Source organism: Marinovum sp. J2-8 (assembly GCF_055808435.1).
On sequence record NZ_JBVVRZ010000002.1, the window covers coordinates 55,221 to 170,563 of the forward strand.

At 58.9% G+C, this 115,343-nt stretch carries 96 protein-coding genes, 3 tRNA genes and 10 pseudogenes (1 of these 109 only partly in view); 41 read left to right on the plus strand and 68 right to left on the minus strand.

Features of this window, described 5'->3' with window-relative positions; all coding sequences use genetic code 11:
* Positions 1-70 precede the first annotated feature (70 nt).
* From argS to AC0L4F_RS06195, 6 genes are all read left to right on the plus strand, one after another.
* Entirely contained in the window at positions 71-1,816 is a 1,746-nt protein-coding gene (gene argS, locus AC0L4F_RS06170) for an arginine--tRNA ligase (protein WP_244686504.1), read from the plus strand.
* Positions 1,817-1,893: 77 nt separating this feature from the next.
* On the plus strand, positions 1,894-3,285 hold the full coding sequence (locus AC0L4F_RS06175) for an SPOR domain-containing protein (protein ID WP_244686507.1): 1,392 nt from the start codon (positions 1,894-1,896) through the stop codon (positions 3,283-3,285).
* Positions 3,282-4,280 (plus strand): glycoside hydrolase family 3 N-terminal domain-containing protein, encoded by a 999-nt coding sequence (locus AC0L4F_RS06180; RefSeq protein WP_244686509.1) that lies wholly within the window; start codon positions 3,282-3,284, stop codon positions 4,278-4,280. Before AC0L4F_RS06175 ends, AC0L4F_RS06180 begins: the two co-directional genes overlap by 4 nt.
* A 5-nt stretch (positions 4,281-4,285) precedes the next feature.
* The gene (locus AC0L4F_RS06185) at positions 4,286-5,095 is read left to right on the plus strand and encodes a segregation and condensation protein A (RefSeq protein WP_244686511.1); all 810 of its coding nucleotides are present in this window, start codon (positions 4,286-4,288) and stop codon (positions 5,093-5,095) included.
* Positions 5,096-5,758 (plus strand): SMC-Scp complex subunit ScpB, encoded by a 663-nt coding sequence (gene scpB / locus AC0L4F_RS06190; RefSeq protein ID WP_244686513.1) that lies wholly within the window; start codon positions 5,096-5,098, stop codon positions 5,756-5,758.
* Positions 5,759-5,845: 87 nt separating this feature from the next.
* Positions 5,846-6,157: a hypothetical protein gene (locus AC0L4F_RS06195; protein ID WP_244686515.1), complete on the plus strand. Its 312-nt coding sequence runs from the start codon at positions 5,846-5,848 to the stop codon at positions 6,155-6,157.
* A gap of 12 nt (positions 6,158-6,169) precedes the next feature.
* Here AC0L4F_RS06195 and AC0L4F_RS06200 read toward each other — a convergent pair whose 3' ends face one another.
* The 8 genes and pseudogenes from AC0L4F_RS06200 to AC0L4F_RS06235 form a co-directional block, all read right to left on the minus strand.
* Positions 6,170-7,240 (minus strand): 2'-deoxycytidine 5'-triphosphate deaminase, encoded by a 1,071-nt coding sequence (locus tag AC0L4F_RS06200; RefSeq protein ID WP_244686517.1) that lies wholly within the window; start codon positions 7,238-7,240, stop codon positions 6,170-6,172.
* 69 nt (positions 7,241-7,309) lie between these two features.
* Positions 7,310-7,386 (minus strand) — tRNA-Pro (locus tag AC0L4F_RS06205).
* A gap of 274 nt (positions 7,387-7,660) precedes the next feature.
* Entirely contained in the window at positions 7,661-8,962 is a 1,302-nt protein-coding gene (locus tag AC0L4F_RS06210; protein ID WP_244686519.1) for a MerR family transcriptional regulator, read from the minus strand.
* Between the two features lie 14 nt (positions 8,963-8,976).
* Positions 8,977-9,278: pseudogene (gene ihfA, locus AC0L4F_RS06215) on the minus strand (integration host factor subunit alpha).
* Positions 9,279-9,380: 102 nt separating this feature from the next.
* Positions 9,381-10,352 carry a beta-ketoacyl-ACP synthase III gene (locus tag AC0L4F_RS06220; RefSeq protein ID WP_244686521.1) on the minus strand — a complete coding sequence of 324 codons (972 nt, stop codon included), beginning with the start codon at positions 10,350-10,352 and terminating at the stop codon, positions 9,381-9,383.
* Positions 10,349-11,551, minus strand: a complete 1,203-nt coding sequence (plsX, locus tag AC0L4F_RS06225) for a phosphate acyltransferase PlsX (protein ID WP_244686523.1) — start codon at positions 11,549-11,551, stop codon at positions 10,349-10,351. The genes AC0L4F_RS06220 and plsX overlap by 4 nt, the downstream gene beginning before the upstream one ends.
* Before the next feature lie 23 nt (positions 11,552-11,574).
* Positions 11,575-11,781: a 50S ribosomal protein L32 gene (gene rpmF, locus AC0L4F_RS06230; RefSeq protein WP_244686525.1), complete on the minus strand. Its 207-nt coding sequence runs from the start codon at positions 11,779-11,781 to the stop codon at positions 11,575-11,577.
* Between the two features lie 167 nt (positions 11,782-11,948).
* A complete protein-coding gene (locus AC0L4F_RS06235) occupies positions 11,949-12,518 on the minus strand; it encodes a YceD family protein (protein ID WP_244686527.1) in 570 nt (189 codons plus the stop codon).
* A gap of 99 nt (positions 12,519-12,617) precedes the next feature.
* Between AC0L4F_RS06235 and bamE the strand changes: the two genes are divergently transcribed.
* The 3 genes from bamE to AC0L4F_RS06250 all read left to right on the plus strand — a co-directional run bounded on the left by bamE (position 12,618) and on the right by AC0L4F_RS06250 (position 15,924).
* A complete protein-coding gene (gene bamE, locus AC0L4F_RS06240; protein WP_244686529.1) occupies positions 12,618-13,064 on the plus strand; it encodes an outer membrane protein assembly factor BamE domain-containing protein in 447 nt (148 codons plus the stop codon).
* Positions 13,065-13,258: 194 nt separating this feature from the next.
* Entirely contained in the window at positions 13,259-13,990 is a 732-nt protein-coding gene (locus tag AC0L4F_RS06245; RefSeq protein ID WP_244686531.1) for a GNAT family N-acetyltransferase, read from the plus strand.
* 128 nt (positions 13,991-14,118) lie between these two features.
* Positions 14,119-15,924 (plus strand): ABC-F family ATP-binding cassette domain-containing protein, encoded by a 1,806-nt coding sequence (locus AC0L4F_RS06250; RefSeq protein WP_244686533.1) that lies wholly within the window; start codon positions 14,119-14,121, stop codon positions 15,922-15,924.
* A gap of 6 nt (positions 15,925-15,930) precedes the next feature.
* On the opposite strand, the gene AC0L4F_RS06255 is transcribed toward AC0L4F_RS06250, so the two are convergent.
* Complete coding sequence (locus AC0L4F_RS06255) at positions 15,931-17,019, minus strand: AbrB family transcriptional regulator (RefSeq protein WP_244686535.1); 1,089 nt, start codon at positions 17,017-17,019, stop codon at positions 15,931-15,933.
* A gap of 77 nt (positions 17,020-17,096) precedes the next feature.
* Here AC0L4F_RS06255 and AC0L4F_RS06260 point away from each other — a divergent pair, with 77 nt between their 5' ends.
* Positions 17,097-17,459: a hypothetical protein gene (locus tag AC0L4F_RS06260; protein ID WP_473446106.1), complete on the plus strand. Its 363-nt coding sequence runs from the start codon at positions 17,097-17,099 to the stop codon at positions 17,457-17,459.
* Positions 17,456-18,112 (plus strand): arginase family protein, encoded by a 657-nt coding sequence (locus AC0L4F_RS06265; protein ID WP_473446108.1) that lies wholly within the window; start codon positions 17,456-17,458, stop codon positions 18,110-18,112. The genes AC0L4F_RS06260 and AC0L4F_RS06265 overlap by 4 nt, the downstream gene beginning before the upstream one ends.
* A gap of 95 nt (positions 18,113-18,207) precedes the next feature.
* Here the strand turns inward: AC0L4F_RS06265 and AC0L4F_RS06270 are convergent.
* From AC0L4F_RS06270 to AC0L4F_RS06355, 18 genes and pseudogenes are all read right to left on the minus strand, one after another.
* Positions 18,208-18,281 (minus strand) — tRNA-Gly (locus tag AC0L4F_RS06270).
* 105 nt (positions 18,282-18,386) lie between these two features.
* Positions 18,387-18,917: a fasciclin domain-containing protein gene (locus AC0L4F_RS06275; RefSeq protein ID WP_244687667.1), complete on the minus strand. Its 531-nt coding sequence runs from the start codon at positions 18,915-18,917 to the stop codon at positions 18,387-18,389.
* A 45-nt stretch (positions 18,918-18,962) separates the two neighbouring features.
* Positions 18,963-19,520, minus strand: a pseudogene (locus AC0L4F_RS06280) (fasciclin domain-containing protein); the annotation flags it as partial.
* Between the two features lie 137 nt (positions 19,521-19,657).
* Positions 19,658-21,707, minus strand: a pseudogene (locus tag AC0L4F_RS06285) (ASKHA domain-containing protein).
* 99 nt (positions 21,708-21,806) lie between these two features.
* Positions 21,807-22,958: a CaiB/BaiF CoA transferase family protein gene (locus AC0L4F_RS06290; protein WP_244686537.1), complete on the minus strand. Its 1,152-nt coding sequence runs from the start codon at positions 22,956-22,958 to the stop codon at positions 21,807-21,809.
* Positions 22,959-23,130: 172 nt separating this feature from the next.
* Positions 23,131-23,715: a chemotaxis protein CheD gene (locus tag AC0L4F_RS06295; RefSeq protein ID WP_244686539.1), complete on the minus strand. Its 585-nt coding sequence runs from the start codon at positions 23,713-23,715 to the stop codon at positions 23,131-23,133.
* A gap of 56 nt (positions 23,716-23,771) precedes the next feature.
* Positions 23,772-25,682 carry a methyl-accepting chemotaxis protein gene (locus tag AC0L4F_RS06300; RefSeq protein WP_244686541.1) on the minus strand — a complete coding sequence of 637 codons (1,911 nt, stop codon included), beginning with the start codon at positions 25,680-25,682 and terminating at the stop codon, positions 23,772-23,774.
* 359 nt (positions 25,683-26,041) lie between these two features.
* Positions 26,042-27,256, minus strand: coding sequence for a hypothetical protein (locus tag AC0L4F_RS06305; RefSeq protein WP_244686544.1), 1,215 nt, complete (start codon positions 27,254-27,256; stop codon positions 26,042-26,044).
* Positions 27,257-27,276: 20 nt separating this feature from the next.
* Positions 27,277-27,621 (minus strand): hypothetical protein, encoded by a 345-nt coding sequence (locus AC0L4F_RS06310; protein WP_244686546.1) that lies wholly within the window; start codon positions 27,619-27,621, stop codon positions 27,277-27,279.
* A 21-nt stretch (positions 27,622-27,642) separates the two neighbouring features.
* Positions 27,643-28,029 carry a response regulator gene (locus AC0L4F_RS06315; RefSeq protein WP_244686548.1) on the minus strand — a complete coding sequence of 129 codons (387 nt, stop codon included), beginning with the start codon at positions 28,027-28,029 and terminating at the stop codon, positions 27,643-27,645.
* A complete protein-coding gene (locus AC0L4F_RS06320; RefSeq protein ID WP_244686550.1) occupies positions 28,013-28,924 on the minus strand; it encodes a CheR family methyltransferase in 912 nt (303 codons plus the stop codon). The genes AC0L4F_RS06315 and AC0L4F_RS06320 overlap by 17 nt, the downstream gene beginning before the upstream one ends.
* Positions 28,921-29,388, minus strand: a complete 468-nt coding sequence (locus AC0L4F_RS06325; protein WP_244686553.1) for a chemotaxis protein CheW — start codon at positions 29,386-29,388, stop codon at positions 28,921-28,923. The genes AC0L4F_RS06320 and AC0L4F_RS06325 overlap by 4 nt, the downstream gene beginning before the upstream one ends.
* Positions 29,381-31,672 (minus strand): chemotaxis protein CheA, encoded by a 2,292-nt coding sequence (locus tag AC0L4F_RS06330; protein ID WP_244686555.1) that lies wholly within the window; start codon positions 31,670-31,672, stop codon positions 29,381-29,383. The genes AC0L4F_RS06325 and AC0L4F_RS06330 overlap by 8 nt, the downstream gene beginning before the upstream one ends.
* Positions 31,673-31,684: 12 nt before the next feature.
* Entirely contained in the window at positions 31,685-32,050 is a 366-nt protein-coding gene (locus AC0L4F_RS06335; RefSeq protein WP_244686557.1) for a response regulator, read from the minus strand.
* Positions 32,047-32,364, minus strand: a complete 318-nt coding sequence (locus AC0L4F_RS06340; RefSeq protein ID WP_244686559.1) for an STAS domain-containing protein — start codon at positions 32,362-32,364, stop codon at positions 32,047-32,049. The genes AC0L4F_RS06335 and AC0L4F_RS06340 overlap by 4 nt, the downstream gene beginning before the upstream one ends.
* A 209-nt stretch (positions 32,365-32,573) precedes the next feature.
* Entirely contained in the window at positions 32,574-33,329 is a 756-nt protein-coding gene (locus tag AC0L4F_RS06345) for an SDR family NAD(P)-dependent oxidoreductase (RefSeq protein ID WP_244686561.1), read from the minus strand.
* Between the two features lie 42 nt (positions 33,330-33,371).
* On the minus strand, positions 33,372-34,403 hold the full coding sequence (locus tag AC0L4F_RS06350) for a transketolase family protein (RefSeq protein ID WP_244686563.1): 1,032 nt from the start codon (positions 34,401-34,403) through the stop codon (positions 33,372-33,374).
* A complete protein-coding gene (locus AC0L4F_RS06355; RefSeq protein WP_244686566.1) occupies positions 34,400-35,254 on the minus strand; it encodes a transketolase in 855 nt (284 codons plus the stop codon). Before AC0L4F_RS06355 ends, AC0L4F_RS06350 begins: the two co-directional genes overlap by 4 nt.
* A gap of 155 nt (positions 35,255-35,409) precedes the next feature.
* On the opposite strand from AC0L4F_RS06355, the gene AC0L4F_RS06360 reads away from it, so the two are divergent.
* Both AC0L4F_RS06360 and AC0L4F_RS06365 read left to right on the plus strand, forming a co-directional pair.
* Entirely contained in the window at positions 35,410-35,880 is a 471-nt protein-coding gene (locus AC0L4F_RS06360) for an aminotransferase class I/II-fold pyridoxal phosphate-dependent enzyme (RefSeq protein WP_280520509.1), read from the plus strand.
* Entirely contained in the window at positions 35,798-36,580 is a 783-nt protein-coding gene (locus AC0L4F_RS06365) for a pyridoxal phosphate-dependent aminotransferase (protein ID WP_280520510.1), read from the plus strand. The genes AC0L4F_RS06360 and AC0L4F_RS06365 overlap by 83 nt, the downstream gene beginning before the upstream one ends.
* A 44-nt stretch (positions 36,581-36,624) precedes the next feature.
* On the opposite strand, the gene ltnD is transcribed toward AC0L4F_RS06365, so the two are convergent.
* From ltnD to AC0L4F_RS06380, 3 genes are read right to left on the minus strand one after another with little or no spacing between them, the layout of a single operon-like run.
* On the minus strand, positions 36,625-37,521 hold the full coding sequence (gene ltnD / locus AC0L4F_RS06370) for an L-threonate dehydrogenase (RefSeq protein WP_244686568.1): 897 nt from the start codon (positions 37,519-37,521) through the stop codon (positions 36,625-36,627).
* A 1-nt stretch (position 37,522) separates the two neighbouring features.
* Entirely contained in the window at positions 37,523-39,298 is a 1,776-nt protein-coding gene (dhaL, locus tag AC0L4F_RS06375; RefSeq protein WP_244686570.1) for a dihydroxyacetone kinase subunit DhaL, read from the minus strand.
* 1 nt (position 39,299) lies between these two features.
* Positions 39,300-40,100 carry a sugar phosphate isomerase/epimerase family protein gene (locus AC0L4F_RS06380; protein ID WP_244686572.1) on the minus strand — a complete coding sequence of 267 codons (801 nt, stop codon included), beginning with the start codon at positions 40,098-40,100 and terminating at the stop codon, positions 39,300-39,302.
* A 399-nt stretch (positions 40,101-40,499) separates the two neighbouring features.
* Here AC0L4F_RS06380 and AC0L4F_RS06385 point away from each other — a divergent pair, with 399 nt between their 5' ends.
* Both AC0L4F_RS06385 and AC0L4F_RS06390 read left to right on the plus strand, forming a co-directional pair.
* Complete coding sequence (locus AC0L4F_RS06385; RefSeq protein ID WP_244686574.1) at positions 40,500-41,309, plus strand: PAS domain-containing protein; 810 nt, start codon at positions 40,500-40,502, stop codon at positions 41,307-41,309.
* A gap of 41 nt (positions 41,310-41,350) precedes the next feature.
* Entirely contained in the window at positions 41,351-42,439 is a 1,089-nt protein-coding gene (locus AC0L4F_RS06390; protein WP_244686577.1) for an ATP-binding protein, read from the plus strand.
* A 28-nt stretch (positions 42,440-42,467) separates the two neighbouring features.
* Here AC0L4F_RS06390 and AC0L4F_RS06395 read toward each other — a convergent pair whose 3' ends face one another.
* Entirely contained in the window at positions 42,468-43,457 is a 990-nt protein-coding gene (locus AC0L4F_RS06395; protein WP_348524067.1) for an ATP-binding protein, read from the minus strand.
* Positions 43,454-43,783, minus strand: coding sequence for a hypothetical protein (locus AC0L4F_RS06400; protein ID WP_348524068.1), 330 nt, complete (start codon positions 43,781-43,783; stop codon positions 43,454-43,456). Before AC0L4F_RS06400 ends, AC0L4F_RS06395 begins: the two co-directional genes overlap by 4 nt.
* Positions 43,784-43,829: 46 nt before the next feature.
* Between AC0L4F_RS06400 and AC0L4F_RS06405 the strand changes: the two genes are divergently transcribed.
* Both AC0L4F_RS06405 and AC0L4F_RS06410 read left to right on the plus strand, forming a co-directional pair.
* Positions 43,830-44,822, plus strand: coding sequence for an MBL fold metallo-hydrolase (locus tag AC0L4F_RS06405; protein WP_244686579.1), 993 nt, complete (start codon positions 43,830-43,832; stop codon positions 44,820-44,822).
* A gap of 80 nt (positions 44,823-44,902) precedes the next feature.
* Positions 44,903-44,977: transfer RNA gene (locus AC0L4F_RS06410), tRNA-Asn, on the plus strand.
* A gap of 124 nt (positions 44,978-45,101) precedes the next feature.
* Here AC0L4F_RS06410 and AC0L4F_RS06415 read toward each other — a convergent pair.
* The 6 genes from AC0L4F_RS06415 to AC0L4F_RS06440 all read right to left on the minus strand — a co-directional run bounded on the left by AC0L4F_RS06415 (position 45,102) and on the right by AC0L4F_RS06440 (position 50,388).
* Positions 45,102-45,758 (minus strand): hypothetical protein, encoded by a 657-nt coding sequence (locus AC0L4F_RS06415; protein WP_244686581.1) that lies wholly within the window; start codon positions 45,756-45,758, stop codon positions 45,102-45,104.
* Positions 45,759-45,863: 105 nt separating this feature from the next.
* A complete protein-coding gene (locus tag AC0L4F_RS06420) occupies positions 45,864-46,625 on the minus strand; it encodes an SDR family oxidoreductase (protein ID WP_244686583.1) in 762 nt (253 codons plus the stop codon).
* A gap of 262 nt (positions 46,626-46,887) precedes the next feature.
* The gene (locus tag AC0L4F_RS06425; RefSeq protein WP_244686585.1) at positions 46,888-47,205 is read right to left on the minus strand and encodes a glycine zipper family protein; all 318 of its coding nucleotides are present in this window, start codon (positions 47,203-47,205) and stop codon (positions 46,888-46,890) included.
* Between the two features lie 236 nt (positions 47,206-47,441).
* Positions 47,442-48,638, minus strand: coding sequence for a helix-turn-helix domain-containing protein (locus AC0L4F_RS06430; protein ID WP_244686587.1), 1,197 nt, complete (start codon positions 48,636-48,638; stop codon positions 47,442-47,444).
* 264 nt (positions 48,639-48,902) lie between these two features.
* Positions 48,903-49,391, minus strand: a complete 489-nt coding sequence (locus AC0L4F_RS06435) for a P-loop nucleotide/nucleoside kinase family protein (RefSeq protein WP_244686589.1) — start codon at positions 49,389-49,391, stop codon at positions 48,903-48,905.
* Between the two features lie 13 nt (positions 49,392-49,404).
* Entirely contained in the window at positions 49,405-50,388 is a 984-nt protein-coding gene (locus AC0L4F_RS06440; RefSeq protein WP_244686591.1) for an AraC family transcriptional regulator, read from the minus strand.
* A 149-nt stretch (positions 50,389-50,537) separates the two neighbouring features.
* Between AC0L4F_RS06440 and AC0L4F_RS06445 the strand changes: the two genes are divergently transcribed.
* Positions 50,538-51,365 carry an NAD(P)H-binding protein gene (locus AC0L4F_RS06445; protein ID WP_244686594.1) on the plus strand — a complete coding sequence of 276 codons (828 nt, stop codon included), beginning with the start codon at positions 50,538-50,540 and terminating at the stop codon, positions 51,363-51,365.
* Positions 51,366-51,397: 32 nt separating this feature from the next.
* Positions 51,398-51,802: a DUF4345 domain-containing protein gene (locus tag AC0L4F_RS06450; RefSeq protein ID WP_244686596.1), complete on the plus strand. Its 405-nt coding sequence runs from the start codon at positions 51,398-51,400 to the stop codon at positions 51,800-51,802.
* A gap of 66 nt (positions 51,803-51,868) precedes the next feature.
* On the opposite strand, the gene AC0L4F_RS06455 is transcribed toward AC0L4F_RS06450, so the two are convergent.
* A complete protein-coding gene (locus AC0L4F_RS06455) occupies positions 51,869-52,795 on the minus strand; it encodes a LysR family transcriptional regulator (protein ID WP_244686598.1) in 927 nt (308 codons plus the stop codon).
* Positions 52,796-52,975: 180 nt separating this feature from the next.
* Here AC0L4F_RS06455 and AC0L4F_RS06460 point away from each other — a divergent pair, with 180 nt between their 5' ends.
* The 6 genes and pseudogenes from AC0L4F_RS06460 (at position 52,976) to AC0L4F_RS06485 (ending at position 59,896) form a co-directional block, all read left to right on the plus strand.
* Positions 52,976-54,481, plus strand: a complete 1,506-nt coding sequence (locus AC0L4F_RS06460; protein WP_244686601.1) for an ABC transporter substrate-binding protein — start codon at positions 52,976-52,978, stop codon at positions 54,479-54,481.
* Positions 54,482-54,659: 178 nt separating this feature from the next.
* Entirely contained in the window at positions 54,660-55,565 is a 906-nt protein-coding gene (locus tag AC0L4F_RS06465; protein ID WP_244686603.1) for an ABC transporter permease, read from the plus strand.
* The gene (locus tag AC0L4F_RS06470; RefSeq protein ID WP_244686605.1) at positions 55,460-56,386 is read left to right on the plus strand and encodes an ABC transporter permease; all 927 of its coding nucleotides are present in this window, start codon (positions 55,460-55,462) and stop codon (positions 56,384-56,386) included. Before AC0L4F_RS06465 ends, AC0L4F_RS06470 begins: the two co-directional genes overlap by 106 nt.
* A complete protein-coding gene (locus tag AC0L4F_RS06475) occupies positions 56,379-58,010 on the plus strand; it encodes an ABC transporter ATP-binding protein (protein ID WP_244686608.1) in 1,632 nt (543 codons plus the stop codon). Before AC0L4F_RS06470 ends, AC0L4F_RS06475 begins: the two co-directional genes overlap by 8 nt.
* 70 nt (positions 58,011-58,080) lie before the next feature.
* Positions 58,081-59,121, plus strand: a complete 1,041-nt coding sequence (locus AC0L4F_RS06480) for a DUF475 domain-containing protein (protein WP_244686610.1) — start codon at positions 58,081-58,083, stop codon at positions 59,119-59,121.
* 48 nt (positions 59,122-59,169) lie between these two features.
* Positions 59,170-59,896, plus strand: a pseudogene (locus AC0L4F_RS06485) (ribonuclease activity regulator RraA).
* Between the two features lie 73 nt (positions 59,897-59,969).
* Here the strand turns inward: AC0L4F_RS06485 and AC0L4F_RS06490 are convergent.
* The 6 genes from AC0L4F_RS06490 to AC0L4F_RS06515 all read right to left on the minus strand — a co-directional run bounded on the left by AC0L4F_RS06490 (position 59,970) and on the right by AC0L4F_RS06515 (position 66,848).
* A complete protein-coding gene (locus AC0L4F_RS06490) occupies positions 59,970-60,953 on the minus strand; it encodes an ABC transporter ATP-binding protein (RefSeq protein WP_244686612.1) in 984 nt (327 codons plus the stop codon).
* Positions 60,950-61,912 (minus strand): ABC transporter ATP-binding protein, encoded by a 963-nt coding sequence (locus AC0L4F_RS06495; RefSeq protein WP_244686614.1) that lies wholly within the window; start codon positions 61,910-61,912, stop codon positions 60,950-60,952. The genes AC0L4F_RS06490 and AC0L4F_RS06495 overlap by 4 nt, the downstream gene beginning before the upstream one ends.
* On the minus strand, positions 61,909-62,841 hold the full coding sequence (locus AC0L4F_RS06500; protein WP_244686616.1) for an ABC transporter permease: 933 nt from the start codon (positions 62,839-62,841) through the stop codon (positions 61,909-61,911). The genes AC0L4F_RS06495 and AC0L4F_RS06500 overlap by 4 nt, the downstream gene beginning before the upstream one ends.
* The gene (locus AC0L4F_RS06505; RefSeq protein WP_244686623.1) at positions 62,838-63,770 is read right to left on the minus strand and encodes an ABC transporter permease subunit; all 933 of its coding nucleotides are present in this window, start codon (positions 63,768-63,770) and stop codon (positions 62,838-62,840) included. Before AC0L4F_RS06505 ends, AC0L4F_RS06500 begins: the two co-directional genes overlap by 4 nt.
* Positions 63,771-63,838: 68 nt before the next feature.
* Positions 63,839-65,458: a peptide ABC transporter substrate-binding protein gene (locus tag AC0L4F_RS06510; protein ID WP_244686625.1), complete on the minus strand. Its 1,620-nt coding sequence runs from the start codon at positions 65,456-65,458 to the stop codon at positions 63,839-63,841.
* A 340-nt stretch (positions 65,459-65,798) separates the two neighbouring features.
* Complete coding sequence (locus AC0L4F_RS06515) at positions 65,799-66,848, minus strand: AraC family transcriptional regulator (protein WP_244686627.1); 1,050 nt, start codon at positions 66,846-66,848, stop codon at positions 65,799-65,801.
* Positions 66,849-66,987: 139 nt separating this feature from the next.
* On the opposite strand from AC0L4F_RS06515, the gene AC0L4F_RS06520 reads away from it, so the two are divergent.
* Genes AC0L4F_RS06520 through nhaA form a run of 3 tightly spaced genes read left to right on the plus strand, consistent with a single transcriptional unit; the run spans position 66,988 to position 72,955 of the window.
* Positions 66,988-68,049 carry an efflux RND transporter periplasmic adaptor subunit gene (locus AC0L4F_RS06520; RefSeq protein ID WP_244686629.1) on the plus strand — a complete coding sequence of 354 codons (1,062 nt, stop codon included), beginning with the start codon at positions 66,988-66,990 and terminating at the stop codon, positions 68,047-68,049.
* A 10-nt stretch (positions 68,050-68,059) separates the two neighbouring features.
* Complete coding sequence (locus tag AC0L4F_RS06525; protein WP_244686632.1) at positions 68,060-71,113, plus strand: efflux RND transporter permease subunit; 3,054 nt, start codon at positions 68,060-68,062, stop codon at positions 71,111-71,113.
* 36 nt (positions 71,114-71,149) lie between these two features.
* The gene (nhaA, locus tag AC0L4F_RS06530) at positions 71,150-72,955 is read left to right on the plus strand and encodes a Na+/H+ antiporter NhaA (RefSeq protein WP_244686635.1); all 1,806 of its coding nucleotides are present in this window, start codon (positions 71,150-71,152) and stop codon (positions 72,953-72,955) included.
* Between the two features lie 192 nt (positions 72,956-73,147).
* Here the strand turns inward: nhaA and AC0L4F_RS06535 are convergent, their stop codons facing one another.
* The 5 genes and pseudogenes from AC0L4F_RS06535 to AC0L4F_RS06555 all read right to left on the minus strand — a co-directional run bounded on the left by AC0L4F_RS06535 (position 73,148) and on the right by AC0L4F_RS06555 (position 79,966).
* Complete coding sequence (locus AC0L4F_RS06535; protein WP_244686639.1) at positions 73,148-74,083, minus strand: dimethyl sulfoxide reductase anchor subunit family protein; 936 nt, start codon at positions 74,081-74,083, stop codon at positions 73,148-73,150.
* Positions 74,084-74,093: 10 nt separating this feature from the next.
* Positions 74,094-74,834 carry a 4Fe-4S dicluster domain-containing protein gene (locus AC0L4F_RS06540; protein WP_244686641.1) on the minus strand — a complete coding sequence of 247 codons (741 nt, stop codon included), beginning with the start codon at positions 74,832-74,834 and terminating at the stop codon, positions 74,094-74,096.
* Positions 74,831-77,691 (minus strand): annotated as a pseudogene (locus AC0L4F_RS06545) (molybdopterin oxidoreductase family protein). Before AC0L4F_RS06545 ends, AC0L4F_RS06540 begins: the two are co-directional and overlap by 4 nt.
* A 184-nt stretch (positions 77,692-77,875) precedes the next feature.
* The gene (locus AC0L4F_RS06550) at positions 77,876-78,880 is read right to left on the minus strand and encodes a glucokinase (RefSeq protein WP_244686643.1); all 1,005 of its coding nucleotides are present in this window, start codon (positions 78,878-78,880) and stop codon (positions 77,876-77,878) included.
* 39 nt (positions 78,881-78,919) lie between these two features.
* Entirely contained in the window at positions 78,920-79,966 is a 1,047-nt protein-coding gene (locus AC0L4F_RS06555; protein WP_244687668.1) for a LacI family DNA-binding transcriptional regulator, read from the minus strand.
* Between the two features lie 266 nt (positions 79,967-80,232).
* Here AC0L4F_RS06555 and AC0L4F_RS06560 point away from each other — a divergent pair, with 266 nt between their 5' ends.
* The 7 genes and pseudogenes from AC0L4F_RS06560 (at position 80,233) to tsf (ending at position 88,574) form a co-directional block, all read left to right on the plus strand.
* Positions 80,233-81,588 carry an ABC transporter substrate-binding protein gene (locus AC0L4F_RS06560; RefSeq protein WP_244686646.1) on the plus strand — a complete coding sequence of 452 codons (1,356 nt, stop codon included), beginning with the start codon at positions 80,233-80,235 and terminating at the stop codon, positions 81,586-81,588.
* A gap of 99 nt (positions 81,589-81,687) precedes the next feature.
* Positions 81,688-82,684: pseudogene (locus AC0L4F_RS06565) on the plus strand (carbohydrate ABC transporter permease).
* A 14-nt stretch (positions 82,685-82,698) separates the two neighbouring features.
* Positions 82,699-83,838, plus strand: a complete 1,140-nt coding sequence (locus tag AC0L4F_RS06570) for a carbohydrate ABC transporter permease (RefSeq protein WP_244686648.1) — start codon at positions 82,699-82,701, stop codon at positions 83,836-83,838.
* 36 nt (positions 83,839-83,874) lie between these two features.
* A complete protein-coding gene (bglA, locus tag AC0L4F_RS06575; protein ID WP_244686650.1) occupies positions 83,875-85,506 on the plus strand; it encodes a beta-galactosidase BglA in 1,632 nt (543 codons plus the stop codon).
* Positions 85,507-85,527: 21 nt separating this feature from the next.
* On the plus strand, positions 85,528-86,616 hold the full coding sequence (locus AC0L4F_RS06580) for an ABC transporter ATP-binding protein (protein WP_244686652.1): 1,089 nt from the start codon (positions 85,528-85,530) through the stop codon (positions 86,614-86,616).
* A gap of 180 nt (positions 86,617-86,796) precedes the next feature.
* On the plus strand, positions 86,797-87,588 hold the full coding sequence (gene rpsB, locus AC0L4F_RS06585; protein WP_244686654.1) for a 30S ribosomal protein S2: 792 nt from the start codon (positions 86,797-86,799) through the stop codon (positions 87,586-87,588).
* A 110-nt stretch (positions 87,589-87,698) separates the two neighbouring features.
* Complete coding sequence (gene tsf, locus AC0L4F_RS06590; RefSeq protein ID WP_244686656.1) at positions 87,699-88,574, plus strand: translation elongation factor Ts; 876 nt, start codon at positions 87,699-87,701, stop codon at positions 88,572-88,574.
* A gap of 387 nt (positions 88,575-88,961) precedes the next feature.
* Here the strand turns inward: tsf and AC0L4F_RS06595 are convergent, their stop codons facing one another.
* Both AC0L4F_RS06595 and ilvD read right to left on the minus strand, forming a co-directional pair.
* Entirely contained in the window at positions 88,962-89,723 is a 762-nt protein-coding gene (locus tag AC0L4F_RS06595; RefSeq protein WP_244686658.1) for a helix-turn-helix transcriptional regulator, read from the minus strand.
* A 162-nt stretch (positions 89,724-89,885) separates the two neighbouring features.
* On the minus strand, positions 89,886-91,721 hold the full coding sequence (ilvD, locus tag AC0L4F_RS06600; protein WP_244686660.1) for a dihydroxy-acid dehydratase: 1,836 nt from the start codon (positions 91,719-91,721) through the stop codon (positions 89,886-89,888).
* A gap of 166 nt (positions 91,722-91,887) precedes the next feature.
* On the opposite strand from ilvD, the gene AC0L4F_RS06605 reads away from it, so the two are divergent.
* The 4 genes from AC0L4F_RS06605 to AC0L4F_RS06620 all read left to right on the plus strand — a co-directional run bounded on the left by AC0L4F_RS06605 (position 91,888) and on the right by AC0L4F_RS06620 (position 97,841).
* Positions 91,888-92,367, plus strand: coding sequence for an acyl-CoA thioesterase (locus tag AC0L4F_RS06605; protein WP_244686663.1), 480 nt, complete (start codon positions 91,888-91,890; stop codon positions 92,365-92,367).
* A 367-nt stretch (positions 92,368-92,734) separates the two neighbouring features.
* Complete coding sequence (locus AC0L4F_RS06610; RefSeq protein WP_244686665.1) at positions 92,735-93,604, plus strand: COG3904 family protein; 870 nt, start codon at positions 92,735-92,737, stop codon at positions 93,602-93,604.
* Positions 93,605-93,796: 192 nt separating this feature from the next.
* Positions 93,797-95,158: an ISNCY family transposase gene (locus AC0L4F_RS06615; RefSeq protein ID WP_244686667.1), complete on the plus strand. Its 1,362-nt coding sequence runs from the start codon at positions 93,797-93,799 to the stop codon at positions 95,156-95,158.
* Between the two features lie 406 nt (positions 95,159-95,564).
* Entirely contained in the window at positions 95,565-97,841 is a 2,277-nt protein-coding gene (locus AC0L4F_RS06620) for a calcium-binding protein (RefSeq protein WP_244686669.1), read from the plus strand.
* A 79-nt stretch (positions 97,842-97,920) separates the two neighbouring features.
* Here the strand turns inward: AC0L4F_RS06620 and AC0L4F_RS06625 are convergent, their stop codons facing one another.
* From AC0L4F_RS06625 to AC0L4F_RS06685, 13 genes and pseudogenes are all read right to left on the minus strand, one after another.
* A complete protein-coding gene (locus AC0L4F_RS06625) occupies positions 97,921-98,379 on the minus strand; it encodes an RbsD/FucU family protein (RefSeq protein WP_348524069.1) in 459 nt (152 codons plus the stop codon).
* Between the two features lie 52 nt (positions 98,380-98,431).
* Entirely contained in the window at positions 98,432-99,658 is a 1,227-nt protein-coding gene (locus AC0L4F_RS06630; RefSeq protein WP_244686672.1) for an acyl-CoA dehydrogenase, read from the minus strand.
* Positions 99,659-99,823: 165 nt separating this feature from the next.
* Entirely contained in the window at positions 99,824-100,513 is a 690-nt protein-coding gene (gene phoB, locus AC0L4F_RS06635; RefSeq protein WP_244686674.1) for a phosphate regulon transcriptional regulator PhoB, read from the minus strand.
* Between the two features lie 3 nt (positions 100,514-100,516).
* A complete protein-coding gene (gene phoU, locus AC0L4F_RS06640; RefSeq protein ID WP_244686677.1) occupies positions 100,517-101,236 on the minus strand; it encodes a phosphate signaling complex protein PhoU in 720 nt (239 codons plus the stop codon).
* Between the two features lie 10 nt (positions 101,237-101,246).
* Complete coding sequence (gene pstB / locus AC0L4F_RS06645) at positions 101,247-102,047, minus strand: phosphate ABC transporter ATP-binding protein PstB (RefSeq protein ID WP_244686679.1); 801 nt, start codon at positions 102,045-102,047, stop codon at positions 101,247-101,249.
* A 24-nt stretch (positions 102,048-102,071) separates the two neighbouring features.
* A pseudogene (gene pstA, locus AC0L4F_RS06650) lies at positions 102,072-103,411 on the minus strand (phosphate ABC transporter permease PstA).
* Positions 103,408-104,880, minus strand: a complete 1,473-nt coding sequence (gene pstC / locus AC0L4F_RS06655; RefSeq protein ID WP_244686681.1) for a phosphate ABC transporter permease subunit PstC — start codon at positions 104,878-104,880, stop codon at positions 103,408-103,410. Before pstC ends, pstA begins: the two are co-directional and overlap by 4 nt.
* Positions 104,881-104,970: 90 nt before the next feature.
* Positions 104,971-106,010: pseudogene (locus AC0L4F_RS06660) on the minus strand (substrate-binding domain-containing protein).
* Positions 106,011-106,404: 394 nt separating this feature from the next.
* Positions 106,405-107,452: pseudogene (locus AC0L4F_RS06665) on the minus strand (sensor histidine kinase).
* A gap of 3 nt (positions 107,453-107,455) precedes the next feature.
* Positions 107,456-108,643: a trans-sulfuration enzyme family protein gene (locus AC0L4F_RS06670; protein ID WP_244686683.1), complete on the minus strand. Its 1,188-nt coding sequence runs from the start codon at positions 108,641-108,643 to the stop codon at positions 107,456-107,458.
* Positions 108,644-108,698: 55 nt separating this feature from the next.
* Positions 108,699-109,220, minus strand: coding sequence for a gamma carbonic anhydrase family protein (locus AC0L4F_RS06675; RefSeq protein WP_244686685.1), 522 nt, complete (start codon positions 109,218-109,220; stop codon positions 108,699-108,701).
* Positions 109,217-109,864 carry a guanylate kinase gene (gene gmk / locus AC0L4F_RS06680; RefSeq protein WP_244686688.1) on the minus strand — a complete coding sequence of 216 codons (648 nt, stop codon included), beginning with the start codon at positions 109,862-109,864 and terminating at the stop codon, positions 109,217-109,219. Before gmk ends, AC0L4F_RS06675 begins: the two co-directional genes overlap by 4 nt.
* Before the next feature lie 3 nt (positions 109,865-109,867).
* The gene (locus AC0L4F_RS06685) at positions 109,868-110,758 is read right to left on the minus strand and encodes a YicC/YloC family endoribonuclease (RefSeq protein WP_244686690.1); all 891 of its coding nucleotides are present in this window, start codon (positions 110,756-110,758) and stop codon (positions 109,868-109,870) included.
* A gap of 341 nt (positions 110,759-111,099) precedes the next feature.
* Here AC0L4F_RS06685 and AC0L4F_RS06690 point away from each other — a divergent pair, with 341 nt between their 5' ends.
* A complete protein-coding gene (locus AC0L4F_RS06690; protein WP_244686692.1) occupies positions 111,100-111,867 on the plus strand; it encodes a PAS domain-containing protein in 768 nt (255 codons plus the stop codon).
* Positions 111,868-111,988: 121 nt separating this feature from the next.
* Here AC0L4F_RS06690 and AC0L4F_RS06695 read toward each other — a convergent pair.
* Positions 111,989-113,354, minus strand: a pseudogene (locus tag AC0L4F_RS06695) (class II 3-deoxy-7-phosphoheptulonate synthase).
* Positions 113,355-113,559: 205 nt separating this feature from the next.
* Here AC0L4F_RS06695 and AC0L4F_RS06700 point away from each other — a divergent pair.
* Positions 113,560-114,558, plus strand: coding sequence for a GlxA family transcriptional regulator (locus tag AC0L4F_RS06700; protein ID WP_244686694.1), 999 nt, complete (start codon positions 113,560-113,562; stop codon positions 114,556-114,558).
* 33 nt (positions 114,559-114,591) lie between these two features.
* On the opposite strand, the gene AC0L4F_RS06705 is transcribed toward AC0L4F_RS06700, so the two are convergent.
* Together AC0L4F_RS06705 and AC0L4F_RS06710 are read right to left on the minus strand one after the other, a co-directional pair.
* Positions 114,592-115,011, minus strand: a complete 420-nt coding sequence (locus AC0L4F_RS06705; RefSeq protein WP_244686696.1) for a hypothetical protein — start codon at positions 115,009-115,011, stop codon at positions 114,592-114,594.
* A gap of 81 nt (positions 115,012-115,092) precedes the next feature.
* Positions 115,093-115,343, minus strand: partial view of a PQQ-dependent sugar dehydrogenase gene (locus AC0L4F_RS06710; protein ID WP_244686698.1) — the end only. The gene runs 841 nt beyond the window's last position; only the last 251 of its 1,092 coding nucleotides appear in the window; the start codon falls outside the window, past its right edge; its stop codon occupies positions 115,093-115,095.

Genomic DNA, 115,343 nt, shown 5'->3' on the forward strand with positions numbered 1-115,343 from the left:
GGCGTGGCCAGCTTGGATTGACTGAGGCGCGCGGCGTGATACACCGCCATTCAGCACAAAGGACCAAAAAATGAACCTGTTTTCCGACCTGCGCGGCTGCGTCATTGCCGCGCTTGAACAGATGCAATCCGAAGGCGCGCTGGCGCAGGATCTGGACTTCACCAATGTGACGGTGGAACCGCCGCGTGATCCGCTGCACGGCGATATGGCCACCAATGCCGCGATGGTACTGGCCAAACACGCCCGTCAGAAGCCGCGTGATATTGCCGAGGCCCTGGCCGAAAAGCTGCGCGCAGATGACCGGATTACAGCGGCGGATGTTGCGGGACCGGGTTTCTTGAACATGCGTTTGGCGCCTGCAATCTGGCAGGGCGTGGTTGCTGCGACCTTGGCCCAGGGCACGGCGTTTGGCCAGTCAAAAATGGGGCAGGGTCGGCGGATCAACGTGGAATACGTCAGCGCCAATCCCACGGGCCCGTTGCATGTCGGCCACACACGCGGCGCGGTTTTCGGTGATGCGCTGGCCAGTTTGCTGGCCTATTCCGGCCATGATGTGACCCGTGAATATTACATCAACGATGGCGGTGCGCAGGTCGATGTGCTCGCCCGGTCAGTTTATTTGCGCTACCTGGAGGCCCATGGTCAGGAGGTCGCATTCGAGGACGGCACCTATCCCGGTGACTATCTGATCCCGGTCGGCGAGGCGCTGAAGGAAAAGGTCGGCGACGACTACCTCGACAAGGGCGAGCAATACTGGCTCACCGATGTGCGTGAATTCGCCACCGAAAAGATGATGGATCTGATCCGCCATGACCTCGCGCTGTTGGGCGTCGAGATGGATGTGTTTTATTCAGAGAAGTCGCTCTACGGCACCGGCCGGATCGAAGCCGCCATTCAGGAGCTGGACGACAAGGGCCTGATCTATGAGGGGGTGTTGGAGCCGCCAAAAGGCAAGAAGCCCGAAGATTGGGAACCGCGCGAACAGACCCTTTTCAAATCCACCGAACATGGCGATGATGTCGACCGTCCGGTCAAGAAATCCGATGGGGCATGGACCTATTTCGCGCCCGACATCGCATATCATTATGATAAGGTTTCCAGAGGCTTCGACGGCCTGATTGATGTGTTTGGTGCGGATCACGGCGGCTATGTCAAACGGATGAAGGCGGCTGTGTCTGCGCTGTCCGATGGCAAGACGCCATTGGATATCAAGCTGACGCAGCTGGTCAAATTGTACAAAAACGGCCAGCCGTTCAAAATGTCCAAGCGGGCCGGAACCTTTGTCACGCTGGCCGATGTGGTCGAACAGGTTGGCCCCGATGTGACCCGGTTTGTGATGCTGACGCGCAAGAATGATGCGCCCTTGGATTTCGATTTTGACAAGGTGCTGGAACAATCGCGCGAGAACCCGGTTTTCTATGTGCAATATGCCAACGCCCGGGTGCATTCGGTGCTGCGCAAGGCGCGGGATGCGGGGTTGGATGTGTCCGACGCGGCATTGCAGGGCGCGGATCTGGGCCGCAACGGGCATGAAGCCGAATTGGCCGTGGCCAAAAAACTGGCCGAATGGCCCCGGTTGATCGAAATTGCCGCCCGCACGCATGAGCCGCATCGCGTGGCATTCTATCTCTATGAACTCGCTGGTGAATTCCACACATTGTGGAACCGGGGCAACGAAGTGCCGGAGCTGCGGTTTTTGCAGGATGGCGATGATGCCGCAAGTTTGGCAAAAATTGCACTGGCGCGGTCTGTGTCGGTTGTTATTTCCGCCGGTCTTGGTATCTTGGGTGTGACCCCAGTGGAAGAGATGCGCTAAGACACTCTCTCTGCCGGGCATAGAGCAGACAAATGGCACACCCGGTGGCACGTATCACCGGGGGCAGAGAGGCGAAAATGGCAGATGTTCAATGGTCCGGCACTCCTGTGGGGTACGGCAGAGACGACACATATCATTCATCCAATCCGCAATCTGCGGGACCACAGGGGCAAACCCACCAGGCGCATTCTGGCCCGGAGCCGTTTGACCCGGGTCAATATGGCCAGGGTCAATATGGTCGGGGCCAATACGATCAGCACGCCCTGAATCAGGGACATTATGGCCAGGACCAATCAGAGACTGGTGAGCCGGGCGCGCCTCAGGCCGATCTGGCCCAGTCCGGCAAGGGCATGGGTGGCTATGTCAATGTGGCGGGCGCGGTTGTGTCGCTGGCGCTTCTGGTTGGGGTCGGTGTTTGGGGCTATCAGCTTCTGGTGCGTGATGTGACCGGTGTGCCGGTTGTGCGTGCCTCGGATGGACCATGGCGCGTTGCACCCGAAGATCCCGGCGGCAGCCGTGCCGATCATCAGGGGCTGGCCGTGAATGAAGTTGCCGGTCTTGGCACGGCCTCTGGTCCGGTGGAACAGGTCGCGCTGGCGCCCAATTCCGTCGGGCTTCAGGACGAAGATGTGGCCAGCTTGAAACTCAATACGCTGTCGACCCGCGAGGGCGGCGCCGCAATGCCGACCATGGCCAGCAGCCGCGCGACCTTTGGTGCCTCGGACCAGGGTGTGACCCAGCGCAATTTTGTGCCGGGGTCGGTAACTCCAAGTGCCGTGACAACGGGTGGCGTGACGCAAACCTCGGTGACACCGCGCGGGGTCACCCCGCGGAATGTGCCCGTGGCGGTCAATCCCCTGCCTGCGCCGACCAATACGGCGGGCGGCATCATGACCAACCGGGTGGACACCAGCGGCCAGCGGCAACCGATTTCCAATGCCACCATTCAGGCATTGGCGGATCAAATCGCAGCCGATGTAAAGCCCTTTGGCACCACGACGACGCCAACGACCCCCGCGCCGATGGTTGTGGCCTCGGTCAAGCCGATCGAAACCGCCGTTTCCACAATCGACGGCCCCGGTGTGCGCCGGTCCTTGCGTCCGCGCACGCGCCCGTCGCAATTGGTGAAAACCTCGCTGGCCTCGCCGGTGGCGGCGGCCCCGACTGCGCAAGCCGCAACAGCCACAACCGCCGAAATCAATGCCGCGACCCTTCCCGCAGGTACACGTTTGGTGCAATTGGGCGCCTATGACAGCGCCGCGATTGCGCAATCGGAATGGGGCCGGATTTCCGGCCGCTTCAATAGCTTTTTCGATGGCAAAAGCCGCGTGATCCAACGGGCGGAAAGCGGCGGGCGCACCTTCTACCGGCTGCGTGCGCATGGGTTTGACGATCTGGCGGATGCCCGTCGCTTCTGTGCCGCACTGGTGGCGGAACGGACCGATTGTATTCCGGTCATCACCAAATGACAGCCCGCGCCGCGATATTCGCCCCGCGCGGGACGAAACTGACCGGTGCGGAAAAAGCGTTTTTTCGTGAGGCCGATCCTTGGGGGTTTATCCTTTTTGCCCGCAATATCGGCTCCGCAGATCAAATCCGGGCTCTTTGTGCGGATTTGCGCGATACCTTGGGCCGCGATGCGCCGATCCTGATTGATCAGGAGGGCGGTCGCGTCCAACGCATTTTGCCGCCGCTTGCAACCCGCTGGAAACCGCCGCTGGACGATGTGATCCGGCTGGGGGACAAGGCCGATCGCGGCATGTATCTGCGCGCACGGATCATTGCCGCAGAATTGCGCAGTTTCGGCATTGATGTGAATTGCATCCCGACGCTTGATGTGGCGGATGAATTCACCCACCGTTTTCTGCGCAACCGCTGTTATGGCGAAACCCCGGATCAGGTCACAACAGTTGGGCGTGCGGTGGCCACGGGCCTGCTTGAGGGCGGGGTGTTGCCGGTGGTGAAACACATGCCGGGCCATGGTCGGGGCAGGGTGGACAGCCATCTGGAACTGCCGTTCACTCAGGCGCGGGTCGACGAATTGCGCAGCGTGGATTTCGTGCCATTTTCGGCTTTGGCCGATCTGCCGCTGGGCATGACAGCCCATATGATATTCGAGGCCGTGGACCCCTATTTCCCCGCGACGCAATCCGGAGCGATGATCAATCTGATCCGCGAGGAACTGGGCTTTGCCGGGCTTCTGATGACCGACGATATTTCGATGCAGGCGCTCAGCGGCACGCCCGGTGAACGCGCCAGCGCGGCGATGGCGGCGGGCTGTGATGTGGTGTTGCATTGCAACGGCGATCTGACGGAAATGGCCCAGGTGGCAGAGGCCGCCGGCACATTGGGCGAGGGGGCCGCACTGCGCGCCTCGGCGGCGCTTGCCCTGCGCGATGGGACCAGCGAGGTTGACACCAAAGAGCTGCAAGCGCAGTTTGAGATGCTGTTGGCCGGACCGTAAGGCACATGAACGACACGATCCCCTTTGATAACGATCCTCTGCCACAGGCGGAGCCGCAAAGCGTGGCTGACCGTCTTGCGGCGGAGGCATTGATCGTTGATGTTGATGGTTTCGAGGGGCCGCTGGATCTGTTGTTGACGCTGTCGCGTACGCAGAAAGTCGATTTGCGCAAGATCTCGGTGCTCGATCTGGCGCGGCAATACCTTGGCTTTGTTGAAAAAGCCAAAGAACTTCGAATCGAATTGGCGGCGGATTATTTGGTGATGGCGGCCTGGCTCGCCTTTCTGAAATCCCGCCTGCTGCTGCCGCCCGATCCAACCGAAGACGGCCCCTCTGGCGAGGATCTGGCCGCGCATCTGGCGTTTCAGCTGGAGCGGCTTCAGGCGATGCGCAATGCGGCAGCCCAGTTGATGGCGCGCAACCGGTTGGGGCGCGATATCTTTGTCCGTGGTTTGCCGGAAACCGTGGAACGGGTGAAATCGGTCACCTATACCGCGACATTGTTGGACCTGATGCAGGGGTATGCCCGCATCCGCACCCGCGATGAATTCCGCCCCTTTGTGATGGACCGCGAATCCGTGTTCACCATGGAGCAGGCGCTGGAACGCATGCGCGGTTTGATCGGATTTGCCGGGGCATGGACCGACATTTCGGTCTATCTGCCTGAGGGCTGGGACAACGATCCGGTGCGCCGACGCTCTGCCACGGCGGCGACCTTTGCGGCCTCGTTGCAATTGGTCAAAGAGGGCAAGGCCGAGCTGCGCCAACCGGGGACATTTGAGGCGATCGAGCTGCGCCGGATCACGGAAGACTAGATGAACGACAACGCAGAACATATTGGCAAAGAGGAGAAAAGCCTCTTTGCGGCCCCGCCCATGGGCGAACAGGAACGTATGGTCGAAGCGGTGCTTTTTGCCAGCGCCGAACCGGTTACGGTGCGCGATCTTGAGGCCCGGATGCCACATGGCTGTGACGCGGCAGAGGCGCTGGTGCATCTGCGCAAACGCTATGAAGGGCGCGGCGTGCGGGTGATGCGCGTTGGCGATGCCTGGGCGATGCGCACGGCGGCCGATCTGTCGTTTCTGATGCAGAAAGAGACCGTCGAAACCCGGAAATTGTCGCGCGCCGCCATCGAAACACTGGCAATCATCGCCTATCATCAACCGGTGACCCGCGCCGAGATCGAGGAAATTCGCGGTGTCGCGGTGTCACGCGGCACGGTGGACCAATTGCTTGAGATGGAGTGGATCCGCTTTGGCCGCCGCCGGATGACGCCGGGGCGACCGGTGACATTTGTGGTGACAGAGACATTCCTGGATCATTTCGGGTTGGAAAACGCCCGCGATTTGCCGGGGCTCAAAGAGCTGCGTCAGGCCGGATTGCTGGAGAATCGACCGCTGCCTGGCACGCCGCAATTTGGCGATGGCGAAGACGAACCAGAAGCGGATGCAGGCCAAAGCGAGTTGTTCGAGGATTAACCTTCACGCGCCCAGACTGCATCGCTTTCCAAAAAATTCATGATTGGCCCTTATAATGCGCGTCAAAAAGCACAGGAGAGCAGGGCGATGAATTCCAACCAACTGATCAACATGGTGATGCGTCTGTTTTTGCGCAAAGCAGTGAGCAAAGGCATCGACGCCGGGATTGACCGGTTTTCCAAAGGCCGTGAGGGGCGAAAAGAGCCAGCAGAGAAGCCGGATCAACATCACGCGATGGATGCGCAAGACACCGAACATGCGGCGCCTTCGCCCCAGTCGTCTGACGCGCCCCAGTCCAAGGAAGAGGTGCGCAAGGCCCGGCAAGAAAAACAGCAGATTCGCCAGGCGCGGCAGGCCAAACAGGCCATTCGTGCCGCCCGACGCGCATCGCGGATGTAGTGGTAATTCGCCCTAGCGGAAGTGTTTGGACAGCTTCAAACCCTGTCCCTGGTAGTTGGATTTCAGCCCGTCACCATAAAGCACATCTGGTCGGGTGCTCATCCGTTCATAGACCAAGCGTCCCACGATCTGGCCGTGTTCCAGCACAAAAGGCGCTTCGTGACACCGGACCTCCAGCACGCCGCGCGCACCAGCCCCACCAGCGGCGTCATGGCCGAAACCGGGATCGAAGAAGCCGGCGTAATGGACGCGAAATTCGCCAACCATGGCGATATAGGGGGCCATTTCTGCGGCGTAATCCGGCGGGATATGCACGGCTTCGCGACTGACAAGGATGTAGAACGCACCGGGGTCCAGAATCAATTGTCCGGCGTCGCTGTGCAATTCTTCCCAGAATTCGCTGGGCTCGTATTGCCCGATTTTGTCGAGGTCGATCACCCCGGTATGGGGCTTGGCGCGATAGCCTACCAAGGTTCCCGACGCGGGCTTTAGATCGACCGAAAACCCAAGTCCGGCATCAATTACCGCAGCACTGTCGACCAAGGGTGTGGCGTCATGCAACGCGCGCAGTGCCACGTCATCAAGCACCGCCTGACCACGGCGAAAACGGATCTGGTTCAGCCGCATGCCCGGCCGCACCAATACGGAAAAGGAGCGCGGGCAAATCTCTGCGAACAGCGGCCCGTCGTACCCGTCGGGGATACGGTCGAATTCCGTGCCTTGATCGGTGATTGTACGGGTCAACAGATCGAGCCGCCCGGTCGAGCTTTTGGCATTGGCCACGGCCTGGACCCCGGCGGGCAGTGCCAGTGATTCCATCAAAGGCACCACATATACCGCGCCTTTTTCCAGCACGGCGCCCTGGCTCAGATCAATGCGATGCATTTCGAATTCGCTCAGCCGGTCCGCCACGCTGCGGCCCTTGCCGGTGAGAAAAGAAGCGCGCACACGATAGGCCACGGAGCCAAGCCGCAGGTCAAGACTGGCGGGTTGAATCTGGGCATCAATGATTTCTGGCGTGCCTTGCAGGGCACCGCTGGAAATCAGATCGCGAATTTGCTGGCTGGCAAGAACACCGGTCATACTGGCCCTCCGGGGCAGGGTTTCAGGTGACGCGCCACACAGAGGTGGTCATCTTGGGGGAGGAGTAAATGGTCGGGCTAGCAGGACTCGAACCTGCGACCTTCCGTCCCCCAGACGGACGCGCTACCAGGCTGCGCCATAGCCCGACTGGAGTGTCTTCTTACCGGTTTTGGGCGGGGGGGCAAGAGCAAACTTTGACGAATTTCGCGACACAGTCGATTGCGGAAAATAAACTTTGGAAATTGCCCGTGGTTCCGCCCGTTTCCGGGCGGTTTCAGGTCAGATCTTGGCGAATTACTGTTTTGAATCAGCGCGCGGCCTGGCTCATCCGGCGGTGATGGGCACGCACCCGAATGATCAGGGTTTCCACCTGTTCCGCCGAGAGGCCCAGTTCGCGGGTCTTTGCATCGGTCAACAGGGTCAGAAGGCCGGGATCGGCGTGAATGTCGTGATCCGAGGGGTCGGGCGGCGTGACGATATTTGCCGGCTTTGGACCATCCGCCGCGGTATCGGACGGAATGGTGTCGGCAGATGCGACTTCGGGTTCGGGGGTGACCTCTGGCTCGATGTCATCACCGTCACGTTCAGCGACGTCAGAGATGGGCTCTGGTTTCGCTGGCGGCGTAAGGGGGGCAGCACGGGCAGCACTGGGCCAGAATCGGCTTGCTCGGTGGCCTCGGAGGTGGGTTCGAAATCGGTCTCTAAATCGGCCTCAAGGTCGGCTTCGGCCAAAACCTCAGGTTCGTCAGGCGGAGCTTCAGAAGTGTGAGCTTCACCAGCGGGCAGAGCCTCTGCGGCGCTCTCTGATTCTGGAGCAGTGTCCTCTTCGGCCAGCCGTTCGGACAGCGGTTTCTGAACGAAATCCGGCAAATCATCAGCGGCCGCGTTTACAGTTGCAGGTTCAGATTCAGATTCTGGGGCAACCGGTTGATCAGGCTCCGAAAATTCGCTTTCCAAGGGGGCGGAAGCCGCCGAAGACGCGTCTGTTTGTGCGGTCTCTGGCTCCGGCTCAACCGCTTTCGGTTCATGATCAATTGGATCACTTTCAACCGGCTCCTCGGTCGAAGACGCGTCTTCCTCTGCCACAAGCTGCGCCTCTGGCTCTGCAACCAAATCCTCCAGCGGCAGATCATCGGTTTGCTCTGCCGTGGCGGGTGGGCCTGAGGGAGCAAAAAAATTGTCCTGGTCTTCGTCATCGGTGTCGTCGAACAAATCGGCGATCGTCGCGTCCTGGCGACCAGAGGGGGCAGTTTGTTTTGTCGTCTCGACAGCCTGCTCCGGGGTCTCATCGACTGGCTGCGCCGTTTCGACAGCGGGCGCGTCGTCAGAGCCGCGTTCGGCAAATTCCAGCACCTGACCAGTGGTCGGCTCTGGCGGGGGCATTGGCGATGCAAGCGTGGCGTCGACGGTGACCGGCGGCTCGATAATCTTTGAGAGATCCTCGTCCAGCGGCGGCGACATCGCGGCGACATGTTTGATGCCCTGTTCGCGCAGGATTTTCTGCACGCCCTTGATGGTCATGCCATCGTCGTGCAACAGTTTCTTGATACCACCAATCAGGGTCATGTCGGCAGGGCGGTAATACCGCCGACCGCCGGCACGTTTTACCGGTTTGACCTGACTGAATTTGCTCTCCCAAAACCGCAACACATGTGCGGGGGTGTTCAGCCAATCGGCAACTTCCGAAATGGTGCGAAATGCATCGGCGGATTTACTGGGCATCGCGCCGTGCCTACCTAGGACCGGTTGCCAGCCGCAACGCGATCTTTCATCAGATGCGAGGGACGAAAGGTCAAAACCCGGCGGGGTTCGATTGGAACTTCCTGACCGGTCTTGGGGTTGCGGCCCACACGCGCCGCTTTTTCGCGCACAGAGAAGGTGCCGAAAGAGGAAATCTTGACCTGTTCGCCGGCAACCAGGGAATCCGACATGACGGTCAGAACCCGTTCCACAAGCTCCGCAATTCATTCCGCGAAAGACCGACTTCGCGAAACACCGCTTCGCTAAGGTCCATACGTGTCAGAGTCTTCTCGCCCATCCGTTCCATCTCCTGATTTTGAGACAGCTTAGGCAGGTCAGCAATTCCGAGTCAACTAAAAGGACATTAGCAATGGGCGTAAAGCGATTGAAAATCCGGCATTTACCAGCGCAGAACCACCGCGCCCCATGCCAAACCGCCGCCAATCGCCTCGGTCACGATCAGATCACCGGGTTTGATCTGGCCCCGTTGCACACCCACCGACAGCGCGAGGGGAATCGATGCAGCCGAGGTATTGCCGTGGTCCTGGACGGTCACAACCACCTTGTCCATCGACAGGCCCATCTTCTTGGCCGTGCCTTGGATGATGCGGATATTGGCCTGATGGGGCACGATCCAATCGACATCTTCGGCGGTAACACCGGCGCGGTCCATCGCGGTTGTTGCGGTTTGGGCCAGCTTTTCGATGGCGTGGCGGAACACCTCTTTGCCCTGCATGCGCAGATGGCCGGTGCTGTTGGTCGACACGCCGCCGTCCACATAAAGAATGTCTTTGTGGCGGCCGTCGGAATTCAGATCCGTTGACAGGATTCCACGGTCGTCCGCGGTGCCCTGGCCCTCTTGCGCCTCTAGTATCAGCGCGCCGGCCCCGTCGCCGAACAACACACAGGTGCCCCGGTCGGTCCAATCCATGATCCGGCTGAAGGTTTCCGCGCCAATCACCAGCACGCGCCGTGCCTGACCCGACAGAACCAACGCATTGGCATTGGTCAGCGCATAGGCAAACCCGGCGCAAACCGCCTGAAGATCAAAGGCAAAGCCGCTGGTCATGCCAAGATTGGCCTGCACCATGGTGGCCGCCGATGGAAAGGTCAGATCGGCAGTAGAGGTCGCCAGAACAATAGCATCAATGTCATTGCCGGTCAGCCCGGCATTGGCCAGCGCCGCTTGCGCGGCCTTGGTTGCCAGATCGGATGTTGTTTCACCTTCGGCGGCGAAATGGCGACGTTCAATGCCAGAGCGCGACCGAATCCATTCATCAGAGGTGTCCAGCGTCGCTTCAAATTCAGCGTTTTCGACAATCTTTTCCGGCAGGTAGTGACCCACGCCAATAACCACAGCGCGTCGTGTCATGTATCGCCTCCGGGGATCTTACGATTGCCCAATTTTGAATTTGTGTTGATGTCGGTTTCGGCCTTGTCCGACGCTTTGTCAGACGGACCGTCGTTGGTCTTGGTGGCGTTTTTGTCCGCGACCAGGGCCGCCGCCGCTATGCGCGCGGCCACACGTTCGGAAAACCCGGTGCGGGCCAGTTGGAACGCCAGCTTGACCGCCGCGCTGACCGCCATCGCATCCGCAGAGCCATGCGATTTCACCACGGTGCCGTTCAGGCCCAGGAACACGCCGCCATTCACCCGCCGCGGATCAATCCGCTTTTGCAGACGTTTGAGCGAGGGCAGGGCAAGCAGCGCCGCCAAGCGCGACAATGGCGTGTATTTGAACGCCTCGCGCAGAAGTTCGCCAATCAGACTGGCGGTGCCTTCGCCGGTTTTCAGCGCGATATTGCCGGTAAAGCCGTCGGTGACAATCACATCTGCCCGACTGCCCGGAATATCGCCGCCTTCGACAAAACCGACAAATTCAAACCGGGCGTCATGGGCATGGGCGCGGATCAGATCATGCGCCTCTTTCAGCTCTTGCCGACCTTTGTGTTCTTCGGTGCCAACGTTCAAAAGGCCGACCCGTGGCGGATCGACCTCCAGCCCGTTGCGGGCATAAGACGCGCCCATCAGGGCGTATTGCAGCAAATCATGCGCGTCGGCACGAACATCGGCGCCCACATCCAGCATCACGTTGAACCCCTGCGGGTTCCGTGACGGCCAGAGCACGCCAATCGCCGGACGGTTGACGCCCGGGATCTTGCGCAGACGCACCATGGCCAACGCCATCAAGGCGCCGGTATTGCCACAGGATACTGCAACGGTGGCATCGCCTGCGCGCACGGCCTCTAGTGCCGACCACATTGACGTGCCTTGACCCCGGCGCATGACCTGGCTTGGCTTGTCGTGCATCGACACAACGCCCTGGGCATCACGAATCTCGCATCGACCGCGCAGATATTTGCGTCGCTCAACCAAAGGCCGCAACTGTTCCTCTGGCCCATGCAGGATGAAGGACAGTTCCGGGTTCTTCTTTGCAGAGCGCTCGATACCCGCGACGACAGGGCCGGGACCACTGTCCCCGCCCATCGCATCGATCGACAACACAATTGTGTTGTCAGAGCCCGTTTGGGCCCCGGTCGCTGCCGCTGTCTGATTGTGGGGCGCGGTCATGACGGGACCTTGCTTGCGAAAGCTCAGGCTGCGTCTTCGTCCAGCTCGATCTCGTCGGCGATCGCCACAACTTCGCGTTCTGCGTAGTGGCCGCAGGACGGGCAGACGTGGTGCGGGCGCTTCAGCTCTCCGCAGTTGTCGCATTCATTTGGATTTGCAGCGACCAGGGCATCGTGCGCACGACGGTTGTTGCGGCGCGATTTGGACACTTTATTCTGCTGAACAGCCATGGCTCAATCTCTAGTCTTGTCTATGGGGCGCAAAGGCGCGCCCGCGGTTTCGGGTGGTTCCGGGCAGATACGCGCACATGAGTGGTATATACAACCCCAAATCTCTCAGAGGGCGCGAAAATACGAATTTCATGCCCCGTTGCAAGCGATTCCTTTGAAAGGACAGGTTAGCTGTCTTCCTCTTGGGCGCCCAATTGTTTCTTCAGGGCGGCAAGACCGGCAAAGGGTTTGGTGTCTTCGTCGCGCATCGCCTGTTTGCCGGGTTCGGTGATATTGGTTTCCCCCAGGGGCGGGGCATCGGGCGCGCGGGGGTAATCCGGGATCGCCAGCGCCAGCGCCTCGATCATGGCATCCCAAAGGCTGATGGTGGTGCCAAGCTCCTCTGAGGTGACATCTTCGGGCATTTCGGTTTCCGCACCCAATTCTTCGACATCGTGCCAATTGGCAATGAAACGCCGCTCTACTTCGGTATCCAGCCGCGTTGTGACCGGGTCCAGCGTCTGAACGCAGGGTTGGATCACCGTCGCCCCCAATTTGGCATGAAGCACAAAATCGCGTTTGCCCGCGCCTTTGACCTCGCCGGAAAAGCGCAGTTTGCGCAGACTGCTGACCCCAAGCTCTGTGGCCAGGAGACGGCGCTCCGGCTCTGTGGGGGTGATTTCGAACCGATGAGCACGGTTCTGTGGCAAAGATGCGACGAGCAACATATGCGGCGAATTTTCGTTGTGATGAGCCATAACCGGAAACGCATCCTTTCTTGAACCACGGGCCAACCTTCTGTAAGCGGGATAAAAGTCAGCCGAGAGCAAAGCAAGAGGGCAAGAATGACAGGCAAAATGAAAAGCAGGCGTATCTTCCTTGCTTTGACCTGTGCCGCAGCGCTTTCGGCATGTGTGGCACAATTCCGCAACCACGGCTATTTGCCGACCGATGACGAGCTCGCCAATGTGATTGTGGGCGTCGACAGCCGTGACAGCGTGGCCGAATCCATCGGCCTGCCGGGCACCAGCGGCGTTTTGAATGCCGGCAATTATTATTATATCGGCAGCCGGGTGCGGCACTATGGTGCGCGTGCGCCGCAAATCATCGAACGCCAGATCGTTGCGGTGGAATTTGATTCCGCCGGCGTGGTGAGCAATATTTCGCGGTACGGGCTGGAAGATGGCCGTGTCGTGACCCTGACGCGCCGGGTGACCAAATCCGGCGATGGCGATATCGGCTTTGTGCGCCAGCTGTTTGGCAATATCGGTGGGCTGAACCTGGGTCAGATCGGCGGCGGCTGACACAACCCTACGGTCAAATTGCGGTCCTGGATACCTTCGTGTGCGCGGCCGCGCCCCGAAATGGGGTGTGTTTTCCCTGTGCAACACGTGACGTTACGTTCTGTACCCGTTTGAGCCGGGGTCATCGCATCGTCACACTTGTCTGACAGCAGTCGCGCCAACATAGTCAAGTGATCCGGCTGAGGGCGATTCCGATGAAGGTACTGAACAGACCGCGTTATCAATCGCGCATTGCCGCGAGCCCGGCTGATGTAGAATCGGCCCAGGCGCTGCGCCATTTGGCGTTTCGCGGTGTGCCGGGGCTGGACGCGGATGATTATGACGCGATCTGTAGCCATATTCTGGTCGAGGATCAGCGCGATGGCCGGTTGGTCTGCTGTTTTCGCATTTTGCCGCTGACCGGCGGCTGTGACATCGCGAAATCCTATTCCGCGCAATATTACGAATTATCCGCACTGGCAGAATATCAGGGCCGCATGGTCGAGATGGGCCGTTTCTGTGTCCACCCAGAGGTGCGCGATGCGGATGTGCTGCGTGTGGCCTGGGGCGCGATGACCGGCTATGTCGATGACAATGCAGTGGAATTGCTGTTTGGCTGCGCATCGTTTCAGGGCACCGAGGCGCGGGACTATTATGATGCCTTTGCCATGTTGAAGGAACGCCACCTGGGCCCGAAACGCTGGCTGCCCAAGGTCAAGGCGCCGAATGTGTTTCGGTTTGCCGCCCGTCTGCGGCGCAAGCCCGACATGAAGCTGGCGATGCGGCGGATGCCGCCGCTGCTGCGCACCTATCTGATGATGGGGGGCTGGGTCAGTGATCATGCGGTGGTCGACCGGCAGATGAACACCCTGCATGTCTTCACCGGGGTCGAAATCGGGCTGATTCCACCGGCGCGCAAGAAATTGCTGCGGGCGGTGGCGCAATAGTTCAGGGTGCAGAGAGGGGGCCAGCCCCCTCAAACCCCCGGGATATTTCGGGTCAGATGAAACAAGGAGCGGGCCGTTGGATGCGCGCGCCACTTGACCTTCCTTCTGTGCCTGTCTAGCTGCGCAGCATGGCACAGATACCTCTTTTACAACTCTCCGATATTTCCCTGACCTTTGGCGGCGATCCGGTGTTCGACACGCTGGACCTTGTGGTGCAGGAACGCGACCGTGTGGCGCTTGTCGGGCGCAATGGGTCGGGCAAATCGACCCTGATGAAGGTCATGGCCGGGCTGGTTGAGCCGGACCGTGGCACGCGGGTTGTGCCGCCGGGCGTTTCGGTCGGCTATATGGAACAGGAGCCGGATTTGTCGGGGTTTGCCACGCTGGGCGATTTCGCCACCAGCGCGCTGGACCCTGGTGAGTTGTACAAGGTGGAACGCGCGGGCGAGGGTTTGAAATTTGATCCTGCGCGCCCGGTCGAGACCGCCAGCGGCGGGGAACGGCGGCGCGCGGCACTGGCCAAATTGATGGCGGAAGCGCCGGATTTGATGCTGCTGGACGAGCCGACAAACCATCTTGATATCGAGGCGATCCGTTGGCTTGAGGGCGAGTTGAAGACCACGCGCCGCGCCTTTGTCTTGATTTCGCACGATCGGGCCTTTTTGAATGAACTTACGCGTGCAACCCTTTGGATTGACCGCGGAATGTCGCGGCGTCAGGAAAAGGGTTTCAGCGATTTCGAGGCCTGGCGCGACAAGATCTGGGAAGAAGAGGATCAAGCGCGTCACAAGTTGAACCGCAAGATCAAATCCGAGGCCCGCTGGGCCGTCGAAGGCATCAGCGCGCGGCGCAAGCGCAACATGGGTCGGGTGCGGGCGTTGGGGGAATTGCGGGCCGAACGATCCGGCCAGATCAAACGCCAGGGCACAGCCGCCATGGCGTTGGAGGCGGGGCCGAAATCCGGCCGCAAGGTGGTGGAAGCGACCGATATTTCAAAGGTTTATGGTGACAAAGTCATCTGCCAGGACTTTTCCTTGCGTATTCAGCGCGGCGATCGGGTGGCCTTTGTCGGGCCCAATGGCGTGGGCAAAACCACCCTGTTGAAGATGCTGATGGGCGAGGAACAGCCGGATCAGGGCACGATTTCCCTGGGCACCAATCTGTTGCCTGCGGTGTTCGATCAGGCACGGGCGCGATTGGATCTCGAGGCGACGCTCTGGGACAATCTGACCGGTGATCCTGAAATGCGGGTGTCGGGCAAGGCGGATCAGATCATGGTGCGCGGCCAGCCGAAACATGTGGTTGGCTACCTGAAGGAATTTCTGTTTGACGAACGTCAGGCCCGTGCGCCGATCCGATCCTTGTCGGGCGGGGAACGGGCGCGGTTGCTGTTGGCCAAGCTTATGGCGCGGGAAAGCAATCTGCTGGTGTTGGATGAACCGACCAACGATCTGGATGTGGAAACGCTTGATCTGTTGCAGGATTTGTTGGCGGACTATGACGGCACGGTGCTGTTGGTCAGCCACGACCGGGACTTCCTGGATCGGGTGGCGGCGACCACAATCGCGATGGAGGGCGATGGGCGCGTTGTGGCCTATGCCGGCGGGTGGAGCGATTACCAAAGCCAGCGACAGCCCGTAGAAACACCGGAAAAAGACGTTGCGACATCGGCGTCGAAACCGAAGGCGAAACAGGAAAAAGCCACGCAATCCGGTCTGAGCTTTACCGAGAAACATCGGTTGGAGGCTTTGCCCGGAGTGATTGAGCGGTTGGAGGCTGAGATCGGCAAGTTGGAACAGCTTTTGGCCGATCCCGCGCTGTTCACCCGTGAGCCGGTGAAATTCAAGAAAGCGACCGAAGCCTTGGTCGAGCGTCAGACAAAACTGGCCGCTGCAGAAGAAGATTGGTTGACGCTGGAGGAAAAAGCCGGGTAAAGGCCGCTAGGACGTTTCGTTTTTGCGGCCAAATCCCAACAATCGCGACAGGAATGTCAGCTCCAGCACGGTGAGCAGAATACGCAGGACATGGTGCAGGGAGACCAGCGCCGGGCTGGCGGCCAGGCTGAGGGCGATGATCGACATTTCGGTGACGCCGCCGGGGGCCAGGCTGATCAGCAGAACCAGAAAAGACAGGCCGGTTATCTGTTGCAGGACAAGCGCAATCGCCGCCCCCAGCATCAGCATATAGCCGACAGAAACCACGGCCAGCCAGACAGAGCGTTGCAGCAACCGGGCGGTAATCCCCTTGAACCGCAGGCCGAGGCTGGCACCGACCACAACCTGGGCCGTCGCAATCAGCCAAAACGGCACATGCAGGTCGACAAATCCGGTCAAGGTCAGCCCGCCCGTCAGAAACAAGGGCCCGATCAATTGCCCCGCCGGCAGTTTGATCACACGCGCGATTGTCAGGCCGATGCCGCCTGCGGCAATCACCAACAACAGTTCGGTCCAGTTGAAACCATCGGTCGCGGCGATCGGAGTGTCGGGCAGGGCGCAGGCCGCGCTGCCCACAGGATGGCCCAGCCACAGCGAAAGCCCGGCAGGCACCATGGTGACCACCACAATAATGCGCAGAAACTGCTGGATCGTCAGAACGCGGACATCCGCACCAGAGGCTTCGCCCAAAAGAATGCTTTCCATCAACCCGCCGGGGGTGCCGCTGTAAAATGCGGTGGCGCGGTCAAATCCGCCCAAGTGCCGGAAAATCAGAATATTTCCACCATGTGCCAGTCCAATGAACGCCAGCAGCGCGGTCAAGGTATAGGGCAGGTGGGTCATCTGGGTGAGCAGGGTCGGCGTGGCCTGGGTGCCGATCATCACGCCAATCATCGAAATGAACCCGGATCGGACCCAAAGCGGAAATTGGTATGATTTCAACAGGCTATGCTGGGTGGTGCCCACAACAATGGCAGAGCCGACCAGCGCGCCCAGCATCCAGGGCATCGGGATATGCGCCACCCATGCCAATGCGCCGAAAGCGCCGGAAACCAGCAGAAGTCCAATGGTGATGAAAAGGGTGCGCAATGTCATTGGTATGACTATTAGATTGCGTCAGGCAGATTGAAAAGAGTAGGTTTCTTCCGATTTTGGCACCAGTAAGTTCCCCCATGACAACACCGGTTTTTATCGGCTCGCGGATTTATCGCGGCTCTTCTTATGGTCGGCACCATCCGCTGGCGATCGAGCGGGTGCCGGTGGCGATTGATTTGTCGCGCGCATTGGGCTGGTTGCCAAAGACGCAATACCGCGTGTCGCCGCGTGCCAAACCGGCGGCGCTGGCGGCGTTTCACACGCCGGCCTATCTGGCGGCGCTGCAACAGGCCGAGGCGGAACAGCATGTCAGCGATTTTGTGCGCGAACGATTTGGGCTTGGCACCCTGTCCAACCCGGTTTTTGCCGAGATGTTTCGCCTGCGACAGCGGCGGGTGGGTCGTTGCTGGCGGCGGCCTTGTTGCGGGGGGGCGGGGTGATATTCAGCCCCGGTGGCGGCACCCATCACGGGCTTGCGGATCGGGCGGCGGGGTTCTGTTATCTGAATGACCCGGTGCTGGCGCTCCTGGCCTTTCGGGCCCAGGGGCTGCGACGCATTCTTTATATTGATATCGACGCACATCATTGCGACGGGGTCGAAATTGCACTGACCGGCGCGCCGGACGTGCGCATGATTTCGATCCACGAGGCGCGTCGCTGGCCGTTTACCGGCGGTTTTGCGGATCGGGCTGGCGGTGCGGCGCTGAACCTTCCGGTGGATCGCGGGTTCAACGACAGCGAATTCGCGGTGCTGCGGGATCGGGTGATTTTGCCCGCAATCGAACGGCTTAAGCCAGAGGTGATCGTGTTGCAATGCGGGGCCGACGCGGTCGAGGAAGACCCGCTGGCGCGATTGTCGCTGTCCAATAATGCCCATTTTGACATGGTGCGCGCGCTCAAAGATGCGACGCCGCGTCTGCTGGTGTTGGGTGGCGGTGGCTATAACCCCTGGACGGTTGGGCGGCTCTGGGCCGGGGTTTGGGGGGTGTTGAATGGATATGACACGCCCCGGACATTGGCGCCGGAAAGCCAATCTATTTTGGCAGCGCTCCATTGGACCCGGCGGCGCGGCGCGGTGGCGCCTCATATCTGATTGAAACGCTTCGGGACGTCCCCCGCACGGGGCCGGTTCGCGCCGACATCGCCGCATTGGCCGAGGCCGCATCGTCAATTGCAAGATCGTGGGAATGGAGCGGGTAACGAGAATTGAACTCGTAACTTAAGCTTGGGAAGCTCGCGTGATACCTTTTCACCATACCCGCGCTCTGGGGTGGTCAGATAGCCGAAGCGCCGGTGCTCTGCAAGAGGTTGCACAGCAAAAACGCCCCCGAAAGCGGGGGCGTTTGCCTGTTGGTTCGGGAACCTGATCAGCGCGGCAGCAACACGCCATCCAGCACATGGATCACGCCGTTGGATTGCATGACATTGGCCTGTGTCACTTCTTGGGCGTTGCCGCTTTCGTCAAAGATGAAGACGCGATTGCCCGATGTGACCTTGGCCGACAGGGCATCGCCCGACACAGCCGCAAAGTGGTAGAAACCGTCGCTGCTGTTGCGCGCTGCGGCAATGATGTCTTCGGCGGTCCAACGGCCCGCCACCACATGCGAGGTCAGAACCTTGGTCAGCTGGTCCTTGTTTTCCGGTTTCAGCAATGTGTCGACGGTGCCGGCGGGCAGGGCGGCAAAGGCGTCATTGGTCGGGGCAAACACCGTGAACGGGCCTTCGCCCATCAGCGTATCCACCAGGCCGGCGGCCTTCACCGCCGCGACCAGCGTGGTGTGGTCGGCAGAATTGACCGCGTTTTCAACGATGTTCTTGTTGGGAAACATCTTGGCGCCGCCCACCATTGGCACATCGGATTCGGCCATTTCGGCGCCTGCCATTGCGGTTTCGGCCATTGCGGTTTCAGCCATGGCGTCTTTTTCCATTGCGGCTTCTTTGGTTGCGGGCAACAGGACCGTATCAATCACATGGATCACACCGTTGGATTGTTTCACATCGGCAATGGTCACAGTGGCCTCGCGGCCCTGTTCATCGGTCAGCATGATTTTGTCGCCCATATAGGTGGCCTGCAAGGTGCAGCCGCCCAATGTCGGCACCGGATGGGTGCCGCCGTCGTCGTCGATCATGCCCTTGATGGCCATCGACATCGCATCGGCGCCGACAACATGGCAGGTCAGGATCCGGGTCAATTCATCTTTCATGCCGGGGTCCAACAGGGCCTCAACCGTGCCGGCGGGCAGGGCGGCAAAAGCATCATTGGTCGGGGCAAACACCGTGAACGGACCTTCGCCCATCAATGTATCCACCAGGCTGGCGGCCTTCACCGCCGCGACCAGCGTTGTGTGATCGGCAGAATTCACCGCGTTTTCGATGATGTTCTTGTCCGCGAACATCGGCGCGCCGCCCACCATTGGATTGTCGGTTTCGGCATGGCTGGCGGCGAAGGCCGGAAATGCGGTGGTCACGGTTAATGCAGTGGCAATAAGAAAACGGTTCATGTGGTCTCTCCCTTTCATCCGCAGTCCGATGATCGGCGCGGTATGAAAGGAAGTACGGCCTGCCCCGCAAATAGGTTTCAGCTGTTCACAGACATGTGATAATCGCCCGGGACGGCAGGGGCGATCAGCACGGCAAATCAGCTGCGCCGTCTGCGCCGTCTGCGCCCGCCTTCACCTTCGTCGCCGCCGGTATTGAAGCTGACATCCGGCAAGGTGACGATTTTCAACAATTCCGGAAAGGGATCAGTGGCATGCGGGATGGCATTGGCATTGACGAAATGCTCCTGGAACTTCGGCTCGATCGCGGTTTCGACCTTGGTGATCTGGCGCACCACCCGTTCGATTTCCGCCCGCGCCGCAACATTGCACAGCGCGATACGTGCGCCGGTGCCAGGCCGCATTGCCCGCGCTGGTCACCTTGTCCAGCGGCACATCCGGGATCATCCCCAGCACCATGGCGTGCAGGGGCGAGATATGCGCGCCAAAGGCCCCGGCCAGCACCACCCGGTCAACCGTGTCCACACCACGGGTATCCATCAACAGCCGGGCCCCGGCATAAAGTGCGGATTTCGCCAATTGGATGGCGCGGATATCGCCCTGGGTCACGGTGATGCGCGGCCCGCCCTCGGCGCTGGCGTCATGGATCAGATAGGCATGGGTGCGCCCTTCTGGCACCGAGCGTGGCGTGCCAGTTTGCGCGGCAGAGCCAATCAAACCCGACGGATCGAGCAGGCTGGCCAGACGCATTTCGGCCACGGCCTCGATGATACCGGACCCACAGATGCCGGTGATGCCGGTGGCCGCCGTCGCGGTGGCAAACCCATCTTCATTCGACCACAAATCGCAACCGATGACCCGGAACCGCGGCTCCTTGGTCTCCGGGTCAATGCGGATCGCCTCAATCGCGCCGGGGGCGGCACGTTGCCCGGAAGAGATCTGTGCCCCCTCAAACGCCGGGCCGGTGGGCGAGGAACAGGCAAGCACGCGGGATGTATCGCCCAACAGGATCTCGGCATTGGTGCCAACATCGACCATCAGCGCCAGATCTTCTGATTTGCCCGGCTCTTCCGACAGGGCGACCCCGGCGGCATCCGCGCCGACGTGACCGGCGATGCAGGGCAGGATGTAACATTGCGCGCGGGCGTTCAGCACAGACAGCCCAAGATCACGCGCGGGCAGGGTGACGGAATCCGACGTGGCCAGCGCAAAAGGCGCCTGACCCAGTTCCACCGGATCAATTCCCAGCAGTAGGTGATGCATCACAGGATTGCAGACAAAAACCGTCTCGACAATCAGCGCCGGATCAATCCCGGCCTCAGCCGCAATTTCCCCCGCAAGGGTATTCAGTGCATCGCGCACCGCTGCGGTCATCTCGACCTCGCCGCCGGGGTTCATCATCGCATAGGACACCCGGCTCATCAGATCTTCGCCAAAGCGAATTTGCGGGTTCATGATACCCGACGATGTCTTGACCTCGCCGGTTTCCAGATCGGTCAGATGGGCGGCAATCGTGGTCGAACCAAGGTCGACGGCCAGCCCGAACAACCCGGCCTCATGCAGCCCCGGCCAGATGTCGACAATTGAGGATTTCGTCGCCTGATGATCGCGGTGCAACGCCACCGTGACCTTCCAACTGCCCTTGCGCAGAACCTTTTGCAGCTTGGCCAGCAGGGTCACATCGGCGCGAATACCGTCGATTTCCCATTGCGATTTCAATGCCTTTTCCAGCCGTTCGAAATCGCCAGTTGGTTCGTGCATGTCCGGTTCTGCCACCTCGACATAGAACAGCCGCGTGGCCGGATCCATCACGATGTCCCGTGCCGCGGCGGCCTTGCGCACCACTTGTTTGTGGACCTGGCTTTCAGGTGGCACGTCGATGACAACGTCGCTTTGCACCGTCGCCTGACAGCCAAGCCGCCTGCCCGGTTTCAATCCGCGTATCTGGTCGTAGCGTTCTTCGACAGCGTTCCATTCAGACAGCGCATCGGGCGCGACGGTGACGCCATGTTTGGAGAATTCACCAACCCCGGGCGTGATCTGGCATTTCGAACAAATCCCCCGCCCGCCACAAACCGAATCCAGATCGACCCCCAATTGCCGGGCGGCGGTCAGGATCGGCGTGCCAACAGCAAACCGGCCGCGTTTTCCAGACGGGGTGAAGACAACAAGGGGGGATTGCTCGGCCATGGGAATCTCTTTCGCGTTTTTGGCGATCATAGGCTGCCGCGCGGCAAGCGAAAGCCAAACCCGCGCCGGACCCCGCCGCAGTCCCATCTGTAAGACCGCTTACCCCTCGCTGTCCAGCCAGCGCAGGATCTCACCCCGGTTGCCATCCAGATCGGGCGCGGGCGCACGGGTGGTGCGATCTTCCATGCCGGATATTTTGATTGGATTGCCCGCCGCAGTATAGGCATGTCGGCCATTGCGATCGAGGACATCCACCACCATGTTGCGCGCGACGATCTGTGGATCTTTCATCGCTTGTGCCACGTTTTGGATCGGACCGGTCGGAATGCCTGCCGCGGTCAGCCGGGAAATCCAATGGGCACAGGTCTTGTCCAGTGTCACGGCCTCGATCAGGCGTTTCAACAGGCGGGCATTTTCACAGCGCGCCGGATTGGTGGCAAAGCGCGGATCGCCCGCCAACGGCAAATCAAGACAGACACAAAGCCGTTCGAACAAGGCATCATTGCCTGCCGCAATGACAAAAAGCCCGTCAGAGGCGTGAAAGGTTTCAAACGGCGCGATGGATGGGTGGCGTGCGCCGCTGGGTTCGGGCGGGGTGCCGGTTGTGGCCGTTATCGCAATGGCATGTTCCAGAATCGCCATCTGACTGTCCAGCATCGCCACATCAATCTTGCGTCCAAAGCCGGTGTTTTCCCGGTCGTAAATCGCCGCCAACACCCCTTGGGTCAGGTACATGCCCGCGACAATGTCGCCAATCGAGGCCCCGACGCGCACCGGTTCCCGACCTTTTTCGCCGGTAATCGACATCACACCGCCCCGGGCCTGGACCACCATGTCATAGGCCGGGCGTTTGGCGTCCGGCCCGGTCTGGCCAAACCCCGAGACGGAGCCATAGATCAACCTCGGAAAGGTCTTGTGCAGCGCGTCCCAACCATATCCCAGGCGATCCATCACGCCGGGGCGGAAATTTTCGACCAGAACATCGGCGCGGGCCAGCAGCCGGTCGAAAATGACCCGGTCCTTTTCCGCCTTGAGGTCAAGCGCGATGCTTTTCTTGGAATGGTTGATCGCAGAAAAATAAGCGCTGCGCCCCGCTTTGAACGGGGGGAAGGCACGGGTGTCATCGCCACCGTCGGGGCGTTCGACCTTGATCACCTTGGCGCCAAGGTCCGCCATGGTCATGGTGGAAAACGGGCCCGCCAAGACATGGGTCAGGTCCAGCACGGTGATGTTTTCAAGTGGCTGCGGCATGTGTGATTCCCGGCTGCGATACATCGTAGTAGCGCGGAAATATGACGTTCATTTCAGCTGTGGTTGCAAGGGGCGCATTTGGGTTTCGCAATGGGCGCGCGGGGGCGCGATCAACATATGCTGTTTTTCCGGTTTCTGCCCGGTTTCTGTTCGGCGGTCCCATCGCCGGTGGTCAGAACAATTCGATGTCACCATGATCGGGTTTGGCGGCCTTGCGTGATGTTTGAAACATTGCGGGCAGGGGCGCGGCATCCCCCATTTCCTCAAGAAAAAGACGTTGTGCCCGTCCGGTGGTTGGCCAGAAACGCAGTTTTCGGCCCAGCTGTCCGCCCAGACATCGGCTGACAACCGGGAAATTTTCCTGTTGCATGAACCATTCGGCAAAGCGGGCATTGGCAAGGCCGATTTCCTTGCCGCTGGAATACATTTTTGCGCCACCAAAAAGTTTCACCTGCAATCGATCCCGCCGCGCGCCGCGATTGATCAAGCCGTTGACCAGCAATTCCATCGCATTGACGCCAAAACGCAGATTGCCGGAACTTTTATGGGTATTCCCCGGCAACAGGAAATGGTTCATCCCGCCAACCAATGCCACCGGATCCCACATGGCGGTCGCGACACAGGATCCAAGGATGGCGGTCATCAACTCATTTGGGTTGTCAGAGAATTTTGTTTCGCCCTGCAACACATTGATGCGGACCACCGGATTGACGGGAAAGCTGGAGTCTGGATCGGTTTTGACCATCACGGAATTCATTCAATCATCTCACTGCTTGCAACATACATCCAAGTTTCTAGGTTGGTCCGGGTTCGTCAAAACTCGTCCCAGCCTTCATCGGCATTGACGGCTTGTTTCACCGGAATGTCCCCGGCGCGGGACCGGGCCGAAAAGGTTAGCATGGGTTCGTGAACTGTTTGGTCCGCTGTCTTGGCGGCGGCTGGCCAGGGGCGCGCGGTTTCGACCCGGGTCATTTCCCGTGTCCAATCTTCGGGATCATTTGGCCGTTTGGCCGCGACTGACGTCTGCCAGTCATCGACGTCCCGCAACCGGAAAGCGCCCAACACCTCGGTCATGCGTTCGGCTTCGTCACTCAAAGATCTGCTGGCGGCAGAGGATTCTTCGATAACGGCGGCGTTTTGCTGTGTGACCCGGTCAAGATTGCCGATGCTTTCCTTGATTTCCGCCAGATTGTTGGCCTGTTCGCGGGATCCGGTTGCGATGCGTGACACCAATTGTGACACATGGTTCACCCCTTCGATGATATCATTCAGGGCCACACCCGCTTTCCCAGCCAAGGCGCTGCCTTGGGTCACCTGCTCACTTGATCGCATGATCAATTCTTTGATTTCATTTGCAGAATCCGACGCGCGTTGGGCAAGTGCGCGCACCTCTGACGCGACAACCGCAAATCCCCGCCCCGCATCGCCGGCCCGTGCGGCTTCAACCCCGGCATTCAAGGCCAGCAAATTGGTCTGAAACGCAATGTCGTCGATCACGCCGATGATATCGGTGATTTGCTGGGAGCTTTCCTCGATGCTTTTCATTGCCGAGACCGTCAGGCCGACAACCTCGCCGCCGGTTTCGGCCTGTCGTTTGTTTTCTGTAATGCGCCGGTCTGCATCGGCCGCATGCTCTGCCGTTTGCTGGACGCTGGCGTTCAATTCTTCGATGGCGGCTGCCGATTCTTCCAATGTTGCCGCCTGCGATTCCGAGCGCTGCGATTGATCTGCGGCCACCTCTGAAATTTCACGGGAAGAATTTCGCACAGTTTCGGCAGTCACAGTCGCCGTTGCCAGGACATCATGCAAATTGTTCAGCAAGCTGTTGAAATTGCGACAGATTGCCAGGTGATCCTCATCAAGGTCAGAAAACTCTGCTTCGTCAATCGGGCAGTCAACTTCGCCCTTGGCCAGTCGGGACAAATGTTCCGCCAGACGGTGAAACATTTTCTGCCGTTGATCCGCCTCTTTTTGACGGGCCTTGCGGTCCATATTCTCCCGGGACAGCGTGTCACGCAGCACCGACAATTCATCCGAGATCTTCCCGATCTCGTCCAGCCGGTCGTTCCCAGGAATTTCAACCTGGTAATGCCCGCGACCAACGGCGCCCATGGCCCCACCAAGCGCAGCAAGCGGGCGTTGCACCATGCGATTGAAAATCAGGACAACAATGATAAGGCCGAAGAATGCGACCAAGGTGCTGAGCACGAGGGCAAAATTCGTTTTTTCGCGGTACCCTGACAACGCGACGTCGTAATCCCGTGCGATGGCGACCACACCCAAAAGGGTCGTGTCGTCGGAGGCAAAAATCGGCACGGCAGAGGCGAAACTGAATCCGCGGGCGCGGGTCTGTGCCGCGCCGCTTTCGCGCGCGGCTGCGGTGGCCTGGGTCAACAGGGACCGAAACTCCGGGTTGGCGATGGTACTGGACGTATAGCTGGACAGGGCTTCGCCGTCGGCATGTTCCACCGTGATCATTGCCAACCCCGGATCTTTGTCGACAACAGGTTGATAGATCTGCGAAATCCGGCTTTCATCCCTGGCCTGCAACGGCGCACTCAGTTGCGCTGCAAGCAATTCCAGCAACAAGGCTTCGGATTTGGCTTCGTGTTGAAGCCCGAGCTCACGTTCATTCCGGGCCACCTGAATGAAGATGACAGTGAAGACCACGACAAATCCCATTGCCATGACCGCCGCCATTTTGGTGCGGATTTTGAACGCCATGGGAAATTTGCGCCATCCTGGCGCAGACCGGAAATTTGACTTGTCTCGTCTTGTCATCGTGATGGTCCGTTGGTGGCCTCAATGGATGGAACCAAATGTCTCAGGATCGTTTCCAATCGAGATCACCGAAACGAAACGGGCGTGGGCCGGTGAAAGCCAGCCAAGTAATTCGCCGGGTCTTGGCCAAGCGGGATTTTGACCAATTGCGGGACGAATATTCTGTCATGGGGCAGGATCGTTGCGATCACCGTCCGGGCAATGCGCAAAAGGCAATTCTGAAACATGGGTGTCTTCCTGTTATGGCCATAATGATGTCAACATTCGGCCATAATGTTTAAGATCACCTGAAATTCAGAGCGTCAGAGAGCGGCTGAAGTGGTTCGGATTTGATCTGCCTTGGCAGAGAGCATTGCCAGGTTGATTTCAGTGGTCTGGTGAAAGGTTTCCAGACGTTCAATAATGCCTTCCAGGCCGCCGTCGGCGTTTTGAATGCGGCCACTTTCAACCCGGCACAGCAGCTTCACGACATTCAAGCCATTGATTCTATGACGTAATTGTCGGCATATGTCGGGAATCCAGCGCGAGGCCAGTTTCGCTTCTGACGTGTAATCCAGGGTCGATTTGCGCAGTCTCTCAATCATGTCCGCCTGTATGGCACAGGCATTTGACTCCGTTTGATCGGAATATTCCGCCAGCAATGCGGTGATTTGTGATTGGAACCTGCCGTGCTGAACAGCTTTGCGCATGCGGCCCAGCGTACCTTTTTGCGGATCACGCAGACGTTCGACCAGCTGATGCATTTCCGAAGCCATGATATCGTAATTCTGGGAAATCGTGCCAAGCGCGCCGCTGGCACCTTCGATCCGACCGGCCATGATCCGCATATTCACCGGTTCGCTGCGCACTTTGTTGAAATCGCGGCTGACTTGCTCCGAAAGCCTTTCGGCGGTGTTCAGAAGATCAATCAGCTCCGACAGGTGGTCCACGTCGCTGCTGGGCGTTTGTCCCGCATGTGAACGTTTCTTGCTTTCGTCGGCCAAGGCCTGATGCATGAATAAATCGTAATCCGCGAAACCGGCCTTGGCCAAACAGGCGACAAAATGGTCCGCGCTTTGCTGGGATGAAAGACCCTGACTTTCCCGATCACACATGTCGCGGTACAGATCCTGGATCATGGCAAGATGGACGGTTTCCGGGCGCAAGCGCCACGACATGAACCCGTCGTCGGTTGCCATGGCTACAGTAAAAGCCCAATAAAATCGGCTATTTGCCGCTTTGTATTTTACATAGGCACAGGCCGGATATCCGTCACGCAACCTTTGCCAATACAGATGGTAAACTCCGCGTGGTGTATCCGAATGGCCAAGGGACCGGTGCTGTGTCCCCAATAGTTGCGGAGCCGAAAGGCCGGAAATGGCGCACAATTGTGGTGATACATAGCGCAGGATTCCGCGGCCATCCGTTGCCGTGGTGAGGATCAGACCGGGCGGCACCATGATCTCGGCATCATCCGACGTGACGCCGGGGGCCGGATGCATGTCGGGCAATTCTGATAGGGGGGCCAATTGGTTCATTCCATGCGCTTTCCTGAGGTTCAAAACAAATCGACGTGGCCGGATGCTGGGTCTGGATCGGGATTCGGTTGCGGCAGGCCAAAAATGCGTTGGTAATGGCCGAGTTTCGCAACCTTTGCCAAAACCTCTGCGTTCAGGCTGACACCGGGGTCCGTCATGCGCGCAATGCTGAACAAGAGCGCCTTCATGTCATCCAAATGCTGGATAAGTCCATCAAATGTCTGTAGATTTTCAATGTCGCCCTGTGAGGTTTCAACAATGGTGCTGGCAAAAACCGTGTGTTCCAGATTTCGGGCAAAATCGGCGAGCTCTCCGACATCCCGTGCCAGGATCTCCAGCACTTCTTTCATCGACCTGTCAGTCATATCTGCGCTCCAATCACCACGTCAAAGCGGGCCGACAACGCGTTCGATACAGGCGCGGAGCTGCGTGGGTTGAAAGGGCTTTTTGATATAATTGTTCATGCCCAACCTCGCGCCATGGTCCAGGATTTCCTGTTCTGCGCGCCCGGTGATCAAAATGAACCCCGTCCGGGCAATGGGTTTGTGGTGGCGGATCGCCTCCAGCAGCTGCAACCCGTTCATCCGAGGCATGTTGAAATCCGAAATCACCAGATGGACCGGGCGAGAGGCGAGGCTCCGCCAGGCAATTTCGCCATCCGCTTCGGTGCGGACATTGCGCACGCCGATTTCTTCCAGTGATTGGGTGATCAACCCGCGACTGGTGGACATGTCATCCACCACAAGAACATGCAGCTTATCCTTCAAGCTCATGGCTTTTCTCCTTTTTTAGCGTCTGCTCCGGCCGGGATGGACCCGACCCTTTGCGGCGGAAAATGCCATTGCCGACTACGTGAAAATCGCCGGTGATCTCCTCTGGAATATGTTCCGAATGGCCGATGAAGATCGCACCACCCGGTGAAATACGGTCGCAAAGCCGCCGCCAAAGCCGCGTCTGAACCTGTTCGTCAAAATAGATCGCAACATTGCGACAAAAAATAACATCGAAATTGCCGGAAATCGGCCAGTCCGCTTTGAGGTTGAGATGGCGGAAGGACACCAATGCACGTGGTCTGTCGCTGACGGACACCATGTTTCCGGTGTTGATGCGCGTGAAATAGGCCGTTGCCTGAGACGCGGGCAGGGGCCGCAATGCGGCAGCGGGATAAATCCCGTCACGCGCCCGCGCCAGCGTGTGGCGGTCAATGTCCGTGGCCAGAATGCGCAGATCGCCGAGGGGATTTCGACCGCCTAGATCCAGACACTGGAAAGCCAGACCATATGCCTCTTCCCCTGAGGAACATCCGGCGGACCATATACGCACACGTCCACCAACACGGGCCCGTGTGATCAGGTCCGGCAAAATTTGCGCCCTGAGATAGTCGAAATGATGGGCTTCGCGGTGAAACTGCGTAGTATTTGTGGTCAGCGCAGAGACAAATTTTTCGCGGGCGGCAAGGTTTTCCGGATTGCTGAGCAATTTACAGAAGGCATCGATACTGGGAATCTTTGTGCCGCGCAGGCATCTTGCCAGTCTCGATGACACCATGGCGCTCTTGCCGACCGGAAGGTGAATGCCGCTCAGGTCGTAAAGCAGGCGCGCGACCTGGCGATAGTTTTCATCAGAAATTTGGTCGTGCGGACCCTGATGATGGATCTTGAGGCTCATGCTACAGGGTCTTGGGCTTGTGGAAAGACCTGATGCACGTCCAGCAACCGCACCAGAGTTTCGTCAATCGTATAGACACCGCGGATATAGGCCTGGGTCCGGGTCGAAGACACATCCGGCGTAGGCAAAAGATCCCTCTCTTTCACCATGAGAATGTCAGACACCGCATCGACAAGAAAACCGACGGTGCGGTCGTCGACACGGGCGATGATAATGACATGACGGGGGCCGGGATCGGTTCGCCCCAGGCCCAATCGCAGCGACAGATCCAGCACAGGAAGGACCGTGCCCCGCAGGTTCATCATCCCGATCACATAATCCGGCGCATGCGGGAGGATGGTGGTTCGGGTCCAACCGCGAATTTCCAGCACATGTGCGATGTCAAAACAAAACGCCTGATCGCCAATGGCAAAGGACACAATTTCCTGGCGGGTGGCGGTGGGCAAAGCGTGGGTTTCAGGCATGGTGGATCACCTTTGTCTGGTCCGGTTCCATGGCGGTGGTCGATAGGCCGCCGCAGGCGGACGCGATCATTTGGTCGGTGTCGACAATCAGGGCGATCTGGCCGTCGCCAAGGATCGTTGCCGCCGCAATCCCCGGAATCTGTTGATAATTCTGTTCCAGCCCTTTGATCACGACCTCGCGTTGATCAATCAACTCATCCACAGCAAGCGCCGTCCGGCGCCCGGAGTTACCCTCGACCAGCAAAAGCGACAGCGTGTTCAGGTCGACCGGCGCCCGGCGATACCCAAGCGCCAGACCAAGGTCGACAATCGGCACCAATTCCGTCCCCATTGTCAGAACCCGATCATCATCGCAGAAACGTTCAATGCGTCCCTGGCCGGGTTGCAGCATTTCACGCAGGGCAAGCGTCGGAACAACCAGCGATTCCCCGGCAACCGTCACAACCATGCCTTCAAGCACCGCAAGCGTCAGCGGCAGCGAAATCGAGATCGCCGTTCCCTGACCCGGCTCTGAATGCAGGGTGACCCGGCCGCCCAGCGATTGAATTTCCGAGCGGACGACATCCATGCCCACCCCACGTCCAGACAGGTTCGACACTTTGGTCGCGGTGGAAAAGCCGGGCCGAAACAGGATGTTGTCGATATCGCTGTCGCTCAGGTCGTCCTCTGGCCGGACCAGCCCCTTGGCCTCGGCGATTTCGCGCACTTTGGGGCGATTGATGCCGGCGCCGTCGTCGCGCAGGGTGATGACAACCCGCCCAGAGCGATGGGCGGCCTCAAGCGTAATGGTGCCACGGTCGTCCTTGCCCAGCGCGCGCCGGATGTCGGTGGTTTCAAGTCCGTGGTCAACCGCATTGCGCACCATATGGGTCAGCGGTTCGACCAACCTTTCGGTCACGGTTTTGTCGACCTCGGTGGCATCCCCCACGGTCACAAGTCGGGCGGATTTCCCTGCTTCGCGGGCCGTTTCGCGGACGGTGCGCGACATGCGCTGGAACAGGCTGCGCACCGGTTGCGCCCGGATGGCCATCACGCTTTCCTGGATGACGCCGGACAATTGTTTGAGTTGGCCCATCGCCTCTTCCACGGTTTTGGACGCGGAATGCGGCAATTCCTTCATGGATTGCCGCAGCATGGATTCGCTGATCACCAATTCGCCGACAAGGTTGATCAACCGGTCGACCCGTTGCAGGTCGACCCGAATGGTGCTGGCGCGGGCGCTGTCTTTGCTGTGGGGGGGATTGCCGGGCGTGGTGTCGGGCAGTGGGGATGGATCGTTCGGGGGCGGGCCGTCGGATGACATCCTGTCGGTGAACAGCGCGCCATTCGTTGGCAAAGGCGGCTCTGAGCGGCTCGACGACGACGATAGTGGCGCGGGCGGGGCAAATTCCAGCAAGGGGGTCGGCGCGGTTTGTTGCGGGGCGTTGGGCGTTGCGTGTTCCGTTATGACCAACGTGCACAGGCCTTCGACGAATTCGAACACCTCATGTATCGCGGCAAGATCCACGCCGTCATCCGGGGTGATGTCGAGATGCCAGACCAGCATCGGAACCCGCCAATCGCCCACGCCCAGCGGTTCAAGACCGGCAATGTCGGCGCGCACCGTCAAATCGCCGAGATCCTCCAAAGCCCGGAACAACAGGGCCGGGTCGTGACCATTGGCATAGAGTTCGGACGTCGGTGCAAAGGACATGCTGATCCCCGGCAAACCAGCAGCAACACCCGCCGCTGGTGCCGCCAGATCGGGTAGATCAGGCAGCGCCGCATTGTCCAATGGGTCAGGCAGGACGGGATCCGCAGGATCGCCAATATCCGGCAGGTCGCCAAGGTCCAGCGGCCCCCCGAAATCCATCGCCAGTGGTACAAAATCCGGCTCTGGCGTGTTCACATCCATTGGCGATCCGCCGACAGATTGGCTCAGCAATTCCAGATCACTCAGGATCGAATCCGCAGTATCAACCGGTATCTCGGTGCCATTGCGCGCCGCATCGACCAGATCGCTCAGATGATCGCCGGCCGTGAACATCAGCGCCAGAGTGTCGGCCGTGACCTGTAACCGTTCCGCACGCAGATCATCCATAACGTTTTCAAATGCATGGGAAAACGCAACCAGGGCATCCAACCCAAAGGCGCCGGCACCGCCTTTTATCGAATGCACAGCCCGAAACATCGCATTTATCGTCTCGGCATCGCCGCTTGCGTCGTCCAGATCGTTCAGGCCCGACGACAGGCTTTCCAGCAGGTCGTCACATTCCTGAAAGAAAAGATCGCGCAACTCGCTCATCCGCAAATCCCCTCAGATAACCAGCCGGTTGATGACGGAAATCAGCTTGTCCTCGTCAAAGGGTTTGACGATCCAGCCGGTGGCACCGGCGGCGCGTGCGCGTTGTTTCAATTGAATGCCGCTTTCCGTGGTCAGCACCAGAATGGGAACCGAGGCACCGGTTGTGCGGGCGCGGGCACCCGAGATGAAGCCAAACCCATCCAGCCGGGGCATATTGATGTCGGTGATCACCAGATCGGGCGCGCAATGATCAAGTTTTTCCAGACCATCCATCCCGTCTTCGGCCAATTCGACCTCAAACCCGGCGCCGGTCAATACGGATTGCAGCATATGGCGGATGGTGCGGGAATCATCGACGGCGAGGATCTTGTGGCTCATGCCAATGCCCCTTTGTCGAGGGGATCACCGGAAAACACCCCGGCGGCAATGCCCAGGGTGGCGAACCCCTGGCACAGACGATCAGACGGATCCGCCAGCACAAAATCCTCTGTGCTGCGGTGCCATTCGATCCGGGCGCGCAGCAAGAGTTCCGCCGCCATGCCGCCAAGAAACTGGACATCCTCAGCCTCAAGCACAAGATCGCGACCGCGCGCCGCGATGATGTCATCCTGTAATTTTTCACAAGCGGCAAAGTCCAGCCGCGCCGCCAATCTCACGGTGACAGGGCCGCTGGCCCCGGTGCTTGCAGTCATGTCGCCACGCCCCGATTTGCAATATTTTTTCCAATTGCCCTGATGCTAGGCGCGGGCGCTTAAGAAATCGTTTCGGATTTGCCATGTCGGGTGTCTGTGGCGGTAAAAGATGTGTTTTGATTTTAAATCAGCGTCTTACGCAGGGAACTTCCATCGAAATGTAAAGCATCCCTGCGTAAGGTATGGTCTGTTTTGGCCAATGGCCAACATCAATGGATCAGCGATCCACCATTCACATCGACCTCGGACCCGGTGCAATAGCCCGACAGATCCGACGCCAGGAACAGCGCGCAGCCCGCCACATCCACGGCGGTTCCCGCGCGTCCCATTGGAATGCCGGCCAGAACCTGTTCCTTCATGGCCGGGGTCAGCTTGCCGGCGGTGATGTCGGTGGCGATAAAGCCGGGGCAAATGGCGTTAGAGCGCACATTGTCCGGGGCCAGTTCGCGTGCCATCGCCTTGGTCAAACCCAACACCCCGGCCTTGGCCGCCGAATAATGCGGCCCGCCAAAGATACCGCCGCCGCGTTGCGCCGACACCGACGACAGGTTGATGATACTTCCCGATTTCTGCGCCCGCATTGTCGGGATCACCGCCTGCGACATATAGAGCGTGCCGCGCAGGCTGACGTCGGTCACCGCGTCGTAATGATCGGCTTCGATCTCCATCAGTTTCAGCGGTTGGGTGATGCCGGCATTGTTGACCAGAATGTCGATCCGGCCAAACATATCGGTCAGGATCTGTACCGCCTGATCACAGGCTTTCTTTTGGGTGACATCACAGGGCAGGCCGACATGGCCATCGCCCGGCAGGTCCAGCGCCGCCGCCGCCGCGTGGTCGGCATCCAGATCAAGGATCGCGACCCGGGCCCCATGTTCGGCGAATAATGTCGCCGTGGCCTTGCCCAATCCACGCGGGCTGGCCGCGCCGGTGATGATTGCGAATTTGCCGTCCAGAAGTCCCATGTCGCGTTCCTTTTTTTGTCTTTTCTTCGTTTTTTCGGTGGCTTACAGCCAGCTTTTGATTTGATCGGCCACCTTGGTGGTCGACAGCCCATACATGTCGTGCAGGGTCGGCAGGGCCCCGGCCTCCAGAAATTGGTCCGGTAGCGAGATCATGCGAAATTGCGGCGTGACCCCGGCCAGCAGCAGGGTTTTCGCCACGGCTTCGCCAAGCCCGCCGTTTTCGGTGTGGTTTTCCGCCGTCACCACCAGCCGGCCGGATTTCCGGGCCTCGTCCAGGATGGTGTCCACATCCAGTGGCTTGAGCGTCGGCACGTGCAGCACCGCGACATCGACGTTGTCGCGGGCCAGGATTTCGGCCGTATCCAACGCCCGCATCGTCATGATCCCGGACGAGATGACCAGCACATCACGCCCCTCGCGGATCATCTGGGCGCGGCCCAGCTTAAATTTGTAGTCCGGTTTGTGCCGGGTCAGCACATTTGGCACCTTGCCGCGCAATAGGCGGGCATAGACCGGGCCGTCGTGGGCGATGATCTCGGGCACCATGCCGGCCACATCCGCCGCATCACAGGGGTCGATCACCACCATGTTGGGCAGGCCGCGAAAGATCGCCAGATCCTCGGTGGCCTGATGCGACGGCCCGTATCCGGTGGTCAGACCGGGCAGGGCGCAGACCACTTTCACCGGCAGGTTTTCCTCGGCTATGGCCATGGCGATAAAGTCATAGGCCCGGCGTGACGCGAACACCGCATAGGTGGTGGCAAAGGGAATAAATCCTTCGCGCGCCATGCCAGAGGCCGCAGACATGAGCAATTGTTCGGCCATGCCCATCTGATAAAACCGGTCCGGCATGGCGTTCGCAAAAACATGCATGTCGGTGTATTTCGACAGATCCGCTGACATCCCGACAATGCGGTCGTCTTGTTGTGCCGCCGCGACCAAAGCGTCGCCAAATGGCGCGGAAACTGTATCATATCCTTCTGCCGCGAGTGACGCGATCATTGCCGACGTGGCGACCTTTTGCTCTGCGACCTTGCGCGGTTCATATTTGCGGCGCATGGAATCCCGGGTCATTGTGGTTTCCCTTCTTCCAGTGTGTTCAACGCTTTGGCCCATTCTTCCGGCGCGACGCGGACAAAATGCGCCATTTCGCGGGCCTCAAGGAAATCGACGCCTTTGCACATCTTGGTGTTGCAGATGATGACGCGCGGTTTCGGTTCGGGATGCAGGCGCGCCGCGTCAAACGCCGCGACCAGCGCGTCCAGATCATTGCCGTCGACCTCTTGCGCGAACCAGCCAAAGGCGGTCCATTTCGGCGCCTCTGCACCGACGGCCAGCGCATCGCGGGTCGGGCCATCGGCCTGTTGATTGTTGAAATCCACGATGCAGATCAGATTGTCCAAGCGCCATTGCGTGGCGGACATCACGGCCTCCCATGTGGATCCTTCACCCAATTCACCGTCAGACATCAGGTTATAGACAAACGCCGGATTGCCCTTGCGTTTCAGGCCCAGCGCCGCGCCAACCGCGATCCCCAGACCCTGACCCAGCGAACCGCCCGTGATCTCCATGCCCGGCGTATAAGATGCCATGCCCGACATCGGCATGCGGCTGTCATCCATGCCATAGGTTTCCAATTCGTCCTCTGGCAAAACCCCGGCCTCGATCAGCGCAGAATACAGCGCAATCGCGTAATGGCCGATCGAGAGATAGAACCTGTCGCGGCCTTCCCATTCCGGGGCGTCGGGGCGATGATCCAGCGCGTGGAAATAGGCGGTCGCCAACACATCCGCCACGCCCAGCGCCTGACCGATATACCCCTGGCCTTGCACCTCGCCCATCAACAGCGCCTTGCGCCGGATGTTCCAGGCGCGCATCGCCAACGACATATTGGCCCGTTTGCCTGTTTGGCTTTGGTCGCGCATTGCACCCTCCCTTTGCGTGATATGGCGGTCTAGCACGCCGGGCCGGGGGCAGATTGTTCCAAAAATGCAAAACACCGTTAGAAAAACTAAACTACTTTGCGGCGCAAAAAACGGGTAGCAAGGGCGCAAACCCCTGAATACCTCGGAGAATTCACATGTCTCAGATGATCTTTGCCGACAGCCTGTCCCGTCTTGGAACGGAAAGTGCCTTCATGGTGTTGGCGCGGGCCCAAAAACTTGCAGCTGAGGGCAAGGACATCATCAACCTTGGCATTGGCCAGCCGGATTTTCAGACACCGGGCCATATTGTCGAGGCCGGGATCAAGGCGTTGCAGGACGGCCATCACGGATATACCCCCGCCAATGGCATTCCCGCCCTGCGCGAAGCGGTGGCCGCGGATCTGGAAAAACGTCACGGTGCGCCGGTCAATCCCGACAACGTGGTGGTGGTGCCGGGCGGCAAGCCGACCATGTTCTTCGCGGTGATGATGTTTGGCCAGGCGGGGACAGAGATCATGTATCCCAACCCCGGCTTTCCGATTTATGAAATCGGTGATCAAATATTCCGGCGCGACGCCGGTGCCGATCCGTCTGCGCGAAGAAAACGGTTTTGCCTTTTCCGCTGACGAGGTGCTGGGCCAGATCACCGACAAGACCCGGTTGATCATCATCAATTCTCCCGCCAACCCCACCGGCGGCGTCACCCCGCGCGAGGAAATCGACAAGCTGGTCGCCGGGTTGATGGAACACCCGCATGTGGCGCTGATGTCGGACGAGATCTATTCTCAGATGCTCTATGGCGGGCGCGAACATGTGTCGTTGCTGCAATACCCGGAAATCCGCGATCGGCTGATCCTGCTGGATGGCTGGTCCAAGACCTATGCGATGACCGGCTGGCGGTTGGGCTTTGCGGTCTGGCCGGATGCGGCGGTCGACCACGTGACGCGGCTCTGTATCAATGATCATTCCTGTGTGAATGCCAGCGCGCAATACGCCGGTTTGGCGGCGCTGACCGGACCACAGGATGCGGTGCACGACATGGTTGCCCAGTTCGATGCCCGTCGCGAAGTCATTGTGCGTGAATTGAACAGCCTGCCGGGCGTGCGCTGCTCTGATCCGGGCGGGGCGTTCTATGCCTTTCCGAATATCGAGGGCACGGGCATGAATGCAACCGAAGCCCAGAACCTGTTTCTGGATCAGGCCGGGGTGGCGACGGTGGCCGGCACGTCCTTCGGGGCGATGGGCGAAGGCTATGTGCGGTTTTCCTACGCCAATTCCACCGAGAATATCCAAGAGGCCATCGCCCGCATCCGCAAGATCCTGTGATCAGATCCCGGTGATGCGGGCGAACGTGGCGCAAGGGGATGTGATCAGCTTTCCTTGCGCACGGGTTTGCCGGTCATCACCTCATAGGCTTTGACCACAGCGGAATCGTCCAGCTTGCCATGGCCCAGCCCGGATGCACCCAACAGCATCTGATGGGCTGCGGCGCTAAGGGGCAGGGGCGCGGTGCATTCCTTGCCGGTTTGCAGCACAAGGCCGAGATCCTTGATAAAGATGTCGACCATCGACCGGGGGGTGTAATCGCCGTCCAGCATGTGCGGCACCCGGTCTTTGAACATCCAGCTCATACCGGCCGAGCCCGATACGATGTCATAGAGCTTTTGCGCATCACATCCCGCCGCCGCGCCCAGCGCCATCAACTCGGCCGCCGCGACCAGATGCACGCCCGCCGCCAGTTGGTGCACAACCTTATAGGTCGCGCCAAGGCCGGGTTCATCGCCCAGACGGTGCACCGTGCCGGCCATCGCCGCCAGCATCCGGTCGGCGGCTTCAAACGCGCTGGGGGACCCCGACGCCATCACCGACAACGTGCCGGCATCCGCGCCGACCTTGCCGCCCGACACCGGGGCATCCAGCATGTCATATCCCAGATCGCCCAGCTTTGCGGCGATGGCACGGGCTTCGGACGGGGCGACGGTGGAACACAGCATGACGGTCGCGCCGCTGGCAAGCTCCGCTGTGGCACCATTTTCGCCAAACAACACGTCTTCGGCCTGGGCTGCATTGACCACCATTAACACCAGAAGCTCGACCCCGCGCGCGGCCTCGGCAACACTGTCACAGGCAGTGCCACCAAATTCGGCAAAGGCATCGCGCGACGGCGCATAGATGTCATACCCTTTCAGCGCAATGCCCGCCGCCAGCGCGCTGCGGGCCATGCCCATTCCCATTGATCCAAGTCCGATAATGGCGGTGTCACTCATGTCATTCTCCCTGATTATTCGCTTTGTCCGCCTGGATCGCGTCGCGGATTGTATCGCGCAGTGCCACCAACATGACATGTGCCGATGCCGCGCCGGGATCGAGATGTCCGACCGACCTGTCCCCGAGTTTCTTGGACCGGCCTCTGCGGCTCTCTAATGTTTTGGTATGGTCGCGACCGGTCTTGGCGCCGTCAACCGCCGCATCCAGACAGGCGCAAAGATCCGCACCCGCCGCCAGTGCCGCCTTGGCGTCGTCAACCGCCGGGCCCCAGGCGTCGATCATTGTCTTGTCGCCGCGTGCCGCACCGCCACGTGCCAGAATGCCCTGCAACAGCCCCTCGATCCAGGCGACCATCGCCGCCGCGTCAAGGTTCAGTCGGTCGGTGACATTGGCACCGGCCTGTTGAAATGCGCTGGCATAAAGCGGCCCGGTCGAGGCCCCGACCGCATCCAGAAAGGTCTTGGCCATGGCGTTCGACAGTTCTGTGATCGTGGTATCACCACTGTCTGCCAGCGTGCGGCGCACGGCGGTCCAGCCGATGTCCATCGTTACGCCATGATCGCCATCGCCAATCACGCCATCCAATTCCGAAAGCCAGTCGCGGTTGGCAGAAATCGCATCCGCCATCGCCAACATGGCCTGAACAAAGACCGCCGGGGTCACCGGTCCATCGGGGTTCAGATCCGCGCGGTTGATGTGCACGGTTTGCGTCGCCGCCTGGGCGGACCTGCGGGTCAACCCGCCCCTTGGGGCCATCTCGCCCCCAAGGGTCAGCGCCAGCGTATGGCAGGGCGCATCCATCAACGCCTGCAACTCATCATCCAGTTTCATCAGCGAGACCGACGCCCCGGCCATTTCCAGCGAGGTGGCATATTCCCCGACCCAGGTCTTGTGCACCTCGATCCCCAGATCGGCCAGCCGGTCCGCGACCCGGTTATTGACGATAAACAGCTCCAGCTGTCCGGTCGCGCCAAGGCCGTTCACCAGCACCGCCACCCGGTCCCCCCGCGCCAGCCCCAGATCCACAAGGATCGGATCCAGCAGCGCATCGGTCACGTCATCCGCCTGTCCCAGCTTTTCGCGCCGCATGCCCGGCTCGCCATGGATGCCCATGCCGATCTCCATCTCATCCGCGCCAATGTCGAAATTCAACTTGCCGGTCTGGGGCAGGGAGCAAGCGGTCAGCGCCACGCCTATGGTCCGGGTATTGGCCAGCGCATGGCGCGCTGCGGCCTCGCATCCAGCCAGATCGCGACCCTCTTCGGCGGCGGCCCCGGCCACTTTGAACACAAAGAAATTGCCGGCCACACCGCGCCGTTCGGCGGCCCGATCCTTTGGCGCGCTGGCGACATCATCATTCACTGCAATCGACCGGGCCGGGGTGCCGGCGGCCTCGCATTGTTCGGCGGCCATGTCGAAATTCATCACGTCGCCGGTGTAATTGCCATAAAGGAACATCACGCCGGCCCCGCCATCCACCGCACGCACCGCATCCATGATATGTTCCGGGCTGGGCGAGGCAAAGACATTGCCCACCGCCGCCGCATCCAGCAATCCGCGCCCGACATAGCCGGAAAACAGCGGTTCATGCCCCGATCCGCCGCCGGTGATCAACCCGACCTTGCCATCGCGCGGACCGTTCACCGCCACCACGGCACGGCCAGTTGCGCCTTCGACCTTCAACAGGTCGGGATGGGCGGCAACCATGCCGGCAATGGCCTGTGGGATGATGTCTTCGGGATCGTTGATCAGCTTTTTGGTGCGCATCTCGGTCATGTCATCTTCCCTTTATGAATTCGCGGGCGGCCACGACGGTCTGGTCAAGCCAGAGTGTTTCCTCGTCCCGACGATCCTGTGGCAGCCAATGTTCCAGAATAACGCTCATGTCAGCCGGGCACTGCGCCAGCTGATCCAGAATCCACGGGATTGGCGCGCGTCCCTGACCAAGCGGCACACCGTGAATATAGAACCCGACGCCATAGGTGTCGGGGGTGATCACATAATCCTTGAGGTGCAGGTTGATCGTATATGGCGCGAGCAGCTTTATCGTGTCTTCCGGCCATTCACCGGCACAGATCGAATTGGCTACATCCAGACATACACCCAGCGCCGGATGGTCGACCGTATCAATCAGCTCGACCATGCGGGGTGAGGGATAGTTGAAATGGTTTTCAATTGCGATCTTCATCCCCGCTGCCGCCGCATTGTCCAAAAGCGGGCGCAGTTGATCGGCAAGTTCGGGCACCGGCATATGGCTGTCAGCCTCGTCCAGCGCGACCCGCATGATTTTCGCATGCAAACGCTGACCAATGGTCAGGTAACGCTCGACTTCTTCGGCATTGAAACACTGGGTGCCCAATTCAAGAGCGATGCCTTTTGATTGCGCCTGGTCGAACAGGCGATGATGATCCGCCTCGGTCAATTGATCCAAAGGCATGTTGTCGGCATATTGCACAACCTTCAGCCCATAGTCCGCCGCGGCGTTCAATACATCAAAGGCGGTAAACGGGCTGTCGGGATGTTGATCCTTGATGCCAATTGCCCACCGAAAGGCATAGCTGCCCAATCCAAGTTCCATGTGACCTCCTCCAGTCGAACCAGCCGGGTCCATGGCCCGTGTGTTCTGTTTTTTGGCACCTTAGCCATTGCCGCCAGGCCGATAAACCGCGTTCCGCAGACGTGTTGTGAAGAAATTCTTTGCACCTGTGTTCGAATTCTACCTTGGGTCAAAGCGTGCTCTGGGGCGGGAAACCAACCAACCGGGATCTGACCCATCACCGATGGCAAAGATTGCTTTGGGTCGTATTTGATTGCGAATCCGCAACCCGTCGCGCCCATTTTTTGCCTATGGTACGCCGGGCGTGTCGACATTGCGTCGCCAGCGCGCACCGCCGCATTTTGCAACCGCTTGCGAACGCACGCTATTAATTTCTGTAAATTCAGAGTGAATATTCGTAAACTATACCATTGGTAATGTTTGCAGTTCGGTTCGTCAGTTATGCCAGGGTCTCAATTCAATTCAAAACTGCTCTTTGCAGTGCTGCCCTGTATCGGGGTCGCATCTTTGATCGAGTTCGGGCATCAAATCGAATTCCACTTGCCGATACCTTATTTATTGCTGATCGTCAGTGTGGTTTATGCTGGAAACCTGGGTGGACGTCTGGCCGGGCTTTGCGCGGGCGGCCTTGGGGCAATCCTGTTGCTGCATGCCTTTTTCATCGGTCAAGGACCGGCTCCGATGATGCCGTCCCTCCTGCATACATTTGCGGCGATGACAGTCTTTATCGGGACTGGTTACGTTGTCGGGCGCACAACCGATCAGCGTGATTTTCATATCGCGCGCCGTCTGGAGACGCAGCGCAATGATCAGGAACAGCCGCTGATCCTGGCCAGTATGATTGCGAAAATGGGCTATTGTATCTGGGATGAAGAAAAAAACAGACCCTTGGTCGTATCCGAACAGCACGCCCGCAACCACGGGGCGACGATTGCCGATTTCAAGGGTGATGTATCTGATAAGGGTGTGAAATTCCAAGACATCCATCCCGATGATCGGAATAAAGTCCGCAATTGGACATTGGATTTGCAGGACGGAAATCTGGTGACCACGGAATATCGGGTGCCCGTCGGCGAGACGATGAAATGGGTGCGTGCGGTTGCGCAACCCATTTTGGATGACGACGGCAATCTGACCCGCACGATAACCGCGTCGCTGGATGTGACCGAGCAAAAGATCGCCGAGCGGGTGTTCTCTGAATCGCAACGTCTGGATGCGGTGGGCGGCTGACTGCGGGCATCGCGCATGATTTCAACAATATCCTGACGGTGGTGTCCGGAAACCTCGAAATCGCCCTGCTGGCGGCCGAAGATCTGGGGCAACGGGAATTGCTGACCGCCGCTTTTGAGGCGTCAGATCGCGGGGCGAAGCTGTCGAAACATCTGCTGGCCTTCGGACGGAACGCCGCGCCCAGCCCGGAGTTGTTGAATGTGAACAACGTGATCGACCGGATGGACGATCTTTTGCGCCGCACCATGCCTACCAATATCCAGATCGAAACCCGGCTTGAGGCAGACCTGCCAAAAATTGAAACCGATCGCACGCAATTGGAAAGCGCGATTTTGAATTTGGCGATCAATGCGCGCGATGCGATGCCCGATGGGGGTACGATTACCTTGGAAACCGACGTCCGTCAGGTTGGGCCGAACTTCGCGCTCAAGGGCAGTGCGACACTGGCGCCGGGCGAATATGTCGTGGTGTCCGTCCACGACAGCGGCACCGGGATCGCGGCGGATATGCTGGATAAGATCTGGGAACCATTCTACACCACCAAGCCAACCGACAAAGGCACGGGCCTTGGGTTGTCGATGGTCCATGGGTTCATGGCGCAATCCGGCGGCCAGACCCGGATTGTCAGCGAAGTCGGGCAGGGCGCCATTGTACATCTTTATTTTCCGTTGACCGCGTCGGCGGCCAGAGAAATTCGCGTATCGCCCCCCATTTTGCCACGGCCCGCCAACAGCGATCAGCGCACTGTGCTTCTGGTCGAAGATCCGCCAAATATGCAAAGCGCGCTGGCGCGCAAGATGTCGGGGCTTGGGATGAACATCGCGCTGGCCCGGGATGCACAGGAGGCGCTGCAGATCCTGCGCCAGTCCGACCGTGACATTGATCTGGTCGTCAGCGACATTCATGTCACCGATGCCCAGGATGGCGATGATCTGGTTGATCAGATCAATCGCGAATTTCCTGATTTGAAAATACTTCTCATGACCCAAGGCGCGCCGCGCACCGTTGGGGCCATTTTGGCAAAGACGACCAATGTCACGCAAATCACCCGACCGATCCGGCATAACGATCTGCCACAGACCATCAACAGAATTCTCTATGGTGCGGGGTCGCCACATACGCTGGCATAGGTGACACAGACAAAGAGGCCGCTGCCCGTCAGCGGGCAATCACGATGTCAGCGCAGAGACCGCCCAGCCGGTCAGATTTTCCCAATCGCAAAACCCCGCCATGCGCGCGGGCAATATCGGTGGCAATCGCCAGCCCCAGCCCCACACCCGGCGCGCGCGACTGATTGCGGGATTTGTCCAAGCGCACGAAGGCCCGCACCGCGGCGGCCCGCATATCCTCTGGTATTCCGGGGCCGTCATCTTCGACCCGAATGCGCAGCGATTTGTCGGTCAACCGGGCGCTGACCGCGCAATTGGTGCCATATCGTGTTGCGTTTTCGATCAAATTGTCGATGGCCCGGCGGATCGCCACCGGGCGCAACGCAATATGTCCATCGCCCTCGCAGGTGATCAGCGTGACCGGTTTCTCGGCCCGCTGTGCATCCTCGACCGCCTGCTGCACCAGGGCCATCGGATCGGTGGGCGTGGCTTCACCGGCCTCGGCATTGCCGCGCACGAAATCAAGGAATTCGTCAAGCATACGTTCCATATCGCGAATATCGCGGTTGAGGTCGGCAACCTCGTCTTCGTCCAGCATCGCAAGGCCCAGCTTGAGCCGGGTCAAGGGCGTGCGCAGATCGTGGCTGACCCCGGACAACATCAATGTGCGCTGTTCGATCTGGCGTTCAATCCGGGCCCGCATATCCAAAAAGGCATGTCCCGCCGCCCGCACCTCGACCGCGCCGCCGGGGGAATATGGCACAACGCGCCCTCGGCCAAACGCCTCGGCCGCGCTGGCCAGCCGGGTGATCGGGCGCAATTGGTTGCGCATATAGATAAAGGCGATTGGCGTCATCAACAGCGAAAAAATCACCATATTGACAATCAACTGGTGCGGATTGCTGGCCGAAACGCCTTTTCGATCCAGGCGCAGTTCCAGCACCCCCTGCGGCAGATCCATATAGATCAAGGTATCGCGGTCATTGGGCAGGGAAATGGCAACGACCCCGTCCAGATCGTTGCGCAATTCACGGATCACCACCCGTCCGGATAAATCAAACCAGCGCCGCAAATCGCCGCCGGTGGCGGCTTTCGCCACGCCAGAGAAAAGTCGAGCGGCAAGGCCAGAGGCATCATCGCCGCAAGCGCCGCGCGCGGGGTGTCATCCGCAGCGGGCTGTGACACAATCAGGCGAATCTCGTCTCGCACCGATCGGGTCAGCTGTTCGGTCACGCCCTGAAAATGCCGCTGAACAAAGATCACCGTAACCACAAGTTGCAGGGTGACAACCGGCAGAACCAGGATAAGCGCGGCACGGCCATACAGGCTGCGGGGCATATAACGTTTGAGCCAATGAAACGACATGGCCAAGGCTTAGCGGGTCTGCCCGCATCATAGAAGGAAAACCGGTATGGACAGCCGCGAAAAAGCCGCCGTTGCCGCAGGGACATCTGCCCAGACATCGACCCTGACACCCGTTCCGGCATCCGGTGGCGTTCCGTCGGATGCCGCCGCCCCATTGCCGGGCGCGCCGATTACGCTGGCACCGGGGCTTGTGCGCATTCTGGCGCCAAACGCGTCGCCGATGACCTATTGGGGCACGAATACCTATCTGTTGGGGCAGGGTGATCTTGCGGTGATTGATCCCGGTCCGAATGACCCGGATCACCTGCAGGCGATTCTGGCTGCTGTGCCGGACGGGGCGCGGATCAGCCATATCATTGTCACCCACGCCCATCTTGACCATTCGCCGCTGGCCCGACCGCTGGCAAATGCCTGCGGCGCGCCGGTGCTGGCCTTTGGCAAAGCGGACGCCGGGCGCAGTGCCGTCATGCAAAGGCTTGCGGCCAGTGGTTTTGCCGGCGGCGGCGAGGGGCTGGACCATGATTTCCGCCCGGATAAGAGTGTCGTCGACGGTCAGGTCATCGCTGGCGATGGCTGGGATCTGCGGGTGCATCATACGCCCGGTCATATGGGCAATCACATCTGTCTGGGCTGGGGGGATGCGCTGTTTTCCGGGGATCATGTGATGGGTTGGGCATCCTCGCTTGTGTCGCCCCCGGACGGTGATCTGAGCGATTTCATGGCGTCCTGCGTGGCATTGCAGGCCCGCGAATGGCAGGTGTTTTATCCGGGCCATGGCGCAGCGATTCACGATCCGATGGCGCGCCTGAACTGGCTGATCAACCACCGAAAATCCCGCGAAGCCGCAATCCTGCAGGCGCTGACCGATGGCCCGGCCGGTGCATCCGAACTCGCCGCGCGCCTCTATACCGACGTGCCAGCGGCGCTCTTGCCGGCGGCGGCCCGCAATGTCTTTGCTCACCTCATTGATCTCTATGGAAAAAACACAGTTGCGCCGGTGAAAGCCCTCGCATTTGACCAGTCTTTTCGCCTGATTTGACCCGACAGCAAATTTTTCTGCGGTTTTGTGACAAAAGGCTCTGGACGCCGGAATCCGCTGTTGTTATATCGCCCACATGTTCCGGCGTAGCTCAGCGGTAGAGCAGTTGACTGTTAATCAATTGGTCGTAGGTTCGATCCCTACCGCCGGAGCCAAAATCTCTTAACGAGATAATTGGCAAAAAGGCCGCTCGATAGAGCGGCCTTTGTCGTTTCTGAATGTAATCCATTTTATCGCTTTTGGGTTCCGGTATGCGGGCCATCGCCGTTTTATGCATCATCATTCTGTTCGACGGAAACAGGACCAACCAACGGCAACGAACCAAGCAATTGCGCCGATTCCGAACATGGCTCCGGCGCTGTCGCCGAGGGCGGGGATCACCGTTGCAAGGCCGCTTATTCCGGTGATCAATCCAAGACCAATTGTGACCCGGCCCAGATTTTTGCCAATCAGACCTGTCATGCTGACAAGGCCCACCCAAACGGCCCCCGCGATTTCATTGCCGCCGCCAAGGCCCAGCTCCACCGTGTGCAGAATTTGCCAAAGCTCCGCCGCACGGACAGGATCAACCGGAAAGATATGAGCAGCGCGTTCGATCGCAACATTTGCGATCATACCGGCCCCAAGCACCAGTGCCGCCCAGATCAAGCCAAACGCGCGGCTGACGGCGGCCCACTCTGGTGCATCCTGGCTTTGACGCCGGTGCATCGCCTCGACAAGGACGGTCAGGGCAATGGCGTTCACAACATAGATCACCGTGTTCCATGTGATCAAAAGCGTCGGTCGCGTGTCAATAAAGGCCACAACGGCGTGTGGATCGACATCAATTGATCCAAACCCCAAAGGCGCCAGGATCAGGACAAGAACAGCAATGCCAAACAGATAGCTGGCGGCACAGATCAGGGCGGCACAGCCGGCAACTCTTTGAAGGGTCATTCGGGATCTCCTTTTTGGTTCAGCTTTTGGATGCCTCGGCCCGAAAATGCGCGGCCAGACGGTGGGTTCCGGTTGATGCGGCGGTCATGTTCATCGCCATCGCGGTCAGAAAGAACTGCGCCGGTCCGGCGATTTGCGCGGCGCAATACGGGGCAGGATGGTCAGGGTCAGGCGGCGCAAAACGTCGGGCAGATGGGTGATCCGCGCCGGGGTGCCCAGGACCTCAAAGCACAGCTCTGCAATCTCGTTGTGGGTGAATGTGTCCGGGCCGCCGACGTCACACCATGCCGCACCTTCGGCAATGGCGTCGAAACTTGCCGCCGCGAGGTCGGCGCCGTGAATGGGGTTGATCCGTTGCGTGCCGGCGCCAAACAGCCAGACGCGCCCCGATCTGGCCATGGCCAGAAAATCAGCCATGTCGGAAAAATACCCGGTGGGCGCAATGACCGTCGATTGCAGCGGCGCTTGCTGCAACTTTCGGACAAAGGCGCTTTTGGCGGCCACCAGCGGCACATGTTCCATGCGGTCGGCATTCAGAACATGGACAAAGGCAAAATGCGGCACCTTGCTGCGCACCGCTTCTTCCAACAGGTTCACATTGGCCTGATAATCAACGTCCCAATATCCGACCCCATCGGCCTGTCGGGTGATGCCAAGCGCGGAGACAACCAAATCAATGTCGGTCATGATCCCGTCAAGGGTTTCTGGCCAGGTCGCTTGTGCCTCGACTATGGCGTCCGCCTGAAGGTTGGTTGCGGCACTTTGTTTGCGCACCAATGCGGTCACATGCCAGCCCCGTTGCAAATATTCGGCACAAAGATGCCTGCCAAGATAACCGGTCGCACCGGCGATCAAAACGCGTTTCATCTACGGTCCTCCTTGGCCATCGAAATTTGCTGGCTGTGCTCAGAAGCGGTGCCGCGCATCCCGTTGCGATTGCCGGGCTCTGGTCGGGGGGGATTGGTGTTGCGCGGCTTGTCCGAATTTGCGGGCAGCTCTGAACGAGCTGCCCCTTTGAAGAGTTCGTAGATCGCCCATAGCCGGGGCGGTCGGCGCAGAAGCATATGGGCCATTGCGATGCCTTTCTATCCGACAACACGGTGGCCGCGACCACGCATGCATTGCACAACTATTTCTTCCCGGCGTTCGCTGGCGTCGCCTGGCGCCTGGCGGCCCCACCGGCCAATGCGCCAACAATCGCGCCGCCCCATGCGGTGCCGTCTTCGTCGACCTCGCCCAACAGAGCACCGGCACCCGCGCCCAAGGCGGCGGCGCCAAGGGTCTCTCGGTCCAGCTGCTTTTGGTTGCGGGCCAGGGTCTGGCATTCGACCAAATCCGCCCGATAGGCAGGTGTTTCGCCACCGTCCAGAATGGGCCGGTATTTCGCGCCACTATTCGCACAGCCCGCGGCAACCAGTATCAGAGGAAGTATCGTCAGGTATTTCATATCTTTCGTCCTATTCAACAGTCAGGCCGGGCCAGCCCGTGGTGTTCACGGGCTGTGGTCCGGCGGTGTGTCGAACAGGTACAAAACCCATGCGGATGCCGCGACCGGACCGACCGGATAGAACGTCCGAACAAGCTGGATCGCACATGTCGTGAGATTTTGTCATTTATATCAATGTGTTGATTGCGTCGGTGAAATTCACGCCGCCAGCCGATCCGGACCTGTCCGGCGGTTCTTTACGGCTTGTGGGTCCGGCGCCATTGGCTTGGGGTTTGATCGGTGATCTTCTTGAAGCTGGCGTTGAAGGTTGATTTGGCGTTGAAACCGACGATCTCGCTGATTTCGATCACGGATTTGTCGGTGCGGATCAACAGATCACAGGCATCGCGAATCCGGCCCTGATTGACATAATCATAAAACGACATGCCGATCTTAGTATTCAACACCTCGGACAAATGTATCGGCGATACCGCAACTTCGGACGCCAGACTTTGCAGGTTCAATGAATGATTGCGCCACAGCTGTCCCTCTGTCATTCGTTTTTCAAGCCGTGCGGCAAAGCGGGCGGCATCCTCGGGCCGTAGGCCGGATCGAGCGTATGATTTGATGGTGTCTTTTTCGGGCGTCGGATCTTCGTTGTCCGGTGGGTCTTGTGTGATGATCTCTTGCGACCATTGCGGCAATGGCGGCACAGCGCGCAACGCAAAGAGACCAAATGCACCGCTAAGCACCACATCATAAATCAGCGACGCAATGCCATCGCGGACCGAATTCCGCCCCAACAGCATTCCGATTTCATCGGCAATGACGGTCAGCGCAAGGATAAGAATGGTCGCAATCAGCCCGTTCAACCAATGCAGGTTCTTGCCCTCCAGATCCGAAAACACCGCGCGAATATTGCGTTGATGCGCGATCAGAAGGCGGACACAAATCCCGCCATATGTCGCCAAAAGAACAACCCAAAGCCCCCAGAACGCAGTGTTCCCGATCTGAATCAATTCCTGATGCCACGTCGAAAGGTTGGCAACGGCGCGCCCAATGCGCACATCACCCGGCAACGCCAGACTGGGCGCAAGAAAGAGCACCCCGGCGAGGAACGGCAGCAGATGAACCCAATCCCGCCGATCCAGCTTTGGGTCGGAACTGGTCAATGCCCGGACAAAAAAGTAGAGCGACACCAGAAATCCAGGGATCAGGACATCGTTCCAGCGAAAAAACATCGGCGGGGCGGAAAAGACATTTGAATAGGCAAAAGAATTGACCATGTCCGACGTGTTGGCGGTGAAAAACCCGATCATTGCCCAGATGTGCATTTTGGACCCGGGGGTTTCCCGCAGGCGGAGCAACAGGCCAAGGATCACAAATATCGAAATTGCCAATGACGCCGCAACGCCCAAATGTTCCCAGTAGAGGTTCGTGTAAATCAACATCATGAATGGGCTACTCCGGCTGGCCAAAAGGAGGCCGGTGCTGAAATGGGTCAATTGAATGGCGCGTTTATTCGACACACGGTTGCAAAGAGCAACCTTTGGATTGCAATTTGGATGCCGGGATCGACCAAGTAATCGGACGGGCGGGCAGGGCGGCCCCCGGGTCTTGGATCGGTTGGTCGTGGCGGTGAATATCCGCTTATGCAGGACCACCGGGAAAGCGTCGCAGATCAGACAGTGACGCCCGTAACAGCGGACAATCCCGCGTCATGCACGGCGCGGGTGATGCAGGATCAGGTTAAAACCCTCATCCGCGGTGGGCGGAGAGAAATGTTTGGAAAATTGCCAGAACTGGTCTTCGGTCACGGCAAAGGGGTGATCGCCGGCGGCATTGCGTTTTGCCAGCCGCGCAAGACAGTCTTCGTCCGGCGTATCCAACACATGCATCTGATGGTCCGCCGTCGTCCCGGCCAGGATTTCACGCATCCAGCCCCGTTGCCCGACCGTGTTGGCGGGAAAATCCAGAACGATGCTTGTTCCAGCATTCAGCAGTGACACCAGATGCGGCGCCATGATGCTGCGCAGCTTGCCCGCGCAGCGCATGTAATCGGCCCCCGTTTTCATTTGCTCGCCAAACAGCGCGCCAAGCCATTCATCCTCCGCCACCAGAACGCCACCGTCGCGGACCAACTGATGTGCCAGCGTTGATTTGCCGGATGCGATTTTGCCGCAAAGCATATGAAGCGTTGAAGCCATTGTTCCCGTCCTTCTATGTCGTGATGTCCTGTAAAGCCCGCCGCGCCTGTCCCGGTGTGGTGCCGAACACCCGCTTGAAGGCGCGGTTGAAGGCGGGCTCGGATTGATAGCCGAGGTCGGCGGCGATATTGGCAATCGGTTGCGCGGTTTCGCGCAAACTCCGCCGCGCGAGGTTCATGCGCCATTCCGCAAGGTATTGCATCGCGGGCGTGCCAACGAGGGTGGTGAACCGCGCCGCAAAGGCAGAGCGGGACATGCCCGCCACCTGAGCCAGCGTCTCGACCGACCAGACGGCCGCCGGATCGCGGTGAATGGCGACAATGGCCCGCCCGATCTGTGGGTCGCGCGCGGCCTTTAGCCAGCCCCGGTGTGCATCCGGCGATCGGGTCAGCCAGCGGCGGATGGCTTCGATCACCACGACATCGGCCAGCCGCGTGATCACGGTTTCCCCGCCGGGGCGCAGCTCGCGGGCTTCACGCGCAATGAATCGCAATGTGCCTTGCAGCCAACTTCCGGCGTCTTCTTCCCATGGGTCGATTTTCAGCACATCGGGCAGCAGCGCCATCAACATCGGGCTGGACGCATGATCAAGCCGGGCAAGCCCGTACATGATGCTGCACGCCGCGCCGCCGCCGCCGAACTCCACGGTTTCATAAAGCTCTGTCACCTTGCGGATCGGCAGCTCTTCGAGCGTCAACAACCGGGCCTCCGGGTCGCTGTAAAGGTTGATCGGCGCGCCCTTGGTCATCAGAACAAGGTCGCCTTTCTGGATTTCGAACGGCGCATCATCACCGACCTTCAGCCAGGCCCGCCCGTCAATCACCACAGCAAAGCTCATGACCTCGGGAAAGCCGGGGATGGTGATGCCCCAGGGGGCGGTCAGCCGCGACTGGCAATAGAAGGTGCCGGTCAGTTTGAGCAGATGCAGGATCTCGCCCAGCGGATCACCGATGGGCTGCGCCAGACGCGCGGGGTTGGGAACATGTGGTTCTGTCATGGGGGGATTGTGGCCCGGGGAATGCGGGTCGTCCAGATCGTTTGGACGATCAGGCAAAAATGTCGGACGCATGGGAATGGTGCGTCCAGAAACCTTGGGTGAGAACAGGTCACCGAACGAAGGCTTCATCAAAACCCAAGGAGGTCCCAATGACCAACCAACCCATTCTCGTCCTCGGCGCCACTGGCAAGACCGGCGCGCGGATCGCTCAGCGGCTCGAAGCAAAGGGCCTGCCGGTGCGCCGTGGCTCTCGGGCAGCGACGATCCCCTTTGACTGGAACGCGCCCGACACCTGGGGGCCTGTTCTGAACGGCGTGTCGGCGGTTTATATTTCCTATTACCCCGATATCGCGGTGCCGGGCGCGGTGGACACCGTCGCGGCCTTCACCGAACAGGCCCGCGCCTCAGGTGTTGCCAAGATCGTGCTGTTGACGGGGCGTGGCGAATATCACGCCCAGCGCGCAGAAGAGGTGGTTCGCACCTCTGGCGTGCCCTTCACCATCGTTCGCGCGGCGTGGTTTGCCCAGAACTTCTCTGAAGGGGCGCTACATGCGCCGGTGATGGCCGGCGTTCTGCCGATGCCCGGCGGCGAAGTGCAGGAACCGATTGCGGATGTGGACGACATCGCCGATGTCGCGGTGGCCGCCCTGAGTGAAGCGGGCCATGACGGCGACACATACGAGGTCACAGGCCCGCGTTTGATGACATTTGCCGAGATGGCCGGGGTGCTTTCGGCGGCATCTGGTCGCCTGATCGCCCATATGCCCATCTCATTCGAGGACTTTCACGCCGCGTTGCTTGCATCGCAGGGCGAAATGATTGCCGACGTTTTGACCGAGATCGCCCGCGAAACGCTGGACGGTCGCAACGCCCATCTTGGCGATGGTGTTCAACGCGCCCTTGGCCGTGCGCCGCGAGACTTTGCCACATTTGCCAAAGATGCCGCCCGGTCCGGGGCCTGGGCCGACGCGGCCTGAACCCTGTCCCACGCTACAAAAAGGAAATTTCAATGTCTCTTTATCACAAACTTACCCTTGGTGCCGCCGGTTTGACCGCGCTTGGCATCGGTCTCGCCATCACCTTTGTGCCGCATGGGTTTTATGCCGGTTACGGCATCGCCCTTGGGGCCGATCCAACACGGTTGAGCGAATTGCGCGCCCCCGGCGCCAACCTTGCGGCCCTTGGCGCGGTGATCCTGACCGGCGCCCTACGTCCCGCTCTGACATATCTGTCAGCGATGCTTGGCACCCTGGTCTTTTTCGCGTTTGCTTTTGGTCGCTTGGTCAGCATCGCGCTGGACGGCTGGCCGAGTGAAAGCATCCTGACCGCCCTGATGATCGAGCTGGGGTTTGGCGCGCTATGCCTGTTCGGGTTGCGGCGGCAGAGACGGGCACCGCGCCCCGTGGCGATGTGAAGACAAAGAGGTGGGGCATCGCAACGCGGCCTCACCTCTGCGACTGATGTGATGGCGGCACAGGTGTCATGACCCGCCAGCGGTTTCGCGAAATGGGTGCAGCAAGTCGATGATCAATGCCTTGACCCGATCGCGCACCATCGTATTTCGACCGGGCCGAGAGACCAGATACATGTCCGACCTGAACTGCGTCGGCAGTTCCAATTCGCGGTAAACCGTGTTGGCCATTTGGATGATCTGGGCCGAGCGCGGCACAATCGCGAATCCCAAGCCCTGATTCACCAAACTGATCACCGCATGGGTTTGGCTGACGCTCAATTGCGTGTCCGGCATGATGCCGCTGGCATAAAACAACGCGTCCAAAGTTTCCTTCAAGAACCCGCCGCGATCCTTGGCAAAAGAGATATAGGGCGCATTGTCGAAGTCGGAAATCGACAGATCCACTTTTTTTGCCAGTGGATTGCTGCCCGGGATCGCCAGCACAAAGGGTTCGTTGACGACACGGGTACGCTCGATTTCACCGCGCGGGGTCTCCATCCGGGTCAGGCCCAGATCTATACGCCCAGAGCGTTGCGCTTCGATCACCTCATAGCCCATCATTTCGATCGGCGTCAGGGTGACATTGGGCATGGTTTCCGCCATTTTCTGGGCGATCATCGGTACAAACCGAAACGCCGCAGAGGGCACAAATCCCAAAGCCACGCTGCCGGTTTCGCCACGTTCGGCCTGACGTGCGTTCAGCACAGCCTGTTCAGAACGTTGGATAATATCAATCGCACTTTGATAGAAGCTTTCCCCGGCCGAGGTCAGCCTGACATGTCGGTTGCTGCGTTCCAACAGCGTCAGGTTCACCCGGTCCTCCAGAATCTTGATCTGGCGCGACAGGGGGGGCTGCGTCATGTTCAAACGGTCGGCGGCGCGGCGAAAACTCAGCTCTTCTGCCACCGCCACAAAGCACCTTATCTGGAAATATTCGAACGGTCCCTGCGCCATAACGCTCCCCTTGAATCGTGACGTGGTTTTTGCGGTCGATACAAATAGTGTATCACAGCAATCCAAATTTGGAATTTACAAAACGACGAACATTCCCATTTTGAAGGCGTGGCACCGATGGAACACAAGCGCGTCAAAAACGCGGGTTGCAGCGGGATCACGTCAAACCGGGAGGATAAAATGACTAGGAAAACGCATTTGATCGCGGCGACGGCAATGGCATCGACCATCGCGTTCGCAAGCCACGCTCAGGACAATTCGGTGACCATCGTATTGTCAGAAGAGCTGGAAATCGTCGAACCCTGTTCGTCCACCAAATCCAATGTGGGCCGGGTTCTGTTTCAGAATATTTCCGAAACCGTAACCGAAATGAACCCCGCCACCGGGCTTCAGCCGCGTCTCGCCAAAAGCTGGGAGGACATGGGCAACGGCACCTGGCGTTTTCATCTGCGCGATGGCGTGACCTTCAGCGATGGCACCGCGATGGAGGCCGACGACGTGGCGCATTCGCTGGTACGGATGAAGTCCCCGGATATTGCCTGTGAAATCGGCGCCAAATTCTTTGGTGGCATCGACATCACATCAAACATCGTGGACGCCCATACGCTGGATGTCACGGCCGATCCGGCCCAACCGATTTTGCCGATGTTGATGTCGACGGTCACGGTCACCCCGGCGGAAACACCGCTGGACAGTTTCGTGGATCACCCCATTGGCACCGGGCCGTATACATTTGATGAATATGCCCGCGGGCAGCACATCAAACTTGGCGCCAATCCAAATTACTGGGGCGATCAGCCCGCTGTGCAATCGGCCACCTATGTGTTCCGCGGCGACAGCGCGGTGCGGTCTGCCATGGTTGCCGCAGGCGAGGCGGACATTGCCCCCAATATCGCCCTGCAGGATGCCAGCGATCCGGGCATGGATTTCTCTTATCCGAATTCGGAAACGGTTTTCCTGCGGATTGAACACGCGCAGGCACCGCTGAATGACCTTCGGGTGCGCGAGGCGCTGAACCTGGCGATTGACCGCGAGGCCTTTGTCGGCACGATCCTGGCCAATGGCACCTTGCTGGCAACCGGCATCACGCCGCCGTCGACCATCGGCTATGACCATGATCTTGCGCCTTATGCCTATGACCCGGAACGGGCGCGCGCGTTGCTGGCAGAGGCCAAGGCAGACGGCGTTCCGGTTGATGCCGAGATCACGCTGATCGGGCGGCTCAACAACTTTGCCAATGTTCTGGAAACCATGGAGGCGATGCTGGCGATGTACCAGGACGTCGGTTTCAACATGAAGCTGGAAATGGTCGAAGTTGCGGAATGGCTGGAACGCTATGCCAAACCCTTCCCGGAAAATCGCGGGCCTGAATTGATCGAAGCGCAACACGACAATGCCAATGGCGATCCGGTGTTTTCGATGTACTTCAAATATCACTCGGACGGCCAACAATCCGGCATTACCGACCCCAAGGTTGATGCAATGATTGCCGATGCCACGGCGGCGACCGGCGACGAACGTGCAGCCAAGTGGAAAGCACTGTTCAGCTATCTGCATGAAGAGATCATTGCCGATGTCATGTTGTTCCACATGGTCGGGTTCAGCCGGGTGAACCCGCGTTTGGATTTTGCGCCCAGCATTCGCACCAACAGCGAACTGCAACTGTCGCAGATCAAGTTCAAGTAACGTGACCCTGGCGGCGGGCCGGTCCAATGGCCTGCCGCCAACAAAACTCAAAGGTCTGCCACTATGATGAAGTTCCTGGGACGGCGCGCAGTTGCGAGTGCCATTTCTCTTGTTGGTTTGATGTTGCTGGTGTTTTTCCTCGCGGCTGACGGGCGATCCCACCGGGCTTTACCTGCCGTTGGATGCGTCAGAGGAAAGCCGCAATCAGTTCCGCGAGATTCACGGTTTGAACGACCCGCTGTTCGTTCAGTTCCTCAGCTATATGGCGGATCTGGTCCGGCTTGATTTCGGAGATTCAATTCGCCGCTCTGAACCGGCGATTGATGTGGTCTTGCGTGGATTTGCCTGGACCCTGCAACTGGCGGTGATCACCATGTCGTTGGTGGTGGTTTTTGCCATCATCCTTGGGTCGCTGGCGGCGTTTCATGTGGGCGGCGTGTTTGACCGGCTTGCCACGTTCTTTTCATTGATCGGATCAAGCGCGCCGGATTTCTGGATTGCCATTGTTGCCATCGTGATCTTTTCGGTCAATCTGGGGTGGTTTCCCACCTCTGGCACCGGCACGGTCTGGCATTGGGTGATGCCGATTTCGGTTCTGTTCATCCGGCCCTTTGGTCTTATCCTGCAGATTGTTCGCGGCTCGATGATCACGGCGCTGGGGTCGGCCTATGTCAAAACCGCCCGCGCCAAGGGGGTTGGCAACCGGCCGATCATCTTTGTGCATGCGCTGCGCAACGCGCTTTTGCCGGTGATTACGGTGATTGGCGATCAGGCGGCGGCGCTGTTGAACGGGGCGGTTGTGATTGAATCGATCTTCGGGTTCCCCGGAATTGGCAAGCTTATGATCAACTCTATCCTGCAACGTGACTTCACCGTTGTCATGGCCGCGATCATGGTCACGGCACTGGCGATCTTCCTCATGAACCTTGTGATCGACATTCTTTATTCGATCCTCGATCCCGAATCAGGTATTGACCCATGGCACAGACTGACCTTTCGTCTTCCGACATTCCCGCCGCACCCAATCCCCTGGTTCAGACCCTGCGGATGCTCTGGGCCGATAAATTCGCCTTTGTCTCGGTGATTTTTCTGCTTCTGATCCTGTTCTGCGCCGTTTTCGGCCCGATGCTGCTGGAAGATGTCGCAACCAAACAAAACCTGCGTGGCCGCAATGCGCCGCCGTTCGATTTCTCGAAAAACTGGGTCTATTGGCTTGGCGGTGATGCGCTGGGCCGGCCCTTGCTGGCGCGGATCGTCGTGGCGTCGCAGAACACGATTTTTGTCGCGGCGGGCGCTGTTTTCTTTTCGCTGGCGATTGGCACCGCGCTGGGCCTGATCGCGGGGTACACCACCAGAACCTGGAGCCAGGTGATCATGCGGCTGGCCGATATCATCATGTCGTTTCCATCGCTTCTGTTGGCCGTGATCGTGTTGTTCATGCTGGAAAGTTCGGTGTTCAATCTGGTGGTGGTTCTGGCGATCACCCGCATTCCGGTCTATCTGCGGACCGCCCGCGCCGAAACGCTTGAGGTGCGCGAACGCATGTTTGTTCAGGCCGCCCGCGTCATGGGCGCGTCGACCAAGCGGATCATTTTCCGCCACATCCTGCCGGTGGTGTTTCCGACGCTGATCACCATTGCGACGCTGGATTTTGCCTTTGTCATGCTGGCGGAATCTTCGCTTTCGTTTCTTGGCATCGGCATCCAGCCGCCTGAAATCACTTGGGGGCTGATGGTGGCGCAGGGGCGGCCCTATCTGACCACGGCCTGGTGGCTGTCGTTCTGGCCGGGGCTGGTGATCATCCTGACCACGCTGTCGCTCAATCTTGTGTCGCATTGGATGCGCACCGCGCTTGATCCGGCACAACGCTGGCGGTTGGAAAATGTGAGGAAGAAAAATGGATAATCGTCTTCTTTCGGTCAAAAACCTGTCGGTGGATTTCCACACCTCGCATGGCACGGTGCATGCGGTCCGCGATGTCAGCTGGCATCTGGACCGGGGGGAAACGCTGGCCATTCTGGGGGAATCCGGGTCGGGGAAATCTGTGTCGGCTTCGGCGATCCTGAACTTGATCGACATGCCACCGGGGGAGATTACCCAAGGCGAGATCCTGTTCGAGGGCAGGGACGTGCTGACAATGTCATCCGAGGATCGCCGCAATCTGAACGGCCATCGGATTGCGATGATCTTTCAGGATCCGCTCAGCCATTTGAACCCGGTCTACACCGTGGGATTTCAAATTGCCGAGACCATGACCGCCCATGGCGTCGACAAGGCCGAGGCCCGCAGCCGCACCATTTCCCTGATGCAGCGGGTGGGCATTCCAGAGCCGGACACCAAGGTGGATGCCTATCCGCACCAATTCTCTGGCGGGCAGCGCCAGCGGATCATGATTGCCATGGCCCTGGCATTGAAACCCGACATCCTGATCGCGGATGAGCCGACCACCGCATTGGACGTCACGGTTCAGGCCCAGATCCTGGCGCTGCTCAAGGAGTTGCAGCAGGAAACCGGCATGGGGCTGTTGTTGATCACCCATGATCTGGGTGTGGTGGCCGAAGTGGCGGACCGGGTTGTGGTGATGAACGCGGGCCAGATCGTGGAAACCGGCACCGCGGCCGAGGTCTATCACAGGCCGACCCATCCCTATACCAAAAAGCTGATTGCCGCGATCCCCGGCGATGGCGCAATGGCAGAGCCGTTGGACAGCGCCACCAAACCGATCCTGGATATCACGGGGCTGACCAAACACTATGGGTCTTTTGTGGCGCTGGATGCTGCCAACCTGACGGTGTTGCCGGGGGAATCCGTGGCCATTGTCGGCGAATCCGGTTCGGGGAAATCCACGCTGGCAAAAACCGTTTTGCGTCTGGAAGAGGCCACAAGCGGCAGCGCCCTGTTCGAAGGGCGTGATCTGGTCAGCATGAATGACAAAGAGCTGTTCAACCTGCGGCGCGACATTCAGATGGTGTTTCAGGATCCGACCCAATCCCTGAACCCGCGCATGTCGATCTTTGACATCATTACCGAGGCTTTTGTGATCCACCCCGAGATCCTCGACAAGGCTCAGTGGAAAACGCGGGTCTGTGCGTTGTTGGAACAGGTCGGGCTGAAAGCGGATCATATGTATCGCTACCCGCATCAGTTTTCCGGCGGCCAGCGTCAACGGATTGCGATTGCCCGTGCCTTGGCGTTGGAGCCAAAGCTGATTGTCTGTGACGAAGCGGTTTCCGCATTGGATGTCTCGATCCAGGCACAGGTCCTGTCGCTGTTGACCGGATTGCAGGACGAACTGGGGTTAAGTTACCTCTTTATCGCCCATGATCTGCCTTTGGTGCGGGATTTTGCCCATCGCGTGATTGTCATGCAGGCGGGCAAGATTGTCGAACAAGGCCCGGTTGCCCAGATATTTGACGCCCCGCAACAGGAATACACCCGCAATCTGATTGCCGCCAGCCTGTCGCCGAACCCGGATATTCAGGCCGAAAGACGCGCGGCGGCAAGACAACTGCACGGGGTCGACGCATGACATCCAACATAGCCACTGTTGCCAGCTGGCCCCCATCACCCGAGACTGACCGGATACCAAGGACCGCCAAATGACCAAAACGCTCGCCTACTTTCGCTGGCCATTTCTGTTCACCGCAATAGGTTTGGCCCTGGCCTTCTGGCTGGGCTATCACACCACCGGCACCTTTGCCGGCGGGCTGTCGTTCTTCTTTCTGGGGTCGATCCTGGCGGTGCTGGAAATCTCGCTCAGTTTCGATAACGCCATCGTCAATGCCAACATCCTGAAAACAATGGATGAAAAATGGCAACACCGGTTCCTGACCTGGGGGATTGTGATTGCCGTCTTTGGCATGCGCATCGTGTTCCCGCTGGCGGTTGTGGCCATCGCGGCCAAGATCGGCCCGGTGTCCGCGATGATCCTGGCCGCCACCGATCCATTGCAATACGCCCATATCATGGAAGAGGCCCATATCGGGATTTCCGCCTTTGGCGGCACCTTTCTGATGATGGTGGCGCTGACCTTTTTCTTTGACCAATCGAAAGAGGTGGATTGGATTCGGCTGATCGAATGCCGGCTGCGCAGCTGGGCCTCTATTCGTGGCTTGGAAATCGCCTTTGTTCTGACCGCCGCGCTGTTGTTGTCAGCCGCATTGCCCGACGAAGACAGCGCCACATTTCTTTTCGCGGCCGTCTTTGGCATGGTGACTTTTCTGGCGGTGGAGCTGGTGGCGCATATTCTCAACTCGCAGAAAGAGGCGCAAACCATGGCCGCCAAAGGGGGATTTGGCGCGTTTCTGTATCTGGAAATCCTGGATGCCAGCTTCTCTTTCGACGGCGTGATTGGCGCGTTTGCCCTGACCCAGAATCTGTTTCTGATTGCTATCGGGCTGGGAATCGGGGCGTTTTATGTCCGCTCCATGACCATCATGCTGGTCGAACGCGAAACCCTTTCGGAATTCCGTTATCTGGAGCATGGCGCATTTTATTCGGTGCTGGCATTGTCGATGATCATGTACGCACAATCGCTTTGGCATGTGCCAGAGCTTTTCACCGGGTTGATTGGCGCCAGCTTGATTGGCCTGTCCCTGTATTCTTCGATCCGCCACAACAAAGCAAATCTTTCGGCCTGACCACACGGGTCGCTGACACCCACAACAGACAATAAAAAAGGAACGCCGATGTCCGAGTATGAGTTTTCAACCGAAACGCGAGAGCGCCTTGAAACGGTGTCCGTTGCCACATTGGCCACAGCCCTGTACAAGCGCGGATTGCGCAATCAGGTGATCCAGGATGTGCGCCCCGTGGGACGCAAAGGGTTCAATATGGTCGGGCCAGGCCTTTACCCTTCGCTACATGCCCGCCCGCGAAGATCGCAACCAACTGGTGGAATTCCGCAATCCGGAACATCCGCAGCGGCATGCGGTCGAAACCTGCCCGCCGGGTCATGTGATGGTGATGGACAGCCGCAAAAGCGCCACGGCGGCATCGGCAGGCGACATTCTGGTCACCCGGCTGATGATGCGCGGCGTGGCGGGGGTGGTCACCGATGGCGGATTTCGTGATGCGATGAATATCGCCGAATTGGACATGCCGACCTATCACAACCGGCCCTCCAGCCCGACCAATCTGACCACAAACGAGGCGATTGATATCAATGTGCCGATCGGCTGTGGCGACGCGCCGGTGTTTCCCGGTGATATTGTGGTGGGCGATGATGACAGCGTCATTGTGATCCCGGCGCATCTGGCCGAGGAGGTTGCGCTGGAGGCGGTTGAAATGACGGTGTTCGAGGATTTCGTGCTGAGCCAGGTCAAGGGCGGCGCCGGGATCATCGGGCTCTATCCCGCCACCCAGGATGCCACGCTGGAGGCATTTGCAAAATGGCGCGCCGAGCAGGGGCGATAGAGCCACATTAAAGGGGAAGGGCGATTGCCCCCCTTGCGACTTGCCTCACAATGGCAAGTCGCAGCCGGCGTTTCTATTCCGCCTCGACCTTGATGCAGGCGACATCAGACGGACCAATGCGGCGCATCTCCGGGCGGGCCGCGCCACATTGGGACGAGGCCATGACGCAGCGGCTTTGAAAGAAACAGCCCGACGGAAGTTTGAGCGGACTGGGCAAATCGCCTTCCAGGATCTGCGGAATGACGCGCACATCCGGGTCGGGCACCGGCACCGCCGACAACAGCGCCTTGGTATAGGGATGGTGCGGTGCGCCAACGACATCGCGCGCGGGACCATGTTCCATCATCCCGCCCAGATACATCACAAGAACATCATTCGAAATATGGCGCACGATCCCGATGTCATGCGCCACAAAAATCAGCGTCAGACCCATCTCGCGTTGCAGATCGCGCAGCAGATTGATCACCTGGGCCTGAATTGACACATCCAGCGCCGACACCGGTTCATCACATAGGATCAACGACGGTTCCGCCGCCAGCGCGCGGGCAATCCCGATCCGCTGGCATTGGCCGCCGGAAAACTCATGCGGATAGCGGTTGGCGCTGCGTTCGGCGATCCCGACCCGGTCCAGAAGCTCGCGCACGTTCTGGCGGCGTTCCTTGGCCGACCGGTCGGGAAAGAAGGTGCGGATCGGCTCTTCTACGGTTTGGTGGATCGTCATGCGCGGGTTGAGCGAGGCAACCGGATCCTGAAAGATCATCTGAACCGAGCGCCGCAAATCCAGCACATCCTGCCGCGAGGTGTAATCGACAGCTTTGCCAGCAAGCGTGACCGTGCCGCGCACCGGTGGCGACAAGCCGGCAATCGCCCGGATCAGGGTGGATTTGCCGCAGCCGGATTCGCCGACAATGCCCAGCGTCTTGCCCGGCATTAGATCAAAGGACACACCATTGACCGCATGCACCTTGTCCGGGGTTTGCCACGGCCAGGTGGCGGAATTGGTCATGGTGAATTCCACCGCCAGATCACGGACCGACAAAAGGGGGGGCTGGCTCATGTCAGATCCTCCACCGGGCGGATACAGGCGCGTTGGCGTGCGCCCCCGGTCAGTTCCGGCACGCCATTGTGACAGGCCTCCAACACATCCACACAGCGCGGGGCAAACGGACAGCCCGACAGCGCCAGCATCTGGTTGGGCGGCTGGCCGGGGATGGCCACAAGGTCGGCGTCTTCGTCATGCACATTCGGCACCGCCCGCAACAGCCCGCGGGTATAGGGATGGCCCGGCGCCGCAAACAGCCCACGGGTGTCGGCGCGTTCCATCACACGGCCCGAATAGAGCACCAGCGTGTTTTCGCAGGTCCCGGCGACAACCCCCAGATCATGGGTAATCAGAAGGATTGCGGTTCCCATGTCACGGCGGATGTCATCCAGAAGCCGCATGATCTGCGCCTGAACGGTCACGTCCAGCGCGGTTGTCGGCTCATCCGCAAGGATCAGTTTCGGATTGCACAACAGCGCCATGGCAATCACGATCCGCTGGCGCATCCCGCCGGAAAATTCATGCGGATAGGCGCGCAGACGGTTTTTGGCATCCGGGATTTGCACCGCATCCATCGCCGCCAGCACACGCTTGCGCGCGGCATCGCCCTTCAGGCCCTCATGCAGTTCCAAACTCTCATTCAACTGACGTTCAACCGTCATGTAGGGGTTCAGCGACGACATCGGATCCTGAAAGATCATCGCGATTTCCTTGGCGCGGATCTTGTTCAATTGCGGCTGTGACAGCGCCAGAAGATCCTGACCGCCATAAGCGACCTTGCCGGTTGCTTTGGCGTTTGAGGCCAGGAGCCCAAGGATCGACAGGGCGATCTGGGATTTGCCCGACCCGGATTCCCCGACAAGCGCCACGGTTTCACCCGCCGCGATGTCGAACGACACATCATTCACCGCGCGCACAAATCCATCCGGCGTGTGGAACCCGATCGACAGGTTTTCTACGGATAATAGCGTCATGAGCGTTCCTTCGGATCCAGCGCATCCCGCAAGCCATCGCCGATATAATAGAGTGAAATCTGATTGACCGCGAAAAAGGCCGCCGGGAACAGCAATTGCCATAACGCGCCATAGGTCATGGTGCGGGCGCCTTCGGAAATCAACGCGCCCCAGCTGGTCGATGGTTCCTGAATGCCAACGCCCAGAAAGGACACAAGGCTTTCCATCATGATGGCGTCGGGAATGGTGATGGAGGTATAAATCACGATCACCCACAGCATGTTCGGCATGATGTGGCGCAGGATGATCTTGGCATCCGACAGGCCCAACATGCGGGCCGCATCCACAAATTCACGGTTTTTCAAGGTCATCACCTGACCGCGCGTGATCAACAGCCCCGCAGGCCAGTTGATGATCACCATGACAATGATCATCTGCGACACCGACCGGCCAAAGAACGCCTGCCAGACCACGAAAAAGATGATGTAGGGGATCGACAGGGTGATGTTATAGGCGCCCATGATGATCTGATCTGTTCGCCCGCCGTAATACCCGGCAAGCGCGCCAAAGAAAGAGCCGATCATCACCGCGACAACCCCGGCGATAAAGCCGACCATCAACGACACCCGCGTGCCCTGAACCACCCGCGCATAAAGATCACGACCCAGCTCATCGACCCCAAACCAATGGCCATTGGACAGGCTCGGCCCGCCTTCTTCGTTGACTTTGCCAAGCAACGACCAATCAATTTCCTCGATACTATAGCGCGCGAATAACCCGCCAAAGATGGCAAACAGGGCAATGCAGCACAGAAACCCCACCGCGACCACCGCCATGCGGTTGCGGAAAAAACGCCGGCGCGCATCGGACCAGAAAGAGCGATTGTTGATCATCTCTTCGGCAGCGGCGGTCTGGTAGCCTGCGCTTTTCATGGCCTTTGGCGCGATCATTTCATGCCACTCCGCACTTTGGGATCAATGACCGCATAGGCCAGATCAACACATAAATTCAGTATGAAAGTCAGCACGCTATAAAGGATAGCTAACCCAAGGATCACGGAATAATCGCGGGTATAGGCGGCATCAATAAACTTCTGTCCGATGCCACCGGTCGAAAAGAACACGTCGATAAAGACCGATCCGGTGATCATGTAGACGAACACCGGCGACATATAGGCAATGACCGGCAAAAGCGTCGGTTTCAATGCGTGGCGGATCAGGATTGTCCGCTCCGGCAACCCCTTGGCGCGGGCGGTGCGGATATAGGGTGCGCTCATGACTTCGAGCAGCGATGACCGGGTGATCCGGGCGACATTGGCCAGATAGGACGTGCCCAGCGCCACCGCCGGCATGATGACATACGACCAATGACCGCCGTTCCAACCGCCCCCCGGCAGCCACCCCAGCGCAAGCGTGAAAGTCAGCACCATGATCGGGGCAAGGACGAAATTCGGGAAAATCTGGCTGAAAATCGCCAGCCCGGTCATGACGTAATCCCAGGTGCTGTTGTGGCGCAGCGCCGCAATCAGACCCAGCGGAATGCCCATCACCAGCACGAACACCGCAGACCAGAAACCATAGGTCAGCGTGACAGGAAAACCCGAGGCGATCAGATCGTTCACGTCACGATCGCGCTGCGCGAAACTGGGGCCGAAATCGAAATGCAAAACGATGTTTTTCAGATAGGTCCAAAGCTGCACGTACAACGGCTGATCCAGCCCGTATCGTTCCAGCACATTGGCCATGATCGCCGGCGGCAGAGGGCGTTCGGATGTGAACGGGCCACCCGGCGCCAGGCGCATCAAAAAGAAACACGCGACAATCAACAAAAGGATCGTCGGCACGACCGCCAGGGTGCGGCGCAGCGAATATTTTAGCATGGGTTACCTATCGAACCCTGCCGCCCCTTGACGGGCAGCAGGGTCTTTGGTTGGCAAAGGAATGCGGATTATTCAGCGACCTTGTAGAGGTCTTTGGAATAATATTTCTGCATCACGTTATCGATGGGCCAACCTTCGACATTGTCCTTCAACAGGATGTTGGTCGAATAGTGATAGACCGGGATCACCGGCATATCGGCTGCAACGATCTGTTCGATCTCGGTATAAAGCGGGGTGGTGTTGTGGCTGGACTTCGCCTCGGCCAGCAATTCATCCACACGCGCGTTGGAATATTTGGCGTCGTTATAGCCGGAACTTGTGCTCAGCAGATCAAGGAAGGTCGAGGCCTCGTTGTAATCGCCACACCATGCGCCACGCGCCATGTCAAAGTTCTGGTTGCCACGGTTTTCCAGGAACACCTTCCATTCCTGATTTTCCAGCGACACATTCACGCCCAGCTTCTGTTTCCACATCTGGGTGGCCACGATGGCGACCTGTTTGTGAGATTCAGAAGTGTTGTAGAGATATTTGAATTCCAGCGGTTCGCCGCCCTTGCCATATCCAGCCTCGGTCAACAATTCGACCGCCATCGCATCGCGATCGGCCTGCGCCATGTTGGCATAATCGATTTCCGGGGTCTCGAACCCGGCGGTGGCAACATGGGTAAAGTTATAGGCCGGATATTGCCCGCCTTTCAGCACCTGATCGACAATCACATCGCGATCAATGGCCAGCGCCAGCGCCTTGCGGACGCGGATGTCCTGAAACGCCTCGGGGCCATTGCGCAGATTGAAGCTGAAGTAATAGTTGCACAGGCGCGGCAGGGCCCATGCCTCATTTGGCAGCTCTTCTTTCAACGCAGGATACTGGCCTGCGGGAATGTCGGTTTTGTCGACTTCGCCGGCGCGATACCGGGTCAGGCCCGAAGCTTCGTCATTGATGACCAGCGACACGACTTTTTCGATCACGGTGTTTGCATCATCCCAATACATCGGGTTGCGCTCGCGCACCGCGCGTTCCTTGACCACATGTTCGGTCAGCACATAGGCGCCATTGCCGACCATGTTGCCGGGGCGTGTCCATTCCTTGCCATGTGCGTCAATTGCCCATTTCGGGGCCGGGAATGTCGTCGCATGGGCGACCATATCGGCAAAATAGGGCAGGGGTTGCGACAATGTCACCTCAAGCGTGTGATCATCCAGCGCCTTGACGCCCAATGTGTCAAAATCCGCTTCGCCCGCAATGATCGCCGAGGCATTGGCCAGCGACATCAGCTCCATATACCAGGCATAAGGCGATGCATTTGCCGGATCGACCGCGCGTTTCCAGCCATAGACGAAATCACCGGCGGTGACGGGTTTGCCGTCCGACCATTTGGCATTGTCACGCAGATGGAAGGTATAGACCAGATTGTCGTCGGATACTTCGTGATGGGTGGCCACACCGGGAACCGTCGCACCATCAGGGCCAAGGTTATACAGACCTTCGAACAGATCCCGCGCCAGACCGGAGCTGTCCACACCTTCCAGAAGTTGCGGATCAAGCGAATCGAATTCGTCCAATGTGCGATAGGTATAGGTCTGGTCTTCGGCCAGTTTGGTTCCTTCGGGCACGTCCGCAGCAAAGGCGAAACTTGTCAGCATCGTTGTGCCCGCCAGCGCGGCCAAGGTGTGTTTCATGAACGTCATGTCATTTTCCCTGTGGTTTTAAGTTTTCTGGGCCCTTTGGCGGGCGGGTGTTGTTGGGTGGAACCGTTCCGGAGACCCGGCAAATTGGCATCGGAATATGTTTGAAATCGCCCGATCCATCGGAAGTTTTCCTTGCTGTCCTCAGTAGGTCGGTTTTGGTGGTCCCGGTCTGGTCCGGGTATCTTGGGGCGACTGTGTCGCACGACAAGATAATTGCGAGTCATACTTAACTCTACCTGAGAGAGTTTGCTGCGCAACCATGATGCCAAAAATATGACAGGGTGACGCGACGGGATGTGGTAGGCTTTTGGTGCGCAGGTTGTGCCTGTTGGCCTGCTGATCACGAAATCGTGTTCCCGGCGGCTGGTGACCTGTTGCGGCGCACCGCCCCCGGCGGCATGGAAAACCACTTTCGACAGGCACGCGACAGCGCGGATTGTTCGGGAAATCCAAGAAGCGTGGTCAATTGATCCAGGGTTACATCGGTATTGGTCAGATAGCGTGCGGCCATATCGCGGCGAATGTCGTCCTTGATCTGCTGAAAGCTGGTGTTTTCCTGACGCAATCGCCGGTGCAGCGTGCGGGGATGCAGCACCAGCATGCGGGCAACATCTTCGCGATTGGCCTGCGGCGTGCCAATCAAGGGGCGCAGGACCATTTCCACTTTTTCAGTCAGATTGGTTGTCGGGGTGGGGAAGGTCTTTGTCAGATAATCCTCGACCAGTCTGTGCAGCCTGGGGTTGCCGTCCGGCACCGGCCGGTTCCAGTCGCTGGCCCAGATATGCATCGCGGCCATCGGTTGATTCTCATGCACCGGCACACCAAAAAAGCTGCGGTGTTTGGCAAGGTTTGGGCCAACCGCATGCGGCAGCGAGACCGATTTGATGTGCGTGCGATGGGCCGACCGCAACCGCCCCAGTTGAAACCCCATGCCCAGCAACAATTCCGTGGCCTGTCGGTGCGGCACCCCGACCGGCACATCCAGGTCCAGCACAATGGCAATGGCCTCTGGGTCGATCGGGCTGGGGGTTTCGACCCGGAACCTAAGGGCCGAGCCTTGGATGAACATGAAACGTGCGACGATGCTGCTCGCCTGTTTTGGCGTGCTGGCATTTTCCAGCGCCAATCCCAACACCCCCAGGACGCCGAAATCCTGATGGCGGGCAATCCGCAGCCCCAGATCGGGACAACCGGCGATGTCGCTGCTCATTTCCAGAAGCCGACAGACCGCAATGATCGGCAGCAGGGCATCCTCATCCACAAGCGCATCCGCGCCAAGACCGGATTGCACCAGCAATGTGGTGGCCTCAAACCCCAGGTCAGTCATGACCTTGTCATATCCTCGCAGGGCCGCAGCCCGGATCACATTGCTCATGTCCCCAAATGACAATTTTTTGTCCTTAAATGTCAAGACAGACGGGGGTGGAGCCATTAGGTCAGCGTCTCATACCGACCTGGTCTTTGATTTTGCCCCGGGTTACCAAAACAACGACTGCGCAGATCGCGATGCGTTCAAAAGGAATTACAAAATGAATAGTGACAAGGCAGGACGCCGCAGCATGGCGGCCTTAAAGGTATTTCTGTTTCTGGCGGCCTTGGTGCCACAGACCAGCCTTGCGCAATCTCCTTTTGTAAAACTGGTCGAAGTGACCAACAGCGATGCGGATGTGCGTCGGGTGTTCTTTGGCCATGTGGTGGCACGCGAAACCGTGGATCTGGCGTTTCAGGTTGGCGGCCAGGTGGTTGATTTCCCGCTGGACGAAGGCGCGACCGTGCCGCTTGGCGGATTGGTGGCCCGTCTCGATCAAGAGCCTTTCGAATTGGCTCTGGAAGAAGCCCGCGCCCAAAGCGATCAGGCGAACCGCACCTATGAGCGGTATCAAAAACTGGCGGGCGACACCGTCAGCCAAACCACGCTGCAAGACGCCGAAACCCAGGTCGAACTGGCCCGGATCGCGGTGCGCAATGCCGAACGCGCTTTGGAAAATGCCACGCTTTATGCGCCGTTTAACTCGCTCGTGGCGGGCCGGTTGGTCGCCAATTATTCGACGGTCGGCGCGGGCGCCCCGGTTGTGCGTTTGCATGACATGTCGGACCTGCGGATAGAGATCAACGTGCCAGAGACATTGTTTCAACAGGCAGGCACGGACCCAGACATCGAAATGTTTGCGGAATTTCCAGCGGGGTCAAAACCTTATCCGGTGGAGTTCCGTGAATACAACGCCGAAACCGCCTCGCTTGGCCAAACCTATTCCATCACCCTCGGGATGGAGCCGCCGACGGATCTGACGGTTTTGCCCGGCTCATCCGCCAAGGTGACCGCATCGCTCAGCACCGGAAGTCAACGGATTGAAATTCCGTCTTCTGCGGTGGTGTTGGCAAATGACGGCGGCGCGCGCGCCATGGTGTTCACCCCGAACGGGGCAAACTCCGGCACCGTCGCGCTGACCGATATCGAAATTGCCGCCACCGAAAACGGCAAGGTCGAAGTGACCGCAGGGCTGGAAGTCGGTCAAGAGATTGTCGCCGTTGGCGGCGCAAGCCTGAATGACGGCGACGAAGTCCGCCGGTTCACCGGTTTCAAGAACTAGGACCGCCCAAATGGACATTGCCCGTCAATCCATCGCCCGCCCGCTGTACACTTGGATCTTGATTTTGATCTGCCTGTTCGGTGGCATCTGGGGGTTCAATTCGCTTGGCCGTCTCGAAGACCCGGCCTTTACCATCAAAGTGGCCGTTGTGGTCACCCAATACCCCGGCTCCTCTGCCGAAGAGGTCGCCTCTGAGGTCTCTGAACCCATTGAATCCGAAATTCAGAAGATGGGCGAGGTCAAGGAAATAGAAACCATGAACCAGCCGGGCCTGTCCTGGATCACGGTGACGATGCAGGACCATTATGACGGCACCGAACTGCCGGGCATCTGGACCAAATTGCGCAATCGCGTGGCCGAAGCGCCGCTGCCGACCGGGGCCACCGCGCCCTTCGTCAATGACAGCTTTGGCGATGTGTATGGCATCTACTACGCGGTGACCGCCCCCGGTTTTTCCGATTCAGAGATCAACGATCTGGCGGAGTTCCTGCGCCGAGAGGTCCTGTCGGTGGATGGTGTCGCCGATGTGGTGACCGCCGGTGTGCCAAACGAAATCATCTATGTGGAACCCGACCTCGCGCTTAGCACGTCCTTGGGAATTTCCCCGGCCGTCATGCAAAGCGCAATCGCCAGTTCCGATGAAATCGTCGACGGCGGCGCGATCGAGAACACCGAAGGCCGGACATTGATCCAGCGCCCCGCAGGTTCCGATAGCGTGTCGGCGATTGCTGCGCTATCGGTCGGGATTGGCGGTCAGGTGATCAACCTGTCGGATTTCGCGGATGTCTATCGGGCGCGCGAAACCACACCGGACCAGATCATTCGCCACAACGGCATGGATGCCTTCACCCTTGGGGTGGCGGGCATTGGCACCGAAAACATTGTCGAGGTCGGCAATGCGGTTGAGGCCAAACTAGCCGAATTGCAGGATTCCATCCCGCTTGGGGTCGATGTTGCCCCGGTCTATCAGCAGCATCGCGTTGTGGATGAGGCCTCGAACGCGTTTCTGGTGAACCTGGCCATGTCGGTCAGCATCGTGATCGTCGTTCTGGCGGTGTTCATGGGCTGGCGCGCGGCGGTGGTCGTTGGTGTGACCCTGTTGCTTACGGTGGTGGGCACGGTGTTTTTCATGGCGATCTGGTCGATCGAGATGGAGCGGATTTCACTGGGCGCGCTGATCATTGCGATGGGGATGTTGGTTGACAACGCCATTGTGGTTGCCGAAGGCATGCAGATCGCAATGCGCGGCGGTCAATCCTCTCGTGATGCGGCAAAAGACGTGGCCAGCAAGACCCAGGTGCCGCTTCTGGGGGCTACGGTGATTGGCATCATGGCCTTTGCCGGCATCGGGTTGAGCCCGGATGCGACCGGCGAATTCCTGTTTTCCCTTTTCGCCGTGATCGGAATTTCGTTGATCCTGTCCTGGGTTCTGGCAATCACGGTCACGCCGTTGCTTGGGCATTATTTCTTTAGCCGGGGCACCGGGGATGCCGGCGATGGCTATGACGGATTGATGTTCCGGGCCTATGCCGGGGTTCTGCACCTTGGCCTGCGCATGCGTTGGCTGGTGGTGGCTTTGCTGATCGGCAGTACCGTTGTGTGTTTCGCGCTGTTTGGTCAGGTGAAGCAACAGTTCTTCCCCGACAGCAACACGCCGCTGTACTTCGTGCATTACAAGCTGCCCCAGGGCACGGCGATCCACCAGACCTCGGCAGATTTGCAGGTGATGGAGGAATGGCTCGTCGCGCGCGAAGAGGTCGAGACCGTGACTTCGTATTCCGGTCAGGGGGCATCGCGTTTCATGCTGACCTATGAAAGCGAAGATCCCAATCCGGCTTATGGTCATTTGATTGTGCGCGTTACCTCGCTCGACGTGATCGAAGAGGAAATGAATGCGCTGGAGGATTTTGCCCTTCAGGCCGTGCCGCAGGGTGAGTTCCGGGTCAAACGTCTGGCCTTTGGTCCCGGCGGCGGTGCCCCGATCGAGGTGCGGTTCTCTGGCCGTGATCCAGAAGTGCTGCGTGATCTGGCCGATGAAGCCCGCGCGCGGCTGGTGGCGGCATCGGACAACATTGTGACCCCCCGCGTGGATTGGCGCGAAAAGGAAATGGTGTTGCGTCCGATCTATGCCGGCGACCGTGCACAAGAGGCCGGTGTCAGCCGGTCCGACATCACCACAACCCTGCAATTTGCCACCGAAGGCATGGCATCGGGGGCCTTCCGCGAAGGGGACCGCCAGATCCCGATTGTCATCCGCGCACGTCAGGATGGCAGCATGTCTCTCATAGATTACGTGATCTATTCGGACAGCGCCGGTGGGTTTGTGCCGATGGCACAGGTGACCGATGGCTTTGTGTTCGAAGCGCAGGACACGCTTTTGCACCGCCGCGACCGGGCCAATGTGATCACCGTTGGGGCCGATGTGCCGCGCGGTGTGACCGCGGCCGAGGTGCAGACCGCCGTGACGGCCACCATCGAAGAGATGGTGATCCCGGATGGCTACAAGATGGAATGGGGCGGCGAATTGGAAAGCTCGAGCGACGCGCAGGCGTCACTTGGCAAACAATTGCCGCTGAGCCTGCTCATCATGGTGTTGATTTCGGTGCTGTTGTTCAACGCATTGCGCCAGCCAATCATCATCTGGCTGCTGGTGCCGATGTCGGTGAACGGCGTCAGCCTGGCGCTGCTTGGCACGGGCTTGCCGTTCACATTTACCGCGCTGCTGGGGCTTTTGTCGCTGTCGGGGATGTTGATCAAAAACGGCATCGTGCTGGTGGAAGAGATCGACCTGACACGCGAGGCAAACCCGGATATGCCTTTGGAAGAGGCGATTGTGACGGCCTCAACCTCGCGTTTGCGACCGGTCTTCCTGGCGGCGGCGACGACAATCCTGGGCATGATCCCCTTGCTGTCGGATGCGTTTTTCCAATCCATGGCGGCGACCATCATGGGCGGGTTGGCCTTTGCTTCGGTCCTGACATTGATCGCGGCGCCGGTGCTTTACTACATCTTCTTCAAACGCGGCGTGCAAAAGGCATTGGCGGCCAAAACCGCCGCTGCCTGAGGCCGAAGCAACCACAACCAAAAGGGGGCGTCGCGCATGTCCGGTACGTTACATCTGGCGCTCGATCCCGAGCAGGATATCATTCTGGCCAACTCCGGTGGTCGGGTTCAGATCGTGCAATTCGTCGATTACGCCAATCGACGGGCACGGCGGGTCCGCGATATTCTGCTCCGGGCATCTGACCTTCTTGGGGCGCAGAAAACCTGTCTGGCCTTGCGGTTCTGTCCGCCGGAAAAGGCCGGCAACAGCACCGATGTCGCCGCCCGTGCGGCGATTTCGGCCTTTTGGCAGGACCAGCTTGCCGAGATGCATGAGGCGCTGTTCTGTGCGCCCGAGGATGACATCACGGTGGAACGGGTCACGGCACTGGCCAGGACGATGGGGCTTGATCCCGACGCCTTTGCCGCCGATCTGATGTCTGAGCGTACCGAAGCGGTGCTGGCCCGCAGTCAGCAGTCCTTTGAGGGGTCCGGCGTGGTGCAAACGCCGGCGATTTTCATCGACGGGCGGGCCTATGAGGGCGCCTGGGACGAAACCAGCATCTTTGAGGCTGTGTCCAAGCCGCTGGGGCTGCGGATGCATCTGGCCAGTCAGGATTTCTTTCACTGGGCGGCATCTGCCGGGCTTGTGTTGGTGCTGGCGACAGTGGCGGCACTTGTTGTCGTCAACGTCGGCTTTGGCGCGTGGTACGAACATCTGCTTCATACCGAATTCGGTCTGATTTTTGGCGATTGGAACCTGACTCTGGGGCTGGCGCATTGGATCAATGACGGGCTGATGGCGTTGTTTTTTCTGCTTGTCGGGATCGAGATCAAACGCGAAATCGTCAATGGCGAGCTGAGTTCCCGGGACAAGGCGATCCTGCCGGTTCTGGGCGCCCTGGGTGGTATGATGGTGCCGGCCTTGCTCTATGTCGGTCTGAACTGGGGCAACCCCGAAACCGCGCATGGCTGGGGCATTCCGATGGCGACGGATATCGCCTTTACCCTGGGGATTCTGGCGCTTCTGGGCAGCCGGGTGCCAACATCGCTGAAGGTATTTGTGTCGGCGCTGGCGATTGCCGACGATCTTGGGGCGATTGTGGTGATTGCGCTGTTTTATGGCCATGGGTTTCATTTTGACGCCCTGTTGTTTGCGCTGGGCATTTTGGCGGTGATGGCGGTGCTGAACCTGTCGCGTGTCTATGCGCGACTGCCCTATGTACTGCTTGGGGTGCTGTTGTGGTATTTCATCCTGCAAAGCGGTCTGCACGCCACATTGGCCGGGGTTTTGACCGCCGCGCTGATCCCGTCGCGGCCCAGTGCCAATATCGAAGGCGTGGCCCTTCATGCGGGCGATGTGATTGCCCGCGAGCTGGACAAAGGCGAGATTGGTGCGCCGGCGATGGCCCGGCTGGCCAATGCGGTCGACCGGTTGCGCGAACCGGGATTTCACCTGCAACATCGGCTGGAGGGCTGGTCGAACTTCCTGATCTTGCCGCTGTTTGCCTTTTTCAACACCGGGATTGCATTGGCGGCCGGATTGTCCTTTGTCGCCCCAGAAGTTTTGGGGGTGATTGTTGGGCTGTTCATTGGCAAACCGCTGGGGATCTGTCTGTTTGTCTGGATCGGGGTCAAGACCGGCATTGCGCGGCTGTCGTCGGATGTCAGTTGGCGGCAATTGTTCGGGGCGGCATCGCTGTGCGGCGTCGGGTTCACCATGTCGATTTTCATTGCCTCTGCGGCCTTTGTCGAGCCGGCCTTGGGCGGGGTGAAACTGGCCATTTTGATTGCGTCACTACTGTCTGCCGTGACCGGGTCTTTGATCCTGTTGTCGGCACCACGCCCCCAGGGAAACGGGTGATCCACAAGGTGGTGTGAACCTGTGCCGAGGGTGTCGTCAGGCCTGCGCCTGTCGACAGGAGGGGGCCAGCCCCCATCGCCATGAATGGCGATTCCCCCGGGATATTTTTGAACAGAAGAAGCAGCGGGTGCGGGGGGGATTGCCCCCCGTGCTCTTAGGTGTCTGGACTCCGAGGTGTCAGGGCCCTAGGTATCAGGCGCTTTTCTGGCCGTAGTACAGCATGGAGACATGCCGGGCCTCGGCGAAGAACAGCCAGCGTTCGACCACCAGACCCACCCCGACAGCCAGCACGGCAATCGGCATGAGCACAGGCGCAAGCCCGCCGGTCAGTGCCACGAAAGCCAGGATCAGACCGGGCACGGCAAAGGCCCAGATCAGGACCATTCTGCGAAGGTCATTCGCGTGTTTTCGCGCCACCTGAAATCCCATTTCGCGCATCACGAAGTTGGGTTTGGTATGTGGCGGGTCCAGCTGGCGTTTCACGCCTTTGATCCCCAGCGCCATATCGGCCGTATAGCTGTCCGGTGTCGCATCAATTTTCTGCCAGTACCGGGTTTTGAGCGCCGCGCTGAGGCCGAGGCCGAGTGTTGCGATTGTACAGGACATGCCGGTCGCGCCGCCGGAAAACGCGAGGATCATGGCAAGAAGCACCGCGCCGGAGGTGGCGGCGAGGACCAGATAGATCACCGGCACCAGTGGCAGATGCCATTGCGGAATGGTGCGCAGAGAGGCGTAGATCATACCCGTGCACCAAACCGTTGCCGTCGCGCCCAGCGCCGCCAACAGTGCCAACGGCAAGGACAGCCAGCTTTGCACCCCAAAGAGCGACAGCAGCGCCAACAGCCCGGCGGGGCCATAGGTGGCAATGGCTGCCACACCTTCGCGCGAGAGCCAGGAGCTGCGCCATTGGGACAGGGCGCGCCAGGCCCGTTCCGGGCGGCCAAGGTGGAAGGTGGAACTGAGCAGGCCGACGGTGATCAACGCCAGCGCCAGGGCCATGGCCGCAAAGAAATCCCAGCCGGACAGGGGAAACCGCCCGGTGACATGCGCCAGTGAAAGCCAGAACAACAGCCCGTATCCCGCGCCAGAGGCGGTGGTGAACAGGATGACCGAATAAGCAGGATGCATGTGCGGCCCCCTAGCGGCTTAGCGCCCGGTCAGCCCAGGCAAAGAGTTTCTCGATGGGTGATCCGGTCGAAGGTGCCTCTGGTTCCGCGGCAATTTTCGGCGCGTGATCGCTGGCCTTGCGCGGTGGCAGGTATTTGTTCACCGGCTTGTAGCCGAATTCGTCCAGAAGGTTGAAACCGTCCCGCGCCGCCACGTTTTGCGACACTGCGCTTTCGGGATCGCCAAGGTCGCCAAAGGCGCGTGCGCCGGTCGGGCAGGCCTTGACGCAGGCCGGAACGCGGTCTTCTTCGTCGATGGTTTCGTTGTAGATCCGGTCAACGCAAAGCGTGCATTTCTTCATCACCCCGTCGTCATGATCATATTCCCGCGCGCCATAGGGGCAGGCCCAGGAACAGAGTTTACAGCCGATGCAGGTGTCGGGATTGACCAGAACGATACCGTCTTCTTCGCGCTTGTAACTGGCGCCGGTGGGGCAGACCGTGACGCAGGCCGGTTCTTCGCAATGCAGGCAGGAGCGCGGGAAATGCACCGTGCCCTTGTAGTGGTCATTGTCGATTTCATAGCTGTGCACGCGGTTCAGAAAGGCACCAGAGGGATCGGCGCCGTATGGATCATGGTCGGACAGCGGTGCGGAATAGCCGCCGGTGTTCCATTCCTTGCACGACGTCACACAGGCCTGACAGCCGACACAGATGTCGAGGTCGATGACAAGGCCAAGTTTCTTTTGCGTCTGTTCGGGCAGGCAGGTCATTTCGCTGGTTCCTTCCATTCGGCCCCAAAGGCGATCTTGTCCGGCGAAGCAGGCTGGCTGGCATGGCCCAGCGGTTCGAACAATGGTTCGGTGCCCGCAGTATCGGCCTTTTCTATTGCCACCCGCAGGTCAAACCAGGCGGCCTGACCGGTCAGCGGGTCGGAGTTGGAATAGCGATATCCGCCGCCGCCCTTGGGCAACAGTTCGGAAATCAGGTGGTTGAGCAGGAATCCTTCGTTGCTTTCGGGGGCATCATCCGACAATCCCCATGCGCCGCGCCGTTTGCCAATGGCGTTCCAGGTCCAGACCGTGTGCGGGTTCACCCCGTCCATCAGCCTGACCTGGCATTTCACCCGGCCCAGATGCGAGGCCAGCCAGACCCAATCGTCGTCCTGTACGCCGATTTTTTCCCCGACCGAGGTATGCACATACAGCCGGTTCGCCGCTGTGATCTGGCGCAACCAGGCGTTTTGCGAGCCCCAGGAATGATACATATGCATCGGGCGTTGAGTGATCGCATGCAGCGGGAAACCCTTGACCAATTGCTCTTCCAGCGGTGGATACCAGAAGGGCAGCGGGTCAAAGTGATCTTCGATCCTTTGTTTGGCCCGCTCTGGCGGTTGCCGATCGCCGTGTCCGCGCGCCGCAAGACGGAATTTCTGCATCGGTTCGGAATAGAGCTGAAAGATCGTCGGATCGGGCGACATGCGGATGCCCTTTTCGATGCCCCAATCAAGGTATCCGCGATTGGCATGGCGGAAATAGGCATGGCTGGGATCCATGTGTTCGCCAAAGAATGCGCCATTGTCGATGTATTTTTGCAGCTGGTCCGGGTTCGGCGCGCCGACACAGGATTGATCGCCATTCTCGCCACGCCATCCCGCAAGCGGCCCGATGCCGGGCTTGCGTTCATGGTTTACGATATAATCGGGATAGCCGCCGGGAAATTTCGGCGTGCCGTCGTCGTTGACAAATCCGGGCAGGTTCAATCGCGCGCCGAGGTCGATCATCACCTCTTGAAAACCACGCACATTTCGATCGGGCGGCACCACCGGTTGGCGAATGCCATCGGCGACCAGTTCCGGTTCCGAAATCGGTCGATCCAGCAGCGAAATACAATCCCAACGTTCCAGATAGGTCGTGTCGGGCAGGATCAGATCGGCGAATGGCACGGTTTCGGAATAATAGGCGTCGGAATAGATGATCTTCGGGATCACATAGTCGCCATTGTCGTCCGTCGCGGTCAAGGCATCCAGCGTGCCGCCGACATTCATCGACGAATTCCACGCCATATTGGCCATATACATGAACAGCACGTCGATGCCGTAGGGGTCTTTCTTTGCGGCGTTGTTGATCACCATATGCATCAGACCATGGGCGGATATGGGCGCGTCCCAGCTAAACCCCTTGTCCAGACGGCTGGGGTTGCCCTCGCCATCCAGCAACAGATGTTCCGGCCCGTGGGGAAACCCCAGATGCGGACCGCCCAACGGCAGTTCCGGTTTGATGTCGCCGGTCGCGCCATGCGGCAGGAGGTTCGGCGGCGTCTGTTTCGGGTAGGGCGGTTTGTAGCGGAATCCCCGGGGCTATCGATTGAGCCCAAGAGGATTTGCAGGATGTGGATCATGCGGCAGGTCTGAAACCCGTTGGAATGGGCCGAAATGCCGCGCATGGCGTGCATCGACACCGGGCGGCCGATCATCTTGTCATGTTTGCGCCCGGCCCAGTCGGTCCAGGGCTGATCGAGCACGATTTCCTCTTTAAACGCCACATGCGCCAGCTCTGCCGCGATCTGGCGGATCTGATCGGCGGGCACGCCGGTACGCTCGGCCACCGCATCGGGGGTATAGTCACCCCCCAGATAGCGTTCGGCCATCAGTTCGAACACCGGCCGCGCGGTGCGGCCATCGGGCAGGGTGCGCGTGCCGGTCAGCGCCGGTTGGATATCGGCGGCCTTGCCATTGCCAAATGCGTCTGTCGCCTTGTCCCAGATCATCGGATTGCCGTCACCGTCGCGGGCAAACAGCCCGTCATCGGCAGCGCCGGGGGCCTGAATGACCAACCAGGGGGAATTTGTGTAGCGCACGAGGTAGTCGAGGTCGATTTGTTGCGTGCGGAACAGCTCGTGGATCAACGCGCCCACAAACAACCCATCAGTGCCGGGGCGGATGCCGACCCATTCGTCGGCCACCGCGTTATAGCCGGTGCGCACCGGGTTGATCGACACCACCTTGGCGCCGCGTTTCTTCAGCTTGCCGATGCCGATCTTGATCGGGTTCGATGCATGGTCTTCGGCCACGCCAAACAACATGAAGTATTTCGTGTAATCCCAGTCAGGATCACCAAATTCCCAGAACGCCCCGCCAAAGGTATATAGCCCGCCAGCGGCCATGTTGACCGAGCAGAACCCGCCGTGGGCGGCAAAATTGGGCGTGCCATATTTCATCGCCCAGAACCCGGTCAGGCTCTGGCTTTGGTCACGCCCGGTGAAAAAAGCCAGCTTTTTCGGGTCAGTCTTGCGCACGGTGCCCAGCCAATCGGTGGCGATATCCAGCGCCTCATCCCAGCTTATTTCCTCAAACTGGCCAGATCCGCGCGGGCCGACGCGTTTCATCGGCGCGCGCAGGCGGGCGGGGGAATAATGCTGCATGATCCCGGCGCTGCCCTTGCCGCAAAGCACGCCCTTGTTCACCGGATGGTCGCGGTTGCCCTCAATATAACGCACCTTCTGTTTGCCATCTGCATCGGTTTTCAGATGCACATTGATGCCGCAGCGGCAGGCACACATATAGCAGGTGGTTTGCTTCATGCTGTCGCCAACCGGCGTGTTGGTGTCAATCTCGGGGCTTTGCGCCATCCTGTTCTCCCTGTTGAACGACATGCGCTTTGTTGCCAAACACGCCATCGATTCTCAGGGTAGTTTACATAAATCGCCCGCAGCAGAAAGATTTCCCACGAAGTTCGGGCAATCTGGAACTATTGTTCATGATTTCTGGCACTACCGCGAACAAAATCCCTTTGCTCAGCCACCCCGCGCGTGGTCATGCGGCGGCAGAATGGGCCAGAAGTTCGGCCATATGCGACGCACAGCCAAGCAGCGCCGCGTCGTCGTTTTCGATCAGATAGACCGGGAATTTGGCCATGAACTCTGAAAACCGCCCCTTGTCGCAAAAAGCGTCGCCAAACCCCATCTGATCGAAATGCGGTGCCAGAGACCGGCTGACCCCGCCAATGAAATAGATGCCGCCAAAGGGCAATTGCGCAAGGGCCAGATCGCCCGCGACCCGGCCGGCAAAGGTGACATGATATTGCGCGGCTTCGATGGCCGCCTGATCGCTGCCGTCGGCCACGCCGGCCATGATCTCGCCCGGGGGTTTGCTGCCGGGCGTGCCGCCCTCATGCCGACGCCAGCGGTAAAGCGCCTCAAGCCCGCGCCCCGAAAGCGCCTCTTCCACCGATGGGAACCCACCCTCGGACAGCAGAAATTCCGCCAGCGTCTGTTCCTGCGGGTTGCGCAGGGCCAGGCTCATATGGCCGGCCTCGGACGGTGGCACCAACGTCAGACCGCCGCTTTGAAATACCATGGCGATGTTCACTCCGGTGCCCAGACCAATCACCAGCCGGGTGGTTTGCTGTGCGTTGCCCGTTGCGGCGTCGCTGTGCAACAGTGGGCGCAGATCGCCCTTGCCCAAATGACCCAGCGCATGCCCCTGTGCCTGCAAATCGTTCAACACCGCCACCTGTGTCGCGCCGGATGCATCGCGCACGCAATCGTCATCAATTACCCAGGACAGGTTGGTCATTTTCAACACCCCATCCATCACCGGACCCGCGCCCGCAACACAGGCCGCCACCGGCACCGCCCCGGTTTCGGCCCGATAGGCGGCGATCACCTCGCTCAGACCATCGCGGCCCTGATTGCGATAGCGCCGAACAGAGCCTTCCAACAACGAGATGCCGTGATCTGCGGTCGTGGTGGCCAGGGCAACACGGGTATTTGTGCCGCCAATATCAGCAACAAGCGTGGTTTCTGCGGGCAGAGTCATCAAGGTATCTCCGTCAAACAATGGGATGGGCGCGCGGGCTCATGCCTCGGCGGCAATCTGGGCGGGGGCCGGTCCGGTGGTGGCCCCGGTCAAAAAACGATAGGGCATCATTTCGGTGCCCGGCGGTGCCAGCGGATCGGAAATCCGCGACATCAGGATTGCCGCGACACGGCGGCCGGCCTCGCGCACCGAACTGCGGGCGGCGGTAAAAACCGGCTCGGCCTCGGTGCCGTTGCGCAGGTATGACAGATCATCGTCAAACGTCACCACCGACACATCACGCCCCAAAACCAAACCCGCAGATTCAATTGCCCGGCGCACGCCAAGCGCGGTGATCATCGAGGCCACCACAAAGGCCGTCGGCGGCGTGTCGCGCGCAAGCATGGCCGAGGCAGCATCGTAGCCGAAGGTTTCGGTCATGTCGGCGGACACCATCAGCTCTGGATCGGGGGGGATATCTGCTTCGGCCAGCGCCTTGAGGAAACCAGCCCGGCGACGAAAGGCAAAATCCAGTTGTTCCAACCCGTTGATCAGACCAATTCGCCGGTGCCCCAGCGCGGTCAGATGGGTTGTGGCCTCTTGCATCGCGGTGACATTGGCCACATCGACCCAGGAAAACGGCGTCTTGACGTCGCTGGCGCGGCCATGGACCACAAACGGCAATTCCAACTGGATCAGCAAGGGAATGCGCGGGTCGTTCATCCGGGGTCCATGGACCACGATCCCGTCCACGTTGCCCTTGATTTTCAAATCGCGGTAAAATGCCTCTTCTTCGGAATCCGGCACCAGCGACAGCAACATGTCGTAGCCATGCCGGGAATAGACCTCGCCGGCGCTGGCGACGAAATCGCCAAAAACCGGGTTCACCATTTCATGTTGCGTCGACACCGGGATGACATGGCCGATGGTCATCGCCCGCCCGGTGGCCAGCGACCGCGCCCGCGTGTTGGGTTTGTAATTGGCGGCCCGCGCCGCATCATGCACCTTTTTCCGGGTCTTTTCGCTGACCTCTGGATAGCCGTTCAAGGCCCGGCTGACCGTGGTTTGCGACAATCCCAATCGTTCGGATAGTTGCTTTAAGTTCATTGTGCCGATGACCCCCAGAATTGACCCGAACGGGAAGTGTTCTACCTTGATTGTTGCGGAACGCAAATTGCCTTTCTTTTCACAGCTGACTTTCTGCACCGCAGAGAAAACATTGATTTCGTTAGACTAATCGATGTTGACTTTTCAACGCAACTTCCTCACATTAAAACTACCAAAGCGCTTTGGAAAGCGAGTGTCAAGACTTGTATCAAAGCGTCGATAGGTGTTCGATGGAACGTGCGTTTACCGCACAGGGAGGAAAATCAATGAGAGTTTCGCTTTATGCGAGTGTTGCGACGCTGGCGCTGTCCGCTTCTTTGGCCCAGGCCGCAGGTCATCTGCCATTCACGCCGGGAGAGGGCGATTTCAACTGGGACAGCCTGACCGCCTTTGCCGAGGCCAATGACCTGAACGGCGAAGAAATCAGCGTTTTCGGACCCTGGCGCGGGGATGATCAGGCCCTGGTCGAAAGCATTCTTGGCTATTTCACCGAAGCGACGGGCGCGACCATCAAATACGCCTCTTCCGAAACCTATGAACAGCAGATCGTGATCGACACCGAAGCCGGATCGCCGCCCAATGTCGCGGTGCTGCCGCAGCCCGGCCTGATCCAGGATCTGGTATCCAAAGGGTTTGTAGAACCTTTGGGTGAAGACACCGAAAACTGGCTGCGGGCCAATTACGCCGCAGGTGACAGCTGGGTCAGCCTTGGCACCTATACCGGGCCGGACGGCGAAGACCGGCTTTATGCCTTTCCCTATAAAATCGACCTGAAATCTCTGGTCTGGTACAGCCCGGAGAATTTCGAAGATGCCGGGTATGAAGTTCCGGAAACCATGGAGGATCTGAAGGCGCTGACGCAGCAGATCGTTGATGATGGCGGCACACCCTGGTGCATTGGTCTGGGGTCCGGTGGCGCGACCGGCTGGCCCGCGACCGATTGGGTCGAAGACATGATGCTGCGCACGCAATCCCCCGAAACCTATGACCAGTGGATCAAGAACGAAATTCCGTTTACCGATCCGGCGGTTGTTGGCGCGATCGAAGAATTCGGCTTTTTTGCCCGCAATGACGATTATGTGGCTGGTGGGGCCGGGGCTGTGGCCTCGACCGATTTCCGCGACAGCCCGGACGGCATGTTCTCTTCGCCGCCGCAATGCTACATGCACCGCCAGGCCTCGTTCATTCCGACCTTCTTCCCCGAAGGCACCGAAGTGGGGCTGGACGCTGATTTCTTCTATTTCCCGGCTTATGCGGGCAAGGAACTGGGCAAGCCGGTTCTGGGGGCGGGCACCTTGGCCTTCATCACCAATGACAGCCCCGGCGCACGCGCGTTGCTGGCGTTTCTGCAAACCCCGATTGCCCATGAACTCTGGATGGCGCAATCCGGTTTCCTGACACCGCACACCGGGGTCAACACCGACCTTTACGGTTCGGATGCGTTGAAGAAACAGGGCGAGATCCTGCTGAACGCAACGACCTTCCGCTTTGACGGTTCGGACCTGATGCCGACGGGCGTGGGGGCTGGATCCTTCTGGACCGGCATGGTGGATTATGCCGGCGGCAAAGATGCCGCCGCCGTGGCCAGCCAGATCCAGGAAAGCTGGGACGCGCTGAAGTAAGCGGGCCCAAAGCGATGCCCGGCGCGATCACGCAGCACGGGCATCGCATTTTTACGACAGCATTACATCACGAAATCGGCGTTGCAGGAGGGGGCGGATATGCATCCAGCCATCATGGGACTATTGACGATTGTGATCGGGGGGGGGGTGTGTTGGCTATTTTTACTTCTCGAACATCATCCTGGACACGGTATTTTATCCACCGCGCGGGCCAAATGCCGGGCGCAACATCAACCGCGCCAACCTGATCCGGCCCTGGCTGTTCCTGTTTCCTGCGCTTTTTGCGCTGGGGCTTTACCTGGCCTATCCGGTGTTTGCCACGCTCTGGCTGTCGCTGACCGACCGGGATCAGGGCGGGGCCTTTGTCGGGCTGGCCAATTACAGGACGATGATGGCCGATGCCAAGTTCTGGGAGGCGATGCGCAACAACATGTTGTGGCTGGTCGTCGTGCCGGCCATGTCCACCGGATTTGGCCTGTTGGCGGCCCAGCTGACCGACCGCATTTCCTGGGGTAATTTCGCCAAGTCGCTGATTTTCATGCCGATGGCAATTTCCTTTGTTGGCGCATCGGTGATCTGGAAATTGATCTATGACACCCGCCCCGAAGGCACCGATCAGATCGGCATTCTGAATGCGCTTTGGGTCAATATGGGGGGCGAGCCGCAGCAATGGCTGACCTTGATCCCCTGGAACAATTTCCTGTTGATGGTGGTGTTGATCTGGATTCAGACCGGTTTTGCCATGGTGATCCTGTCGGCAGCGCTGCGCGGTATTCCCGAAGAAACGATTGAGGCCGCGATCATCGACGGCGCGTCACCATTGCAGATTTTCTTCAAGATCAAGGTGCCGCAGATCATGTCGACGATTGTGGTGGTCTGGACGACGATTACGCTGGTGGTGTTGAAAATTTTCGACATCGTCTTGGCGATGACCAACGGCCAGTGGGAAACCCAGGTTCTGGCCAATTACATGTACGACAAATTGTTCCGCGCCTTTGACTGGGGCGTCGGATCGGCCTCGGCGATGGTGATCATGCTGTTGGTGACGCCGATCCTGGTCTGGAATGTGCGTAACGCGCGCAAAGAAATGCGCTGAGCGGGGGATTGGACATGGACAATATCGCAGGTCAAAAATCCACGCTGACATGGGCGGTGCATATCGCGGTGCTGGTACTGGTGCTGGCATGGGTGTTCCCGACGTTGGGATTGCTTGTCAGTTCGTTTCGCACATCGGACCAGATTTCGACCTCTGGCTGGTGGGCGGCGCTCACGACGCAAGAGGGCCAATTGCCCGCCATCCGCATCAACGGCCAAGAGGTGCAGGAGGCCGATCTCTATGTCATCGAAGGCGGGTTGTTTCCCGACAGTGACACCACGGTCACCGCATGGGGCACGTCGTCACGCGCGCCCGAGGCCCATGCCGCCGGCGACACAGCCGAGCTGAAGGATGGCGCCCGTCTGACTGTGGCGGGGGACGGTGCATTCCGTCTGACAGGTGGCCAAAGCTGGGAGGGCCAGCGCCTGCCACGGGTGTTTACCACCGCCGCGACACCGCCGGAATTCACCCTGAGCAATTACACCAATGTGCTGACCTCGGACACCGCCGGGGCAGGGATCGCCAATGCGTTCATCAATACGCTGACCGTGGCCATACCATCGACCATCATCCCGATCCTGGTGGCGGCCTTTGCGGCCTATGCGCTGGCCTGGATGGATTTCCCAGGCCGGTCGCTGTTGATCGCCGCCGTGGTCGGATTGTTGGTGGTGCCCTTGCAGCTGGCGCTGATCCCGCTTTTGCAACTGCACAACGCGATTGGCATCGGCAAGGGGTATCTGGGTGTTTGGCTGGCGCATACCGGGTTTGGTCTGCCACTGGCGATCTATCTTTTGCGCAATTACATGGTCGGACTGCCGCGTGACATCATCGAAAACGCCCGGGTGGACGGCGCGACAGAGTTCCAGATCTTCATCAAGATCATTCTGCCGCTCAGCTTTCCGGCGCTGGCCTCTTTTGCGATCTTTCAATTCCTGTGGACCTGGAACGATCTGCTGATCGCCTTGGTGTTCCTGGGCACCGACGATTCCACCCTGGTTCTGACCGGGCGGCTGGTCAATCTGATGGGGTCGCGCGGCGGACAATGGGAGATCCTGGCAACCTCGGCCTTTGTGTCGATTGTTGTGCCGCTGGCCGTGTTCTTTGCCATGCAGAAATATCTGGTGCGCGGTCTTTTGGCCGGCTCCGTCAAATAGGGCGCCCCCCCGATGAACAAACATACGGACAACATCATGAAACTTTCCCGTCAGGAAGATACCGATTGGTGGCGCGGCGCAGTGATCTATCAGATCTATCCGCGCTCCTATCAGGACAGCAACGGCGATGGCATTGGCGATCTGAACGGCATCACCAGCCGCCTGCCGCATATTGCCTCGCTTGGGGTGGATGCGATCTGGATTTCGCCGTTCTTCACCTCGCCGATGAAGGATTTCGGCTATGATGTCAGCGATTATTGCGACGTCGATCCGATGTTCGGCACTTTGGCGGACTTTGATGTGCTGGTGGATACCGCGCATAAACTTGGCCTGAAGGTGATGATTGATCAGGTGCTGTCGCATTCCTCGGATCAACACAAATGGTTCAAGGAAAGCCGCCAGAGCCGCGACAATGACAAGGCCGATTGGTACGTCTGGGCCGATCCCAAAGAGGACGGCACGCCGCCAAACAACTGGCTGTCGATTTTTGGCGGATCGGGCTGGCAATGGGATGGTCGCCGCGAGCAATATTACCTGCATAATTTCCTGACGTCGCAGCCGGACCTGAATTTCCATTGCCCGGACGTGCAACAAGCATTGTTGGACACTGTAGAGTTCTGGTTGGATCGCGGGGTGGATGGGTTCCGGTTGGACACCATTAATTTCTATATTCATGACCAAGAGTTGCGCGACAATCCTCCGCTGTCGAAAGAGCTTCGAAATGCGTCGATTGCGCCCTCGGTGAACCCCTATAACCATCAGGAGCACCTCTATTCCAAGAACCAGCCAGAGAACCTCGACTTTCTGCGTCGGTTCCGTGCCTTGTTGGATCAATATCCCGGGTCCACCTGTGTCGGCGAGGTGGGCGATGCCCAACGCGGGCTTGAAATCATGGGACAATACACATCTGGCGGCGACAAGGCGCATATGTGTTACGCTTTTGAATTCCTGTCCGGAAATTCGTTGAGCGCCAGCCGTGTAGCCGAAGTTTTGCATGCAGTGGACGAGGCCGCAGCGGACGGATGGGCGTGCTGGGCGTTTTCCAACCATGATGTGCCGCGCCATGTCACCCGCTGGGGGCTGGGGCTTCCTGCGCAAAAGACCTATGCGACATTGATCCATTGTCTGCGCGGGTCGGTCTGTCTTTATCAGGGCGAGGAGCTTGGCCTGCCAGAGGCGGATGTCGCATTCGAGGATCTGCAAGATCCCTATGGCATCGAATTCTGGCCTGAATTCAAGGGGCGGGACGGCTGCCGGACACCGATGGTTTGGGAACCTTCCAACCAAAGCGGCGGGTTTACCGCAGGCCAGCCATGGTTGCCGGTCAACCATGACCATATCAACCGTTCGGTCGCCGCCCAGGAGGCCGATCCGGGTGCCTTGTTGCACCATTACCGCAATGTCATCGCCTTTCGCCACGCGCACCCCGCTTTGGTCAAAGGCGCGCACAGCGAAATATCCGCCGACGGCGATGTGCTGCGCTTCATCCGCAGTCATCAAGGCGAGGTGATTTTCTGTGCCTTCAATCTGAGTGAGGTGCCGGCCACGATTGACCTGCCTGCTGGCACATGGCTGCCGATCGGCTCTGAAATCGGGTCTGCCGCGGCGCAGGCGGATGGAAAACTTCACCTTGGGCCCTGGCAAACCGCCATGGCAACCCAGCGTTAAGCCGCAATAGGAGACAGTAAAATGGCCAATCTGAAACTGACCGATGTCGAAAAAACCTATGGCGGCGCGGTGAATGTGCTGAACCACATCGACCTTGATATCAAGACCGGCGAATTGATTGTGTTTGTCGGCCCGTCGGGCTGCGGGAAATCCACCTTGCTGCGCATGATTGCCGGGTTGGAAAAGATCACCAGCGGCACGTTGGAAATTGACGGGCAGGTGGTCAATGACGTGCCACCGTCACAACGCGGTATTGCGATGGTGTTCCAATCCTATGCGCTCTACCCCCATATGACGGTGCGCGAAAACATGTCCTTTGCGCTCAAGATCGCCAAGAAGCCGCAGGATGAAATCGACGCGTCGGTCGAACGCGCGGCCAAGATGCTGCAATTGGACGAATACCTTGACCGTTTGCCAAAGGCGCTGTCGGGTGGCCAGCGTCAGCGGGTTGCGATTGGCCGGTCAATTGTGCGCGATCCAAAGGTGTATTTGTTCGATGAACCATTGTCGAACCTGGACGCCGCCCTGCGGGTTGCGACCCGGATCGAGATTGCGCAGCTGAAAGAGAAAATGCCCAACTCGACCATGATCTATGTGACCCATGATCAGGTCGAAGCGATGACCCTGGCGACCCGCATTGTCGTTCTGGCAAACAAGGGGATCGCACAGGTTGGCAGCCCGCTGGAGCTTTATGAACGCCCCAACAGTGAATTTGTCGCGCAATTCATTGGCTCGCCCGCGATGAACCTGTTGCCCGGCGAAGTTGTGGGTACAGGGCCGCAAACCACGGTGCGGATGCAAAGTGGCGGCACAGCGGTGTCGGATTATCCCACCAAAGACAGCGACATGGGCCTGAAGGTCAATGTCGGGGTCCGCCCCGAGGATATGGTGGAAACCACCGGCGATGCCATTTTCGAAGGCAAGGTTGATTTCATCGAAGCCCTTGGTGAGGTCACTTTGCTCTATTTCGAAAAACAGGATAATCAGGCGGCGGTCATCGGCAAACTGGCCGGCATTCATACCGACGTGCGGGGCAAATCCGTGCGTTTGGCCGCCGCGCCCGCAAAGGTGCATCTTTTTGCCAATGGGGTGTCGCTGCTTTATGGCTGATCCCCAGGAGAGGCGGTTCATTTCAATCGCCTCTTGCGCCCACAAATCATTGCGTCTATACGCGCGCCATTAATCCGCAGGTGTGGGCGGGCCCTTGGGGGAGACATCCCCAAATGTCCACCGGTTGAAGCATTCGCTTCTCAACCCGCACCGAGGCGTAAACCGGAAAGGAAAAGAAGCATGGCTCTTCCCGAGTTCACCATGCGTCAGCTGCTTGAAGCTGGCGTTCACTTTGGCCACCAGACGCAACGCTGGAACCCCCGTATGGGTCCGTTCATCTATGGCGCGCGCAATGGCATCCACATCATGGACCTGACGCAAACTGTTCCGATGCTGGACCAGGCGCTGACCGCTGTGCGTGACACTGTGGCCAAAGGCGGCCGTGTGCTGTTCGTCGGCACCAAACGCCAGGCTGCCCAGCCTGTGGCCGATGCCGCAGAACGCTGCGCACAATACTACATGAACCACCGTTGGTTGGGCGGCACGCTCACCAACTGGAAAACCGTTTCCCAATCCATCAACCGTCTGAAGCAGATTGACGAGCAGATGGAAGGTGGCTTTGAAGGCCTGACCAAGAAAGAGCGTCTTGGTATGGAACGTGACCAGCTGAAGCTGCAAGCGTCGCTGGGCGGTATCCGCGAAATGGGCGGCGTGCCTGATCTTCTGTTCGTCATCGACGTGAAAAAAGAAGCTCTGGCCGTGGCCGAAGCCAACAAACTGGGTATCCCGGTTGTGGCGATCGTCGACACCAACTGTTCGCCCGATGGTGTGGATTACATCATCCCCGGAAACGACGACGCAGCCCGCGCCATCGCTCTTTACTGCGATCTGGCAAGCCGCGCCGCGCTTGACGGTATGTCGGCCCAGCTGGGCGCTGCAGGTGTCGATATCGGCGCCATGGAAGAAGCGCCGGAAGAAGAAGTTGTTGCTGAAGAAGCCGCAGCCCCGGCAGACGCGCCCGCAGCAAGCTGAAGCAAGTCTTTGCCAGGTCTTTTCTGACCTGTCGCAAAACCGACATGTATTCATGACAGGGGGCAGAGGTATCTTTGCCCCCAATACCTTATGAGATGAGGAGAGCCGATATGGCGATTTCTGCGAAGCAGGTGAAAGAACTGCGCGAGATGACCGGCGCCGGCATGATGGATGCCAAAAAAGCGCTGACCGAAGTTGACGGCGACATCGAAGCCGCAATCGACTGGCTGCGGACCAAGGGTCTGGCCAAAGCGGCCAAGAAATCCGGCCGTACCGCCGCCGAGGGTCTGGTGGCCGTCAATGTCGAAGCAGGCAAGGGCGTCGCGGTTGAAGTGAATTCGGAAACCGATTTCGTTGGCAAGAACGCTGAATTCCAGGAAATGGTGTCGGGCATTGCCACCGCCGCGCTTGGTGTGTCGGATGTGGTTGCGCTGGCCGCGGCTGATCTGAACGGCAAAACCGTTGCTGACACCATCACCGACAAAATTGCCAAAATCGGCGAAAACATGTCGCTGCGCCGCATGTCGTCGCTCGAAGGTGCGTCGGTTGTGTCCTACGTCCACAACGCGGCTGCGCCTGGCATGGGCAAAATCGGTGTTCTGGTCGCGCTGTCCGGCGAAAACGAAGCCTTTGGCAAACAGGTTGCAATGCACATTGCCGCCGCCAACCCGGCATCGCTGTCCGAAGCCGACCTTGACCCGGCCGTCGTGGAAAAAGAGCGTTCGGTTCAAATCGACATCGCACGTGAATCGGGCAAGCCCGAAGCCGTGATCGAGAAGATGATCGTGGGCCGCATGAAGAAATTCATGAGCGAAGTCACACTGCTGAACCAGGCGTTTGTCATCGACCCCGACAATACCGTCGAAGCGGCCGCCAAAGCCGCTGGTGTGGAAATCACCGGGTACGTTCGTCTGGAAGTGGGCGAAGGCATCGAGAAAAAAGAAGAAGACTTTGCAGCAGAGGTTGCCAAGGCCGTTCAAGGCTAAGGCGGCATTTGTTTGCTGGGTTCCCCGGGATTTCCGGGGGGCCAAAAAGATTGCGGAGCTGGCTGCGACGGCCAGCTCCGCTTTTGTTTGGGCCACCCCTGACTATTGGGGATAAGACGAAGCGACCCAATTGGCCGGTCTGACGCTTAAAATACACACCAAACCGACCTCCGGTTTCCCGGGCAGAACCGAGGAGCCTTGAAATGACAAGGGCACTGTCCTGACGTTCCCTGGCTAGAATTGCCACCACTCACGGAACATCTGTAATGTGCCTTATTTCCCTTGGGTAATGAAGTCCGGTTTTCCTTACCAAAGGCGGCAGATACCCGCCAAAGCGCTTTGACAAGGTGACAAATGCCGTAATGAAATCAGGTCAGTACCGCCGGATCAAAGATCCAGCACGAACATCTGGTTCTGAAAGGCCGCTTTGAGCACGGCCTGGGCCGTGGTTTCGACGTTCAGCGCCTCGCGCGCGAGGCGGAGGTGTTTTTCCACCGTTGCAGCGGTCAAGCCCATCAGAAGCGCAATGTCCTGGGTTGTCTTGCCATCGCCGACCCATTCCAGCGCTTCACGTTGGCGCGGGGTCAAAGGTTTGCCCGCAACCGTAAAGGGCAGGGTGAGGATCTTGAGATGTGCGACATTGTTCATTGTCACGATGTCATCGCCATGTTCGGCCCAGACTTCATCGGCGTCTGATTGGCTCATCCCGTTTCGCGCCGTCAGGGCAATCGCCCCTTTGGAGCGGACCGAAACGGCCTTGAATGAAATCGTATATCCGACCGTCACGCCCATTTTCTGATTGAACTGAACGACCGCCATTTCCGGATCTGTCAGCGCACCCTGTCTTGCCAGGTCACCAACCATGGTCCAACTGGCCACACCTTCGTGGTCCATCGCCCAACGGGTCATCGGCGCGTTTTTATACAGCTCATTGCCGAGGAATTCGTCCGTATAGCTGGGGTCATGATTGGTCAGCATCAGAAAATCATTGGGATCGCCCAGTGATTTTTCCGTGCGGTAATAGGTGAACCCATAGAGCAGGCGGTCAAAGCCGTATTCCGCCATCTTGCGGCTGTGCATGTCCCACAACGCTTCGATCGTTGGGGAATTCGTCAGATCCAGGAGATATTTGTTCCGGGACTTTGTCATGCAGTCAGCTCCTGTCGCGCAGTCCCCGAATGCGGCGGGCTGGACCGGGACATGCGCAAAATAGTGAAACGCCTAAGGGTATTAGACATTTCACTGCTTTTCTGTCCAGACAATTGCGGTGACAATTGCCCCAGGGACAAGAAATCCTGCCCGATTGGGATATTAATCCACCACCCGAACCGCGCCGCGCGCCGCCGAGGTGGTCAAAGCCGCATAAGCCTTGAGCGCGGTTGTGATCTTGCGTTTGCGGGGGCTGACCGGTTTCCAACCTTCGGCGTCGCGTTTTTCACGCCGGGCCGCCAATTCGGCATCATCCACCGCCAGATGGATCGACCGGTTTGGAATGTCGATTTCAATCTTGTCGCCATGTTCGACCAGCCCAATGGTGCCGCCTTCGGCCGCCTCTGGCGAGACATGGCCAATGGACAGCCCCGATGTGCCGCCCGAAAAACGACCATCGGTCAAAAGCGCGCAATCCTTGCCCAGACCTTTGGATTTCAGATAGCTGGTCGGATAGAGCATTTCCTGCATGCCCGGACCGCCGCGCGGACCTTCGTAGCGGATGACCACCACGTCGCCGGCCTGGACCTTGCCGGTCAGAATGTCATTCACCGCCGCATCCTGGCTTTCGCAGACATAGGCCTTGCCGGTGAATTGCAGAATGCTGGCATCGACGCCCGCGGTTTTCACGATACAGCCTTCTTCGGCGATGTTGCCAAACAGAACGGCCAAACCGCCATCCTGGCTGAAGGCATGTTCCTTGGACCGGATCACCCCACCTTCGCGGTCGGTGTCGAGCTCCTTGTAGCGGTTTTCCGTGCTGAAGGCCTGGGTCGTGCGCACGCCGCCGGGGGCCGCTTTGAACAATTGTTCTGCATCCGGGTTGTTGGCAACCTTGATGTCCCAGCGCGCAATCGCCTCTGCCATGGTGGCGGAATGCACGGTCGTGGTGTCACCATGCAAGAGGTTCGCCCGATAAAGCTCTCCAAGGATTGAGAAAATCCCGCCAGCGCGGTGCACATCTTCCATATGCACGTTTTCGATATTCGGCGCGACCTTGCACAGGCAGGGCACCTTGCGGCTGAGCCGGTCAATGTCCTGCATGGTGAAATCGACACCACCCTCATAGGCAATCGCCAACAGGTGCAATACCGTATTGGTCGATCCGCCCATGGCAATATCCAGGCTCATCGCGTTTTCAAAGGCCGCCATGGTCGCGATCTCGCGCGGCAAAAAGCCCTTTTCTTCAGCGACATAGTGGCGTTTGGTGATCTCGACGATCTTGCGGCCGGCCTCAAGGAAAAGATGTTTGCGGTCTGCGTGGGTCGCCAATGTCGATCCATTGCCCGGCAGCGCAAGGCCCAAAGCCTCGGCCAGACAGTTCATGGAATTGGCGGTGAACATGCCCGAACAAGATCCGCAGGTCGGACAGGCGTTTTCTTCGATATGCTGCACCTGTTCATCGGTCAGCGTTTCGCTGGCCGCGGCCACCATGGCATCCACCAGGTCGATCTTTGTCATTTCCAGATCGGCAATGTCGATCTTACCGGCCTCCATCGGGCCGCCGGATACGAAAATGGCCGGGATATTCAACCGCATAGCAGCCATAAGCATGCCCGGCGTGATCTTGTCGCAATTGGAGATACAGACCATTGCATCCGCGCAATGCGCGTTGACCATATATTCAACGCTGTCGGCAATCACTTCGCGCGAGGGCAGGGAGTAGAGCATCCCGTCATGGCCCATCGCAATGCCATCATCGACCGCGATCGTATTGAATTCCTTGGCCACACCGCCGGCGGCCTCAACCTCGCGCGCAACCATCTGACCGAGATCTTTCAAATGGACATGGCCCGGAACAAACTGGGTAAAGGAATTGACGATGGCGATAATCGGCTTGCCGAAATCGTCGTCCGTCATCCCCGTGGCACGCCAAAGCCCGCGGGCACCGGCCATATTGCGGCCATGGGTCGAGGTTCTGGATTTATAATGTGCCATATCTGGTCCTCCGGTGCCTGGGCTTGGCTTTGCGCTCAGGAACAATATTCAGGGGCCAAAGGCAAGGGGGCTGGGACAAATCCCGCGTCGGAATAGCGCGGTAAAGTCATCCGGATTGCTGTAGCATCGTGATTCATGGATCAGATTGAAATTTGGAGACCCCTGGATGAGCGGCGCACCCACACTTGAAATGACGGTATTGATGACACCGGACATGGCAAATTTCAGCGGCAAGGTCCACGGCGGCGCGTTGTTGAACCTTTTGGACCGTGTGGCGTTCACCTGTTCATCGCGATACTCGGAACGCTATTGCGTGACGCTGTCGGTCGATCAAGTCATGTTCAAAGAGCCGATCAATGTCGGCGAGTTGGTGACCTTCAAGGCGCAAATCAACACCACCGGTCGCACATCCATGGAAGTTGGCATTCGGGTCGAAGCCGAGGATATCCGCACCGGATACCACCGGCACACCAATTCCTGTTACTTCACTATGGTTGCGGTGGATGACGACGGTGGCGCCGTCGCAGTGCCGCCGATCAAGATCACCAGCGAAATTCACGCAAGACGCCAAAGGGCCGCAAACCTGCGCCGAGAGCTGCGGCGAGAGTTTTCCAAGCGTATGAAGGATATTGCGGTCGGATCCTAGCGCTGTGGCGACGTCAAAATGCAGGATCGACCGCGAAGGCCGTGGTAAGACGGCTCTGGATTTGCCAAGGTCCGATGCATGACGGCGGCCGATGTTGGTGCGCCGCGGAACTGGTGAAGACGTCAGTGAATGTCGGGATGAAATGATGCTGCTCTATAACAAGAATTCGGCTTTGCGGGTGCATATACCGCTGTTTCGGACTTTGGCCATTATCATGGTCATCGCCGCAAATCCCGCGTCTGCCGCGCAGCTGGTTGTGAAAACCGACATGGAAATGGGGTGTTTTGCCGAGCTGAATGGCCCGATTACCAAGGGCGACGCGCAGGCCGTCAAAGAGGCCATAGATGCCTATCGCGAAGTCAATGCATTGATTGAGCCGGCCATAGAAGACCCAATGTTCGCCAGCAAAGAGGATCGACTGTGCCTCGACAGCCCCGGAGGATCGCTAACCGAAGGGATCGCATTGGCCCGGGTCTTGACCAAAAATCGGGTCGGGGCGGCGGTTGCGCGCGGGAAATCCTGTTTATCTGCTTGCGCCGTCGCCTTCATGGGCGGTCGGGCATTTATCAGCGAGAAAATCAGCTCCAAGCCGGACCGGATCTTGCATCCCATGGCAAACCTTGGATTTCACTCCCCAAGTTTGGGGATCGACGCGGGCCGATATGATGAACAGGCGGTGAGCAAAGCCTATAGGATTGCGCTGCGAAGTGTTGGGGTCTTGCTCGAACATGCCCCGGAGATTGACTATCCAATATCATTGGTGACGACGATGTTGGCCACACCTCCGGATGAGATGTTCCTGCTCACAACCATTGGCCAGGCGGCGCGTTGGCGCGTCACGGTTGCACCGATTGTGGAGCAATCGGAATTGACCGATGAAACGCTGAAACGGCTCTGTTTCTATGCTGAAAGCGGTGATTTGGATTATCTGGTGGACGGTCGCCAACGTCGGCTTTCTTACACTACGGTTGAGATCACCGAAGGTTCCAAGGCCACCTTGGATGCAAATGGAAACGTGCTTTTTGGCTGGGACACACTGAAGGGCAAGGTAAACACCGGGTTCGGCGATACCTGGCGTGCAGCCTGCAATCTTTTCTACTATCCAATTCTGAAACCGAACACATCGCGCAATTACCCATCCGGGATGGTCACCATTGGCGGTGTGCAAACACTTGTCTGGCCATATCATTTTTTGCCCCATGATATGCTGATTTCTTCAGTTTCGTATCAACGGTAACAAGTCAGACGTTACCGGATCAGCGCCAGGCGTAGGGTAAGGATCCGGTATACTCTCTGTTTCGGGTGTTCACTTTTTAACATAATACCGATTATGGGCTTTAGCGATGTACCCGCAAAGTTAAAGTGTCCCACATCTGCAAAGTAGAAGTGTCACACTCTGCCCCGATGAGAACAGGCAGAGAGTGTGGGCATGGGATGGGTTTTGATGAGCGAGCGCGAGCTGAACCGGGTCGAGGTGTTGAGCCAGGTGAGCCAAGGTCGGATGACGGCGACGACTGCGGCGAACGTTTTGGGATTGAGCCGCAGACAGGTTCACCGGCTTCTCAGGAAGTTCCAATCTGACGGTCCGGCGTCAATCCGGCACAAAGCGCGTGGTCGGGTTTCGAACAATCGGATCGATCCGGCGGTTCGCGAGTTCGCGGTGACACTGGTGCGCGAGAACTACGTCGACTTCGGACCGACCTTTGCGGCTGAGAAGCTCGAGGAAGTTCACGGGCTGAAGGTGTCGCGCGAGACGCTGCGCAAGTGGATGCAGGACGCCGGGATTTGGCTTTCTCGCAAGCAACGCAGGACCTTTCACCAATCACGCCTGCGCCGGGAATGCTTTGGCGAGCTGATCCAGATCGACGGCTCGGACCATCACTGGTTTGAGGATCGCGGGCCGTCCTGCACCCTGCTTGTTTTCATCGACGATGCGACCAGTACGTTGATGCATCTGGAGTTCGTGAAGTCCGAGAGCACATTCAGCTACTTTGGCGCTCTGGAGGCCTACCTGCATGCACATGGACGACCTGTGGCGTTCTATTCGGACAAACACACGGTGTTCCGTGTTGCGAGCCAAGGTGCGGAGTCAGGTCACGGGATGACCCAGTTTGGCCGTGCTTTGAACGAGTTGAACATCGAGATTCTCTGCGCCAACAGCTCTCAGGCCAAGGGCCGCGTCGAACGCGCGAACCGGACGCTACAGGATCGACTGGTGAAGGAACTGCGCCTGGCGAGCATCTCGGACATGACAGCGGCCAATGCGTTCCTTCCGGCTTTCATGAACCGCTACAACACGAAGTTCGCCAAGACCCCACGCCGTCCGGATAACCTGCACCGGCCCCTCAATACCGAACCGGATCGGCTGGCGGATGTGCTGTGCTGGCGCGACGAGCGCTATGTCGGCAACCAATTGGCCTTCTCCTACGACCGGCAGCGCATCATCCTGCAAGAGAACGAGATCACGCGCGGCCTGCCCGGCAAGTATGTCGACAGCTATGAGTACCCTGACGGCCGCTTGGAGTTCCGCTGGAAGGGCGTCTCGCTCCCCTACTCCATTTTTGACAAGGAGCAGCGCGTCACCCACGCCGCGATCACCGAGAATAAGCATCTAAGCGCGGTCCTTGAGCACATCAAGGCCGAGCAGGACAAGGCCCCGCCAAAGAAACGCCGCGCAGGCAAACAGCGCTCTCGCTACAAACCGAATGGACGGCGCAACGATGGCTGGAATTCAAAGCTGGCAAGAGCCGCGAAAGAGAAACACAAAGCCAGCCAGGGCTGCGATATCTGAGGTCTCCGCCCTGTCAGGCTTTGCTACCGTCAGCGCACTTGGTGACATTTCTACTTTGCGGAGCGAGGGACATTTCTACTTGGTTGCAACAAGTGAATGGCACGGGAGCGCGCTACCCTGAAGCGCAACTCCTATTAGAAAACATGCCCAACCCCAAAAGCCCGCATGCCAAAACCGCGGCTCCCCGGTGAACACCGGTCTCCTTCGCATAGTTCCCCCTCCAAAGCACAGGCCGCTGTCTCGTCCGCGCAGGACGCGGCCAACGGCGGTATAGAGATACGCCCTCAAAGAGCCGTTAACCGTACCTCTGCACAGACCCAGAACACTTTTCGGCGTGGTTTCAATATTCCAGTGCTCAGCAAGATTTGCCCGAGCGCATGACTGAAAACGCTACTGGGAGAACGACATGCCGACGAGAACTTTCACGATTTCCGAAGGTCTAAGCCAAATTCACACCTTTGGGGATGGTCCGGAAAACACCCGTAACCATTGGGATAATCTGGACTTTGAGCCGATGTCAGTATTTTCGCATGGCCATCATGCGCGGTCTGGTGGCGGCAACGATACCTTCAATTTCACCAACATTTCGAACGTGTCCGGTGTCGTTGTCGGGCGGATCGAAGACTTTGACATCACCCGCGACGAAATCCGGATCGAGGGTCGGTTGCTCGATCTTAACGATCTGCCAAACAACGTGCGTATCGTTGCCTTTAATGGCGGTCATAACGACACAGGCGGCGAAGATCAGCCATGGTTGTTGATCGAAACGCCCACGGGTGGCCAGATCTTCTACACACTCGAAGGTGCGCGGGTCGACATGAATGACGATGGTGGCTCGAATGGACATACACAAGAGCATCACTTCATTACAGAAGGGCTGTTGCCCGACTTCGACGCCCTGCCCGACATTCGCTACGTAGATCCGCAAAACGTGGTTCCGATCGGGTTTGCACCTGATGGCGGTATCGTTATTCATGACATTGATCGCGACCACATGGACCTGCATCATGCCGTAGAAGGCACCGTGGACGGCGATCTTATCGCGGCGGGTTTGAACGACGATATTGTCCGGGCGCTTGGTGGCAACGACGTCATTTGGGGCGGCAGTGGCAATGACACAGTATCTGGCGGCACCGGTAATGACACGATTTTGGGTAACATCGGCCACGACAATCTGAATGGAGAGACGGGCCAGGATCGGCTCGACGGCGGCATGGGCAACGATGCAATCCGCGGCGGCGGCGGCGACGACGCGGCGTTTGGTCGGTCAGGCAATGATACGATTTTCGGCGGCACCGGCCATGACCGTCTTCTTGGTCATTCAGGCCAGGATCTGCTTGACGGTGGTGTCGGCAATGACACGCTGCATGGCGGCAGCGGTCGCGATTTTCTGACCGGTGGTGCTGGTTCTGATGTATTGTACGGCGGTTCTTCCGGTGATCGGCTTTTTGGCAACGAAGGCGCGGATCGTCTTGGCGGCAATTTGGGTGATGATTTTCTCGATGGTGGCCTGGGCAACGACACTTTGAACGGCGGCCCGGGCAACGACACGCTGAAAGGCGGCAGCGGCCTGGACCGATTGCATGGGGGCGCTGGCAACGACAGGCTGGACGGCGGCAATGACAACGATTTTCTGAGCGGCGGTGATGGAGCTGATGTGTTGCTCGGGGGTGCCATGGACGATGAGCTTTGGGGCGGCAATGGCGCTGACCGTCTTCTTGGGCATTCAGGCCAGGATCGGCTTGACGGCGGTGCCGGCAATGACACGCTGCATGGCGGCAGCGGTCGCGATTTTCTGACCGGTGGTGCTGGTTCTGATGTATTGTACGGCGGTGCTTCGGGTGATCGGCTTTTTGGCAACGAAGGTGCAGATCGTCTTGGCGGCAATTTGGGTGATGATCTACTCGATGGTGGCCTGGGCAACGACACATTGAACGGCGGCCCGGGCAACGATACGTTGAGAGGCGGCAATGACCACGATTTTCTGACCGGCGGTGATGGAGCTGATGTGTTGTTCGGGGGTGCCATGGGCGATGAGCTCTGGGGCGGCAATGGCGACGACCGTCTCTTTGGCAACTCGGGCAATGACAAAATTTACGGCGGCACCGGCAACGACACGCTTTCCGGCGACAACGGGAACGACCGGCTCTTTGGTCATTCCGGCAATGACCGGCTTGACGGCGGCAATGGCAACGACCGGCTGAACGGCGGCGACGGGCGCGATGTTGTGAACGGCGGTAATGGCTCTGACATATTGTACGGTGGTGCCATGGGCGACCGTCTCTCTGGTCATTCCGGCGATGACCGTCTTTTTGGCAATTCAGGCAACGACCAGCTCGATGGCGGTAATGGTGACGACACGCTTGATGGCGGCAACGGAAATGATGCGCTGCATATCCGTGGCGGCGACGACATTGCTACCGGCGGTCACGGTGCTGATACCTTTGTCTTTTTCGGCAACATGATCGAAGACGATGTCATCACCGATTATGATGTTGGCGTCGATGAATTGCACCTTGATGATGCGCTTTGGGGTGGCGGACTTACCGAGGCGCAGGTGATCAACCGCTTTGCCACGGTGGAAAACGGCGATGTGGTGTTTGATTTCGGGGATGGAAATTCCATCACGCTGGATGGTGTCGACAGCACCGCTGGTCTGTCCTCTGACATCGAGATCTTTTGATTTGGCGCGACAAACCTGAACAGTGACATTGCCAAACGGCAAACACTGTTCAGGTTCAACTGCGAAAACGACACTTAACCTATTGAGTTAAAAGCGCCTTCATCTTCAGCTGCCAATCACGCCCTTTTTCAAAATGATATTGCCATACAGCCGGGTTTCGCCGGTCTGCACAACGGCGAAAGAACTTACGTGCGTTGTCATAGAAATCAAATCGTTCCAGTCCCTTGATCTGTGCGGGCGCATCGGCCACGTCATTGATGATCTGTTGAAACTCTTTCACGACTTCCGGGATTGTATCAGGCGCGTCGACCACCTGCATCACATGGGCTGGCGCATCGACATAAGTGTCCAGCGGCATCACGCTCATCACCGCGCGCAAAACATCCGTTGCGCTGATCCCATCCAGACGCACCACTTCGGGCCCGCTGCTTTCAGCCGGGAAATTGGCATCCGCGATGGTAATCGTGTCGCCATGGCCCATCGCGCGCAATGCATAGATCAGATCGGGGCTCAGTATTGGATCAAGTCCGCGCAGCATAGTATTGATTCCTTTAAGTTATATACGGTTGAAGGCTGGGGATCGCCCTGCCCTAGAAAAACGCCTGTAGCCCGGTTTGCGCCCGGCCAAGGATCAACGCATGCACGTCATGTGTGCCTTCATAGGTGTTCACGGTTTCCAGATTGACCATGTGGCGGATCACCTGAAATTCACCGGAAATCCCGTTGCCGCCATGCATGTCCCGCGCCATCCGCGCCATATCCAGCGCCTTGCCACAGTTGTTGCGTTTGATCAGGCTGATCATTTCCGGCGCGGCGGCAGCATCATCCATCAGCCGCCCGACCCGCAACGCGGCCTGCAGGCCAAGGGCAATCTCGGTCTGCATATCTGCCAGCTTCTTCTGGAACAGCTGTGTCCCGGCCAGCGGTTTGTTGAATTGCTTGCGATCCAGACCATATTCGCGCGCCGCATGCCAACAGAATTCTGCGGCGCCCATCACCCCCCAGGCGATGCCATAGCGCGCCCGGTTAAGACAGCCAAACGGCCCCTTAAGCCCCTGGATATTCGGCAAAAGCGCGTCTTCGCCGACCTCGACACCGTCCATCACGATCTCACCCGTGACCGAGGTGCGCAGGGACAATTTCTTGCCGATCTTCGGCGCGCTCAGACCCTTGCAGCCCTTGTCCAGAACAAAACCGCGGATCTTGCCATCATGGGCGTCGGACTTGGCCCAGACCACAAACACATCCGCAATCGGCGCATTGGAAATCCACATCTTGCTGCCGGTCAGCCGATAGCCGCCGTCGATCTTTTCCGCGCGGGTTTTCATACCGCCGGGATCGGACCCGGCATCCGGTTCGGTCAATCCGAAACAGCCGATCCATTCACCGGAGGCGAGTTTGGGCAGGTATTTCTGCCGCTGCGCTTCGCTGCCATAGGCATAGATCGGATACATCACCAGGCTGGATTGCACCGACATCATGCTGCGATAGCCGCTGTCGACCCGCTCGATCTCGCGGGCGACAAGGCCATAGGTCACATAGCCCGCGCCAATCCCGCCATATTCCTCTGGGATGGTGGTGCCCAACAATCCCATGTCGCCCATCTCGGCGAAGACACCTGGGTCGACGGTTTCGGCCTCAAAGGCATCAATCACCCGCGGTGCGAGTTTTTCACTGGCATAGGCGCGGGCGGCCTCGGCGACCATCCGCTCTTCTTCGGTCAATTGATCCACCAGACGCAGGGGATCGGCCCAATCCAGGCGTCCCAGATCGGGGGCATCTTTTGGTTTGAGCGGTGATGGGGCTGAAGAAGACATGAGGCGGCTCCAATATCTTTTGCGCTGGCGCCAACCTAACGCAGAGATATGGCCGAGGAAATCCGCATTTTGATCAAATTTCCAATCGAACAACCGCGATGACAGCCGCAAAGGCTGGAAGAGCGCCCTCTTCCGCCCTTGCAGGCGTCATCGGTTGTGTTCAGATCAGCCCAGGGCATATCCCGCGCCGCGCACCGTGCGCAGCGGATCATTGCCGCCAAACTGGCACAGCGCCTTGCGCAGACGCCCGATATGCACGTCAACGGTGCGGGTGTCGACATAGATGTCGCGCCCCCAGACCCGATCCAGAAGCTGCTCCCGTGTCCAGACCCGACCCGGCTTTTCCATGAAGGTGGTCAACAGGCGAAACTCGGTCGGGCCAAGTTTCAACTGGTTTTCCGATCGTGTCACCCGATGGGTTTCACTGTCCAGAATGATGTCTTCGTATTCCAGACGTTCACCGACACTAGCCGGCCGGGTGCGCCGCAATTGCGCCCGCACACGGGCCATCAATTCGACCACCGAATAGGGTTTGACGACATAATCGTCCGCCCCGGTTTCAAGACCGCGAACCCGGTCCACCTCTTCCGAGCGCGCCGATAACATGATCACCGGCACGCCACGGGTTTCTGCGCGGGATTTCAATCGGCGGCAGACCTCGATGCCCGAAACATTGGGCAACATCCAGTCCAGAACGATGATGTCCGGCGCATCTTCTTCGGCCAACAAAAGCGCCTGTTCGCCGTCTTCGGCCTTGCTCACCCGAAAGCCTTCGGCCTCCAGGTTGTAAGACAGGACTTCGCGTTGCGCCGGTTCATCTTCGACCACAAGGACAGTAGGTTGTTCCGCCGACATTCATTATTCTCCCGGCTGTGGCGACAGCGATTTGTCAGAAGATGTGTTGTCGCCTTTGACACGTTCTTCCGGCAATTCGCCCTCGACCAGAAAGATCACTTGCTCTGCAATCGATGTCACATGATCGCCCATGCGTTCGATGTTTTTCGCAATGAAATGCAGGTGCATGCAGGATGTGATATTGCGCGGATCTTCCAGCATGAAGGTCAGGAATTCCCGGAAGGTCGCATTATACATCTGATCGACGTCACGGTCGCGCTGGATCACATCCGCGGCCAGGGCAGCGTCACGCTGAATATAGGCATCAAGCCCATCTTTCAGCATCAACTCGACCTCGCGCGCCATGCGGCGCAATGCGGCGGTGGCCCCGTCGATCTGTGTCAGCTGCATCAGAACCGAATTGCGTTTGGCCATGTTCTTGGCCAGATCGCCGATCCGCTCCAGATCCGCCGACATCTTCATCACCGACAGGACAATCCGAAGGTCCACGGCGGTCGGCGCGCGCAGCGCGATGACCTGTGCGGCATCTTCGTGAATGGCCTCGTCCAGGGCGTCGATCGCCTTGTCACCCAGACGGACCTTTTCGCCCAGCTCGTCATCACGGGTTTCCAGCGACAGCGCCGCGTTCAAAATCGCCTGTTCGACCAGACCGCCCATTTTCATGATCTGGGCCTGAATGCCTTCCAGATCCCGATCGAATGAGCTTACAATATGCTCTTGCATCGTTCTCTCCTTAGCCGATCCGGCCAGTGATATAGCTTTCGGTGCGTGGATCTTCGGGGTTGGTGAAGATCTTCGGCGTGTCGTCGAATTCCACCAGATTTCCGAGGTGGAAGAACGCGGTTTTCTGGCTGACGCGTGCGGCCTGTTGCATCGAGTGGGTCACAATCACCACCGAATACTGCGAGCGCAGCTCGTCGATCAATTCCTCGACCTGTGCCGTGGCAATCGGGTCCAGCGCCGAACAGGGTTCATCCATCAACAGGACTTCCGGCTCTGTTGCGACAGCGCGGGCAATGCACAGACGCTGTTGCTGACCACCGGAAAGCCCGGTGCCCGGGGCGTGCAGACGGTCCTTGACCTCGTTCCAGATCGCGCCACGACGCAGCGATTTTTCCACGATTTCATCCAGATCTGCCTTGTTCTGGGCCAGACCGTGAATGCGCGGACCATAGGCCACGTTGTCATAGATCGACTTGGGGAATGGGTTCGGCTTCTGGAACACCATGCCGACCTTGGCGCGCAACTGCACCGGGTCGACCTTTTTGTCATAGATGTCTTCGCCGTCGATCAGGATATCGCCTTCGACGCGGCAAATGTCGATGGTGTCATTCATCCGGTTCAGACAGCGCAGGAAGGTCGACTTGCCGCAACCCGATGGGCCGATAAACGCGGTGACGGTCTTGTCTTCGATTTCGACATCCACATCCTTGATGGCATGGGTGTCGCCATAATAGACCTGAACCTTCTTTGCGGCGATTTTCGTCGTATTGGTGGCCACTTTACTCTCCGCGGTGCGAGGTGTGTCATACATGATGTTAATCCTTTCCCGGACCGGTTACCAACGACGCTCGAAGCGGCGACGCAGGATGATGGCGATGATGTTCATTGTCAAAAGGAAGACCAGAAGGACAATAATCCCGCCCCAGGCCTTTTCATAGAAGCTTACATCGGCGCGTGCCGCCCATGTATAGATCTGGGCAGGCATGGCCGAGTTCGGTTCGGTAAAGCGGCGGCGATGCCATCGGGATAGCCGCGCGCCACAAAACCAACCATCCCGATCAGCAACAGCGGCGCGGTTTCACCCAATGCCTGGGCCAGACCGATGATGGTGCCCGTCAGAATACCCGGCATGGCCAAGGGCAGAACATGGTGGAACACCGCCTGCATCTTGGACGCGCCAACACCCAGCGCCGCATCGCGGATCGACGGCGGCACCGCATTCAGCGAGGCACGGGTCGAAATGATGATTGTCGGCAGGGTCATCAGTGTCAGCACCAGACCACCCACCAGCGGCGCCGATTGCGGCAGATGCATGAACTGGATGAACACAGCCAGACCCAGAATACCGAAAACGATCGACGGCACAGCCGCGAGGTTGGAGATATTCACCTCGATCAGATCGGTAAAACGGTTCCGCTTGGCAAATTCCTCAAGATAGATCGAGGCGGCAACGCCAATCGGCAAGGACAGGAACAAGACCACCAGCATCATGAAGAAAGAGCCGACAACCGAGGCACCGATCCCGGCACCACCGGGGTTGTCCACACCGGAATCTGCGCCGGTGATGAAGGTCCAGTTGAAGGAGCCGCGAATGATCCCGGCGTCATGCAGGGCATCCACAAGGTCAAGATCGCTCAATTGCAGGAACCGGCTGTCTTGCAGGGCTTCGCGGGTCACACGGCCGTTGAAGTATCCGTCAACCCGGCTCGATGCCGCCAGCTCAAAGCTGACAGGTTTGCCGATGTCGCCGGGATTGGCCTTGTAATGTTCGCGAATGGTGGCGCCGGTCTTGCCGACAATACGCTCAATCGCACCGGCATCAAAGGCAACCTGCATGCCGCTGGCCTGCAATTGTTCTTCCAGCTTGGCAATGAACAATTGTTCATAGGCCTTGGTCTTGAACAATTCCTTCTCGGCACCGTCGACCTGTTCCTGGCTCAGGTTGAATTCCACATCCAGCACCGTCCGGCTGAAGGCCGGCGCGCCCGAGCGGATGATGGACACAGCCAGCACCACAAGAAAGAAGATGCCAATCAGGATCGCGCCCAGCCCATAGGCCTTGAAGCGGGCCTCGGATGCATTGCGGCGTTTGGTACGGTCGTCCAGAACAGCCAGCGAGGATTTCGGCTTTGCCGCTGGGCCAGCTCCAGGCGTGTTCAGGCTTGCGTCGGTCATTCGTACTGCTCCCGGTATTTGCGCACGATATAAAGCGCGAAGATATTCAGCCCCAGTGTCAGGACAAACAAGGTCATGCCCAGCGCAAAGGCGACCAGCGCCTCGGGCGAGGCAAAGTCGGCATCGCCGGTCAGCTGGCTGACGATTTTTGCGGTCACGGTGGTCATCGCTTCGAAGGGGTTCATAGACAGCCGTGCCGCGGCCCCTGCCCCCAGAACAACAATCATGGTCTCGCCAATGGCGCGCGATGCGGCCAAAAGGATGGCCCCCACAATGCCCGGCAGAGCGGCCGGAATGATCACCTGTTTGATGGTTTCGGATTTGGTCGCGCCCAGACCATAAGATCCGTCGCGCATGGATTGCGGCACCGAGTTGATGATGTCATCGCTGAGCGAGCTGACAAAGGGGATCAGCATGATGCCCATGACCAGACCCGCGGTCATCACCGCAGTCCCGGCCTGCATCCAGCCCAGACCATCGTCACCAAACACACTCAGCAGCAGCGGACCCACGGTCAAAAGCGCGAAGAGACCGTAAACGATGGTCGGAATACCAGCCAGAACCTCGAGCATGGGTTTGGCAATGGCCCGCACTTTTGGCGAGGCATATTCGCTGAGATAGATGGCGGCGAACAACCCGATGGGCACGGCCACGGCAAGCGCCACGATCGAAATATAGAATGTGCCCCAAAGCAGCGGCAGAACACCCAGCTCGGACGAGCCACCCCGACCAGAGAAACTTGGCGCCCATTCCAGCACGGTGAAGAATTCCCAGGCCGGATAAAGACGGAAGAATTCGATGGTGTTGAACACCAGCGACAGAACAATTCCCAAAGTGGTCAGAACGGCGATAGAGGCCGCCGCGACCAAAAGCGCGCGAATGCCGGCCTCGACCACATTGCGGGCGCGGAATGCGGCGGTTGTTTCGCGGAACCCCAGGAACATGCCAATCAATGCAATCGCCACAACCGCGATTGTCATGGCCGTTGTGCCCTGTTGCGAAAGAACACGATACCGCTGTGCGGCATGCATCACCGGTTGGGTGATCTGCGATGTCACGATCTGACCCGCATCTTTCAAACGCTGGGTGACATCGGTGATGTCAGCACGCGCGTTGCGAGCGAATTCCTCGGTCATCACGCCCTGGGCCACTGCGTTGTCCAGCCCGTTGGCGGCGCGGCGCACTTCGGCCATCACCAACCCGCGAGACGAGCTTTCGGGAATGGCGCTGTCGGGCAGCATCTTTGAAACTGTGGAATTGATGTAAAAAGGTTGGGCCAGAAGCCAGACAACCAGCACCACAAAGGCCGGAACCGCCGCTTTCAGCGCCACGTTCCAACCATAGTAGGACGGCAACGAATGCAGATCGCGGCTGTCACCACCTGCGCTGGTCATGGCGCGTGCGCGGCCGATCACAAAGCCGACAGCAGCGATCGCCAGTACGATCAGGAATAGCCAGAATAAAGGCATGTGCCCCCCTTCGGTCTTGTTCGGATAAATGTCCAAAAAGGAATGGGGGCGGCAGAAACGCCGCCCCCGGCAATCAGGCCGAAGCCTTGATTACATGTTGTCGCCCATGGTGACTTCGTTGGCGATGGCGTCTTGTGTTGCTGCCAGTTCAGGGTCAGCAACCAGGCCATAGTTGGCCAGAGGGCCGGAACCGCCAGCGATTTCGTCAGCGACGAAGAACTGAGCGTATTCTTTCAGGCCGGGGATCACGCCGATGTGCGCTTTCTTCACGTAGAAGTACAGCGGACGCGACACAGGGTATTCACCGGTCGAAATGGTTTCAGTCGACGGTGCAACGCCGCCATTGTCGCAACTTTCAGCTTGTCTGTGTTGTTCTCGTAGAACGCCAGACCAAAGATGCCAACGCCGTTCGGGTTGGAGTTGATGCGCGCCAGGGTCTCGGTGTAGTCGCCGTCGATGTCGACCGATTTGCCGTCCGAACGCACGTCAAGGCATGCATCTTCTGCATCGTCTTCCGACATGCCGCTGGCGATCATGGCTTCCATTGTGCCGGTGGCTTCGCAACCGATCAACAGAACTTTTTCTTCGAACACTTCACGTGTGCCGTGCTTGGTGCCGGGGATGAAACCCGCGATTTCAACGTCAGGCAGATCGGCGTTGAATTCGGCCCATGTGTTGTAGGGGTTTTCGACCAGCTCGCCGTCTTTCAGAACAGTGCCGCCCAGAGCGTTGAAGATGTCGGACTGGGTGAATTCGGTGAACGAAGGGCCGGTTTGCTGCGAGGCAAACACGATGCCGTCATAGCCGATGCGCACTTCCATGATGTCGGTCACGCCAGCTTCGGCACAGGCTTTGATTTCTTTTTCACGGATTTTGCGCGATGCGTTTGCAACGTCGATGGTGTTTTCGCCAACGCCTTCGCAGAAGCGCTTGAGACCAGCGGACGATCCACCGGATTCAACAACGGGTGTCGGGAAGTCGGTGTTGTCGCCGAACAGCTCAGCCACGATCGAGGCATAAGGCAGAACTGTCGAGGAACCGGCGACTTGTACGTTGTCGCGCGCGGCTGCGGCAGTGGCGGAAACGGCAGCGATCGCCAGAGTGGAGGCGGTCAGTTTCACAAATTTCATGGAAGAGCTCCTGTTGTCGCAAAACGGGACGCCGGGGTTAACAAAGCAGTGGCGTCCGCTGAGCGCACTGCTATTGGCGTTCAGCTATGCTTTTGTGACGGTTTTGTAACGGTTTTATGACACTGGCAGGCGCCGAGAAATTATTCTCGGACAAATTGGCTTCGAATTTCAATGTCGCCGCATAACACACTGAAAATAATATACTTTACATGATGTCCCGCGTGACATCTCACCGCAACAAACTGTCAAGAAAACTTCACAATCCACATGCGCGCACCCGTCATACGGCTGTGTGGCGCGGAATTCACGCGGGTTCCGGTCAAACATGTGTCACAAACGGGAAAGCATAGCGAAATTCTTGCGAATCAAATGCTTGACTGCCCCTGGGTCAACTTCACACGGGCAACAAAACCCGAAAGGTTGACCCCTGCCCCAGAGCCGACTCAATCTGAATCCGCCCCCGGTGCCGGCCGACGATATGCTTGACGATGGCCAGCCCCAGACCGGTTCCGCCCATCTCGCGCGAGCGGTGGTTGTCGACCCGGTAGAACCGTTCCGTCAGCCGCGGGATATGCACCGGATCAAACCCAGCCCCGTGATCGCGCACCACAAGTTCGACCGTGTCGCAACGCATGCGCGGATGAAAGGCCGGTGATGTCAGCGACACTTCGATGTGTTTGCCTTCCGCGCCGTATTTGATCGCGTTCTCAATCAGATTGTTCAGCACCTGCCGCAGTTGGTCTTCGTCTGCGGCGACAAAAACCGGGTCATCAGGCAGATCCGTCACCACCTCCAGCCCGACATCATCCGCCATGCCCGCCAATCCGCCAAGGGCCGATTGAACCAGCGCCTTGAGGTCGATGCGCGTGGTTGGACGCATGCGTTCCGTTGCTTCGACGCGGTTCAAGGACAAAAGATCGCCCACCAACCGGTTCATCCGCTCGGCTTCGGATTCCATGATCGCCAGAAACCGATCCCGCGCCACCGCATCATCATGCGCCGGGCCATGCAGAATGGTTTCGATGAACCCCAAAAGCGCGGTCAGCGGGGTCTTGAGCTCATGGCTGACATTGGCGACAAAATCGCGGCGCATCTGGCCAGGCCACCGCCAGATGGGTCACATCCTCAAAGGACAGAAGAACCCCGAATTCAGGGCCAATCTGGATCGAGGCGCAGCGCACGTTATAGGTCACATCCTGCCCGTCTTCGCGGGTCAGGAACGAGGTCTCGCGCGTCTTGCGATCGCCCAATGTGGCCTCGATCGTATCCAGCAAAGCGGGCTGGCGCAGGGTGGTGATGAAATGTTTGCCCTCGGGGTTGAGCCCGACCAGTTTCAGCGCAGGTTCATTTGTATGGCGAATGCGTTCATCCGCACCAATCGCCACCAGAGCCTGGGGCAAGGCGTCGATCACCGATTGCAACATTTCCGCGCTGTATGGCATGGCTCAGACCGCCTGTGCTGCTGCGGTCGCCTGGGCGAATTCCGCGATCAGGGCCTCCGGGTCTTCCAGCCCGACCGAGACCCGAAAGAAGCCTTCGGTCATGCCCATCGCGGCGCGTGCCTCTGGCGTCAAGGCACGATGCGAGGACGAGGCCGGATGCGACAGGGTCGTGCCGACATCGCCAAGGGTCGGGGCAAAGGCAATGCCCCGCGCCGCTTCGGTCAGCGCATTGGCCTGGGCGCGCCCACCTGCAATCTCGAACGACACCATGTTGCAGCCGCCGCGCAGGATCAGATTGGCCCGCGCGTTTTCCGGGTGATCCGCCCGCATCGGATAGATCACCCGCCGCACCCCCGCCATATCCGCCAGCGCATCCGCCAGCGCCGCTGCGGTGCGCTGTGCACGATCAAACCGCAGGTCAAAGGTGAAAAGCCCACGTTCCGCCAGCCAGCAATCGAACGGCGATGCGGTCAGGCCGGTGGTGACGGCAAAGTCGTAGATCGCCTTTTGATGGTCCGGGTCGCGCGCCGCCGCCCAGCCCAGTGTCACATCGGCATGCCCCGCCAACAGCTTGGTAACCGAATGCAACACCACATCCGCGCCGTGATCAAACGGCAGAAACCCGCTGGGCGTGGTAAAGGTATTGTCGACCACCAGGATCGCGCCGGTCTCTTTGGCCAATGCCGCGATGCCAATCATATCGGCCACCCGCAACGTCGGGTTGGACACCACTTCAATCAGGATCATCCGGGTGTTGGGCCGCACAGCCGCGCGAAAGGCCTCGATATCCGTCGCATCCGCCAGATCGGCAGCAATGCCAAACCGCGGCAGGTCTTCGCGCATCATGCGCAGCGACCGACCGTAGAGCTGATCACTGCCCAGCACATGATCACCCGCCTTGCAAAGCCCAAGCAGCACCGCTGTGACCGCCGCCATGCCCGACCCGACCACGATCCCCTGATCGACGCCCTCCATCGCTGCAATCCGGCGCGCCAGAACATCGGCGTTGGGATGACCTTCGCGGGCATAGGTGAACCCCTCGGCCAGACCGGCATATTGGCTGTCCAGCATATCAGGCGTGTCAGAGGCATAAACAACCGAAGGCGAAAGCGGCGTGACCACCGGACGGCTGACACCGGTGGTGGGCAGATCGGGCCGCATCAGCGTGCCCTTGTCATTGCGCAGGCGCATATCAGGGGTCCTTCATATCAGTGGCAGATTGGTCTCGGATGATTTCCGCAGGCGGTCAAACAGGTTTCAGACCCGCGCGAAATCGGCGCATGTTGTTTTGATAGCCGATGGCGGACTTGCGCAAACCTTCGATTGCGGCCTCATCCAGCTGGCGCACGACTTTGCCGGGTGCCCCCATGACCAAACTGCCGTCCGGGATTTCCTTGCCTTCGGTGATCAGCGCGCTGGCGCCGATCAGACAATTCTTGCCGATCTTTGCGCCATTCAACACAATCGCCCCCATACCGATCAGGCTGTTGTCGCCAATACTGCACCCATGCAACATCACCTTGTGGCCAATGGTACAGCCCGCACCAATGGTCAGCGGATAACCGATATCCGTATGGCACACCGTGTTTTCCTGCACATTGCTGCCACGGCCTACGCGAATTTCCTCGTTGTCGCCGCGCAAGGTGCAGCCGAACCAGACCGATGCGCCTTCTTCAACCACGACACGGCCAATCAAATTGGCGTCCGGTGCGACCCAGCAATCCGCCGCCAATTCCGGCACCACATCATCCAACGCATACAAGGTCATGAAAGTTCTCCGAATTCTGCCTGAAGCTTGCGAACATGTTCGGTCAATTCCGGTTGCTGCGACCGGCGCAGGCGGGTGGCGTCAATGATGGTTTTCAGGTTGCGTTCCGTGGTGTCCAGATCATCGTTCACCAAGACAAAATCATAGCCGTCCCAATGGCTTATCTCGTCCCAGCTTTTCTGCATCCGCTTGGAAATCACCTCGTCGCTGTCCTGGGCCCGTTGTTCCAGACGGCGGCGCAGCTCCGGGATCGACGGTGGCAGCAAAAAGATCGACAGCGTATGCTGGCCCAAATCCGAATTGCGGATCTGCTGGGCACCCTGCCAGTCGATGTCAAACAACACATCCTTGCCGGCATTGATGGCGTCCTGGACCGCACTTTTGGGCGAGCCGTAGAAATTGCCAAAGACATGCGCATGTTCCAACATGCCGCCTTCTGCCACATCGGTGCGGAAATTCTGTTCCGTTACAAAGTGATAGTCGACGCCGTCAATCTCACCGGGGCGCGGTGTCCGGGTGGTGGCCGAGACGGAAAACACAATGCTGCTGTCCCAGGCCCGCAACCGTTTGGCCAGGGTGGATTTGCCAGCGCCAGAGGGCGACGACAGGATGACAAGCAGGCCACGACGCTGGGTGTTGGACATTATTCACTCCACGTTTTGAACTTGCTCACGCATTTGGTCTATCACGGCCTTAAGGTCCAGCCCTACCGACGTCAAATCGCTGTCGCCGGATTTCGAACACAGGGTATTTGCCTCTCGGTTGAACTCCTGCATCAGGAAATCCATCTTGCGCCCAACGCTTTCCTGTCGCGTCAGCAGCTCTCTTGCTGCATTCACATGCGCCTGTAACCGTTTGATTTCTTCGGTAATATCCGACTTGATGGCCAAAAGCGCCAATTCCTGGGTCAGGCGGGCCTCGTCGACATCGGCGGCGGCATCCAGAACCTGTGCAAGCGCGGTTTTCAGGGTTTCGCGGGCTTTGGGCTTGCGGGCCTCGGCGGTGGTATCCGCCTGTGCCACCAAGGTTTCGATTTGATCCAGATGGCTGTTCAACACCGAAAAAAGCGCGCCGCCTTCACGTGATCTCATCTCGCAAAAGGATGCCATAACCGGTTGAAAATCTTCGATCAATATGGCCCTCAGCGCGGCGGAATCGGTTGGGGTTTCCTCTTGTTCCAAGATCCCGCGCAACGCGATGATCCCGGTCGAGGTCGACGGGCCAAGCGAAACGCCGCGCGCCATTGCCTGATGTTCGATTTCCGCCAGCGCGTCGAGCACCGTATCCAGATGCGCCGCATTCAATTTCTGGCCGCTGCCGCCCTCTGCACGGATCAGCCGAAGATTGATGGTCACATTGCCCCGCCGCAACTGGGCGGCGGCGATCTTGCGCAATTCGGCCTCCAGCCCCTCGATCCAGTCCGGCACGCGCAAGCGAAGATCCAGCCCCTTGGCATTCACGCTGCGAATCTCCCAAACCCAGGAAAATCCGTCAGCCTCGCCCTGCCCCGAGGCGAATCCGGTCATTGATTGCAACATCACGTCCCTCATTACAAAATTGCGGCAACTCTGCGCTTCGCACCGCAATATATAGCGGTCACATACCGAAGTAACACTTCATTTGCACTTCGCAAAGGGTTTCCCCGGTCCCGGCACCGCGCGCCACGGCCCGGCCCAGACGCGATCCGGCAAATTGCGGTCGGGGCCTATGCCGTATCGAAGTTAACCAAACGTTCTGAAAATCCACAAAATTCGATGAAATCATGCGATGTTAGGAATTGAGTAACCATTGTAACGCCAAATTAACTCTGGCCAAAGCCCCAGAACGCACTGAAATTTCGCACAAAACAATGGGACGGGCAATTGTTGAGGATTAAATGATGTCGCCGCGTGATTATAAGGAAGAATTAAACAATGCTTTGCAACCTGCCGCCGCAACCGATGTTGTCCCGCTAAGTGACAGGCTGCGGGCCAGTTGGACACGACCCCTCAGGACGGTCGAAACCTATTGGGAGGCGATGCGCAATGGCCGCAATGTGCCGCCCCGGTCGGAAATTGATCCGCGCGGCATCGAAAATGCGCTGGAAAACGCCTTTATCGCGGAACGTATCGCGCCCACCCACGCCCGTCTGCGCATTGGTGGCAGATTGTTGTGTGATCTGATGGGGATGGAAGTGCGCGGTATGCCGCTGTCGGCGATGACGGTTCCGGTATCGCGCGAGCGGCTGTCGCATGCGGTGCAAGCGGTGTTCGACACCCCGGCGCGCGTCGAAATCACGCTTCTGGCGGAAAAACGTCTGGGCAAGCCTGCATTGAACGGGCGCATGACGCTGCTGCCTTTGGCCGATGATTTCGGCGATGTCAGCCGCATTCTGGGCTGTTTTGTGACCGACGGCCCGGTTGGTCGTGCGCCGCGCCGGTTCGAAATCGTCCAGGTCGATGTGACCCCGATGGTGACTTCCGATGCGCGCATGGCCGCCGCGCCAAAACCTGCGCCACGCAAATTGGGATTTGGTGATCCGGCGCCGGGCTTTGCCCACATCGACGGCACGCGTCGAGATCCGGCATCGCAGTCCCCCAGACAGGAACCGCAGTTCAAGGACGGACCGGTGCCCTATTTGCGGCTGGTTGCGAATAACGCAGACTGAGGTCAAACAATAGCAACGTCATCCAAGTCGCTGTCAGGTCACATAAATAAGCCCCGGCCGTTTAACCGGGGCTTTTTCTATGTCAGGCATCCGGCCAGCAAAAACCGGCCTTGCGGGGGTATTACACCGCGACGCTGGAGGTGCCCGGCGCACGCCGCGCGACCAGTTCCTCTGCCACCAGGAACGCAAGTTCCAGCGACTGCGAGGCATTGAGGCGGGGATCACAGGCGGTGTGATACCGGTCGCTCAGGTCTTCGTCGGTCACCGCCCGCACGCCACCGGTACATTCGGTGACATCCTGGCCGGTCATTTCGAAATGCACACCGCCGGGAATTGTGCCCTCGGCGTTGTGGATGGCAAAGAATTCGCGCACCTCACGCAGGACCGAGTAAACGGCCGGGTTTTGTACCCGGTGGCCGATTTGATTGTGTTGCCATGCATCGGATCACAGGACCACACGACATTGGCGCCTTCTTCCTGTACGGCCTTGATCAAACGCGGCAGGTGGTCGCCCACGCTACCGGCACCAAAACGGGCAATCAGGGTCAGACGGCTTCGTTTTCCGGGTTCAACCGTTCCATCAGGACCTTGAGGTCTTCGGCGCTGGTGGTCGGGCCGCATTTGAGCCCGATCGGGTTCATCACGCCGCGGGCGAATTCCACATGCGCGCCATCAGGCTGACGGGTGCGGTCACCAATCCAAAGCATGTGGCCAGACCCGCCCAGCCATTTGCCAGAAGTCGAATCCAGACGCGTCAGCGCCTCTTCATATTCCAGCAACAGGCTCTCGTGGCTGGTGTAGAAGCTGACGGTATGCAGCGCATGGCTGCTTTCGCCGTTCACCCCGGCCGCGCGCATGAAATCAAGCGCATCGGTGATCCGCCCGGCCATTTCGCGGTATTTCTCGGATTCATCCCGATCGGTGAAGCCCAAAATCCACTGATGGACCTGGTTCACATCGGCATAGCCGCCGGTCGAAAACGCCCGCAACAGGTTCAGCGTCGCCGCCGATTGGGTATAGGCCTGCAACATCTTCTGCGGATCGGGAATGCGCGACCCCGGCGTGAACGCCAGATCGTTGATGATGTCACCGCGATAGCTTGGCAGCTCCTGGCCATCCTTGACCTCGGTCGGGGCGCTGCGTGGTTTGGCGAATTGGCCGGCCATGCGGCCCACCTTGACCACGGGCACCTTGGCACCAAAGGTCAACACCATCGCCATCTGCAACATCACCTTGAACGTGTCACGGATGCCATCGGCGCTGAACTGGTCAAAGCTTTCGGCGCAATCGCCACCTTGCAGCAAGAACGCCTCGCCGCGTGATGCCGCGCCCAGTTTGGCCTTCAATGTCCGGGCCTCACCAGCAAAGACAAGCGGCGGATACTTGGCAAGCTGTGCCTCGGCAGCATTCAGCGCGGCTGTATCGGTATATTCGGGCATCTGGACCCGGGGCTTGTTGCGCCAGTCAGATTTTTGCCACTCGCTAATCTCTTTATCTCCGGTGGTTAGCGGTATCAGTCAAAGACTATGATCGGGGGCTTATACAAAGACCCGCCCTCAGTGGCCATACGCGATTTTGCTCTTGTCCGACCTTGTGCTTGACGCGGGCAATCAGCTGGGGCCAATTGGTGCGACGCGATTGATTTGCGACATGCCAGTCGAAAAGCGACATCCAGCCAAAGGGTCCGCGCCAATGATTCCAGACGCCACAAACAGTCAACCGGCCACTTCGGTCAAACCAAGGCGGTTTGTGTTTGTGTTGCTGGAAAATTTCTCGCTCCTGCCGTTTGCGGCAGCTCTTGAATGTCTGCGGATTGCCAACCGGATGTCGGGGATGCAGCTCTATGATTGGTTCATCATTGGCGAAGGCGGCGGCATCCGCACCTGTTCGGCGGGATCGGATTTCCGCCTGCAGGGCGACCTCGAAGAATTGAAGCGTGACGATGTTATCATGATCTGTGGCGGCATGGAAATCCAGCATGCCACCACCAAACGGCTGTTGAACTGGTTGCGGCGCGAAATCCGCAAGGGGCTGAAAACCGGCGGGCTCTGCACCGGCAGTTACACTTTGGCGCGGGCGGGTCTTCTGGACGGGCGGCGCGCCACCATTCATTGGGAAAACCACGACAGTTTCACCGAGGAATTTGAAAACATCTCTCTGACCAAGGCCGTGTTCGCCATTGATGGCAATCGGATCACCACCGCCGGCGGCACCAGTTCGATTGACATGATGCTCAAGGTTCTGGCCGATGACCACGGTTCGGAACTGGCCAATGCGGTGGCGGATCAGATGATCTATTCCGCGATCCGCACCGATCAGGACACCCAGCGGCTGTCGGTTCCGACCCGGATCGGGGTGCGCCATCCCAAGCTGAGCCAGGTGATCCAGAAGATGGAAGCCAATATCGAAGAGCCGATAAGCCCGTCGCTTCTGGCGCAAGAGGTGGCCATGTCGACCCGTCAATTGGAACGGCTGTTTCGCCGCTATCTTAACCGGTCGCCAAAGCGGTACTATATGGAGCTGCGATTGGAAAAGGCCCGCAATCTGTTGATGCAGACCGATATGAGCGTGATCAATGTCGCCTTGGCCTGTGGGTTTGCCAGCCCGTCGCATTTTTCCAAATGTTACCGCGCACATTATGACACAACCCCCTACCGCGAACGCGGCAGTCAGGGCATGCCGGGGGCCTAAAGAGCGCGAGGCCGGGAAACCCCGGCCTTTGATTTAGAACTTGCTGTTCAGATCGTCGAATTCCGTGTTGAAATTCATCACAACGGTCACAAGGCCATCGTCGCGCTGGTGTATCACCAGATAGACATAAATATAGCTGACGCCGTCCCAATAGGCGATCAATTCCTGACGAAACCCGTGATCCATGTCTTGCCGCCGGATCAGGGCAACCTCTTGAAAATCGCGCGGAAAAATATTGCGGACCCGGCGTTCCAGATCTTCTAGCGCGCTCTCCTCCGAGGCATCTCCAAACGCGCGCATCACCTCTGCGATGTCGCGGTTTTTCATGAGGGGATCCAGCCGCGCCCGCAGTGCCAGATAGCTGTCAAAAAATGCTGTGCTCGATTTCGCCAGAACCGGAATTGGTGTCATTGCCAATAGAATGCACACCAGAAATCGCCGCAAAAGACCCATGATTGAAACTCCTTTTCTTTGGAGTTTGGCCTTAACAGTTCTTTAAATCCAGTGGCTTCATTGCGCACGACGCCATACACATCACTGCGCGGGCGCCATACGCATCACCGCACCCCGTCCAACGCTGAGAAACCAAATCGCGCCGTCGGGGCCTTCGCGGATGTCGCGCACCCGTTGGGTGGCGTCGGATTGAATTTGTTCACGTTCGGCCAGTGGCGCGCCATCAAGCCGGGAAATATAGTCGAATTTCAAAGACCCGACAAAGATGTCGCCCCGCCATTCCGGCCAGAGCGCGCCGGAATAAAACACCATACCCGACGGCGCAATTGAGG

Bases quoted from the DNA above. Each gene is read 5' to 3' on its own strand.
- argS (WP_244686504.1), top strand. From the start codon at position 71: ATGAACCTGTTTTCCGACCTGCGCGGCTGCGTCATTGCCGCGCTTGAA.
- AC0L4F_RS06175 (WP_244686507.1), top strand. From the start codon at position 1,894: ATGGCAGATGTTCAATGGTCCGGCACTCCTGTGGGGTACGGCAGAGAC.
- AC0L4F_RS06180 (WP_244686509.1), top strand. From the start codon at position 3,282: ATGACAGCCCGCGCCGCGATATTCGCCCCGCGCGGGACGAAACTGACC.
- AC0L4F_RS06185 (WP_244686511.1), top strand. From the start codon at position 4,286: ATGAACGACACGATCCCCTTTGATAACGATCCTCTGCCACAGGCGGAG.
- scpB (WP_244686513.1), top strand. From the start codon at position 5,096: ATGAACGACAACGCAGAACATATTGGCAAAGAGGAGAAAAGCCTCTTT.
- AC0L4F_RS06195 (WP_244686515.1), top strand. From the start codon at position 5,846: ATGAATTCCAACCAACTGATCAACATGGTGATGCGTCTGTTTTTGCGC.
- AC0L4F_RS06200 (WP_244686517.1), bottom strand. From the start codon at position 7,240: ATGACCGGTGTTCTTGCCAGCCAGCAAATTCGCGATCTGATTTCCAGC.
- AC0L4F_RS06210 (WP_244686519.1), bottom strand. From the start codon at position 8,962: ATGCCCAGTAAATCCGCCGATGCATTTCGCACCATTTCGGAAGTTGCC.
- AC0L4F_RS06220 (WP_244686521.1), bottom strand. From the start codon at position 10,352: ATGACACGACGCGCTGTGGTTATTGGCGTGGGTCACTACCTGCCGGAA.
- plsX (WP_244686523.1), bottom strand. From the start codon at position 11,551: ATGACCGCGCCCCACAATCAGACAGCGGCAGCGACCGGGGCCCAAACG.
- rpmF (WP_244686525.1), bottom strand. From the start codon at position 11,781: ATGGCTGTTCAGCAGAATAAAGTGTCCAAATCGCGCCGCAACAACCGT.
- AC0L4F_RS06235 (WP_244686527.1), bottom strand. From the start codon at position 12,518: ATGGCTCATCACAACGAAAATTCGCCGCATATGTTGCTCGTCGCATCT.
- bamE (WP_244686529.1), top strand. From the start codon at position 12,618: ATGAAAAGCAGGCGTATCTTCCTTGCTTTGACCTGTGCCGCAGCGCTT.
- AC0L4F_RS06245 (WP_244686531.1), top strand. From the start codon at position 13,259: ATGAAGGTACTGAACAGACCGCGTTATCAATCGCGCATTGCCGCGAGC.
- AC0L4F_RS06250 (WP_244686533.1), top strand. From the start codon at position 14,119: ATGGCACAGATACCTCTTTTACAACTCTCCGATATTTCCCTGACCTTT.
- AC0L4F_RS06255 (WP_244686535.1), bottom strand. From the start codon at position 17,019: ATGACATTGCGCACCCTTTTCATCACCATTGGACTTCTGCTGGTTTCC.
- AC0L4F_RS06260 (WP_473446106.1), top strand. From the start codon at position 17,097: ATGACAACACCGGTTTTTATCGGCTCGCGGATTTATCGCGGCTCTTCT.
- AC0L4F_RS06275 (WP_244687667.1), bottom strand. From the start codon at position 18,917: ATGGCCGAAACCGCAATGGCAGGCGCCGAAATGGCCGAATCCGATGTG.
- AC0L4F_RS06290 (WP_244686537.1), bottom strand. From the start codon at position 22,958: ATGCCGCAGCCACTTGAAAACATCACCGTGCTGGACCTGACCCATGTC.
- AC0L4F_RS06295 (WP_244686539.1), bottom strand. From the start codon at position 23,715: ATGAATTCCGTGATGGTCAAAACCGATCCAGACTCCAGCTTTCCCGTC.
- AC0L4F_RS06300 (WP_244686541.1), bottom strand. From the start codon at position 25,682: ATGGCGTTCAAAATCCGCACCAAAATGGCGGCGGTCATGGCAATGGGA.
- AC0L4F_RS06305 (WP_244686544.1), bottom strand. From the start codon at position 27,256: ATGAACCAATTGGCCCCCCTATCAGAATTGCCCGACATGCATCCGGCC.
- AC0L4F_RS06310 (WP_244686546.1), bottom strand. From the start codon at position 27,621: ATGACTGACAGGTCGATGAAAGAAGTGCTGGAGATCCTGGCACGGGAT.
- AC0L4F_RS06315 (WP_244686548.1), bottom strand. From the start codon at position 28,029: ATGAGCTTGAAGGATAAGCTGCATGTTCTTGTGGTGGATGACATGTCC.
- AC0L4F_RS06320 (WP_244686550.1), bottom strand. From the start codon at position 28,924: ATGAGCCTCAAGATCCATCATCAGGGTCCGCACGACCAAATTTCTGAT.
- AC0L4F_RS06325 (WP_244686553.1), bottom strand. From the start codon at position 29,388: ATGCCTGAAACCCACGCTTTGCCCACCGCCACCCGCCAGGAAATTGTG.
- AC0L4F_RS06330 (WP_244686555.1), bottom strand. From the start codon at position 31,672: ATGAGCGAGTTGCGCGATCTTTTCTTTCAGGAATGTGACGACCTGCTG.
- AC0L4F_RS06335 (WP_244686557.1), bottom strand. From the start codon at position 32,050: ATGAGCCACAAGATCCTCGCCGTCGATGATTCCCGCACCATCCGCCAT.
- AC0L4F_RS06340 (WP_244686559.1), bottom strand. From the start codon at position 32,364: ATGACTGCAAGCACCGGGGCCAGCGGCCCTGTCACCGTGAGATTGGCG.
- AC0L4F_RS06345 (WP_244686561.1), bottom strand. From the start codon at position 33,329: ATGGGACTTCTGGACGGCAAATTCGCAATCATCACCGGCGCGGCCAGC.
- AC0L4F_RS06350 (WP_244686563.1), bottom strand. From the start codon at position 34,403: ATGACCCGGGATTCCATGCGCCGCAAATATGAACCGCGCAAGGTCGCA.
- AC0L4F_RS06355 (WP_244686566.1), bottom strand. From the start codon at position 35,254: ATGCGCGACCAAAGCCAAACAGGCAAACGGGCCAATATGTCGTTGGCG.
- AC0L4F_RS06360 (WP_280520509.1), top strand. From the start codon at position 35,410: ATGTCTCAGATGATCTTTGCCGACAGCCTGTCCCGTCTTGGAACGGAA.
- AC0L4F_RS06365 (WP_280520510.1), top strand. From the start codon at position 35,798: ATGAAATCGGTGATCAAATATTCCGGCGCGACGCCGGTGCCGATCCGT.
- ltnD (WP_244686568.1), bottom strand. From the start codon at position 37,521: ATGAGTGACACCGCCATTATCGGACTTGGATCAATGGGAATGGGCATG.
- dhaL (WP_244686570.1), bottom strand. From the start codon at position 39,298: ATGACCGAGATGCGCACCAAAAAGCTGATCAACGATCCCGAAGACATC.
- AC0L4F_RS06380 (WP_244686572.1), bottom strand. From the start codon at position 40,100: ATGGAACTTGGATTGGGCAGCTATGCCTTTCGGTGGGCAATTGGCATC.
- AC0L4F_RS06400 (WP_348524068.1), bottom strand. From the start codon at position 43,783: ATGTCGTTTCATTGGCTCAAACGTTATATGCCCCGCAGCCTGTATGGC.
- AC0L4F_RS06405 (WP_244686579.1), top strand. From the start codon at position 43,830: ATGGACAGCCGCGAAAAAGCCGCCGTTGCCGCAGGGACATCTGCCCAG.
- AC0L4F_RS06415 (WP_244686581.1), bottom strand. From the start codon at position 45,758: ATGACCCTTCAAAGAGTTGCCGGCTGTGCCGCCCTGATCTGTGCCGCC.
- AC0L4F_RS06420 (WP_244686583.1), bottom strand. From the start codon at position 46,625: ATGAAACGCGTTTTGATCGCCGGTGCGACCGGTTATCTTGGCAGGCAT.
- AC0L4F_RS06425 (WP_244686585.1), bottom strand. From the start codon at position 47,205: ATGAAATACCTGACGATACTTCCTCTGATACTGGTTGCCGCGGGCTGT.
- AC0L4F_RS06430 (WP_244686587.1), bottom strand. From the start codon at position 48,638: ATGATGTTGATTTACACGAACCTCTACTGGGAACATTTGGGCGTTGCG.
- AC0L4F_RS06435 (WP_244686589.1), bottom strand. From the start codon at position 49,391: ATGGCTTCAACGCTTCATATGCTTTGCGGCAAAATCGCATCCGGCAAA.
- AC0L4F_RS06440 (WP_244686591.1), bottom strand. From the start codon at position 50,388: ATGACAGAACCACATGTTCCCAACCCCGCGCGTCTGGCGCAGCCCATC.
- AC0L4F_RS06445 (WP_244686594.1), top strand. From the start codon at position 50,538: ATGACCAACCAACCCATTCTCGTCCTCGGCGCCACTGGCAAGACCGGC.
- AC0L4F_RS06450 (WP_244686596.1), top strand. From the start codon at position 51,398: ATGTCTCTTTATCACAAACTTACCCTTGGTGCCGCCGGTTTGACCGCG.
- AC0L4F_RS06455 (WP_244686598.1), bottom strand. From the start codon at position 52,795: ATGGCGCAGGGACCGTTCGAATATTTCCAGATAAGGTGCTTTGTGGCG.
- AC0L4F_RS06460 (WP_244686601.1), top strand. From the start codon at position 52,976: ATGACTAGGAAAACGCATTTGATCGCGGCGACGGCAATGGCATCGACC.
- AC0L4F_RS06470 (WP_244686605.1), top strand. From the start codon at position 55,460: ATGGCACAGACTGACCTTTCGTCTTCCGACATTCCCGCCGCACCCAAT.
- AC0L4F_RS06475 (WP_244686608.1), top strand. From the start codon at position 56,379: ATGGATAATCGTCTTCTTTCGGTCAAAAACCTGTCGGTGGATTTCCAC.
- AC0L4F_RS06480 (WP_244686610.1), top strand. From the start codon at position 58,081: ATGACCAAAACGCTCGCCTACTTTCGCTGGCCATTTCTGTTCACCGCA.
- AC0L4F_RS06490 (WP_244686612.1), bottom strand. From the start codon at position 60,953: ATGAGCCAGCCCCCCCTTTTGTCGGTCCGTGATCTGGCGGTGGAATTC.
- AC0L4F_RS06495 (WP_244686614.1), bottom strand. From the start codon at position 61,912: ATGACGCTATTATCCGTAGAAAACCTGTCGATCGGGTTCCACACGCCG.
- AC0L4F_RS06500 (WP_244686616.1), bottom strand. From the start codon at position 62,841: ATGATCGCGCCAAAGGCCATGAAAAGCGCAGGCTACCAGACCGCCGCT.
- AC0L4F_RS06505 (WP_244686623.1), bottom strand. From the start codon at position 63,770: ATGCTAAAATATTCGCTGCGCCGCACCCTGGCGGTCGTGCCGACGATC.
- AC0L4F_RS06510 (WP_244686625.1), bottom strand. From the start codon at position 65,458: ATGACGTTCATGAAACACACCTTGGCCGCGCTGGCGGGCACAACGATG.
- AC0L4F_RS06520 (WP_244686629.1), top strand. From the start codon at position 66,988: ATGAATAGTGACAAGGCAGGACGCCGCAGCATGGCGGCCTTAAAGGTA.
- AC0L4F_RS06525 (WP_244686632.1), top strand. From the start codon at position 68,060: ATGGACATTGCCCGTCAATCCATCGCCCGCCCGCTGTACACTTGGATC.
- nhaA (WP_244686635.1), top strand. From the start codon at position 71,150: ATGTCCGGTACGTTACATCTGGCGCTCGATCCCGAGCAGGATATCATT.
- AC0L4F_RS06535 (WP_244686639.1), bottom strand. From the start codon at position 74,083: ATGCATCCTGCTTATTCGGTCATCCTGTTCACCACCGCCTCTGGCGCG.
- AC0L4F_RS06540 (WP_244686641.1), bottom strand. From the start codon at position 74,834: ATGACCTGCCTGCCCGAACAGACGCAAAAGAAACTTGGCCTTGTCATC.
- AC0L4F_RS06550 (WP_244686643.1), bottom strand. From the start codon at position 78,880: ATGACTCTGCCCGCAGAAACCACGCTTGTTGCTGATATTGGCGGCACA.
- AC0L4F_RS06555 (WP_244687668.1), bottom strand. From the start codon at position 79,966: ATGAACTTAAAGCAACTATCCGAACGATTGGGATTGTCGCAAACCACG.
- AC0L4F_RS06560 (WP_244686646.1), top strand. From the start codon at position 80,233: ATGAGAGTTTCGCTTTATGCGAGTGTTGCGACGCTGGCGCTGTCCGCT.
- AC0L4F_RS06570 (WP_244686648.1), top strand. From the start codon at position 82,699: ATGGACAATATCGCAGGTCAAAAATCCACGCTGACATGGGCGGTGCAT.
- bglA (WP_244686650.1), top strand. From the start codon at position 83,875: ATGAAACTTTCCCGTCAGGAAGATACCGATTGGTGGCGCGGCGCAGTG.
- AC0L4F_RS06580 (WP_244686652.1), top strand. From the start codon at position 85,528: ATGGCCAATCTGAAACTGACCGATGTCGAAAAAACCTATGGCGGCGCG.
- rpsB (WP_244686654.1), top strand. From the start codon at position 86,797: ATGGCTCTTCCCGAGTTCACCATGCGTCAGCTGCTTGAAGCTGGCGTT.
- tsf (WP_244686656.1), top strand. From the start codon at position 87,699: ATGGCGATTTCTGCGAAGCAGGTGAAAGAACTGCGCGAGATGACCGGC.
- AC0L4F_RS06595 (WP_244686658.1), bottom strand. From the start codon at position 89,723: ATGACAAAGTCCCGGAACAAATATCTCCTGGATCTGACGAATTCCCCA.
- ilvD (WP_244686660.1), bottom strand. From the start codon at position 91,721: ATGGCACATTATAAATCCAGAACCTCGACCCATGGCCGCAATATGGCC.
- AC0L4F_RS06605 (WP_244686663.1), top strand. From the start codon at position 91,888: ATGAGCGGCGCACCCACACTTGAAATGACGGTATTGATGACACCGGAC.
- AC0L4F_RS06615 (WP_244686667.1), top strand. From the start codon at position 93,797: ATGGGATGGGTTTTGATGAGCGAGCGCGAGCTGAACCGGGTCGAGGTG.
- AC0L4F_RS06620 (WP_244686669.1), top strand. From the start codon at position 95,565: ATGCCGACGAGAACTTTCACGATTTCCGAAGGTCTAAGCCAAATTCAC.
- AC0L4F_RS06625 (WP_348524069.1), bottom strand. From the start codon at position 98,379: ATGCTGCGCGGACTTGATCCAATACTGAGCCCCGATCTGATCTATGCA.
- AC0L4F_RS06630 (WP_244686672.1), bottom strand. From the start codon at position 99,658: ATGTCTTCTTCAGCCCCATCACCGCTCAAACCAAAAGATGCCCCCGAT.
- phoB (WP_244686674.1), bottom strand. From the start codon at position 100,513: ATGTCGGCGGAACAACCTACTGTCCTTGTGGTCGAAGATGAACCGGCG.
- phoU (WP_244686677.1), bottom strand. From the start codon at position 101,236: ATGCAAGAGCATATTGTAAGCTCATTCGATCGGGATCTGGAAGGCATT.
- pstB (WP_244686679.1), bottom strand. From the start codon at position 102,047: ATGTATGACACACCTCGCACCGCGGAGAGTAAAGTGGCCACCAATACG.
- pstC (WP_244686681.1), bottom strand. From the start codon at position 104,880: ATGCCTTTATTCTGGCTATTCCTGATCGTACTGGCGATCGCTGCTGTC.
- AC0L4F_RS06670 (WP_244686683.1), bottom strand. From the start codon at position 108,643: ATGCGCCTGCGCAATGACAAGGGCACGCTGATGCGGCCCGATCTGCCC.
- AC0L4F_RS06675 (WP_244686685.1), bottom strand. From the start codon at position 109,220: ATGACCTTGTATGCGTTGGATGATGTGGTGCCGGAATTGGCGGCGGAT.
- gmk (WP_244686688.1), bottom strand. From the start codon at position 109,864: ATGTCCAACACCCAGCGTCGTGGCCTGCTTGTCATCCTGTCGTCGCCC.
- AC0L4F_RS06685 (WP_244686690.1), bottom strand. From the start codon at position 110,758: ATGTTGCAATCAATGACCGGATTCGCCTCGGGGCAGGGCGAGGCTGAC.
- AC0L4F_RS06690 (WP_244686692.1), top strand. From the start codon at position 111,100: ATGTCGCCGCGTGATTATAAGGAAGAATTAAACAATGCTTTGCAACCT.
- AC0L4F_RS06700 (WP_244686694.1), top strand. From the start codon at position 113,560: ATGATTCCAGACGCCACAAACAGTCAACCGGCCACTTCGGTCAAACCA.
- AC0L4F_RS06705 (WP_244686696.1), bottom strand. From the start codon at position 115,011: ATGGGTCTTTTGCGGCGATTTCTGGTGTGCATTCTATTGGCAATGACA.